General features: G+C 65.0%; 103 protein-coding genes and 1 tRNA gene (2 of these 104 only partly in view). 47 read left to right on the forward strand and 57 right to left on the reverse strand.

Annotated features, from left to right (window positions below; all coding sequences use genetic code 11):
- From PVV74_RS13065 to PVV74_RS13075, 3 genes are all read right to left on the reverse strand, one after another.
- Positions 1–2,035: the 5' portion of a TRAP transporter large permease subunit gene (locus tag PVV74_RS13065; protein ID WP_274593492.1), read on the reverse strand. 611 nt of this gene lie to the left of the window's left edge; only the first 2,035 of its 2,646 coding nucleotides appear in the window; the start codon lies at positions 2,033–2,035; the stop codon falls past the left edge of the window.
- 24 nt (positions 2,036–2,059) lie between these two features.
- Positions 2,060–3,031 carry a TRAP transporter small permease subunit gene (locus PVV74_RS13070; protein ID WP_274593493.1) on the reverse strand — a complete coding sequence of 324 codons (972 nt, stop codon included), beginning with the start codon at positions 3,029–3,031 and terminating at the stop codon, positions 2,060–2,062.
- A 114-nt stretch (positions 3,032–3,145) separates the two neighbouring features.
- Complete coding sequence (locus tag PVV74_RS13075; RefSeq protein WP_103764401.1) at positions 3,146–4,228, reverse strand: TRAP transporter substrate-binding protein; 1,083 nt, start codon at positions 4,226–4,228, stop codon at positions 3,146–3,148.
- A 431-nt stretch (positions 4,229–4,659) separates the two neighbouring features.
- Between PVV74_RS13075 and PVV74_RS13080 the strand changes: the two genes are divergently transcribed.
- Positions 4,660–5,949: an amidase gene (locus PVV74_RS13080; protein WP_274593494.1), complete on the forward strand. Its 1,290-nt coding sequence runs from the start codon at positions 4,660–4,662 to the stop codon at positions 5,947–5,949.
- An 87-nt stretch (positions 5,950–6,036) separates the two neighbouring features.
- Here the strand turns inward: PVV74_RS13080 and PVV74_RS13085 are convergent, their stop codons facing one another.
- From PVV74_RS13085 to PVV74_RS13120, 8 genes are all read right to left on the reverse strand, one after another.
- Entirely contained in the window at positions 6,037–6,771 is a 735-nt protein-coding gene (locus PVV74_RS13085) for a glutathione binding-like protein (RefSeq protein ID WP_274593495.1), read from the reverse strand.
- Positions 6,768–7,982, reverse strand: a complete 1,215-nt coding sequence (locus PVV74_RS13090; protein ID WP_274593496.1) for a CaiB/BaiF CoA transferase family protein — start codon at positions 7,980–7,982, stop codon at positions 6,768–6,770. The genes PVV74_RS13085 and PVV74_RS13090 overlap by 4 nt, the downstream gene beginning before the upstream one ends.
- Before the next feature lie 289 nt (positions 7,983–8,271).
- Positions 8,272–8,346 (reverse strand) — tRNA-Glu (locus tag PVV74_RS13095).
- Between the two features lie 102 nt (positions 8,347–8,448).
- On the reverse strand, positions 8,449–10,191 hold the full coding sequence (gene recJ / locus PVV74_RS13100; RefSeq protein WP_274593497.1) for a single-stranded-DNA-specific exonuclease RecJ: 1,743 nt from the start codon (positions 10,189–10,191) through the stop codon (positions 8,449–8,451).
- Positions 10,188–10,751, reverse strand: a complete 564-nt coding sequence (locus PVV74_RS13105) for an isochorismatase family protein (protein ID WP_103764397.1) — start codon at positions 10,749–10,751, stop codon at positions 10,188–10,190. Before PVV74_RS13105 ends, recJ begins: the two co-directional genes overlap by 4 nt.
- 5 nt (positions 10,752–10,756) lie before the next feature.
- A complete protein-coding gene (gene glpX / locus PVV74_RS13110) occupies positions 10,757–11,713 on the reverse strand; it encodes a class II fructose-bisphosphatase (RefSeq protein ID WP_274593498.1) in 957 nt (318 codons plus the stop codon).
- A gap of 76 nt (positions 11,714–11,789) precedes the next feature.
- Entirely contained in the window at positions 11,790–13,076 is a 1,287-nt protein-coding gene (locus tag PVV74_RS13115; RefSeq protein WP_274593499.1) for a homoserine dehydrogenase, read from the reverse strand.
- Positions 13,077–13,233: 157 nt separating this feature from the next.
- Positions 13,234–13,548: a hypothetical protein gene (locus PVV74_RS13120; protein ID WP_274593500.1), complete on the reverse strand. Its 315-nt coding sequence runs from the start codon at positions 13,546–13,548 to the stop codon at positions 13,234–13,236.
- Between the two features lie 81 nt (positions 13,549–13,629).
- Here PVV74_RS13120 and PVV74_RS13125 point away from each other — a divergent pair, with 81 nt between their 5' ends.
- Both PVV74_RS13125 and PVV74_RS13130 read left to right on the forward strand, forming a co-directional pair.
- Positions 13,630–14,220, forward strand: coding sequence for a TetR/AcrR family transcriptional regulator (locus tag PVV74_RS13125; protein WP_274593580.1), 591 nt, complete (start codon positions 13,630–13,632; stop codon positions 14,218–14,220).
- An 85-nt stretch (positions 14,221–14,305) separates the two neighbouring features.
- Positions 14,306–14,782, forward strand: a complete 477-nt coding sequence (locus tag PVV74_RS13130) for a hypothetical protein (RefSeq protein WP_274593501.1) — start codon at positions 14,306–14,308, stop codon at positions 14,780–14,782.
- Positions 14,783–14,790: 8 nt separating this feature from the next.
- Here PVV74_RS13130 and PVV74_RS13135 read toward each other — a convergent pair whose 3' ends face one another.
- From PVV74_RS13135 to PVV74_RS13145, 3 genes are read right to left on the reverse strand one after another with little or no spacing between them, the layout of a single operon-like run.
- Entirely contained in the window at positions 14,791–15,372 is a 582-nt protein-coding gene (locus PVV74_RS13135) for a TadE/TadG family type IV pilus assembly protein (RefSeq protein WP_274593502.1), read from the reverse strand.
- Positions 15,372–15,908 carry a TadE/TadG family type IV pilus assembly protein gene (locus tag PVV74_RS13140; protein WP_103764391.1) on the reverse strand — a complete coding sequence of 179 codons (537 nt, stop codon included), beginning with the start codon at positions 15,906–15,908 and terminating at the stop codon, positions 15,372–15,374. Before PVV74_RS13140 ends, PVV74_RS13135 begins: the two co-directional genes overlap by 1 nt.
- Entirely contained in the window at positions 15,905–17,698 is a 1,794-nt protein-coding gene (locus tag PVV74_RS13145; protein ID WP_274593503.1) for a pilus assembly protein TadG-related protein, read from the reverse strand. The genes PVV74_RS13140 and PVV74_RS13145 overlap by 4 nt, the downstream gene beginning before the upstream one ends.
- Before the next feature lie 325 nt (positions 17,699–18,023).
- Between PVV74_RS13145 and PVV74_RS13150 the strand changes: the two genes are divergently transcribed.
- From PVV74_RS13150 to rpoD, 9 genes are all read left to right on the forward strand, one after another.
- Positions 18,024–19,457 carry a Glu/Leu/Phe/Val family dehydrogenase gene (locus PVV74_RS13150; protein WP_274593504.1) on the forward strand — a complete coding sequence of 478 codons (1,434 nt, stop codon included), beginning with the start codon at positions 18,024–18,026 and terminating at the stop codon, positions 19,455–19,457.
- A gap of 22 nt (positions 19,458–19,479) precedes the next feature.
- Positions 19,480–20,079, forward strand: a complete 600-nt coding sequence (locus PVV74_RS13155; protein ID WP_274593505.1) for a DUF6151 family protein — start codon at positions 19,480–19,482, stop codon at positions 20,077–20,079.
- A gap of 93 nt (positions 20,080–20,172) precedes the next feature.
- Positions 20,173–21,426 (forward strand): sarcosine oxidase subunit beta family protein, encoded by a 1,254-nt coding sequence (locus PVV74_RS13160; RefSeq protein ID WP_274593506.1) that lies wholly within the window; start codon positions 20,173–20,175, stop codon positions 21,424–21,426.
- A gap of 62 nt (positions 21,427–21,488) precedes the next feature.
- The gene (locus tag PVV74_RS13165; protein ID WP_274593507.1) at positions 21,489–21,752 is read left to right on the forward strand and encodes a sarcosine oxidase subunit delta; all 264 of its coding nucleotides are present in this window, start codon (positions 21,489–21,491) and stop codon (positions 21,750–21,752) included.
- Complete coding sequence (locus tag PVV74_RS13170; RefSeq protein ID WP_274593508.1) at positions 21,749–24,670, forward strand: sarcosine oxidase subunit alpha family protein; 2,922 nt, start codon at positions 21,749–21,751, stop codon at positions 24,668–24,670. The genes PVV74_RS13165 and PVV74_RS13170 overlap by 4 nt, the downstream gene beginning before the upstream one ends.
- Entirely contained in the window at positions 24,663–25,214 is a 552-nt protein-coding gene (locus PVV74_RS13175; RefSeq protein ID WP_274593509.1) for a sarcosine oxidase subunit gamma, read from the forward strand. The genes PVV74_RS13170 and PVV74_RS13175 overlap by 8 nt, the downstream gene beginning before the upstream one ends.
- 62 nt (positions 25,215–25,276) lie before the next feature.
- The gene (locus tag PVV74_RS13180; RefSeq protein WP_274593510.1) at positions 25,277–25,585 is read left to right on the forward strand and encodes a hypothetical protein; all 309 of its coding nucleotides are present in this window, start codon (positions 25,277–25,279) and stop codon (positions 25,583–25,585) included.
- 50 nt (positions 25,586–25,635) lie between these two features.
- A complete protein-coding gene (gene dnaG, locus PVV74_RS13185) occupies positions 25,636–27,588 on the forward strand; it encodes a DNA primase (protein WP_274593511.1) in 1,953 nt (650 codons plus the stop codon).
- Positions 27,589–27,701: 113 nt separating this feature from the next.
- Positions 27,702–29,693 (forward strand): RNA polymerase sigma factor RpoD, encoded by a 1,992-nt coding sequence (gene rpoD / locus PVV74_RS13190; RefSeq protein ID WP_103764381.1) that lies wholly within the window; start codon positions 27,702–27,704, stop codon positions 29,691–29,693.
- A 168-nt stretch (positions 29,694–29,861) separates the two neighbouring features.
- Here the strand turns inward: rpoD and PVV74_RS13195 are convergent, their stop codons facing one another.
- On the reverse strand, positions 29,862–30,065 hold the full coding sequence (locus PVV74_RS13195; protein ID WP_103764380.1) for a dodecin family protein: 204 nt from the start codon (positions 30,063–30,065) through the stop codon (positions 29,862–29,864).
- Between the two features lie 105 nt (positions 30,066–30,170).
- Between PVV74_RS13195 and PVV74_RS13200 the strand changes: the two genes are divergently transcribed.
- Complete coding sequence (locus PVV74_RS13200) at positions 30,171–30,587, forward strand: secondary thiamine-phosphate synthase enzyme YjbQ (protein ID WP_274593512.1); 417 nt, start codon at positions 30,171–30,173, stop codon at positions 30,585–30,587.
- 14 nt (positions 30,588–30,601) lie between these two features.
- Here PVV74_RS13200 and PVV74_RS13205 read toward each other — a convergent pair whose 3' ends face one another.
- Positions 30,602–31,279 (reverse strand): SDR family oxidoreductase, encoded by a 678-nt coding sequence (locus PVV74_RS13205; RefSeq protein WP_274593513.1) that lies wholly within the window; start codon positions 31,277–31,279, stop codon positions 30,602–30,604.
- Between the two features lie 228 nt (positions 31,280–31,507).
- On the opposite strand from PVV74_RS13205, the gene nrdR reads away from it, so the two are divergent.
- The 3 genes from nrdR to PVV74_RS13220 are packed head-to-tail and all read left to right on the forward strand — an operon-like array spanning position 31,508 to position 34,161.
- Entirely contained in the window at positions 31,508–31,984 is a 477-nt protein-coding gene (gene nrdR / locus PVV74_RS13210; RefSeq protein ID WP_103764377.1) for a transcriptional regulator NrdR, read from the forward strand.
- The gene (ribD, locus tag PVV74_RS13215) at positions 31,981–33,093 is read left to right on the forward strand and encodes a bifunctional diaminohydroxyphosphoribosylaminopyrimidine deaminase/5-amino-6-(5-phosphoribosylamino)uracil reductase RibD (protein ID WP_274593514.1); all 1,113 of its coding nucleotides are present in this window, start codon (positions 31,981–31,983) and stop codon (positions 33,091–33,093) included. The genes nrdR and ribD overlap by 4 nt, the downstream gene beginning before the upstream one ends.
- 33 nt (positions 33,094–33,126) lie before the next feature.
- Positions 33,127–34,161, forward strand: coding sequence for a hypothetical protein (locus PVV74_RS13220; RefSeq protein WP_274593515.1), 1,035 nt, complete (start codon positions 33,127–33,129; stop codon positions 34,159–34,161).
- Positions 34,162–34,171: 10 nt separating this feature from the next.
- On the opposite strand, the gene PVV74_RS13225 is transcribed toward PVV74_RS13220, so the two are convergent.
- The 3 genes from PVV74_RS13225 to PVV74_RS13235 are packed head-to-tail and all read right to left on the reverse strand — an operon-like array spanning position 34,172 to position 36,020.
- Complete coding sequence (locus PVV74_RS13225; RefSeq protein ID WP_274593516.1) at positions 34,172–35,134, reverse strand: sensor histidine kinase; 963 nt, start codon at positions 35,132–35,134, stop codon at positions 34,172–34,174.
- On the reverse strand, positions 35,119–35,811 hold the full coding sequence (locus PVV74_RS13230; RefSeq protein ID WP_274593517.1) for a response regulator transcription factor: 693 nt from the start codon (positions 35,809–35,811) through the stop codon (positions 35,119–35,121). Before PVV74_RS13230 ends, PVV74_RS13225 begins: the two co-directional genes overlap by 16 nt.
- Positions 35,808–36,020 (reverse strand): hypothetical protein, encoded by a 213-nt coding sequence (locus PVV74_RS13235; protein ID WP_274593518.1) that lies wholly within the window; start codon positions 36,018–36,020, stop codon positions 35,808–35,810. The genes PVV74_RS13230 and PVV74_RS13235 overlap by 4 nt, the downstream gene beginning before the upstream one ends.
- A 181-nt stretch (positions 36,021–36,201) precedes the next feature.
- Between PVV74_RS13235 and deoC the strand changes: the two genes are divergently transcribed.
- Both deoC and PVV74_RS13245 read left to right on the forward strand, forming a co-directional pair.
- Positions 36,202–37,191, forward strand: a complete 990-nt coding sequence (gene deoC, locus PVV74_RS13240; protein WP_274593519.1) for a deoxyribose-phosphate aldolase — start codon at positions 36,202–36,204, stop codon at positions 37,189–37,191.
- 36 nt (positions 37,192–37,227) lie between these two features.
- Positions 37,228–39,573 carry an aldehyde dehydrogenase family protein gene (locus tag PVV74_RS13245; protein ID WP_274593520.1) on the forward strand — a complete coding sequence of 782 codons (2,346 nt, stop codon included), beginning with the start codon at positions 37,228–37,230 and terminating at the stop codon, positions 39,571–39,573.
- A gap of 45 nt (positions 39,574–39,618) precedes the next feature.
- On the opposite strand, the gene PVV74_RS13250 is transcribed toward PVV74_RS13245, so the two are convergent.
- The 4 genes from PVV74_RS13250 to PVV74_RS13265 form a co-directional block, all read right to left on the reverse strand.
- A complete protein-coding gene (locus PVV74_RS13250) occupies positions 39,619–40,293 on the reverse strand; it encodes a cupin domain-containing protein (RefSeq protein WP_274593521.1) in 675 nt (224 codons plus the stop codon).
- A gap of 52 nt (positions 40,294–40,345) precedes the next feature.
- Entirely contained in the window at positions 40,346–42,385 is a 2,040-nt protein-coding gene (locus PVV74_RS13255; RefSeq protein ID WP_274593522.1) for a capsular polysaccharide biosynthesis protein, read from the reverse strand.
- A complete protein-coding gene (locus PVV74_RS13260; RefSeq protein WP_103764369.1) occupies positions 42,385–43,476 on the reverse strand; it encodes a polysaccharide biosynthesis/export family protein in 1,092 nt (363 codons plus the stop codon). The genes PVV74_RS13255 and PVV74_RS13260 overlap by 1 nt, the downstream gene beginning before the upstream one ends.
- Positions 43,477–43,627: 151 nt before the next feature.
- Entirely contained in the window at positions 43,628–44,920 is a 1,293-nt protein-coding gene (locus tag PVV74_RS13265; RefSeq protein WP_103764368.1) for a capsule biosynthesis protein, read from the reverse strand.
- Positions 44,921–45,073: 153 nt separating this feature from the next.
- Here PVV74_RS13265 and PVV74_RS13270 point away from each other — a divergent pair, with 153 nt between their 5' ends.
- Positions 45,074–45,661, forward strand: coding sequence for a riboflavin synthase (locus PVV74_RS13270; protein WP_274593523.1), 588 nt, complete (start codon positions 45,074–45,076; stop codon positions 45,659–45,661).
- Between the two features lie 247 nt (positions 45,662–45,908).
- Here the strand turns inward: PVV74_RS13270 and PVV74_RS13275 are convergent, their stop codons facing one another.
- From PVV74_RS13275 to PVV74_RS13300, 6 genes are all read right to left on the reverse strand, one after another.
- A complete protein-coding gene (locus PVV74_RS13275; protein ID WP_103764367.1) occupies positions 45,909–46,559 on the reverse strand; it encodes a DUF3726 domain-containing protein in 651 nt (216 codons plus the stop codon).
- The gene (locus PVV74_RS13280; RefSeq protein WP_274593524.1) at positions 46,556–48,247 is read right to left on the reverse strand and encodes a hypothetical protein; all 1,692 of its coding nucleotides are present in this window, start codon (positions 48,245–48,247) and stop codon (positions 46,556–46,558) included. Before PVV74_RS13280 ends, PVV74_RS13275 begins: the two co-directional genes overlap by 4 nt.
- 69 nt (positions 48,248–48,316) lie before the next feature.
- Positions 48,317–49,870, reverse strand: a complete 1,554-nt coding sequence (locus tag PVV74_RS13285) for a BCCT family transporter (protein ID WP_274593525.1) — start codon at positions 49,868–49,870, stop codon at positions 48,317–48,319.
- Between the two features lie 45 nt (positions 49,871–49,915).
- A complete protein-coding gene (locus PVV74_RS13290) occupies positions 49,916–50,911 on the reverse strand; it encodes a membrane dipeptidase (protein ID WP_274593526.1) in 996 nt (331 codons plus the stop codon).
- 202 nt (positions 50,912–51,113) lie between these two features.
- On the reverse strand, positions 51,114–52,565 hold the full coding sequence (locus tag PVV74_RS13295; protein WP_274593527.1) for an aldehyde dehydrogenase family protein: 1,452 nt from the start codon (positions 52,563–52,565) through the stop codon (positions 51,114–51,116).
- 99 nt (positions 52,566–52,664) lie between these two features.
- Positions 52,665–53,543 carry a LysR family transcriptional regulator gene (locus tag PVV74_RS13300; RefSeq protein WP_103764362.1) on the reverse strand — a complete coding sequence of 293 codons (879 nt, stop codon included), beginning with the start codon at positions 53,541–53,543 and terminating at the stop codon, positions 52,665–52,667.
- Between the two features lie 82 nt (positions 53,544–53,625).
- Between PVV74_RS13300 and PVV74_RS13305 the strand changes: the two genes are divergently transcribed.
- Positions 53,626–55,356 (forward strand): amidohydrolase, encoded by a 1,731-nt coding sequence (locus PVV74_RS13305; RefSeq protein WP_274593528.1) that lies wholly within the window; start codon positions 53,626–53,628, stop codon positions 55,354–55,356.
- A 65-nt stretch (positions 55,357–55,421) separates the two neighbouring features.
- On the opposite strand, the gene PVV74_RS13310 is transcribed toward PVV74_RS13305, so the two are convergent.
- The 10 genes from PVV74_RS13310 to glpD all read right to left on the reverse strand — a co-directional run bounded on the left by PVV74_RS13310 (position 55,422) and on the right by glpD (position 66,533).
- On the reverse strand, positions 55,422–56,540 hold the full coding sequence (locus tag PVV74_RS13310) for an iron-containing alcohol dehydrogenase (RefSeq protein WP_274593581.1): 1,119 nt from the start codon (positions 56,538–56,540) through the stop codon (positions 55,422–55,424).
- On the reverse strand, positions 56,540–58,027 hold the full coding sequence (gene glpK / locus PVV74_RS13315) for a glycerol kinase GlpK (RefSeq protein ID WP_274593529.1): 1,488 nt from the start codon (positions 58,025–58,027) through the stop codon (positions 56,540–56,542). The genes PVV74_RS13310 and glpK overlap by 1 nt, the downstream gene beginning before the upstream one ends.
- A gap of 155 nt (positions 58,028–58,182) precedes the next feature.
- Positions 58,183–59,904 carry an ABC transporter substrate-binding protein gene (locus PVV74_RS13320; protein ID WP_274593530.1) on the reverse strand — a complete coding sequence of 574 codons (1,722 nt, stop codon included), beginning with the start codon at positions 59,902–59,904 and terminating at the stop codon, positions 58,183–58,185.
- Positions 59,905–59,983: 79 nt separating this feature from the next.
- The gene (locus tag PVV74_RS13325) at positions 59,984–60,256 is read right to left on the reverse strand and encodes a DUF2160 domain-containing protein (protein WP_274593531.1); all 273 of its coding nucleotides are present in this window, start codon (positions 60,254–60,256) and stop codon (positions 59,984–59,986) included.
- Positions 60,257–60,541: 285 nt separating this feature from the next.
- Positions 60,542–60,868 (reverse strand): SH3 domain-containing protein, encoded by a 327-nt coding sequence (locus tag PVV74_RS13330; protein ID WP_274593532.1) that lies wholly within the window; start codon positions 60,866–60,868, stop codon positions 60,542–60,544.
- A complete protein-coding gene (locus PVV74_RS13335) occupies positions 60,868–61,740 on the reverse strand; it encodes a carbohydrate ABC transporter permease (RefSeq protein ID WP_274593533.1) in 873 nt (290 codons plus the stop codon). Before PVV74_RS13335 ends, PVV74_RS13330 begins: the two co-directional genes overlap by 1 nt.
- A 4-nt stretch (positions 61,741–61,744) precedes the next feature.
- Positions 61,745–62,614: a carbohydrate ABC transporter permease gene (locus PVV74_RS13340; protein ID WP_103764357.1), complete on the reverse strand. Its 870-nt coding sequence runs from the start codon at positions 62,612–62,614 to the stop codon at positions 61,745–61,747.
- Positions 62,615–62,735: 121 nt separating this feature from the next.
- Positions 62,736–63,818, reverse strand: coding sequence for an ABC transporter ATP-binding protein (locus tag PVV74_RS13345; protein WP_103764356.1), 1,083 nt, complete (start codon positions 63,816–63,818; stop codon positions 62,736–62,738).
- A gap of 13 nt (positions 63,819–63,831) precedes the next feature.
- Entirely contained in the window at positions 63,832–64,920 is a 1,089-nt protein-coding gene (locus PVV74_RS13350; protein ID WP_274593534.1) for an ABC transporter ATP-binding protein, read from the reverse strand.
- Between the two features lie 11 nt (positions 64,921–64,931).
- A complete protein-coding gene (gene glpD, locus PVV74_RS13355; protein WP_274593535.1) occupies positions 64,932–66,533 on the reverse strand; it encodes a glycerol-3-phosphate dehydrogenase in 1,602 nt (533 codons plus the stop codon).
- A 247-nt stretch (positions 66,534–66,780) separates the two neighbouring features.
- Between glpD and PVV74_RS13360 the strand changes: the two genes are divergently transcribed.
- The gene (locus PVV74_RS13360; protein ID WP_274593536.1) at positions 66,781–67,542 is read left to right on the forward strand and encodes a DeoR/GlpR family DNA-binding transcription regulator; all 762 of its coding nucleotides are present in this window, start codon (positions 66,781–66,783) and stop codon (positions 67,540–67,542) included.
- A 269-nt stretch (positions 67,543–67,811) separates the two neighbouring features.
- Positions 67,812–68,825, forward strand: coding sequence for an HWE histidine kinase domain-containing protein (locus PVV74_RS13365; RefSeq protein ID WP_274593537.1), 1,014 nt, complete (start codon positions 67,812–67,814; stop codon positions 68,823–68,825).
- Positions 68,826–68,870: 45 nt separating this feature from the next.
- On the opposite strand, the gene PVV74_RS13370 is transcribed toward PVV74_RS13365, so the two are convergent.
- The 6 genes from PVV74_RS13370 to PVV74_RS13395 form a co-directional block, all read right to left on the reverse strand.
- A complete protein-coding gene (locus PVV74_RS13370) occupies positions 68,871–69,116 on the reverse strand; it encodes a MoaD/ThiS family protein (RefSeq protein WP_103764351.1) in 246 nt (81 codons plus the stop codon).
- Between the two features lie 70 nt (positions 69,117–69,186).
- Positions 69,187–70,926, reverse strand: coding sequence for a calcium-binding protein (locus PVV74_RS13375; protein WP_274593538.1), 1,740 nt, complete (start codon positions 70,924–70,926; stop codon positions 69,187–69,189).
- A gap of 197 nt (positions 70,927–71,123) precedes the next feature.
- A complete protein-coding gene (locus PVV74_RS13380; protein WP_274593539.1) occupies positions 71,124–73,376 on the reverse strand; it encodes a xanthine dehydrogenase family protein molybdopterin-binding subunit in 2,253 nt (750 codons plus the stop codon).
- On the reverse strand, positions 73,376–73,855 hold the full coding sequence (locus PVV74_RS13385) for a (2Fe-2S)-binding protein (RefSeq protein WP_103764348.1): 480 nt from the start codon (positions 73,853–73,855) through the stop codon (positions 73,376–73,378). Before PVV74_RS13385 ends, PVV74_RS13380 begins: the two co-directional genes overlap by 1 nt.
- 6 nt (positions 73,856–73,861) lie before the next feature.
- Positions 73,862–74,719, reverse strand: a complete 858-nt coding sequence (locus tag PVV74_RS13390; RefSeq protein WP_274593540.1) for an FAD binding domain-containing protein — start codon at positions 74,717–74,719, stop codon at positions 73,862–73,864.
- Between the two features lie 154 nt (positions 74,720–74,873).
- A complete protein-coding gene (locus tag PVV74_RS13395) occupies positions 74,874–75,755 on the reverse strand; it encodes a LysR substrate-binding domain-containing protein (protein ID WP_103764346.1) in 882 nt (293 codons plus the stop codon).
- 91 nt (positions 75,756–75,846) lie between these two features.
- Between PVV74_RS13395 and PVV74_RS13400 the strand changes: the two genes are divergently transcribed.
- From PVV74_RS13400 to PVV74_RS13410, 3 genes are all read left to right on the forward strand, one after another.
- Positions 75,847–77,001, forward strand: a complete 1,155-nt coding sequence (locus PVV74_RS13400) for an aromatic ring-hydroxylating oxygenase subunit alpha (protein WP_274593541.1) — start codon at positions 75,847–75,849, stop codon at positions 76,999–77,001.
- Positions 76,998–78,188, forward strand: coding sequence for an aminomethyltransferase family protein (locus PVV74_RS13405; RefSeq protein WP_274593542.1), 1,191 nt, complete (start codon positions 76,998–77,000; stop codon positions 78,186–78,188). Before PVV74_RS13400 ends, PVV74_RS13405 begins: the two co-directional genes overlap by 4 nt.
- 115 nt (positions 78,189–78,303) lie before the next feature.
- Positions 78,304–79,200 (forward strand): DMT family transporter, encoded by an 897-nt coding sequence (locus PVV74_RS13410; RefSeq protein WP_274593543.1) that lies wholly within the window; start codon positions 78,304–78,306, stop codon positions 79,198–79,200.
- Positions 79,201–79,207: 7 nt separating this feature from the next.
- On the opposite strand, the gene PVV74_RS13415 is transcribed toward PVV74_RS13410, so the two are convergent.
- Positions 79,208–79,972 (reverse strand): SDR family NAD(P)-dependent oxidoreductase, encoded by a 765-nt coding sequence (locus PVV74_RS13415; RefSeq protein ID WP_274593544.1) that lies wholly within the window; start codon positions 79,970–79,972, stop codon positions 79,208–79,210.
- Positions 79,972–80,757 carry an MBL fold metallo-hydrolase gene (locus PVV74_RS13420; RefSeq protein ID WP_274593545.1) on the reverse strand — a complete coding sequence of 262 codons (786 nt, stop codon included), beginning with the start codon at positions 80,755–80,757 and terminating at the stop codon, positions 79,972–79,974. Before PVV74_RS13420 ends, PVV74_RS13415 begins: the two co-directional genes overlap by 1 nt.
- A 171-nt stretch (positions 80,758–80,928) precedes the next feature.
- Between PVV74_RS13420 and PVV74_RS13425 the strand changes: the two genes are divergently transcribed.
- The 3 genes from PVV74_RS13425 (at position 80,929) to PVV74_RS13435 (ending at position 85,079) form a co-directional block, all read left to right on the forward strand.
- Positions 80,929–81,861: an ABC transporter substrate-binding protein gene (locus PVV74_RS13425; RefSeq protein ID WP_103764434.1), complete on the forward strand. Its 933-nt coding sequence runs from the start codon at positions 80,929–80,931 to the stop codon at positions 81,859–81,861.
- Between the two features lie 75 nt (positions 81,862–81,936).
- Entirely contained in the window at positions 81,937–83,019 is a 1,083-nt protein-coding gene (locus tag PVV74_RS13430; RefSeq protein WP_274593546.1) for a quaternary amine ABC transporter ATP-binding protein, read from the forward strand.
- Positions 83,016–85,079 (forward strand): ABC transporter permease subunit, encoded by a 2,064-nt coding sequence (locus PVV74_RS13435; RefSeq protein ID WP_274593547.1) that lies wholly within the window; start codon positions 83,016–83,018, stop codon positions 85,077–85,079. Before PVV74_RS13430 ends, PVV74_RS13435 begins: the two co-directional genes overlap by 4 nt.
- 39 nt (positions 85,080–85,118) lie before the next feature.
- Here the strand turns inward: PVV74_RS13435 and bchO are convergent, their stop codons facing one another.
- From bchO to crtA, 4 genes are read right to left on the reverse strand one after another with little or no spacing between them, the layout of a single operon-like run.
- Positions 85,119–85,982 carry an alpha/beta fold hydrolase BchO gene (bchO, locus tag PVV74_RS13440; protein ID WP_103764338.1) on the reverse strand — a complete coding sequence of 288 codons (864 nt, stop codon included), beginning with the start codon at positions 85,980–85,982 and terminating at the stop codon, positions 85,119–85,121.
- A 5-nt stretch (positions 85,983–85,987) separates the two neighbouring features.
- On the reverse strand, positions 85,988–87,658 hold the full coding sequence (locus PVV74_RS13445) for a magnesium chelatase subunit D (protein ID WP_274593548.1): 1,671 nt from the start codon (positions 87,656–87,658) through the stop codon (positions 85,988–85,990).
- Complete coding sequence (bchI, locus tag PVV74_RS13450; RefSeq protein WP_274593549.1) at positions 87,655–88,659, reverse strand: magnesium chelatase ATPase subunit I; 1,005 nt, start codon at positions 88,657–88,659, stop codon at positions 87,655–87,657. The genes PVV74_RS13445 and bchI overlap by 4 nt, the downstream gene beginning before the upstream one ends.
- Positions 88,656–89,363: a spheroidene monooxygenase gene (gene crtA, locus PVV74_RS13455; RefSeq protein ID WP_425061935.1), complete on the reverse strand. Its 708-nt coding sequence runs from the start codon at positions 89,361–89,363 to the stop codon at positions 88,656–88,658. The genes bchI and crtA overlap by 4 nt, the downstream gene beginning before the upstream one ends.
- A 145-nt stretch (positions 89,364–89,508) precedes the next feature.
- Here crtA and PVV74_RS13460 point away from each other — a divergent pair, with 145 nt between their 5' ends.
- The 4 genes from PVV74_RS13460 (at position 89,509) to PVV74_RS13475 (ending at position 93,686) form a co-directional block, all read left to right on the forward strand.
- Positions 89,509–91,062: a phytoene desaturase gene (locus PVV74_RS13460; RefSeq protein ID WP_274593551.1), complete on the forward strand. Its 1,554-nt coding sequence runs from the start codon at positions 89,509–89,511 to the stop codon at positions 91,060–91,062.
- Positions 91,059–92,117 (forward strand): 15-cis-phytoene synthase, encoded by a 1,059-nt coding sequence (gene crtB, locus PVV74_RS13465; protein WP_103764332.1) that lies wholly within the window; start codon positions 91,059–91,061, stop codon positions 92,115–92,117. The genes PVV74_RS13460 and crtB overlap by 4 nt, the downstream gene beginning before the upstream one ends.
- Positions 92,114–92,590 (forward strand): tryptophan-rich sensory protein TspO, encoded by a 477-nt coding sequence (gene tspO, locus PVV74_RS13470; protein ID WP_103764331.1) that lies wholly within the window; start codon positions 92,114–92,116, stop codon positions 92,588–92,590. The genes crtB and tspO overlap by 4 nt, the downstream gene beginning before the upstream one ends.
- 64 nt (positions 92,591–92,654) lie before the next feature.
- Positions 92,655–93,686: a sodium:calcium antiporter gene (locus tag PVV74_RS13475; RefSeq protein WP_274593552.1), complete on the forward strand. Its 1,032-nt coding sequence runs from the start codon at positions 92,655–92,657 to the stop codon at positions 93,684–93,686.
- 6 nt (positions 93,687–93,692) lie between these two features.
- On the opposite strand, the gene crtC is transcribed toward PVV74_RS13475, so the two are convergent.
- Complete coding sequence (crtC, locus tag PVV74_RS13480; protein ID WP_425061934.1) at positions 93,693–94,571, reverse strand: carotenoid 1,2-hydratase; 879 nt, start codon at positions 94,569–94,571, stop codon at positions 93,693–93,695.
- Positions 94,568–96,115 (reverse strand): 1-hydroxycarotenoid 3,4-desaturase CrtD, encoded by a 1,548-nt coding sequence (gene crtD / locus PVV74_RS13490; protein WP_274593553.1) that lies wholly within the window; start codon positions 96,113–96,115, stop codon positions 94,568–94,570. Before crtD ends, crtC begins: the two co-directional genes overlap by 4 nt.
- 97 nt (positions 96,116–96,212) lie before the next feature.
- Between crtD and PVV74_RS13495 the strand changes: the two genes are divergently transcribed.
- The 15 genes from PVV74_RS13495 to PVV74_RS13565 all read left to right on the forward strand — a co-directional run bounded on the left by PVV74_RS13495 (position 96,213) and on the right by PVV74_RS13565 (position 110,461).
- Entirely contained in the window at positions 96,213–97,082 is an 870-nt protein-coding gene (locus tag PVV74_RS13495; RefSeq protein ID WP_103764432.1) for a polyprenyl synthetase family protein, read from the forward strand.
- A gap of 6 nt (positions 97,083–97,088) precedes the next feature.
- The gene (locus PVV74_RS13500; RefSeq protein ID WP_274593554.1) at positions 97,089–98,219 is read left to right on the forward strand and encodes a methyltransferase; all 1,131 of its coding nucleotides are present in this window, start codon (positions 97,089–97,091) and stop codon (positions 98,217–98,219) included.
- Between the two features lie 147 nt (positions 98,220–98,366).
- Positions 98,367–99,308: a chlorophyll synthesis pathway protein BchC gene (gene bchC, locus PVV74_RS13505; RefSeq protein ID WP_274593555.1), complete on the forward strand. Its 942-nt coding sequence runs from the start codon at positions 98,367–98,369 to the stop codon at positions 99,306–99,308.
- Positions 99,305–100,309: a chlorophyllide a reductase iron protein subunit X gene (locus tag PVV74_RS13510; RefSeq protein WP_274593556.1), complete on the forward strand. Its 1,005-nt coding sequence runs from the start codon at positions 99,305–99,307 to the stop codon at positions 100,307–100,309. Before bchC ends, PVV74_RS13510 begins: the two co-directional genes overlap by 4 nt.
- Positions 100,296–100,430 (forward strand): hypothetical protein, encoded by a 135-nt coding sequence (locus PVV74_RS13515; protein ID WP_274593557.1) that lies wholly within the window; start codon positions 100,296–100,298, stop codon positions 100,428–100,430. Before PVV74_RS13510 ends, PVV74_RS13515 begins: the two co-directional genes overlap by 14 nt.
- Entirely contained in the window at positions 100,427–101,989 is a 1,563-nt protein-coding gene (bchY, locus tag PVV74_RS13520) for a chlorophyllide a reductase subunit Y (protein WP_274593558.1), read from the forward strand. The genes PVV74_RS13515 and bchY overlap by 4 nt, the downstream gene beginning before the upstream one ends.
- Before the next feature lie 262 nt (positions 101,990–102,251).
- Positions 102,252–103,748 (forward strand): chlorophyllide a reductase subunit Z, encoded by a 1,497-nt coding sequence (bchZ, locus tag PVV74_RS13525; protein WP_274593559.1) that lies wholly within the window; start codon positions 102,252–102,254, stop codon positions 103,746–103,748.
- On the forward strand, positions 103,741–103,965 hold the full coding sequence (gene pufQ, locus PVV74_RS13530; protein WP_057794646.1) for a cytochrome PufQ: 225 nt from the start codon (positions 103,741–103,743) through the stop codon (positions 103,963–103,965). Before bchZ ends, pufQ begins: the two co-directional genes overlap by 8 nt.
- A gap of 133 nt (positions 103,966–104,098) precedes the next feature.
- Positions 104,099–104,248 carry a light-harvesting antenna LH1, beta subunit gene (pufB, locus tag PVV74_RS13535; RefSeq protein ID WP_057794645.1) on the forward strand — a complete coding sequence of 50 codons (150 nt, stop codon included), beginning with the start codon at positions 104,099–104,101 and terminating at the stop codon, positions 104,246–104,248.
- 13 nt (positions 104,249–104,261) lie between these two features.
- Positions 104,262–104,429, forward strand: coding sequence for a light-harvesting antenna LH1, alpha subunit (gene pufA / locus PVV74_RS13540; protein WP_057794643.1), 168 nt, complete (start codon positions 104,262–104,264; stop codon positions 104,427–104,429).
- Positions 104,430–104,539: 110 nt separating this feature from the next.
- Positions 104,540–105,379, forward strand: a complete 840-nt coding sequence (gene pufL / locus PVV74_RS13545; protein WP_103764323.1) for a photosynthetic reaction center subunit L — start codon at positions 104,540–104,542, stop codon at positions 105,377–105,379.
- Between the two features lie 3 nt (positions 105,380–105,382).
- On the forward strand, positions 105,383–106,369 hold the full coding sequence (pufM, locus tag PVV74_RS13550) for a photosynthetic reaction center subunit M (RefSeq protein WP_103764322.1): 987 nt from the start codon (positions 105,383–105,385) through the stop codon (positions 106,367–106,369).
- 3 nt (positions 106,370–106,372) lie between these two features.
- Positions 106,373–107,467, forward strand: coding sequence for a photosynthetic reaction center cytochrome PufC (gene pufC / locus PVV74_RS13555; protein ID WP_274593560.1), 1,095 nt, complete (start codon positions 106,373–106,375; stop codon positions 107,465–107,467).
- Positions 107,468–107,570: 103 nt separating this feature from the next.
- Positions 107,571–109,499: a 1-deoxy-D-xylulose-5-phosphate synthase gene (gene dxs, locus PVV74_RS13560; RefSeq protein WP_274593561.1), complete on the forward strand. Its 1,929-nt coding sequence runs from the start codon at positions 107,571–107,573 to the stop codon at positions 109,497–109,499.
- 146 nt (positions 109,500–109,645) lie between these two features.
- A complete protein-coding gene (locus PVV74_RS13565; protein ID WP_443217221.1) occupies positions 109,646–110,461 on the forward strand; it encodes a MauE/DoxX family redox-associated membrane protein in 816 nt (271 codons plus the stop codon).
- A 5-nt stretch (positions 110,462–110,466) separates the two neighbouring features.
- On the opposite strand, the gene PVV74_RS13570 is transcribed toward PVV74_RS13565, so the two are convergent.
- The 4 genes from PVV74_RS13570 to puhE all read right to left on the reverse strand — a co-directional run.
- A complete protein-coding gene (locus PVV74_RS13570) occupies positions 110,467–111,003 on the reverse strand; it encodes a putative glycolipid-binding domain-containing protein (RefSeq protein WP_274593562.1) in 537 nt (178 codons plus the stop codon).
- A gap of 101 nt (positions 111,004–111,104) precedes the next feature.
- A complete protein-coding gene (locus tag PVV74_RS13575) occupies positions 111,105–111,527 on the reverse strand; it encodes a c-type cytochrome (RefSeq protein WP_274593563.1) in 423 nt (140 codons plus the stop codon).
- A 125-nt stretch (positions 111,528–111,652) separates the two neighbouring features.
- Positions 111,653–112,867: a 5-aminolevulinate synthase gene (gene hemA / locus PVV74_RS13580; RefSeq protein WP_103764318.1), complete on the reverse strand. Its 1,215-nt coding sequence runs from the start codon at positions 112,865–112,867 to the stop codon at positions 111,653–111,655.
- Positions 112,857–113,405, reverse strand: the 3' portion of a protein-coding gene (puhE, locus tag PVV74_RS13585; RefSeq protein WP_103764317.1) for a putative photosynthetic complex assembly protein PuhE. 270 nt of this gene lie beyond the right edge of the window; only the last 549 of its 819 coding nucleotides appear in the window; its start codon lies beyond the right edge, outside the window — the gene reads right to left on this strand; it ends in the stop codon at positions 112,857–112,859. Before puhE ends, hemA begins: the two co-directional genes overlap by 11 nt.

Consider the following 113,405-nt stretch of genomic DNA (forward strand, 5'->3'; position numbering starts at 1 on the left):
CGGTATCGCCAAAGCCGCGACTGACCTGCACGCGCAGGTCTTCAAGTTCGGCATTGATGATCCGCGCTTCGCTTTGCAGGCCGCGCACGAAGCTGTGTTGCGGGCGATAGTCGACGGCCTGTGCGGCGAGCTCTGCCTTGATATCCTCGATCTCCTGCATCATCGGCAGGGCCTCGCGCGCCTTGGAGACGCCGCGCTCGAAATCTTCACGCACGTCGTCGGGCAGATAGGACAGGTCAAGCCCCGCCGCGCGGTCGATGGCGGCTTCGATCTCGTCCCCGTTCTGGGCGAATTCCTGGGCCACGTATTCCTCGACACAGTATTGCAGCGCGGGATTGATCGGCGGCGGCGCGGTTTCTGCCGTCAGCGAGCTGCGCATCGGCAGGTAGTTTACCAACGGTGGATAGTAGGCGACGATGACGAGCGAGAGCAGCTGCAGCCCGATGAACGGCAGCACGCCGATATAGATCTGGATGGTTTTTACGGCCTTGGACGCCACACCCCGCAGGTAGAAGAGCGCAAATCCGAAGGGAGGCGTGAGGAAGGACGTCTGGATGTTCAACCCGATCATGACGCCGAGCCAGACGGCGGTCACGTTCGCCTCGGGGTCCGCCAGAAGGATCGGTGCGACGATCGGCACCACCACGACGGCGATCTCGATGAAATCGAGGAAGAAGCCAAGGACGAAGATCACCAGCATCACGATGGCGAACTTGGTCCAGAAGCCGCCCGGGAGACCTTCGAGGAAGTGCTTGACCAGTTCCTCGCCGCCAAAGGCACGGAAGGCGGCGGTCAGCATCGCGGCGCCGAGCAGGATGATGAAGACCAGTGACGTGGTCTTGGCCGTTTCGAGCATCACGCCGGTCAGGGCGTTTTCGGTGACATAGGCGCGATAGCCGCTCCAGGCGATGCCGATCACGGTCAGGATGACGCCGAACACCGCCAGATTGACGCCGAACTGGTCGTCGGCATTGGTGATGTTCTGGATGTTGGTGTCATAGTTCGACAGCACGTATCCGATGACGCCAAGCCCGATGAGGGAGATGATCGCGGGCACGTAGCGCAGGCGTCCGCCGCCTTCGTAAAGGCGGTAGCCGGCCATGATCATGGCGCCGATGGCACCGATTGCGCCGGCCTGGTTCACGGTGGCGATGCCGCCGATGATCGAGCCCAGGACCATGACGATCAGGGCCAGCGGCGGCACCATCGCGAGCAACACCCTGCCTGCGAATTTCAGGTCGTAGCGGCCTTCGTATGGCACGGCGGGCGCATAGCGTGGGCGGATCAGGGCAACGGCGAGGATAAAGAGGATGTAGAGCCCGACAAGCACCAGGCCCGGCACCAGCGCGCCGAGGAACATGTCGCCCGCACTGGTCGATCCTACGGCGAATTCGGACGGCATGGTCAGTTCGCCGGTGACTTCCTTGTAGAGGTCCTGGCGCGCCTGTCCGGCCTGATCCACTGCGGAGGCCAGCTGGTCGGCGAGGATGATCAGCACGATGGAAGGCGGGATGATCTGGCCCAGTGTGCCGGAGGCCGAGATGATGCCCGTGGACAGCGGGTTGGCGTAGCCGTTGCGCATCATCGCGGGCAGCGAGATCAGGCCCATGGCGACCACGGTTGCACCGACGATACCGGTGGTTGCCGCCAGCAAGGCGCCCACGACCACGACCGAAATGCCCAGGCCCCCGGGGACAGGGCCGAAGAGCTGGGCCATGGTCACGAGAAGATCCTCTGCGATCTTTGAGCGTTGCAGCATGATGCCCATGAAGATGAAGAGAGGAATTGCGATCAGCGTGTCGCGTTCGGGTTCCCAATAGACCCCTCGGAGATTGGTCACCCCGGCGCTGAGCCATTGCGAGGGACCGCCGGACACGAAAAAGGCGTCCGTTCCGCCCCCGAAGAGATAACCCGCGCCGGCGGCCAGAAGGACCGTGATGATCGCGGCACCGGGCAGCGAAAAGGCGACCGGATAGCCGGACCCCAGGGCCGCGGCCATGATGAAGACAAGCAAGAGGAGAAAGACGATTTCCATACGCGCGGTTCCCGTCGAGTTCGGTTACATCATGTCCGTGTGCGTCTGCCGCGCACCCGGTTCGCCACGTTTGTCGGCGATTGCTTCGAAGAACTGCGCCACGAATTGCAGCATCATCGTCACGGCGAACACCCCGAGGAATCCGGCCATGAAGTATTTCACATACATGCCGAAGCCCGACTGTGTGACTTCGAACACGAGGATCGGGCCGACGATGATACTGGACGAAGAACCGAAGCCCACGATCAGGATCGTCCAGCACAGCGACAGGCCCAAAAGGACGGCGCCCCAGGCGTTGACCTTGCCCTTGGCTTCGCGACGCATGCTTGCATAGAAGAGGTCCACGCGTACGTGGCCGTCCTCGTACAGGGTGTAGGCCGAGGCGAACAGGAACAGAGCGCCGTACCAGAACCGGACGAGATCGGCCATGAAAGCCTGTTCGTAAGAGAATACGAAGCGGCTGAAGACGATCAGGAGCTCCGCCACCACGACCAGCAGGGCCAGCCATATAAAGCCAAGTGACCGGGTCACGGCGGCGATCAGTATGCCGAGGATCACCAGCGGGGTGTGAAAGTAGAGTCCACGATACTCGGCCCGGCCCAGGCTGCCGGCCAGGTCGGAGCCGACGACGGCCTCGAGTTGGCCGTTCACGCGCAGGAACGAGACAACCGCGTCACCTACGCCGACCAGAAGGACGACCCAGAACGCCGCGCGGACGAGGAAGGTGTTGAGCGCCGCGACCCGTGCCGCATCGGTGCGAAGGGAGATGTCGCGGGATCGCAGAACGCCATAAAGTGCGACCACGGCGAAAAGCGCGTAGATGCCAAGCTGCAATGCGGCCAGCGCGCCGCCGCCTGACAGGACTGCGCCTGCACCGGGCAGGTCGAACCAGAACCTGAGGATGGCGTTGATCAGAAATGCGGCGGTGGCACTTAGAACAAGCCAACCGAACGCGCGATGCACGACTGCTGGCGCCCCCATATCAGCACTGACCATCGCAGGCCCCTCCCAGAAAATTCAGCGTCCCGTTATACGTTGGCCGAGGCGGAATGTCTTCCGCCTCGACAGGGCTGGCCGTTGTTTGTGCCAGCGTGAATGACCAAGAGGCCGTCAGATACGCAGGAAGCGGTTGCGCTTCGCCACGTAGGGCGCATCGGAGTAGTTGCTCCAGACACCGACGTTGTTGCGGGCCTCGAGGAAGCTGTCGATGATCTCGGCAGCCAGGGCGCTGTGATCACGGGTTTCCTCGATCACCTCGGTCGCGGCCTCGCCGAATGCTTCGTAGACGTCGTCATTGAACTCGCGCAGCTCCACGCCGTACTCGTTGACCAGACGGTTCAGGTAGATACCGTTTTGGTAGTTGGTCTCGGCGGGCTGGCGGGCGTTCTCTTCGGCACAGCAGACGGTGATGATGCGCTTGTCGCTTTCGCTCAGGGCGTCCCACCAGTCCTTGTTCATGCCCAGGCTGACCTGCGAGGCCGGCTCGTGCATACCCGGCCAGTAATAGTATTGCGCCGCCTCGTAGAGCTTGAGGAAGAAGTCGTTCCACGGACCCACCCATTCGGTCGCGTCGATGGCGCCCGAAACGAGGTTTTCGTAGATCTGACCACCCGGAAGCGAAACCGGCGAGGCGCCGACCTTGGCCATGACGTCGCCGCCGAGGCCGGGGATACGCATCTTGAGGCCCTTGAGATCTTCGGGCGAGTTGATTTCCTTGTTGAACCAGCCGCCCATCTGCAGTCCGGTGTTGCCACACGGAATGCCCTTGATGCCGAACTCGGCGCCGATCTTGTCCAGCAGATCCTGACCGCCGCCGAACTTCATCCAGGCGTCGATCTCGGAGTAGGTCAGGCCGAAGGGGACGGCCGTGAATGGCGCCCAGCCGGGGTGCTTGCCCTTCCAATAGTAATCGGTGCCGATATAGGCACTTGCGTTGCCAGAGGCGACCTCGTCAAAGCTGTCGAACGCGCCCACGCGTTCGCCGGCAGCGAAGTATTGCACGGCGATCCGTCCTTCGGTCACTTCCTCGATTCGCGCTGCCAGGCGTTGGGCACTGGTGCCGAGACCCGGGAAGTCACGGCCCCAGGTCGATACGATCGTCATTTCGATCCGGTCTTGTGCGACCGCGGGTGCGGCCAGTGCCGAAGCGGCTGCGCCGGTCGTGGCGTATTTCAGAAACTTACGTCTCTCCATTCTTCATTCCTCCTGTTGATGGTATTTTTGTTCGGGGTGTTTTCGTGCGAGCACCTAGCTGTGAGACTGAGTACGTCAGTCGCGTCCATTTTCAAACCATAAGCAGCAACCCCCAATGCGCTCGCTGAGCGATGCAAATGGTGCCCAACCCATTGCAGGAAACATAGCTGTTATGCATTTCGTGACAATCATTGTTTTATGCACGAAATTGCGGCACGACTCCGCTCAAGTGATTAATATTGTAGCGATTGAGGGGCGGAGCTGATTGCAAGTCGATCGGTGCGGCAGAACATGCCGTCCATCCGCTCGCAAGATTGCGAACGAGAGCTAGTTTGCCGCGCGCAGGCTCGCGGGATTCTCGTAAGGTGACGTTGGGTAATGCGCGGGTTCGATCTGCGGACGAACTGGTATTGGATCAGGGAGCAAGAATATTGTCGGCATTGACGAAGAACGCACCGGGCGCGATCGAGACCGCACGCATGATCGAGTCGGGTGAGATGACCGCCACGCAGGCGGTGCGGCAGCGACTGGAGATCATCGAGCAACTGGAGCCGGAGCTGAAGGCGTGGGTTTACGTGGATGAAAGCGGAGCACTGGACGCAGCAGAGAGGATCGATGCTGCGCCTGTTTCCGGCAAACTTCGCGGTGTCCCCATCGCGGTGAAAGATATCTTTGCGGTCAGAGACATGCCGTGGCGTTGCGGTTCCGCGATCTGGAAGGATCGGGTTGCAGGGTTCGATGCGGGGGCGGTCGCGCTGGCGCGCGGCGCGGGTGGTATCGCGCTTGGAAAGACGGAAACGACCGAGTTCGCGTTTTATCAGCCGACACGCACGCGCAACCCGCATGATCCGAGCCGCACGCCCGGAGGATCGTCCTCGGGTTCGGCCGCCGCGGTCGCGTGTGGCATGGTGCCGCTTGCCTTCGGGACGCAGACCTCCGGTTCGATCATTCGCCCGGCGTCGTTCTGCGGTGTGGTGGGGTTCAAACCGTCCTTCGATCTGGTCGAAACCGGCGGTGTCGCACCGCTTTCGCGCAGCCTGGATACAGTTGGGGTGTTCGCGCGGTCCGTGCCGGATGCGGCGCTTTTCGTCGAGGCGCTGACAGGGCAGGACCTGCAACCGGATGCAAGTGCCGCGCCGCCGAAACTGCCAGTCTACCGCTCGCCCGTGTGGAACGAGGCCGAGCCGGAGCTGGTGCAGGCATGGGCGGCGTTTGAGACGGGGCTGGGTGACAAGTTCTCGGACTGTGAGTTCGCGCCCGAGATCGAGGCCGCGTTCGAGGATGCGCCGGGGCTGCATGCGCGAATCATGGCGATGGAAGCGGCGGAGGCGCTGGCCCATGAACATGCCGAATGGCCGGACCTGCTGTCGGACGCGCTGAGAGCCGAGCTGGATAAAGGCAGCGCCTTTGCAGGCGATCAAAAGATTGCGGACAGGCAGGCCATGCGCAGCTTGCGCCATCTGGTCAACGGGCTTGTGCCGCGCGATGCAGTCTGGTTGACGCCATCGTCCACGGGGCCCGCACCGCTCTTTGAAAGCGGGACTGGGTCGCCCAGTTTCAACCGGATCTGGAGCCTGCTGGGCCTTCCGTGTTGCTCGGTTCCTCTGTTGCAGACGGACGCGGGCCTGCCCATGGGCGTTCAGGTTGTGGGAGCGATGGGAAACGACCGAGGGGTTCTGACGGTCGCAGACTGGCTTATGTCGCGCTTTCTTCCTGATTGAAGTCGCCGAATCGTGCCGCGTGATATCGGTGGATCGGACATCAAGAGAAAGGCTGCCACGTTCGAGCGGTAGGGTGGATGGTCGTGACTACGCCGTGCCGTCGTCGGGCTTGGACTTGAACGAGGCGGCGGATTGGTTGAACAGAATGCTGTTGTTGTCCACCCGGTGGCGTCCGCCATTCTGTTCGGATTTGTGCAAGTCGATCGCGCGTTGCACAGCCGGGCGTGCCTTGATCCTGGCCCGCCAGTCGGCCACGCGGGGAAAGTCATCCAGCGAGGCGCCGAGCGGCTTTGCGATGAAGGCCCACGGAAAGGCCAGCATGTCCGCGATGGAGTAGTCGCCCAGGATATAGTCGCGCGCCTCCAGGCGTGCCTCAAGGACGCCGAGGTTGCGGTCGTATTCGCCCAGGTACCGTTTGAAGCCGTAGTCGCGCTCGTCCTCCGGGGCGTAATTGCGGAAATGGCTGAGCTGTCCGCCCATCGGCCCCTGGTTCCCGACCTGCCAGAACAGCCACTCCATCAGCTCCTTCCGGGCGCGCGGGTCGCTTTCGGGCGGGGCGAACTGGCCGACCTTGTAAGCAAGGTAAAGCAGGATCGCACCGGACTCGAACACCGGCACGGGGGTGTCGCCCCACGTCGCATCGGGCGCGTGATCGACGATGGCTGGCATCTTTGCATTGGGGCTGATCTGAAGAAAGCCGGGGGCAAACTGGTCCCCCTCGCTGAGGCGCATAAGGATCGGGCGATAGTCCAACCCCGTCTCCTCGAGCATTATGGCGGCCTTCCAGCCGTTGGGCGTGGGGGCATAGTAGAAGTCGATCATTCGGTGCTGTCCTGCGTGTCGGTGGCGATGCCGTCCGCTATCATCGCGTCGATTTCGGCCGCGGCGTAGCCCGTCTCTGCCAACACGGTGCGGGTGTCTTCGCCAAGCCGTCGGGCAGGGCGGGGGACGTCTGGCGGCGTGGCGGAAAACCGGGCCGGCGTATGCGTCTGGCGCAGCGGGCCGGCCTGGGGGTGATCCTGTTCGAGGATGATCCGATTGGCGGCGACCTGCGGGTGGGCGTAAACCTCGGCCCGGGTCAGGACCGGGGCGCAGGGCACGTCATGGGCGCCAAGGCGGTCCATCCAGTTGGCGGTCGTGTCCTGCAGCAGCGCCTCCTGCGTCAGTTCCAGCCGCGCGGGCTTGTTCTCTTCGCGCGCCGCGACCGTGGCAAAACGCGGGTCGTTCAGCCAGTCGGGCCGGTTCACCGCGGCGGCGAGCCCGGCCCAGGTGTTGTCGGTGTGGGCCGAGACTGCCATCCAGCCATCCCTGGTCTGGTAAATGAGTTCCACGAAGGTCTGCGCATCGGCGCTTTTCTCCGGTTCGACCTCGTCACCGATGAAGGTGTAGCCGGCCATGTCCGAGCTCCAGAGAAAGGCCAGCACCGTGTCCAGCATGGATATCCGCACGTGGCTGCCTTCACCGGTGCGTCCGCGGGCCAGCAAGGCGGCAGTGATGCTTTGAGCGGTCTGGATCGCGGTCAGCTTGTCGGGCAGGATGGTGCGCACCAACCGGGGACGCGCGGCATCCGCGCCGCCCTGCACGCTGGCCAGCCCGGACAGTGCCTGAATAAGCGGGTCGTAGACGGGCTTGCCGGCCCAGTCGCCCTGAAACCCGAAACCGGCGATGGAGGTGTAGATGATGTCGGGTCGTACCGCGCGCACCGCCGCCTCGCCCAGCCCGATCCGCTCGGCCACGCCGGGGCGGAAGTTCTGCACGAAGACGTCCGCCGACTGGCAGAGGCGCAGCGCGGCCGCAACGCCGCGCGGATCCTTGAGGTTCAGTGTGACGGATTTCTTGCCGCGATTGTTGTTGAGGAACGAGGCCGAGAAGCCGCCGCGCCGTCCGGTCACCTGACGGCTGTGATCGCCGCCTTCCGGGTGTTCGATCTTGATCACCTCGGCGCCCTGATCGGCAAGCGTCATCGTGGCCAGCGGGCCAGAGATCATCGTCGTCAGGTCAATTATACGATACCCGTGCAGCGGTCCTGGCATCTGGTGCGTCTCCACTATGATCCTTGTGCCGGGGGAGCAGACCCCGCCGCAACTCTGAACCGTCCTGCGCCGAGATACAAACCAAGGAATGCCGGCGCGGTCCGCTTGCTACCTGGCGCGGCACAGCGGCTTGCGGCCACTGCATCGCAATCTTGTGACCGCTCTTGGCCGTGCTGCGGGTGCTTTGACGTGCAAATTCGAGGTCTGCACCTTGGGGGCGACCGTGAATCCTCGACCCCAAGCGGAATGAAGGCGCAGTTGCGCAGGGAGCTGGCATGCAAGGGAGAAGTGGCAGCCCGTAGGGGAATCGAACCCCTCTTTCCAGGTTGAAAACCTGGCGTCCTAACCGATAGACGAACGGGCCATGCCTTGGCGTGAGCGTGTAACTATGAAAAAGCCGCGACCGGCGCAAGGGGATTCTTGCATAATTTTGCGGGTATCGCGGAGCCTGGGCGGGACGTGGCGCTCAGGCGGCGGGAGCGGCGTCTTCGAGGCGGAGTTGCACGGTCTGGCGGCCGCCCCAGGTGTTGATGTCAAGGCGTCCGGCCAGGTGGAACCGTGCGCCGCCATGCTGTTCCAAAGCCTGGCCCAGCGCCGTGTCGTAAGCGCCAAAGGCGATTGCGTCGAGACTTGGCCCGGTGCCATCACCGAAGCGGATCTTCAGGTGGCTTTCGCCGACACGCTTGGCGAAGGTGATGCCCATGTCGGAAAAGGCATAGCGGGGGCCGGGTGCGCCGGCGCCGAAGGGGCCGGCCTGTTCGATCTGGTCAACGAGTTCCGGCGTGGCGGCGCCGGGCATAAGCAGGCCATCAAGCGCCAGGTCAGCGGGGCCGGAGCTGCCTGCACCCTGGCGGGCGAGGAGGTCGGAGAGGCGGGTCATCGCGGCGTCGAGCTTGTCCCGTGCCACGGTCAGGCCGGCGGCCATCCTGTGCCCGCCGCCCTTGAGCAAAAGCCCCTCGGCGGCAAGGCGCTGGATGGCGTGCCCGAGATCGACGCCGGAGACCGAACGGCCCGAGCCCTTGCCTTCGTCTCCGTCAAAGCCGATGACGATGGCGGGGCGGTTGGTGGCTTCCTTGAGGCGCGAGGCGACGATTCCGACGACGCCCGGATGCCAGCCTTCGCCCGCGGCCCAGACAAGGGGAGCGTCGAGACCGCGCTCCTCGGCCTGATCGAGGGCGGCGGCGCGGACGGCGGTTTCGACGTCGCGGCGCTCGGTGTTGAGTTCGTCCAGTTTCTCGGCCAACGACACAGCCTCGGCCGGGTCGTTGCAGGCCAGAAGGCGCGCGCCCAGATCGGCGCGGCCCACCCGGCCGCCGGCATTGACGCGCGGGCCGAGGACGAAGCCGAGGTGATAGGCGGTGGGCGCGGTATCGAGCCGCGACACGTCACCCAGCGCCACGAGGCCGGGGCGGCGGCGCTGGCCCATGACGGCGAGGCCCGTGCGTACGAAGGCGCGGTTGACGTCGCGCAGAGGGGCCACGTCAGCGACGGTGGCCAAGGCCACGAGGTCGAGCATCGCCATGAGATCGGGGCCTTGTTTGCCGGCGTCGCGCAGTTGGCGGCCGGCCTCGACCAGCATGAGGAACACCACGGCAGCGGCGCAGAGATGCGAAAGGTCGCCGCTTTCATCCTGACGGTTGGGGTTCACCACGGCCAGTGCGGGCGGCAGGGTTTCGCCACCGAGATGGTGATCGAGCACGACGACATCGGCGGCGGTGGCGGCGGCCAGCGCCTCGTGGCTGAGTGTGCCGCAATCGACGCAGAGGATCAGATCGTGCGCGGCGGCGAGTTCGGCCATGGCGGGGGCGTTCGGGCCGTAGCCTTCGTCGATGCGGTCGGGAACGTAGAGCGTGGCGTTCAATCCCATCTGGCGCAGACAGTCGATCAGGAGGGCCGCCGACGCGCCTCCGTCGACATCGTAGTCGGCGAAGACGGCAATTTTCTCGCGCCGTTCGACCGCCTGAAGGAATCGTGCGGCGGCGGTTTCCATGTCCTTCAGGCTGCGCGGATCGGGCATGAGGTCGCGCAGCTTGGGGTCGAGATATGCCGCAGCGTCGGAGGAGGTCACGCCGAGGCGCGCCAGCGTCTGGCAGAGGGGACGGGGCAGGGTGGTGTCCTGCGCCATCGCCTCGGCCAGGCGGTCAGTATCGGGGGTGGGGCCGATCCAGCGGCGCCCGGTCAGGGAGCGCGCGACTCCGAGGTAGCTCATGAAAGGTCGCGCAGGATCGCGGCGACGGAGCGGGCCCGGCAGAACTCGCCGTGCAGGTGCGATACGGCGGTGGTGTGGATCGGTTCGGGATCCATCGGTGACAGGTCGGGGTTCCAGCCGGTGTCGGCGGAGAACGAAAAGGCGGCGCAGGCATCGTGTGCGAGCGTCACGTCATAGCCGATATTGTCGGCCCAGCGAACGTTGGTGGACACACAGTGCGGCGTGGTCAGTCCGCATATCACCAGTTCGGTTGCGCCAAGATATGTCAGGTGCGAATGAAGCGCGGGGTCGACGAAGGCGGAGTTGGTGGATTTTTCGAACACCGGCTCGCCGGTCAGCGGCATCATCTGCGGCTTGAACTCGCAACCGCCCGAGTCCGGGTGGATCGGACTGCCTACGACCTTGCTGAGGTGCAGAACGTGGCAAATGGGGGCGTCGCGTTCGCGCCACGCCGACAGGAGTTGGGACGCGCGATCCTCGGCGTCGGGGTTGTTGCGGGCGCCCCAGAAATCGGCGTCAAAGCCGGTTTGGAAGTCGATAAGGACGAGGGCAGGTAACATTGGTCTCACATCGGGTGGCGACAGGTCATGATGCGGCGTTCTCCGGTAGAGGAACGCAGCAGGAGCGTTTGGGTTTCGATACTGTCGCCTCGCGGCTTGAGCCCGGCGACCAGCGAGCCTTGCGTCACGCCGGTGGCGGCGAAGATCACGTCGGACGACACCATCTCGTCCCTTGTGTAGACGCGGTCGAAATCTGTGATGCCGGCCTTTTCGGCGCGGCCCCGCTCGTCATCGTTGCGAAAGAGCAGCCGACCCCAGATCTGGCCGCCCAGGCATTTCAGGGCGCCGGCCGCCAGCACACCTTCGGGTGCGCCGCCAGAGCCCATGTACATGTCGATTCCGGTCGCCTCGGGATCGGCGCAGTGCATGACGCCGGCCACGTCGCCGTCGCCGATGAGATAGATCGAGGCGCCGGTGGCGCGCAGTTCGGCGATCGTGGCCTCGTGGCGGGGGCGTTCCAAGACGCAGACGGTGATGTCCGAGGGGTCGACGCCCTTCTCCTTGGCAAGGGCCCGGACCCGTTCGGCGGGGGACATGTCGAGCGAGACCACGCCGTCGGGATAGCCGGGTCCGACGGCGAGCTTGTCCATGTAGACGTCCGGCGCGTGCAGCATCGTGCCACGCGGCGCCATTGAAATCACTGTGAGCGCGTTCGGCATGGCCTTGGCGGTGATGGTGGTGCCTTCGAGCGGGTCGAGCGCGATGTCGACCTCAGGGCCGTTCCCCGAGCCGACCTCTTCACCGATATAGAGCATCGGTGCCTCGTCCCGTTCGCCCTCGCCGATAACCACGGTGCCGGCGATGTCCATCGCGCCCAGTTCCTGGCGCATGGCGTTCACGGCGGCCTGATCGGCGGCTTTCTCGTCGCCGCGGCCGATCAGCGGGCGGCAGGCAAGCGCGGCTTGTTCAGACACGCGGGCCAAGGCGAGTGAGAGGAGGGCGTCGTTGAAAGGGGCGGTCATGAAAAAGTCCTTCGGGTCTTGAGGCCGGTCCAGCATTAACGGCTGGCCCGGCGTGGCACAAGGTCGGGCGCGTGCCTTAGACGCTTTCGATGCGCAGGGCGACGGGAGAGGAAGCGACGACATCGACCTGCGACAACGCCTCGAGCGCCGAGGCCAGTGCCGATGGCGCGGTCTTGTGGGTGACGATCAGCACCGGGGCGGTCGCCTCTTCGTGACGGTACTGGCGCATCCGGTCGATCGACACGCCGGCGTTACCAAGGATGGTGGCGACTTTGGCCAGCGCACCGGGCTTGTCGTGCAGCGCCATGCGCAGGTAGTAGGGCACGGCCGCTGCTTCGGACGCCGTGGCCGGTTTGCCGAGGTCGGTGGCAGGAATGCCGAAGGTGGGCAGTCGCACGCCGCGTGCGATGTCCATCACGTCGCCCATAACCGCGCTGGCGGTGGGTCCTTCGCCGGCGCCGGGGCCGCGCAGGACGATCTGTTCCACGGCGTCGCCTTCGAGGACGACCATGTTGGTGCCGCCTTCAAGCTGGCCCAGCGGAGAGTTTTTCGGCACGAGGCAGGGCGACATGCGCTGTTCCAGCCCGCGCCCGGTCATCCGGGCGACGCCCAGAAGCTTGATGCGGTAGCCCATATCGGCGGCCTGTTTGATGTCGGCGATGGTGATTTTCTGGATGCCTTCAAGGCTGATGGCGTCGAAATCGACCTGCGTACCGAAGGCGATGGAGGCGAGGATGGCCAGTTTGTGGCCTGCGTCGATGCCGCCGACGTCGAGGTTCGGATCGGCCTCGAGATAGCCCAGTTGGTTTGCTTCCTCGAAGACGTCCTCATAAGGCAGGCCGGAGGACTGCATCCGGGTCAGGATGTAGTTGCAGGTGCCATTCATCACGCCCATGACGCGGGTGATCTCGTTGCCGGCGAGCCCCTCGGTCAGGGCCTTGATCACGGGGATGCCGCCCGCGACGGCGGCCTCGAAGCGCAGGGTGCGGCCTGCGGCTTCGGCCTGTTCGGCGAGGGCTTGACCGTGGATGGCGAGCATCGCCTTGTTGGCGGTGACCACGTCCTTGCCGGCGGCAAGCGCGGCCTCGGTCGCGGCCTTGGCGGGACCGTCGGAACCGCCCATCAGTTCGATGAAGACATCGACATCGTCGCGGGTGGCCAGCGCCACCGGATCGTCTTCCCACTCATAGCTCGATAGAGAGACGCCGCGATCCTTGTCACGGGTGCGGGCGGAGACGGCGGAAATCGCAATCGGGCGGCCGGCGCGGGCAGCGAGAAGGCTGGCCTTCTGGCGAACTATCTTGACGACGCCGGTGCCGACGGTGCCGAGCCCGGCGATCCCGAGGCGAAGGGGGGTGGTCATGGGCGTTTCCTTGAGATTTTGTCGAGGCGGGTTGACTGGGGTTTAGCCGGTTGCGACAGGCCTTGCAACGCGGGTTTCTTGCCGCGCGAGGCCGTTTTCTTGAAAAGAAAACGGGGCGAAATCATTGAAAGATTTCGGGCGCGCTGGGTGGCGGGTGTTATTGCGGCACGTCGATCGTGATCTTGCGGTCGAGCCGCGCCCGCGAGGTATCGTCGATTACGGAGCCGCGCAGACGGGCGGCGCGGGCGCGCAGGGCGGCGACGCGGGCCTCGAGCGTGCGGGTGGTCTGCTCGCTGGTGCGCGGCGCGGCGACGCGGGCGCGCAGGTCCTCGACCGGCAGAAGGTCGGGATAGGGCGCGCGCCGCGTTTCGCGAGACGTAGCGTCGTCCAGTTCGGGAAACTGGGTGCAGGCTGACAGCGCGAGGGTCAGCGTGAGGGCCGTGAGGCCTATGAAGCGGCGCGGCGACGTCATGGTGCGTCTCTCATGCCACCGATCACGGTCGACAAGCAAGCGGGGCTTTTATCTGAACGGTCGTTCAGTTACCTATATTGCATGGCACGCACGCAAGGTTCGCATTCCAAGACCACAGGCCCGCGGGTGCGCGAGGCCGCGATGCGGCTTTTCGCACGGCACGGGTTTGCTGCCGTGTCGATGCGGCAGATCGCGAACGAGGTTGGGGTGCAGGCGGGGGCGCTCTACAATTATACGCCCGACAAGCAATCGCTGCTGTTTGACCTGATGCGCGAGCACATGGACGCGTTGTTGGCCGCATGGCAGGCCGAAGACCCAGGCGGCGACGATCCCCGCGTCCGGCTCGAGGCGTTCACGCGGTTCCACATCCGGTTCAATACGCGGCGGGCCGACGCGGTGTTCGTGTCCTACATGGAGTTGCGTAACCTGACGGCCGAGAATTTTGAAGCTGTCACCGAAATGCGTCGGGTCTACGAGACCCGGCTGGAGGAGATCCTGTGCGCCGGGCAGGACGCGGGGGTCTTTACCTTGGCAGAGCCGCGGATCACGGCGATGGCGGTCATCGCGCTGCTGACCGGGGTCAATACCTGGTATCGCGAGGCGGGACGGCTGAACCTGGACGAGGTCGAGACGCTGTATTGGGACATGGTGCGCCGGCTGGTCGAGGGATAGCGCCGGGCGGAGCTTTTCTTTTCGCACTCGCGCCGAGTCCGCAATCCGGCTATCAGGCCGCCAACCGAACATGGAGACGGCGGGGATGGACGACGACGAGGTATTGGCGGTCATGCAGGCATCGACGGGACGGCGCGTGCTGGGCGTCGGTTGCCTTGCGGTGCTGGGAGCGGTGCTGATCTGGATCGGGCTGACGCGCAGTTTCGATGCGGTTGCCTGGCAGGCGTTCCTGGTTCTGCTGGGCGCCGCGGCGGTCTGGATGGGAGACGCGATGCGCCGGGCCACGGCGCAGAGGGTCGAACTGACACGGCACGCGGTGCGCAGCAGCGACGGCGAGGTGATCGTGGCGATTTCTGATATCGAGACGATGGACCGGGGCCTTTTCGCCTTCAAACCGTCGAACGGATTCCTGGTGAAGGCGAAAACGAAAGCCCCGGCGCGGTGGCGCCCGGGGCTGTGGTGGCGGATCGGTCGCCGGATCGGGCTGGGCGGGGTCACGCCCGGACACCAGTCGAAAATGATGGCCGAGATGATCGCCGCCCTGATGGCAGATCGCGCCTGAGGCGCGGATTAATTCTGAAGCCCGCAGACCCCTTCGTAGCAGATCTGGGGCGCGAAGCGGATCGCGCTGAACACCCGGGTGCTGATGGTCACGTCGTTGAGGCCAACGTTGAAGAGCGGTTCATAGGACGAGGTGGACTCGACCAGGATGATCTCTTCGCCGTCCGCGACGTCGGGCAGGGTAGCATGCGAGTCCTTGACCTGCGCGGTGGTCAACTGGGCCATGGGGCCTGTGCCGCGCACCTGCGACCAGGCGATACCGTATTCGTCGGCGTCTTTGTCGTAGGACACGACCGAGACGCGGATCTGGTTGACGCCGTTGTCGTTGGTGATCTCGTCGAACAGGATCTTGGCGTTGTCGATATAAATCGAAGTCAGGCCGGCCGCCCGCGTTTCGCGAGAGATCATGTCCGCGATGGTGAACGTGCCCTTTTCACGGACGCTCTTGTAGCGGTGGATCTCGAAGAAGTCGAAAGTGGCGGCCATACCCCAGAAGAGCAGGGGCAGTGACAGCACGGATTCGACCGTGAGCGAGCCGCGCGTTCCTTCGAGAAAACTGCGCAGGGAAACTTTGAGACGGGCCATCAGCATCAGTTCGGCTCCTGTACGAAGGCGGTCATGGAAATGATCGAAGCCTCGCCGCTGCCATCCTTCTCAAGTGCCGAGCCCAGGAATTCCTTGGGGAAGAAGGGCTCGTACTTGTAACAGGCGCGCATCAGCATCAGCTGGTTTGCGACACCGGGGGTGAAGGTGCGCACGGGCTTGGCCGGTTCGGCCTTGTCCGTGCAGTCAGCCGTCGTATCCAGCGATTGCAGAGCGAAGATGTCGGCCGGGCGCATTTCCAGCCGCAGCTTGTCCTTGCAGTTCAGAACCATGACTGCGTTGTCGCAGACAATATCCTTGATGGCGTCATGCTGGGGGGCGGTACCTGTCCCGAGGCGTACCTCGCGCACCGCGATATCCATGCCGCGTTCCAGCAGCGTGTGGCGCATCGTCACGAAACCCAGCTCGATCGACATCAGGATGAACGACAGATAGATCGGAAAAATGATGACGAATTCGACCGATGCCGAGCCGCTTTCTTCATAGCCCAGACGCAAAAGCGCTGTTTTAAGTCTGCGGATCATTGCGTCAACCTCAGGGCTTGCATGTTGCCGGCGATGGAACCGAACGCATCGGTGATGTCGAGGCCCTCGACACGGTAGTAATGCGCGTTGGACGAAGCGCAGCCTTTCAGAGCAGTTTCGGCAACGCCACCCTCCGAGATTTCAAAGCCAATCGTGTAGATGATAGAGCCTGCCCTTTTCGCGGCACCGCAGACTTCGTTCATCCGCCGGTTTTTGGTTTCGCCGGTGATGCTTTCGGAATAGCGATAGTCATTCCAAGGCTCCCAGTTGCCCGTTATCTGCCCATAGTAGTAAGGCGACATCAGACCCCACGCCTCTTCCCAAGAAAGATCTTCGCTGGAAATGAAACCGGGGATGCTATTTTTGAAATCATTGAATTCCGCGGCCGTGTGCCAGCTACCTGACTCAACGTTATAGAAAGCCTCTCTCTCGTAATCCCCGTGTCGGTTGGTCGGATCGGGATCTTCAAGAAAATATGCCGATCTTTCCACGCCGTCGCCTTTATAGATGCATTCCCATCCGCCTCTGGAACACATTTGTTCGTACCAAGGGTGATCATAGTGACGGTCCTTGTTGCGGTTCTGGTAGGCGTACTGGAATTCCATGTTCTCGTACTTGACCTTGTGGAGATCAGAATGGGCGCCTCGGAATTCGGGGTTCGACTTGTCAAAGAAATATGTCGTGGTGTTCTGTCCGTCGCCCATGACGATCATGACCTTAAGCGTTTCAGGCTGGTCGTAGTCGGCGGGGACGTTCGTTAGAGATGCATCGATTTCCCCGTCAGCAATGAGCGACGCAGATACTTCGCGCCAATCAGGGTGCAACAGTGCGGAGCCGTATTTGATCCCCTGATCGGTCGACGTGTTGCCTGCAGCTTCAAGCCCGTCGATCTTGGCGTGCAAATCCGAGACGCTGAAAGAATAGGGCATGATCTGGAAGTACTCGTCCGTATAGCAGGACCGCCATTCCGAATCCAAATTGTCAAACCCGCCATACATCGAGGTGTACACGGCCTGCTTGAGGTTCTGTCCCGAACTGTTGGAAGAGGAGCCCGTCGCTAGAGAAGCGTGTGAGTAGTCGTTTTCTTCGAGATAGAGACAGTTGGAGTACGAATGGTCTTGGCCGACGGCCAATACCTTGAAGATCCCGTCCGTGGGCGTGACTGAAGTGCTGAACGGCACAATAGAGATAACGGTGCTACCTTCCACGGAGTTGCCAAGGATTTTAGTCACAAATGACTTGGCTGCAGTCTTGAGATTGCCGATCTTCCCGTTGTCATCCATCGATCCGGATACGTCCAGGACGAGAACTACTTCGAGCTTGGGTATCCGCATCTCGGCCGTAGACTGGACCGTGGCCGAGAGCTGCTCCACTCCTGAAAGCTTCATCAGGTATGTGTCCATGTCGAAATCGGCGGACGCCGTCACTTTAGACGTGTTGAGTGTCATTGTGATGTCGTCTTCGTCGATCATTTTGAGGTATTGTGCCATCCCAGATTTGGCGAAGTAATCTTCGACGACATGCTTGGCTTCATCTTCTGACGAGGCGCCGGCCCCGGCCAGAACGGCGGAATCCAGCGTCGCCTGCAGGTGCGCGCGGTGCATCTCGTGGCGCATCGTGTCGATGCCGAGGCCAGCCATCACGAGCATGAAGATGAAGATGAAAAGCGTGAGGATGACCATCGAGCCATCCTCGTCTTTGCGGAAATTCGAAACGCGGCTACGCGCCATTGCGTATGTCGGCAGGGATGTACTTTGTTGCGACCGGATTATAAATTTCGACACGATCATTTTTTGACACCTCTTCGGATGGTTCCCGCCCCAGGAACGGATTAAATCTCTGTTGTTATCAGGAAGGTCTATGGTCAAATTAAGGCGAAAACGGGAAGAAATTGGCAGTATTGACGACCAGCAAGAGATAAATCTTTCAAATCTTCCAGACTGTTACGGAACGGTCGACAAAGCCGGGAATCGCGGCTCGGCCGCGCGGTGCACAGGCACCCGGGAGGCGGCGGGCATCTATGGTGGACAATTGGGACACTTCGCTTAACCATTGTGACATGCATGCGGGCTATGGGGAGTCGTGCCACATGCGCCAGAAGAGGGAGACCCAACCATGAATGCACCGATCAAGGAGCCGACGTTTCGCGAAAGCGTGGACCTGATGTTCAACCGCGCGGTATCGCTGATGGATCTGCCGCCGGGCCTCGAAGAGAAGATCCGGGTCTGCAACGCGACCTACACGGTGCGGTTCGGGGTCCGCCTGCGCGGGCACATCCACACCTTCACCGGCTATCGCAGCGTGCATTCCGAGCACATGGAGCCCGTGAAGGGCGGCATCCGCTATTCCATGGCGGTGAACCAGGACGAGGTCGAGGCGCTGGCGGCGCTGATGACCTACAAGTGTGCATTGGTCGAGGCGCCTTTCGGTGGATCGAAGGGCGGATTGTGCGTGGACCCGCTCGAATGGGACGAGCATGAGCTGGAGTTGATTACGCGACGGTTCGCCTACGAGCTGGCCAAGCGCGACCTGATCCATCCCGCGCAGAACGTGCCTGCGCCTGACATGGGCACGGGCGAGCGCGAGATGGCATGGATCGCCGACCAGTACCGCCGGATGAACACCACCGACATCAACAGCCGCGCCTGCGTTACGGGCAAGCCGGTCCATGCCGGCGGTATCCAGGGCCGGACCGAGGCCACCGGCCGCGGCGTGCAATACGCGTTGCAGGAGTTCTTCCGTCATCCCGAGGACGTGAAAGCAACCGGCATGAGCGGGTCACTGGACGGCAAGCGAGTGATCGTGCAGGGCCTCGGCAATGTGGGCTATCATGCGGCCAAGTTCCTGTCCGAGGAAGATGGCTGCAAGGTGATCGCGGTGATCGAGCGCGACGGTGGCCTCTACGACGAGACCGGGCTGAACATCGATGAGCTGCGGACCTGGATCGCCAAGCATGGCGGCGTCGACGGGTATCCGTCTGGGACGTACGTGAAGGATGGCGCCAAGTACCTGGAAGAGGAGTGCGACATCCTGATCCCGGCCGCGATGGAGGGTGTCATCAACCTTGGCAATGCTGACCGTATTCAGGCGCCGCTGATCATCGAGGCCGCGAATGGTCCGGTTACGGCGGGCGCAGACGAGATTCTGCGTGGCAAGGGTACGGTGATCATTCCGGACATGTATGCCAACGCGGGCGGTGTGACGGTGTCCTATTTCGAGTGGGTCAAGAACCTGAGCCATATCCGGTTCGGGCGGATGGGCCGCAGGCAGGAAGAGGCGCGCCACGAGCTGATCGTACGCGAGTTGAGCCGGCTGGACGATCATCTTGAAGGCGCGTGGTCGATGACGCCGGATTTCAAGCAGAAGTACCTGCGCGGTGCAGGCGAGCTTGAACTGGTGCGGTCTGGCCTGGACGACACGATGCGCGCGGCCTACCAGACCATGCGCGAGACGTGGCACGCCCGCGAGGACGTGACCGACCTGCGGACGGCGGCCTACCTTGTATCGATCGACAAGGTCGCGACCAGCTATCGCGCCGCGGGCCTCTAGGCGCGGACATTTGGCCGCGACGGTGAAAAAGACCTGCCGCTGCGGCGGGGTCGAAGTGACACTCGCGGTGCCCGCCAGCGGGGCGGGCACCCGTGTGACCTGCTACTGCAAGGACTGTCAGACCGCGGCGGGCCTGTTTGGTCACGCGGACGAGCTCTTGTCGCCCGGCGGCGGCAGCGAGATTTGGCAGACGACGCCGGATCGGGTCATGATCGACGCCGGGGCGGAGCATCTCGAAATCCTGCGCTTGTCGCCCAAAGGCTTGTTTCGCTGGCACGCGAGATGCTGCGATACGCCGATCTTCAACACCATGTCGCGGGTGGGCTTGCCCTTTGTCGGCGTGGTTCTTCGGCAGGCAGAGTTGGACGGCATGGCGTCCGGGCTGGGACCGTCGCAATGCCGGGCGTTTACAAAACATGCAAGGCCCGAACCAGGTCCGCCCCAGTCCGATCATGGATTTATCGGTGCAGGCCTTCGTGTTCTGGGCCGTATGACTAGTGCGTGGACCAGCGGGCGGGCAAAGTCGAACCCTCTTCTAACTGCGGAAGGTGTGCCGATCGCGCCGGTCTCTGTCATTCCTTTGGTGCAGCGCCAGCGGGCCACGCCAGACCACCTGCGCTGAACGGTCCGGTTTCGCCGGTCGCGGACGCAGGGGCCAGTTGCCATTCCTCTTCGAACTTGCTTCACTCGCGCCCGTGGCGATGGAGATGACAAGATGCGGTTTTCGGGGCTGCGCGTCCTCAGGGAAGGTCTGACCGGCAATCGTGGCTGGCAGGCGCATTGGCGCGATGCAAGTCCGAAGGATGCCTATGACGTGGTGATCATCGGAGGCGGCGGGCATGGGTTGTCGACGGCTTATTACCTTGCGCGCGAGCACGGGATCACCAATGTCGCGGTGCTGGAAAAAGGGTACCTGGGCGGCGGCAATGTGGGGCGCAACACCACCATCGTGCGGGCGAATTATTTTCTGCCCGGCAACTCGGAATTTTACAGCCACTCGCTGAAGCTGTGGGAAGGGTTGGAGCAGGAGCTGAACTACAACGTGATGCATTCGCAGCGCGGGCAGATCGTGCTGTTCCACTCCGACGGGCAGCGCGACGCGGCGATCCGCCGTGGCAACGCGATGCGCAACCAGGGCGATGACGCGGAGCTGCTGAGCGTTGCGCGGTTGAAGAAGGTGTTGCCGTACCTTGATTACGCGCAGGCGCGGTTCCCCATCTACGGCGGGCTGTTGCAGCGGCGCGCAGGAACGGCGCGGCATGATGCGGTGGCTTGGGGCTATGCCCGCGGGGCGAGCGACCGGGGTGTGGACCTGATCCAGAACTGCGAGGTGACGGGCATCGACATCGAGGGCGGCGTGGTCAAAGGCGTGCAGACCTCACGCGGGGCGATCCGGGCCAAGAAGGTCGCGGTGATCGTCGCGGGCCGGTCAAGCCAGGTGGCCGCGATCGCCGGAATGCGCCTGCCGATCGAGAGCCATGTGTTGCAGGCCTTCGTGACAGAAGGGTTGAAACCCTGCATCGACCACGTGGTCAGTTTTGGCATGGGGCATTTCTATATCAGCCAGTCGGACAAGGGCGGGCTGGTTTTTGGCGGGGACCTGGACATGTATGCCAGCTATGCCGCGCGGGGGAACCTGCCGCTGGTCGAGCACGTGATGGAGGCAGGCATGACCCTGATGCCGATGATCGGACAGGCGAAGGTGCTGCGCAGTTGGGGCGGAATCATGGACATGAGCCCGGATGGCAGCCCGATTATCGACCGCGCGCCGGTCGAGGGGCTCTACCTGAATTGTGGCTGGTGCTATGGCGGATTCAAGGCGGTGCCCGGCTCGGGGCATTGCATGGCGCATCTGGTGGCGACGGACCGCCCGCACAAGGCGGCGGAACGGCTGCGGCTGGACCGGTTCCGCACCGGGCGTGGGCTGATGGATGAGGAGGGTACGGGTGCACAGCACAACCTGCATTGAGGCGCTTCTGGCGGGCGTCGATCGATGAGTATTTCTGGCAAGAAAAAGCCGGGGGTGGTGGCATGAGGCTGCCCTGTCCGATTTGTGGCGAGCGGGACCGCCGGGAGTTTTACTATGCCGGTCACGCGGTGGCGCTGGAACGCCCCGGTGAAGGCGCGGGCGCGAAGGCATGGGACGATTACGTGCACAACCGCGAGAACGCCTGTGGCGAGACGCGCGACCTGTGGTTTCACGAAAGCGGCTGCGGCGCGTGGCTCGTGGTGACGCGGGACACGGCCAGCCATGCGGTTCTGAGGGCGGTGCTGGCGGAAGAGGCGGCGCGATGAGGCTGGACGGTGACGGGCTGATCGACCGGTCGCGGCGACTGGCCTTTACCTTTGATGGGCGGCAGCACCTTGGGTTCGAGGGTGACACGTTGGCCTCGGCGCTGATGGGCGCGGGGGTCAAGGTGGTGGCGCGGTCGTTTAAGTATCACCGGCCGCGGGGCATTTTTACTGCGGGCAGCGAGGAACCCAATGCGCTGGTCACCCTGGGGCATGGCGCGGGGCAGGAGCCCAATGCGCGGGCCACGATGGTGGAGCTGCACGATGGGTTGCAGGCGTTCGGGCAGAACGCGTGGCCGTCGGTTGAGTTCGACCTGATGGCGGTGAACGACCTCGGTGCGCCGTTCCTTGGCGCGGGGTTCTACTACAAGACCTTCATGTGGCCGAGGGCGTTCTGGGAGAAGGTCTACGAGCCGGTCATTCGCCGGGCAGCCGGGCTGGGCACCCTGTCGCGAAAGACGGGTCCGGAACGGTGGGAGCGCGCCTTTGCGCATTGCGACGTTCTGGTCATCGGCGCGGGACCTTCCGGGCTGATGGCCGCGATGACGGCGGCCGAGGCCGGGGCGGACGTGATCCTGGCCGAGGAGGACACGCGGGCGGGCGGACGGCTGAATGCCGAGGTCGAGGAGGTGGATGGGCAGGCAGGTCATGCCTGGGCCGAAGCGATGCGGGTGCGGCTGGCGGCTATGGGGAATGTGCGGGTGATGACGCGCACCGCGGTGGTGGGGGGCTATGATCAGGGCACATATGCTGCGCTGGAGCGTTTGGCGACTAAGGCGGATCGCGCGTTGAAGGGATGCTTCTGGCGGATCGTCGCCAAGCGGTCGGTTCTGGCGGCGGGGGCGATCGAACGGCCCGTGGCATTCGCCAACAACGACCGGCCCGGTGTTATGATGGCGGGCGCCCTGAGGGCCTATGTGAACCGTTGGCGGGTATGCCCCGGACGCCGCGTAGCGGTTTTCGCCAACAGCGATGCGGGACATCGAACGGCGCGGGACTTGAAGGCGGCGGGCGTTCATGTATCGGCGCTGATCGACGCGCGAGCGGATGCGGTCTGTGACCTCGACGTGCCGTTTTACGCGGGTGGGCAGGTCTGTGGCACCGTTGGGCGCAAGGGGGTGGAGGCCGTGCGCTTTCGGCAAGCCGACCGGATCGAGACGGTGCAGGTCGACGTGCTGGCCATGTCTGGCGGGTGGAACCCGAGCGTGCACCTGAGCTGCCACATGGGCGGGCGGCCCGTGTGGGACGAAGGGCTGGCGGCGTTCCTGCCGCGCGAGGGGGCGGTGCCGGGGATGCGCTATGCGGGAGCGGCGATGGGGGCGTTCTCGACCCGCGGATGTCTGGAAAGCGGTGCTGCGGCGGGCAGGGCGGTCGCCGAGGACCTTGGGCTGCAAGCGGTTGAGGCGCCTGTGCCGGGGGCGGAAGACGGCACCTATGAGATCACGCCGTTGTGGCATGTTCCGGGCAAGGGCCGGTCATGGCTGGATTTCCAGAATGACGTCACGGTGAAGGACGTGACGCTGGCTGCGCAGGAGAATTTTACCTCGGTCGAGCACATGAAGCGCTACACCACCCAGGGCATGGCCCCGGACCAGGGCAAGAATTCCAACGTCGCGGCGCTGGCGGTCTTGGCCAACGCCACCGGGCGCGGGATCGCAGAGACCGGGACGACCACCTTTCGCCCGCCTTATGTGCCGGTGCCGATTGCCGCAATGGGCGCGGGGGCGAAAGGCAAGGGTTTCGCGCCGGAGCGGTTCACCACCTCGCACGCGACCAGTGTCGCGCGCAACGCGCCGATGATCGAAGCGGGGCTGTGGTACCGGCCCAGCTATTTCCCGAAAGAGGGTGAAACGCACTGGCGGCAATCCTGCGACCGCGAGGTGCGGATGGTGCGCGACCACGTCGGCATCTGCGATGTCTCGACACTGGGAAAAATCGACGTGCAAGGGCCGGATGCGGCGGCGTTCCTCGATTTCCTGTACACCGGCATGATGTCGACGCTGAAGGTGGGGCGTGTGCGCTATGGCCTGATGCTGCGCGAGGACGGGCATGTCATGGATGACGGCACTTGCGCGCGCCTGGGCGACCGGCATTTTCTTGTCTCCACCACCACGGCGGCAGCAGGGCAGGTGATACGGCACATGGAGTTCGCTCACCAGGTGCTGCGGCCCGATCTGGATGTGCGCTTTGCCTCGGTTACCGAGCAATGGGCTCAGTTCGCGGTGGCCGGGCCGAAATCACGGACGCTGCTGGAGGAGGTGGTCGGGCAGGCGCTTGGCAACGAGGACTGGCCCTTCATGGCGTGCGGGGACGTGCGAACGGGTGGCATCGGGGCGCGGCTTTTCCGGATCTCGTTCTCGGGCGAGCTGGCCTATGAGATCGCGGTGCCGTCGCGATATGGCGCGGCGCTCTTTGATCTGCTGGTCGAGAAGGCCGAGGCGCTGGAGGGCGGTCCTTATGGTATGGAGGCGCTCAATGTCATGCGGATCGAGAAAGGGTTCATCACCCATGCCGAGATCCACGGGCGCACCACGGCGTTCGACATCGGGATGCAGGGCATGATGAGTGACAGAAAAGATTTCATCGGCAAGGCGATGGCGGCGCGGCCGGGATTGATGGACGAGGACCGGGCGCAGCTTGTGGGGCTGAAGCCGGTGGGCGCGGTGAAGGAACTGATCGCGGGGGCGCATCTTTTCGCTCCTGGCGCGGAGGCGGTGAGCGAGACCGACGAGGGCTACATCACTTCGGTGGCGTTTTCACCGATGCTGGGGCATGTGATCGGGCTCGGGTTTCTGGCACGGGGCCGGGCGCGGATCGGTGAGCATGTGCGGATGGTGGAGCATCTGAAAGGCTCGGCGACGCTGTGCGAGGTCGTTGCGCCGGGCGGTTTCGATCCCGAGGGAGGGCGGATGCGTGGGTGAGCTGACGGCGCAGAGCCCGATGGAGGGAATGCTGCCGACAAGGATCGGCGGTGTCGCGCTGCGCGAGGTCGACCTTGGCGCGCTGACACTTGTCATGCCCTATCGCGGCGCGGATCATGCGCTGTCGGGCGCGCTGGAGGCCGCGCATGGGCTGCCCTGGCCCGACGCGGGGCGAATGACAGGCACGACGGAGCGCGGTGTGATGTGGTTCGGGCGCACGCAGGCCCTGCTGATCGGTGTGGAGCCGGGTAAGGGACTGGCGGTTCATGCGGCGCTGGTGGACCAAAGCGATGCGTGGGCGGCTGTCGAGATCGAGGGCGACAAGGCCGCCGAGGCGCTGGCGCGGCTGACGCCGGTAGACCTGCGGACCGGGGTGTTCGGAGTGGGGCACACGGCGCGGACGGAAGTGGCGCATATGGCGGCCTCGCTGACGCGCACGGGTGAGGCGACGTTTCTTCTTATGGTCTTTCGGGCCTTTGCGCGGACGCTGGTGCATGAGCTTGGCACGGCGCTGGAAGGGGTTGCCGTGCGGGCGGCGCGTTGACAGAGTTGGGCCTGTACCGGGGGTGGCCGAAAGGACGGGCGATGTTTGGCAGGATATTGTGGATGGCCGGGGCACTATGCCTCGCGGTGCCGATGTCGGTCGCGGCGGCGGTGGACAAGACGGTCATATGCACCGAGACCGCGAAGGTCGTCGGGATTGCCGCGGCCGAGCGAAAGGCCGGCAAGGACGCTGAGCGCATCAAGCGAGAGCTGACCAGCGGTGCCGCCAAGGTGGAGGCCCGGCTGACGCCCATGGTGCCGCCGCTGGTGGACTGGGTGTTCACGATCGACGCACAGGAAATGGGCAAGCCGGATGCGGCCCGCGTCGTGACAGAGCGCTATCGCGAAGGCTGTCTGGGGTTCCAGCCCTAAATCGTGCAAACCGCCTTGGCGCGGGCATTCGGTTGGACCATATTACAGGGATGAGCCTGCCACCCGGATTCCTTGACGAGCTGCGCACCCGCACCTCCCTCGTGCAGGTGGTGGGGCGCAAGGTCATGTGGGACAACCGCAAGTCCAACCAGGGCAAGGGCGACATGTGGGCACCTTGCCCTTTCCACCACGAAAAGACCGCCAGCTTTCACGTCGATGATCGCAAGGGCTATTACTATTGCTTCGGCTGTCACGCGAAGGGCGACGCCATTTCCTTTGTGCGCGAGACCGAGAACGTGGAGTTCATGGAGGCGGTAAAGATCCTGGCGCAAGAGGCCGGAATGACCGTGCCCGAGCGCGACCCTCAAGCCCAGGCCAAGGCTGACCGGCGCACGCAGTTGGTAGAGGTGATGGAGATGGCGGTGCGCCATTTCCGCCTGATGCTGAAGGCTGGGGCGGGGGGCGCGGCGCGCGACTACTTGGCGGGGCGCGGCCTGGATGAGGCGGCGCAGGACCGTTATGATATCGGGTTTGCTGCCGACGCGTGGAAGGATCTGTGGGACCACCTGACAGGCAAGGGCGTCGAGGACGACCTGATCCTGCGCTGCGGGCTGGCCAAGCCGAGCAACAAGGGCGGCAAGCCCTATGACACGTTCCGCAACAGGATCATGTTCCCGATCCGCGACCCGCGGGGGCGTTGCATCGCCTTCGGCGGGCGGGCGATGGATCCGGATGACAACGCGAAATACCTCAACAGCCCGGAAACCGAGCTTTTCGACAAGTCGCGCACGCTTTATCATCACGGCCCTGCACGTGAGGCGGCGGGCAAGGGGCAGCCGCTGATCGTGGCAGAGGGCTATATGGACGTGATCGCGCTGGCCGAGGCCGGGTTCGGCGCATCGGTGGCGCCCTTGGGCACAGCGGTGACGGAACACCAACTGGCCATGCTGTGGCGAATCGCGGACGAGCCGATCGTGGCGCTGGATGGCGACACGGCGGGGCTGCGCGCGGCCTACCGGGTGATCGACCTGTCGCTGCCGTTGCTGGAGGCGGGCAAGTCGCTGCGCTTCGTGCTGATGCCAGAGGGGCAAGACCCCGATGACCTCTTGCGGGCCGAGGGGGCGAGTGCCGTTCAGGCGCTGCTGGACAAGGCGATGCCGATGGTCGACCTGCTGTGGCAGCGCGAGACGGAAGGGCGCGATTTCGACAGTCCCGAGCGCAGGGCGGCGCTGGACAAGGCGCTGCGCGAGAAGATCATGACAATTCGTGACCCAAGCCTGCGCAGCCACTACGGACAGGCGATCAAGGACCTGCGCTGGCAGTTGTTCCGGCCGAAGCCCAAGAGCGGCGGCGGATTTGCGGCGCGGGATGGCAAGTGGCAGAAGATCGAGCCGGTGCGGGCGACGACGAAATCCTCGCTGCTGGTGGCGTCTGGAGATGCGGCGCAGACCCATCTGCGAGAGGCGGTGGTTCTGGCCACGCTGATCCGCAATCCCGAGATCCTGCCGGAGTTCGAGGTCGACCTGGATCGCCTGCAATGCGAGCCGCCGCATCACGGACAGATCCGCGATGCGCTTCTTTTTCATCAGCCCGGCGGCACCGGCACGCTGGAATCCGAATTGTCGGAAAGACTCGGCCTCAACGTGGTTGAAAAACTGTTGTCGCTGCCCCATGTCGCGTTAGTTCCTGCTGTGCGGCGCCCGGGGGATGCGGAGCTTGCCCGCATGACCGTTGGCGAAACACTGGCGAAGCTGGAGGCAGACCGCGGTTTGGCGGCTGAAATCCGGGAAGCCGAGCAGGACATTGCTGGTGTTGCCGATGAAGCCGTGACATGGCGGCTGAACGAGGCAGCACAGGCCCGTAACCGGGCATGGACCAGCCAGCAGGAAGACAAGACGGAATATGAGCGGGGCCAAAACGGTGCCCCGGTCAGCCGCGCAGAGAGAGAGCGATTCGATGCGTTGCTGGATCAGATCGGGTTCAACAAAGGGTCTGACGGGTAACGCTTTGAATGTTATCTTAAGCAATCAGGGGTTAAGGGTTTGCGAATCACCCCGTCGCCATGTTGATTCGGTTTAGCGAATCACCTTCACCCAGATGGGATCAGGAGAGCTGAATGGCCGCCAAGGACACCGACGACGATCAAAAGACCGAAGAACAGGACGCCGAAATCTCGCTCGATATGAGTCAGGCGGCCGTCAAGAAGATGATCGGCGAGGCGCGGGAACGCGGCTTCATTACCTATGACCAGTTGAACAAGGTCCTGCCGCCCGAACAGGTGTCGAGCGAGCAGATCGAGGACGTCATGTCGATGTTGTCCGAGATGGGCATCAACATCATCGAGGAAGAAGAAGCCGAGGAAGAAGAGCAGAAGACCACCGCCGTTGCCGAGATCGGCAAGAAGGGCGAGGTTGCGCTTGGCTCGGGCAAGGACGAAAAGCTCGACCGTACCGACGACCCGGTGCGCATGTACCTGCGCGAGATGGGGTCCGTGGAACTGCTGAGCCGCGAAGGCGAGATCGCGATCGCCAAGCGGATCGAGGCCGGTCGCAACACCATGATTTTGGGCCTTTGCGAAAGCCCACTTACCTTCCAGGCGATCACGATCTGGCGCGACGAGCTTTTGGGTGAGGACATCCTGCTGCGCGACGTGATCGACCTTGAGACGACGTTCGGCGACCAGATGGGCGACGGCGAGACCGACGAGCCCGTGGTCGAGGCCGCGAACATTGCCAGTGCCCCGAACGAAAAGTCCGAAGACAAGAGCGAGCCCGAGCTTGACGCGGACGGCAACCCTATCGCCAGCGACGACGATGAGGACGACGAAGAACAGGCCAACATGAGCCTCGCGGCTATGGAAGCCACGCTGAAGCCGCGCGTATTGGAAACGCTCGACAGGATTGCCTCGGATTACGAGAAACTGAGCGAGATGCAGGACAGCCGCATCTCGGCCACGCTGAACGAGGACGGGTCGTTCAGTGACAAACAGGAAAAGACCTACCAGAAGCTGCGGTCCGAGATCGTGGAACTGGTGAATTCGCTGCACCTTCACAACAACCGGATCGAGGCGCTGATCGACCAGCTTTATGGCATCAACCGCCGGATCATGCAGATCGACTCGGCCATGGTGAAGCTGGCCGACCAGGCGCGCATCAACCGCAAGGAATTCGTCGACGCGTATCGCGGCCGCGAGCTTGACCCCAACTGGCTTGAAGACATGGCCCAGAAAGAGGGGCGCGGCTGGAAGATGTTCATGGAGCGCAGCCCCGAGAAGGTGGAAGAACTGCGCGCCGACATGGCCCAGGTGGGCCAGTACGTGGGCCTCGACATCAGCGAGTTCCGCCGCATCGTGAATCAGGTGCAGAAGGGCGAGAAGGAAGCACGCCAGGCCAAGAAGGAAATGGTCGAGGCCAACCTGCGGCTCGTGATCTCGATCGCCAAAAAGTATACCAACCGGGGCCTGCAATTCCTGGACCTGATCCAGGAAGGCAATATCGGCCTGATGAAGGCCGTGGACAAGTTCGAGTATCGTCGTGGCTACAAGTTCTCGACCTATGCGACGTGGTGGATCCGCCAGGCCATTACCCGGTCGATCGCCGACCAGGCGCGCACGATCCGTATCCCGGTGCACATGATAGAGACGATCAACAAGCTGGTGCGCACGGGCCGCCAGATGCTGCACGAGATCGGCCGCGAGCCGACGCCGGAAGAGCTGGCCGAGAAGTTGCAAATGCCGCTTGAGAAGGTCCGCAAGGTGATGAAGATCGCCAAGGAGCCGATCAGCCTCGAGACGCCGATCGGCGACGAAGAGGACTCGCAGCTGGGCGATTTCATCGAGGACAAGAACGTGATCCTGCCGTTGGACTCGGCCATTCAGGACAACCTGAAGGAGACCACGACGCGGGTCCTGTCGAGCCTGACGCCGCGCGAGGAACGCGTGCTGCGGATGCGGTTCGGCATCGGGATGAATACGGACCACACGCTTGAGGAAGTGGGCCAGCAATTCTCGGTCACGCGCGAACGTATTCGCCAGATCGAGGCCAAGGCGCTGCGCAAGCTGAAGCATCCCAGCCGGTCACGCAAGCTGCGGTCGTTCCTCGATCAGTAGGCCGTGAGGCTATTCACCCAATGACATTGAACGGCGCCGGAAGGCGTCGTTTTCTTTTGTTTTCTGTCATCGCCCAACCAAAGACCCCTTGGCCTCAACCAAGGGGTCTGCGCATTTCTTTCCACATCTGAACGGCTCTTTTCAACTAGAGCCAGCTTTCACGACGGATCAATCGTCAAGCAGAAACGTCACGGCGAGATTTACGCGGAATTCCGAGACGTTTCCGTTTGCAACCTTGACGTTCGAATCCTTTACCCATGCACCTTCGATGTTGCGCAGCGTTTTGGACGCGCGCTGAATGCCTTGCTTAACGGCATCATCAAAGCTGTCGGTCGAGGTTGCGGAAATTTCGGTCACTCTTGCGATAGACATTGCAGTCCTCCTTTCCCCGTCCATTCTTAAAACGTCTGGGGTTCCGCTCAGGTTCCTGCGTTTCCGGGGCTGGTGTCATCAGCACCGTGACGGTAAATCTCGAACATGCAGACGGAATTTGAAATCAAGACCCGCGGGCAGGGTCTTTATGACTTCACCCGAGATGTCACCGGCTGGATCGCCAGGCAGAACGTGCAACACGGGCTTTTGACGCTGTTTGTCCGCCACACCTCGGCCAGCCTGTTGATCCAGGAAAATGCGGATCCCGAGGTGCAGACCGATTTGCGGAATTATTTTGCGCGGCTGGTGCCGCCGACAAGCGATCCGTCCATGTCATATCTGACGCACACCTATGAAGGACCGGATGACATGTCCGCGCATATAAAGGCCGCCATGATGCCGGTGAGCCTGGCGATTCCCGTGAGCGACGGGCGGCTCGTACTAGGCACGTGGCAGGGTATTTACGTCTTCGAGCATCGAGATGCGCCGCACACCCGCAAAGTGGCGGCGCACCTGGCCTAAGTCAGGCCCGAGCCTCAGCCCGTGGGCATAACGACCATTTCTCGCACATCGGCGCGTTGGGGCTGGTCGAGGGCAAAGACCACGGCGCTGGCGATATCTTCGGGCTTCAACTTGTCGGGTTTGGCCTCGTCGAAGAACGGCGTGTCCACCATGCCGGGGCAGATCACGGTGCAACGGCCGCCCCATTCGCGCATTTCCTGGCTGAGGTTGCCGGCGAAGCCCTGAACGAACCACTTGGAGGCACCGTAGATCGAGCCGGGCAGATTGATCTTGCCCGCCACCGAGCCGGTGAGCACGGCGTGTCCCTTGGATTTTTGCAGATGCGGGAAAGCGGCTTTGATGGTGTAGAGCAGCCCGTTGATGTTGAGATCGAGCATCTTGCGCCACTCGTCGGGATCGCCGTTTTCAACGCCCGGCGTGTCGAGCCCGCGCCCGGCATTGGCGAACACGGCGTCGAGGCCACCGAAATGATCGGCGGCGCTGTCGATGGCGTTTTTCAGTTCTTTCATGTCCGTGACGTCGCCGGCCAAGGCAAGAGCGTGGTCGTCGCCAAGCTCCGATGCCAGTGCTTCGAGCTTGTCCTTGCTGCGGGCGAAGAGCGCGACGTTCCAGCCGGATTCGACGGCCTTGCGGGCCGTTTCAGCGCCGATGCCGGTTGAGGCGCCGGTGATAAAGAGTGTCTTGCGGGTCATGATGATCCTTTTGAGTTGGGTTTCTATCTTTCGCTGGAACGGCAACGAAACAATCCGGCAAGCGTTCCCCGGGCGCTTCGTCGCAGCAACAAAGGCCTAAAACTACGCTCGATGTTGCGACTGAATTTGCCCTCTACCCAAAACTTTGCGGCTGCCCTATAGTGGCTGTGGATAACTGGGCAATAGACCCATGACCATCAGAGGCAGAGAAGAAAAGGGGACCGGCCGATGCGCTGCCCGTTTTGCGGAAATATCGACACTCAAGTGAAGGACTCACGCCCCGCAGAGGATCACGTTTCGATCCGGCGGCGGCGGTTTTGCCCGGCCTGTGGTGGTCGGTTCACCACTTATGAACGCGTGCAATTGCGCGACCTGGTGGTCGTGAAAACGAACGGCCGGCGCGAGGATTTCGACCGCGACAAGCTGGAACGGTCGATCCGGATCGCCTTGCAGAAACGCCCGGTCGAGCCGGAGCGGGTGGAGCAGATGATTTCCGGCATAGTGCGACGGCTGGAAAGCCTTGGCGAGACGGATATTCCGTCAAAGACGGTAGGCGAGATCGTGATGGAAAGCCTGGCGCGGATCGACACCGTGGCCTATGTCCGCTTTGCCAGCGTTTACAAGAACTTCCAGGCGGCAGACGATTTCGACAAGTTCGTCAGCGAGTTGCGGCCGGGTGCTGTGGAAGAGCCCGGAGAGACGTGAGCTCGGACGACATCCGCTTTCTAAGGCTGGCATTGGGCCTTGGGCGTCGCGGGCTGGGCCGGACCTGGCCCAACCCTGCCGTGGGCTGCGTGATCGTCAAGGATGGGCGCATCGTGGGGCGCGGCACGACGGGCCTTGGCGGGCGGCCGCATGCCGAGCGTATCGCGCTTGAACAGGCCGGCGCGGCGGCCGAGGGGGCCACGGCCTATGTCAGCCTGGAGCCTTGCGCCCATCACGGACGGACACCACCCTGCACCGACGCCATCATAGCGGCCCGGATCGCACGTGTGGTGGTGGCCATTGGCGACCCCGATCCGAGGGTCTCGGGCCGGGGCTTTGCGGCGCTGCGTGAGGCCGGGATCACGGTCGAGATCGGACATTGCGCGGCGGAGGCACAGTATGACCTTGGCGGGTTTCTGAGCCGGATGACGCGGGGGCGCCCTGAAGTGACGCTGAAACTGGCCACGTCGTTTGACGGGCGGATCGCCACCGCCAGCGGGCACAGCCAGTGGATCACCGGACCGCAGGCGCGGCGCTGGGTGCATGCTGCGCGGGCGCGTCACGACGCCGTCATGGTCGGCGCGGGCACGGCGCGCGCGGACGATCCATCGCTGACGGTGCGCGACATGGGGGTCGACCATCAGCCAGTGCGCGTGGTGGTGTCGCGCAGGCTGGATGTGCCGTTGATGTCGGTGCTGGCGCGGACAGCATCGGAGGTGCCGGTCTGGATGTGCCACGGCCCCGATGCGGATGCCGCGCTGGTCGAGGCTTGGCGGGGGCTTGGCGCCGAGATGGTGCCCTGCGGATTATCGGGACGGCAGCTGGATATGGGCTCTGTCCTGGACCAGCTGGGGCGGCGTGGGCTGACCCGGGTTTTCTGCGAAGGCGGCGGGGCGCTGTCGGCTTCGCTCTTGGCGGAAGGGCTGGTAGATCGGATGGCCGGGATCACGGCAGGATTTGCGATGGGGGCCGAGGGCCTTCCGGGGATTGGAGCGCTGGGGCTTGATCGGCTGGACGGGGCGAGGCGCTTCGACCTTGTCGAACAAAAGGCGTTGGGTGAAGATGTTTTGCACGTCTGGGTTGCAGGACAGATGGCCCTGGGCCTATAGAATGAAGGCGGTCCGGCGAAGGAGGGGCCGGGAATGATCAGGGGAACATGCGCAGCAATTGTGATGCTCTGGCTTTGGGTCGGGGCCGCTTTCGCGCAGGCCGCATTCGACGAAGCGGTGGCGCTTTGGCTTTCAGGCGACGATTCCCAGAGCCTGCCGCGGCTGGCGCAGCTGGCCCGCGAAGGGCACAGCGATGCGCGTATCCTGCTGGCCCGGATCGAGACGATGGATCGCGGTCCGTCGCCCTATCGCATGGGGTTGGAGCCGGATGCGCGCCGGACGCTTTTTCGCGATATGTCAGGCAAGACCCGGTTTGGGCGTAGCTGGCTGGCGGTAGAGGCAAGCGAAGGCAACCGGCTTGCCGAGATGTTCCTGCGTTCGCGTAAGCCGTTCCTGCAATTGCAGACGCATTTTGCGCTGTGGCAGGCAGGCGAGCGGCAGGCCACGGATTATCCTACGCGGATCGCGGCGCTCTATGGGTCGCGTGCGATGCGCGAGAAACTGGTGGCCAGCGAGACGATCCTGCCCGAGATGCGCCCGTACCTTGCCTTTCTCGCCGACTCGCCCGAGCCGCAGGCCGATGGCATGGCGGCGTTGCGCCACATGCTGTCGCTGGGCCCCGAAGTGATCAGCGCGGACGACCCGGAGACGCTGGGAATGGCGCAGTTCCTTGCGTTGGGTTTTGGTTTCGGGGACATGAGCGCTGGAAACAGGTGGCGGAAGCCGATCGAGGACTGGGTGCTGCGCGACCTGTCGGCGCGCCCGATCTCCGATCTGTGCCGCGCGGAATGCCCGAACCAGGTTGGCGCCTGCGGGGTGGCGCTTTTGGCGCTGACAGGCGGGTTCTACGAGGTGTCGCGGCTCGACAGCCCGTATGAAAAGGTGATCCCGCAGGAGCAGTTTCTGAACAGTGCGCGGGCGCGGATCATGACCCTGCGCCGCGCTGCGCTGGCCCGAGACGAGCCAAACCAGAAATACCTGTCGGACCGGCCCGGCATGTCGCGCCTGTCAAGCTGTGCCGCGGTGCTGGTCCTGCGCGAGCGGGCCGCTTACAAGCGGATCCGCTGAGCGCGCGCCGTCAATCGAAAGTGATGTCGAAGAGTGCGCCTCGCTTGGATGGCAGCAGCGCGATGTCACCCCCGGCGGCGCCGAGCATGGTGCGCACGATGGCCAGCCCCATTCCGGTGCCTCCCGTGGCGCGGCGGGTCGTGAAGAACGGCTCGAAAATGCGGGCGCGGTTGCCTTCGGCAATGCCGGGCCCGTCATCCCGCACGGTAAAGCCGTTCTCGGTGCCGGTGACCTTTAGCTGCCGGGCGCCATGCGCCGCGGCGTTTTGGGAAAGGTGGGTCAGGATGGCGTGCAGGGCGTCTGGGTCCAGCGGTACGGCGCGGTCGTGGTGCAGGTCGAGCGCCACGCCCGCTTCCACCTTGTTCAGCGCTACGGAGAGCTGCGTCGGGCCATGCCCCAGCGGATCGCGCGCTTTGGCAAGCCGGCGCAACGCATCCAGAAGAACCTGCATCTTCAGGGCCGAGGTGCGGATCGTCTCGGTCAGCTTGGCGCGGTCCTCGGGCGAGGTGTCGTCTTCGAGCAGTTCCGTGGCACCGATCAGGCTGGTGAGCGGTGACTTGAGCTCGTGGGTGACGTGGTTGGTATAGGCGCGCAGGCCGGCCTCACGGTCCTGAAGGGTGCTGCCCATGTCGAGCACAGCCTGGCCTAGAGCGGTAAGTTCCGGGGTGCCGAAATGCCGGGGAAGAGGAGCGTCGTCGCGCCCGTCTTTCACCGCCTTTGCATGGGCGGTCAGCGCGTAGACCGGTCGCAGCACAAGCCGCCACAGAAGGAACGCCAGCAGAAGGGTCGTGACCACGGCCAGCGTGCCGATCAGCAGGGTGGTCTCGCCCCATCCGAGGATAAAGCCCGCAACCTTGAAATAGCCGATGGCGATGACCGGAAGCGCCAGCACCGCCGAGAGTGTGCCCCCGATCACAAGGGCCAAGGGCGGCCGCCATTTCTGGCGGATGCGCTGCTTTACGCCGCCTGGCATGCGCCCATCCGGATCCCGACCCCGTGCACTGTTTCGATGGCGTCGACGCATCCCGCCTCGGCCAGCTTGGCGCGCAGGTTGCGCAGGTGGCTGTCGAGGGTGCGGTCCGATACGTGGATGGTCGGCCCGTAGACCGCATCGGTCAGTTGGGCCTTGGTGGCCACGTGATCGGGGCGGGTCATGAGGTGTTCCAGCAGCGACATCTCGCGGGCGGTCAGCGCGACGGTTTGGGCGCCGAAGCTGCACAGGTGCCGCTCGGGGTCAAGGCGAAGGGCGCCGTGGCTGAGCGGCTGGGTCATGCCGGTGACTGGGCCTTGCTCTGTGCGTTTGAGGATGGCGCGGATGCGGGCCACCAGTTCGCGCGGCGAGAAGGGTTTGGTCACGTAGTCGTCGCCGCCCAGCTCAAATCCGAGGACCCGGTCGATTTCTTCGTCGCGGGCGGTCAGGAAAAGCACGGGCGTGTCGTGGTCGGCGCGCAGGCGGCGGCACATTTCGAGCCCGTCCATCTCGGGCAGGCCGATATCCAGCACGATGAGGTTGGCCTTGCCGCTGCGGGCCTTGGCCAGCCCCTCGGCCCCGTCGCCGGCCTCGGCCACGTCGTGCCCGGCCTTTTTCAGGGCGATGCGCAGCACATCGCGGATCTGGGGGTCGTCGTCGACGATCAGGATATGGCTCATTCTTCGATCCGCAGGCGTACTGTTTCGGGCATGAAGCTAGGCGATTGGCCGGGTTTGGAAAAGCCCTGTCGTTCCGGTGAAGTCGCGTAGGCTGTGCCCGACACCGCGAGGCCCGACAGGATGGCGAGGCCAAGCGCGAGAAGCAGGGCGCGGCGGTGCCGGGATCGGGCGCGGTGAACGCGAGGTTCGAATAGGAAGGCGTGTCGCATTGGGATTTCCTCTGGGTGCGAATATGAGGTTGGTGAAGGTAGTTTAGGGCAGAGATGTGCACCGGTTGGCGGCGCGGTTGTGCAGGTATCGTGCAGGCGCGCCCGCGCCCGGCTGCGGCTTGCCAAGGAGCAGCGTGCATGCGACGCTTCGCGGGTGATCTTCCATGCTTGAACGGTGGCCATGACGATCCGGACAGAGACCGCGCAGACGCACCTGCCGCAGACGCTGGAGCCGCGCAACGTGGGCGTGCCGCTGGACCTCGACCAGGTGGCGGCGGTTGCGGTGAACACCTCGGCGGTCGAGCGGCGGGCGGGCACGCTGCCGGGGCGTCGGACGGTCAAGAAGGAGTACCAGGCGGCGTGGTTGTGCCGGGCCATCAGCTGCATCGACCTGACGACGCTAGCAGGCGACGACACCGCGGGGCGCGTCGCGCGGCTCTGCGCCAAGGCGCGCCAGCCGGTGCGCGCTGACCTGCTGGACGCCTTGGGGATGGAAGGGCTGACCGTGGGCGCGGTCTGTGTCTATCACGATATGGTCGCGCCGGCCCGCAGGGCGCTGGAGGGCAGCGGAATTCCGGTGGCCGCCGTCTCGACCGGGTTTCCGGCGGGCTTGTCGCCGTTCAACCTGCGGCTGGCCGAGATCGAGGCGAGCGTAGCGGAAGGTGCCGACGAGATCGACATCGTGATCTCGCGCCGGCATGTGCTGACAGGCGATTGGCAGGCGCTTTACGACGAGATGCAGGCCTTTCGCTCCGCTTGTGGCAACGCACATGTCAAGGCGATCCTGGCCACCGGGGAACTGGGTAGCCTGCGCAATGTGGCGCGGGCGTCGCTGGTCTGCATGATGGCGGGGGCGGATTTCATCAAAACCTCGACCGGCAAGGAGAGCGTGAACGCGACGCTGCCGGTGACGCTTGTAATGCTGCGGGCGATCCGGGCCTATCACGCGGCGACCGGTTACCGGGTGGGTTACAAGCCCGCGGGGGGCATCTCGAAGGCGAAGGAGGCACTGGTGTACCTGTCGATGATCAAGGAAGAGCTGGAAGGTCGGTGGCTGCGGCCTGATCTGTTCCGTTTTGGCGCGTCGAGCCTGCTGGGCGATATCGAACGGCAGTTGGAACATCATGTCACCGGGCGGTATTCGGCGGGGTGGCGACATGCCTTGGGGTAAGCGGATGGATTTGAGTGTTTCGGGAACGATGAAGCCATGACCGTCAAGGAAATCTTCGAAAGCATGGAGTATGGGCCCGCGCCGGAAAGCGCCGCCGAGGCTTATGCCTGGCTGGTGGACCAGGGTGACCGGTTCGGGCATTTCATCGATGGGGCGTTCACCGCGCCGGGTGAGGGGTTCGAAGCGAAGAACCCGGCCACGGGCGAAGTTCTGGCGCTGCTGAGCCAGGCCAGCGCGGAGGACGTGGATGCCGCCGTGGCGGCGGCGCGGAAGGCCCAGCCGAAATGGGAGCGCCTGGGTGGGCCCGGGCGGGCGCGGTACCTTTATGGGCTGGCGCGGCTGGTGCAAAAGAACGCGCGGCTCTTCGCGGTGCTGGAGACGCTGGATAACGGCAAGCCCGTGCGCGAAAGCCGCGACATCGACGTGCCCTTGGTGCACCGGCATTTCTATCACCATGCCGGGCTGGCGCAATTGCTGGAGGTCGAGCGACCTGACCGGCGCGCGCACGGGGTTTGCGGGCAGGTGATCCCGTGGAACTTCCCCCTTTTGATGCTGGCATGGAAAGTGGCACCGGCGCTGGCGGCGGGCAACACCGTGGTTCTGAAACCGGCGGAATGGACGTCGCTGACAGCCCTTCTTTTCGCGGATATCTGCCGGCAGGCCGGGCTGCCGAAGGGGGTGGTCAACATCGTGACTGGCGACGGGGAAGTTGGCGAGCGGATCGTCACGCATGAGGGCGTGGACAAGGTGGCCTTTACCGGCTCCACCGACGTGGGGCGGCGCATACGGCAGAAGACGGCCGGGCAGGGCAAGGCGCTGACGCTGGAGCTGGGCGGAAAGAGCGCCTACATCGTGTTCGAGGATGCCGATATCGACAGCGCCATCGAGGGGCTGGTCGACGCGATCTGGCTAAACGGCGGCCAGGTCTGTTGCGCGGGCTCGCGCCTGCTGGTGCAGGAGGGGATTGCCGACGATTTTCAGGCACGGCTGCAAGAGAGAATGGGCAAGCTGCGCATCGGCAACCCGCTGGACAAGTGCATCGACGTGGGTGCCATGGCCGACCCTGTGCAGGTGGAGCGGGTGCGGCGGCTGGTCGAGGGCAGTGCCGCAGGCGAGAGGTTTGCCGCGGCAGTCGAGATGCCGGAGACGGGCGCCTTCTATCCGCCGACGCTGATCACCGGGCTGGCGCCGTCGGATACGCTGATGCAGCAAGAGATTTTCGGCCCCGTGCTTGTCTCGACCACGTTCCGGACACCTGCGGAAGCCGTCGCGCTGGCCAACAACACGCGCTATGGGCTGGCGGCGTCGGTCTGGTCGGAAAGCCTCAACCTGGCGCTGGACGTGGCGCCGAAGCTGGCGGCGGGGGTGGTCTGGGTGAACGGGACCAACATGTTCGACGCGGCGGCACCCTTCGGCGGTGTGCGCGAGAGTGGGTTCGGGTGCGAAGGCGGGTGGGCGGGGCTGGATGCCTATCTGAAGCCGACTCGGGCGCAAAAGGCGCTGCGCCCGATCGCGGGGTTCACGGGAGGTGCAAACGGTGTGGTCGAAGGAATGGACCGGACACCGAAGCTGTACATAGGAGGCAAGCAGACGCGGCCCGACGGTGGGTATTCGCGCGTGATCTACGGCAAGTCGGGCAAGGCGCTGGGGCAGGTTCCGGTGGCCAACCGCAAGGATATCCGTAACGCGGTGGAGGCCGCGCGCGGAGCAGCGGCCTGGGGTCGGACCAGCGGCCATGCGCGGGCGCAGATCCTTTATTACATGGCCGAGAACCTTTCGGCGCGGGCGGATGACTTTGCCCGGGTGCTGAACGCGATGAGCGGCGGGCGCAGTGGCGCAAGCGAGGTGAAGGCCAGTGTCGACCGGTTGTTCACATGGGCGGCCTGGGCGGACAAGTTCGCGGGCGAGGCTGTCGCGGTGCCGATCCGCGGCATGGCGCTGGCCCTGCGCGAGCCGGTGGGCGTGATCGGCGCGTTCTGCGCGGATGAGGCGCCCCTGCTGGGCCTGGTGTCGGTGCTGGGGGCGGTGATGGCGATGGGCAATCGCGCGGTGCTGATAGCCAGCGAACCGTTCCCGCTGGCAGCGATGGAGCTGGTGCAGGTGCTGGAGACGTCGGACGTGCCGGCGGGCGTGGCAAACCTGCTGGTCGGGCCGGTCGCGGAGCTTGCACCGCACCTGGCCGGGCATGCGGATGTCGAGGCGGTCTGGAGCTTTGCCTCGGCCGACCTGTCGGAGGTGATCGAGCGGGAGAGTGCCGGAAACCTCAAGCGGACATGGGTGAACAACGGACGCGCGCTGGACTGGTATGATGCCGGCGGGTGCCGTGCCTTTTTGGAGGCGGCGACGGAGGTCAAGACGGCATGGGTGCCTTACGGGGAGTGACCTTTGACCGGGCCTGAAGAGGTCCCGGATCAGGTCCGGGACGGGTTACGTCTTGGGGCCGGTCGGGGTTTCGCGCAGGTGGTCGCGCTTGATCCAGACACGGGCGCCGTTAGTTCCCACCTGGGCGGTTGATGACGCGCCTTTCGGCAGGCGCAGCCAACTGAGGCGTTTGAAGGTCTCGCCGCCTTCGGTGAAGCCGCCGTCCAGCACCAGCAATTCCAGCCCGTCGGGTGCGTCGAGCGAGACGCGCGCCTCCGGCGCCCAGCGTTCCAGCGCGACATCCTCGCGGCCATCGGAAAAGAGCGGCATGATTTCGACATCGTCGCGGTCGTGCAGAAAGCGCATCTTGTTCGTGTCGATGCGCACATGGGTGCGGTCGGACAAGTCAAACTGCCAGAGCTTCACGAGGATGGTGCAGCCGGGTTCGGACCCCGGCGTGTGGGACGATTCCGGCGGATTGCGAATATAGCTGCCTTCGGGGAAATCGCCATGCTCGTCCGAAAAGACGCCTTCGAGCACGAGGAATTCCTCGCCGCCCGTGTGGACGTGGGACGAGAACGCGCTGTTCGGGGCGTAGCGCACGATCGAGGTGGCGCGGGCCACTTCGTCGCCGATGCGGTCGAGGATGCGCCGGTCAACGCCGGGCATGGGCGAGGCGATCCAGTCCTCGTCGGCGGCGTGCACCACGGCGCCTTGGGTGAAGTCGCTGTTGCGGTCCATATGATCCTCCTTGCCGTTCGTTGCCTCCAAGATAAGGCAGCTGGCCGGATTGTCACCGCCAGAGGCTGGCGCGCGAGGCAAAAAGGCCCTGAAGCTTTGCCAGAAGGCGGTTGGCGGGGCCGGGGTTGGGGATGTCGCCGGTGGCGAGGCGGTCCAGCACGACCTCGACCGGGCAGGGCTGTCCGGTGACGGGGTCGAAATAGCGCGGGTAGTCGATGAGAGCGGCATGAACCAGGCCGTGCAACGTTGGTCGCGCGGCGCGGCGGGCGGGGACGTCGCCGGTATCGGTGGTCAGGCCCCATCCTGCATAGAACGGCGCGCCGGTGGTGGTGACGGGAACGCCGCGGAGCAGCGCCTCGAACCCAGTGAGCGAAGTCATGGTGAAGACGCGCTGGACTTGGGACAACAGTGCGGCGGGGTCGGTGCGGGGCAGGGCGATGGCATCGAGCCTGTCCAGGTCGGCCTGACGAATGGTGCCTTCGCGCAGGCCCGCCTCGACATCGGGGTGGGGTTTGTAGAGCAGGACGGCATCGGGATGCGCGGCGCGGGCCGATTCCAACAGGGCGAGGTTGGTCGAAGTCCGACCCGCGCCGGTGCGGATAGAAGCGTCATCCTCGACCTGGCCGGGGACCAGCACGCGGAGGCCGTCGGGCAGGTCCGGAACCGAGAGGCCGAGGTTGTATTTGCTGAGGCCCAAGGACACGAGGCGGCGGATCAGGCGTTCGGCGCGCAGGTCCTGGTCGGGGCGCAGGGTTTCGCGCCGGATGATCCAGCGCTCCAGCCTGCTTTCGCGGGTCGGGTCATAGTAGATGCCGAGATCGTCGCACACGAGTGACAGGGGCGGAACCAGTTCTGCGCCCAGACCGCGCGAGCGCAGAAATCCGTCCTCGACCCGGATGACAGCCATGTCGGCGGGCGTCTTGCCGGCCCAGCACATATGGGCACGCCCGGTGGCGTCGGCGACGCGCGCGGCGTGGGCGGGATTGTCCTTGAAGGTCACGCGCTTCTCGGCACCGAAGACCTTTTGCAGGGGGCGGCGTTTCCACAGACGCATGCCCGAGGCGACCCAGCCCCGGTGATCGGCGCGCCATGCGTTCGTGCGGGCCTCGAGGAAGGAGATCGCGTCTTCCAGCTCGCACAGCCGGTCGCGGTGGGGGTCGTACCACTTGGGATAGAGGATCATCGCGGCGGCAAAGAGCTGGGCCCTTGAGAGGGTGCGGCCGCGGCGGGATATGGGATTAGGGTGACGATCCTCGGTCAGGTCCCAGCCGGAATAGAAGGGCTGGCCGAAGACATGGGGTTTGTGCCCGGCGAAGATCGCCTCGAATCCGAGCTGGGAGGTGACGGCGTAGACCGCGACGGCGCCTTCCATGAGCTTCCAGGGGCTGACGGGATCGGAGAACAGGCTGACGCGGTCCGAGGTGTCTTCCGGACCGAAATAGCCTTGGCGGTGGCCCTGCACGGTTTCGGGGTGGGTCTTGATCAGGACCGGGCAGCCGGGGTTCTCCTCCTGCGCGTAAAGGAGCATCTCGCGGAAGGTGTTGGCGTCGGCCCCGCCATGTATGACGGAGGCGTCGCCGCGGGTCTGGTCGAGCACCAAGACGTAGCCCGGCGCGGGGCAGGAAGCGGCGGGATCGAAGGCGGTGTACTTGGTCAGGTGCGCCTCGGCCATGCGGGAGATGCAGCCGCGGGCCCGGTCCATCAGGGCGGTGTCGTCCAGCGGATGGGTGGCCAGAAGTGTTTCCAGGTCCGAGGGTGCGCTGCTGTCGAAATGCACGCCGGTATGGTCGATAAGCAGTCCCAGCGGCGGTTCGCCCGCGCGACCGGGACGCAGCGAGCGCAGGAAGGCGTCTTCGACGCGCACGATCCCGGCACCGGTCTTTTGCGCCATCGCCTCGCCCCGCGCGGCATAGGGCGAACGGCCCCAGACCGCAATCAGGTCCTCTGCGCCGGGCTTGCCCAATTGCAGGGGCAGGCCGGCGAGATCCAGGATGCGGCGGATACGGCGCTGACGCAGGAAGCCCGCGTTGAAATAGAAAACCCGCCGGGAGGCATCTGCTCCGGCGGGTTCCGAGTGGATGTATTGCGCCATCAGTTCCCGCTGAGCGTATCGCCTGCGGTCGAGACGGAGCCAACGGCACCGAGCGTGCCGGTCAGAGCGCCGATGACTTTGCTCCACTGGGCGAAGGGCGCCTCGGTCACGTAGAGCGTGTCGTCGTCGCGGATGGCAAAATCACGGGCCATGAACATGCCGTTGGGCTGCGTCAGATCCAGCACGTAGACCAGACGCTGCGCGCCCACGAGGTCGTTGCGGCCGAGCACCTGGTTGGCGATTTCTGCCGGTTCGTTGCGCAGCACGAAGACGCCCGTGGGGTCGGCCGCGTTGGCCTGGAGGCCACCGACCTGGGCAATGGCCTCGATCGCGGAGATCGTGGGCGAGGGGAAGGGCACGCGGGCCTGGCCGCCGGTGGCGCCGAGCGCGGTGAAGGCGCGGGTGTCTTCCTCGACCAGGATACGGTCACCGCCGCGTAGGGCGATATCGAACCCGGGATTACGAAAGAGATCCTGGAACCAGACCTTGGAGCGCATTCCGCCCCGGATTACGGTAACCTGCGCGATTTCGGGCTCGATGGTCACACCGCCTGCGGCGGCCAGCATGTTCGAAAGCGTTCGGGTCGGACGTTCGATCGGGTAGACACCCTGGCCGCCCACCGCGCCCACCAGAGACACGGTCGCGCCGTCGCCTGCAAGGCGGCGCACCTCGACCTGTGGGTCCGGGGTTTGTTCATCGAGCTTGGAGGTGATGATGCGCCGGATCGCCTCGGGCGTGTTGCCGGCGGCGCGGATGCGCCCCGCGTAGGGCACGAAGATGAAGCCGGCCCCGTCGACCTGCACTTCTTCCAGAAGGGTCTGGTTGGCGCCTTCGCCGGCCAACAGGCCGTCATCGACGTTTTCCCAGATGGTCAGGCCCAGCGTATCGCCGGGGCGGATCGTGTCGGAGCCGACGAGGCCCGCGTTCTTGAACGCTTCGGTGAAGCCGAGCGCGGGTTGGACGGCCGTGGCGCGGGTCACGCGGTCATTGACGGACACCACGAAGGCGTCGCCGGATCGTTGCACGGAACCGGAATAGATCTGACGTTTGCTGGGGCCTGAGCGGGGGAGGAAGCTGCACGACGCAACCATGCTCACGACAAGCACCAATGCGACGGACTTCGCCCATCGTTTGGATTGGAGTTTCACTGCCCGGTCTCCTCGACCTGTTTTGTCTGCCTCGGTTTTTTTCCCCACGCTAACGCGAAGCGGTGCGAAAATCCAGTGTCTTAGCGCCGGATGTTCATGTGACGGCCTGCAACTGTTGCCTTGGGGCCGCGGTGCCTGTGACCAGGGCGTCATAGGGGTCATCGGGGCTGAGCATCATGTCCACCGTCTGGCGCAGCAACTGGCGGCGGCCACTGGAGGAATAGAAGCCGCCGGCAACCTGGCTGGTTTCAAGCAAATAGCGGCGGTAGTCGCCATAAGCCTTGCGGTCTGGCCGTTCTGCCCCGGCGAAGAAATCACGCAGGGGCTTTGTCGAGACGAATTCGGGCTTGGCATAGACCGCCTCGCCGAAGGTCTTGAGCGGAATCCCGCGCCAGAGCACCTGTTGTGCTGCGGTGGAGTTTACCGTGACGGCGCTGCGGGCCTCGTTCAGAAGGCGCGCCAGCTTGCCGCCGCGGACGTAATGCACGCGGTCGAAGACATCGTGCTTGCGGGCAAGGCGACGCAGTTCCGCGCGGATGGGTGTGCGACCATCTTCGAGCGGGTGGGCCTTGACCACGAGGTGATGATGTTTCGGCGCGCCGTTGGCGAAACTCTCGGTCACGGTTTCGAGAAAGTCCGTCATCGTGTCGAACGGCGAGTGCTTTTGGAACGAGGCGTCGTGCTCCAGTTGGAGCAGCGCCAGGTGATAGGGGAAGCCGCCGTGCCGGATGCGCCAAGTGGCGATGCGCCGGTCGATAGCCTGAAACGGCATGAGGACCAACCGTTTGAGATAAAGGGTGAATTCCTGCCGGACAGTCAGGGCGCGGTGGGGACGGAAGTTGCGGTACTTGCGGTTAAACAGCAGGACGCAGCCGTGATAGGCCGCGCCGTAGAAGATATGCTGGCGCATGTCGCCCCACGAGGCGGGCGGCAGGGCGGTGTCCATGTCGGAGTTTTCCAGGGCCTTGCGCATGTCATCGACGCCCATCTCCATGAGCCGCGAATGCCCGTTGGAGCCGCCACGCTCGTACGTCACCCAGTAGGGGCGCAGGTAACCTTCTTCGAAGACGTGGATCGTCAGGCCCATCTCGCGGGCCTGTTCGATGGCCTGGGCGTGGATGGCGCGGGTGTCGCCGTAAAGCACGAGGTCTGTGACTCGCTTGTCCTGCACCAGTGCGCGGAAGGTGGGACGCCAATCTTCGGCGGTGCCGGTGAAGGGAATATAGCTGGCCCGATCACGCCAGAAGGCCGCGTCACCGGCGTTGAAGCCCACGCGCCAGACATTCGCTCCGGCATGGCGCAACATGCGGCCGAGCTTGGAAAAAAACGGGCCGTGCGGACCTTGCAAAAACAAAAAGACCCGGTTGTCGCCGGTCGCTGACCTCATACCCTTCTGCCTCTTTCACGCATGACGTGTGATTAATCTTTTCGACCTTAATAAACCAGTATTTAGACGAAATTAAGGCCCGGGACGATGGGCCGGTTCTTGCCTTGGGCGGGCTGGCCCGATAGGTCGGAGCAGGACCACAGGGAGACAGTCATGTTCACCGGGATCATCACGGATATGGGCGAGATACGCGCGCTTGAAACGCGCGGCGATCTGCGGGCGCGCATCGGCACCGGCTATGACATGTCGGGCGTCGACATGGGCGCCTCGATCGCGTGTGACGGCGTGTGCCTGACGGTGGTGGACAAGGGGCCGGACTGGTTCGACGTGGACGTGTCGGCAGAGACCTTGTCGAAGAGCAACCTGGACACCTGGGCCGAAGGCAGAAAAGTCAATCTTGAGAGGTCCTTGCGCGTCGGGGATGAACTAGGCGGGCATATCGTGTCGGGCCATGTCGATGGCCTGGCCGAGGTGGTCGGCGTCGAGGACGAGGGCGACAGCACGCGGGTCAGATTGCGCGCCCCGGACGCGCTGGCGAAGTTCATCGCGCCCAAGGGATCGGTGGCGCTGAACGGGACGTCGCTGACGGTGAACGAGGTCGAGGGCGCGGTGTTCGGGGTCAACTTCATCCCGCATACCAAGCAGGTCACGACATGGGGCCGCGTCGCCGTGGGTGACATGGTGAACCTGGAGATCGACACGCTGGCGCGCTACGTCGCACGGCTGGCAGAATCGGTCTGACGCAAAGGCCGTTAACGCCGCTGATATTAACTTTTTCGGACGTCGGTATCGCGTCGGTATCCCGGTGGCATCGCGTCGGTGGCGTTTTCGCGGTTTGGCCCGGTTCACGGCGCGTGCGCAGACTTTGCCGTTTTGAAACCATTCTCTCGACACGCGATTCATGCGTAACGGGGTCGCGCCGCCCTTCGTTGAATGCGGCGGGGACCCGGGCCAGCGGCCCGAGAAAATTCTGCGAATTTTCCGGCGATCAGTCGTTGTCGCTGAGGCCGGCGCCGGCGCCTGTCAGGCGGCTGGCCTCGGTTTCAGGGGCATAGGTGCGCTGGGCGAAAGTGTCGAGGATCTTGACTGCCTGCGGCATTGGTGTGGCGCGGTAGAGCCGGGTGAGGACGGAGCCGTGGCGGGCCGCTGTCGCGGAGAGGTGCACGGTTTCGGTTTCGGCACAGTCGAGGGCGGCGCCGGGGTCATCGAGAAGGGTTTTGCCCTCCGCCCGAGTGATCGAGCAGCTTTGCCAATGCAGAGACAGAGGCGCGCCGGTGCGGTCTGCGGCCCAGACCATGTAGGGGACCAAGAGCAAGGGCCAGGCGACCGGCCCAGTGGTCACGGTACGGCCCGCGGCCCAGTCGGCGGCAAGGTCACAGAGCGTGGCGCCCGTCACGATGGGGCAGAGGAGGCCGCCCGCGGCGGTCCACGTCTCGCCGAGGGCCTGCGGGCCCAGCGTGGCGGCGGGCGCGCCATCGTTGCGGGTCAGAACATCGGACAGGGCGAGTGCGCCGGGCCAGCCCGCCGCGCAGGTCCAGCGGGCGGCGCGGCCCGCTTCCTCGGCCAGGCCCCAGGCGTATCCGGCGCCGCGGGTGGCCTTGCGAGACAGCGCCTCGATTTCATTTAGGGACCACGTCATTCCGCGCCTCTTGTCAGGGGCGGCAAGGTCCAGTCGTCGCCCGTCTCTGCCAACTCGTGCGGAAAGGGGGCGTGCTGGAACATGTTGATGCGCAGCCAACGGTCCGAGCGGGGATCGAAGTGGCAGGCGCCGAAGAAGCTGAGCTTGAGCCGTAGCATGTCGACGGGCAGCATGTCGGCGGCGAGCGTGTTATCGCGGATCTCGGCATAGGGCAGGCGGGCGGCGATCTGGGCGCGGCGGGCAATGTGACGATGCTGGGGGTGGGCCAGCAGGAATTCCGCCACGGTGGTCTGGGGCGCGTCCTTGAGGGCGCGGTGGGCCAGAACGGCGTCGCGGCCGGGGCCGAGGGGCTGTTCATAGGGCTCGATCGGTTCCAGCGCGCGTTCGCCCAGGCGCGGTTCCAGTTTGGCCTGGGACGTGTACCAGACGCGGGCCTGCGCCTTGGGTGCGGTCCAGTCGGTGGCCAGCGCCCAGCCGTAGATGTCTTCGATGATGTCGTTGAGGCGGACAAGCGGCATGGTCCCGTCGACAGGGAAGCTGGCCTGTTCGTCGGCCGCCATGCATTGCGTGAGGTCATCGACCAGATTGCCATAGGGTTCCATCAGCAGCGAGGCGAGCTGTTCCTGGCCTTCGAGCGACAGGTGCGCCTCGCCCCAGAGCCAGAGGCGGTTCCAGGGGTGGTCGGTGGTCAGGTCTGCCGTGTCGAGGTGCGCCATGAGCGCTTTCATGTCCGAGCGCAGGTCGGTGCATTTCTGGATCTGCATGGGGTGGGCGGAGTGCCACCCCTCGGCGAGGATCTGGGCACGGGCGGCGAACTGCTGGAAGGCCTGCGCGGTCGCTTCGGATGCGGTGGGTTGGGAGCGGACGCGGGCCAGAGCCTCTTCCCGCGAGGCGACCCAGGCGTTGAGGAGGGCCGGGTGGTTCACGAGGAAGGGCGCCATGCCGAGGCCGGTGGAATTGCCGATGCCGAAGCGGCGGCGCAGGGCCGGGTCGAGCGGCACGGCGGTCTCCGGCGCGCGGGCGCGGGCCATGTGCTCGACCAAGTCCATGACGAAGCAGCGGGTGAGGTAGACCGACAGCATCTCGACCTGGAACGGCCCGGCGCATTCGAGGCGGTGGCGCGTCTGTTCGCGGTCCGCCGCGCCGAACTTGCCCGAGCCGTAGACCGCCGTGGTGCGCATCAGGTAGCCGACGGCGCGGACTTGGTCCTCGTCGGGCTGGTGGCCTGCGCTGAGCGCGTCGACAACGTGATCCCAGAGCCGCACCGAGCGGTTGGCGCGGGAGAGGGACAGCTCGCGGTCGGAGATGCGGCCGGCTTCTTGCAGGGGCACGTTGTCGCGCAGGCGGGCAATGTCGGCCTCGGTCGGGATGCCGTCGAAAAGCGTGAAGGTGGCGTCCCAGGCGGTGGCGATGACGCGGTCGGAGCGTTGGTCGGCCGGCAGGTCATGGGCGAAGGCGACGAGGGAATAGGCGTGCTCGGGGCCTTGCGCGGTGTAGACGGCGTGGCCGACGCCATGCGCGTCAATGTCGAACACCGTTTGGGTGATGGTCCAGTCGTCGCGCACAAGACGACGCAGAAGCTGGCGCATGAAGGAAAGTCGGGTCTGGTGCGCAGCGCCGAGACGGGCCAGCGTCATGACCGTGTTGGGGTCACGGGGCTGGATCGTTTGCTGTGCCACTTGTTCCATGCCGGCTCCTTGTCTGCCGATGATAGGGGCGTTGGGGCGATCCGGCAAAGGACCGCCCCGATGATGGTGTCAGTTCGCCTCGCGTCCCTTGGCGAGCGTGATGCGCAGCGCGTCCCAGAGCGAGGGCAGCAGCACCAGCGACACCGGCACGGCGGTGACGACGATGAAGCTTTGGAGTTTCGAGATGCCGCCCGAGCCGGTGTAGATCAGGATCAGGGCCATCACGCCCATGGCGATGCCCCAGAAGATGCGGACGGGAAGCGAGGGGATATCCTCGTTCGACATGGCTACGGAGATCACGTAGGTCATCGAGTCGCCCGTGGTGGCCACGAAAACCGTCGTCAGGATCAGGAAAAGGACCGAGACGAGGAAGCCCGCGGGCAGCGACTGGGTGATCGCCAGCAGGGCGGCGGGCAGGTTGAAGCCCTCGAACGCCGAGGAAATGGAGCCCTGGTTGGAGAGTTCGGCGCTGATGCCGGTGCCGCCGACGATGGTGAACCAGAAGCAGGTCACGATGGGGGCGACGATCGACAGCATGATGATGATCGAGCGGATCGAGCGGCCCCGGCTGATGCGGGCGATGAACATCGCCATTAGCGGGCCGTACCCGAGGAACCAGCCCCAGAAGAACACGGTCCACCAGCCGAGCCAGCCCGGCTCGCCGAAGATGGCGGCGTCACCGCGATAGAGCGCCATGCCGAAGAAATCCGTGATGTAGGTGGTCATGCCGCTGAAGAAGCCCGAGAAGATGAAGCCGGTGGGACCGGCGACCAGGATGAAGAGCAAGAGAAGCGCGGCGAGGATCACGTTGAAGCGGCTGAGGATCTGGATGCCTTTGGACAGGCCGGTGGCCGCCGAGAGCGTGTAGATCACGACAAGGCCGAGGATGACGGCGGCTTGCGTGCCGAAGGTGTCGGGGATGCCGAAGAGCGCGTTGAGGCCGTAGCTGACTTGCAGGCCGAGAAAGCCGATGGGGCCGACGGTGCCCGCGACCACGGCGATGATGCAGGAGGCATCCGCGATGAGGCCGATGGGCCCCTTGATGGCCGCATCCCCGAAGAGCGGGTAGAGCAGGGTGCGCGGGGCCATGGGCAGGCCCTTTTCGTAGTGGTAGTGCATCAGCATCACCGTGGTCAGCGCGCCGAGGATGGCCCAGGCGAGAAAGCCCCAGTGCATGAAGCTTTGCGCCAGGGCGGGCGCGACGACCTCTGCCGTGGCGCTTTCGGCGCCGAAATAGGGGGGTGTCGACAGGAAGTGGGCCATGGGCTCGCCCGCGGCCCAGAAGACGCCGCCGCCTGCCAGAAGCGTGCACATGATCATTGCGCCCCATTGGAAGACGGGGAATTCGGGCGTGCTGAGGTTGCCCATCAGGGCCTTGCTGCCGGGCAGCACGATCAGGACGAGGCCGATGAGGAACGTCGCCAGCAGCAGGAGCTGCCAGTAGAGGCCGAAATACTTGGCCGAGACCGCGAAGCTGGTGTCGACCATGCTGGACAGCAGGTCGAGGTCGTAGAGGGCCACGAGGCAGAAAAGCGCGATGAAGCCGCCGGTGATGGCGAAGAGTGGCTTGTTGATGTGGTGCAGGTGCTTTTCGGTGGCCTGCGTCTGGGTGGTGTCGGTCATGGATGTCTCCCTGTGGACTGTCCCTGGAGTGGCGTTCCGCGGCCCTCAGGAGTCCGGTTTTTGGTGTTCCGGGGTGAAGTTTTCGTCGAAAAAGCGCAGCCAGTTGTCGCCCATGAGGCCGGCGATCTCGCTGTCGTTGAAGCCGACCTTTTGCAGGCCGTCGGCGAGGTTCGGAAAGTCGGTGTTGTCCTTGAACCAGTCGGGCTGCGGCGGGAATCCGGGATTGGCGGCCGAGCCTTCGCCGTAGTCGATCTGTTTGGTCCAGCGGCCGGTGCGCATCCATTCGACGATGCTGTCTGGCTGGTCCTGGCAGAGGTCGGAGCCGATGCCGAAATGCTCTGCGCCGAAACGCTCGGCCGCCATTGCGATCATCTCGCAAAAGCTTTGCAGCGTGCAGTCTGACTTGTCCTTGAGGTGATGGGGGTACATCGAAAAGCCCATCATGCCGCCATTCTCGGTCACTGCGCGCACCACGTCGTCACGCTTGTTGCGCAGGGCGGGCTGCCAGCTGTGCAGGTTGGCGTGGGTGATGGCGATGGGGCGCTGGGAATGGTCCGCCGCTTCAATCGTGGAGCGGTCGGCGGAGTGGGACATGTCGACGACGAGGCCCACGCGGTTCATTTCACGAATGACCTCGCGGCCCATGCGGGTGAGGCCCGAATCCTCGGCCTCGTAACAGCCCGTGGCGAGCAGGGACTGGTTGTTGTACGTCAGTTGCATGAAGCGCGCGCCGAGGTCGTGCCAGACCTCGACAAGGCCGATATCGTCCTCGATGGGCGAGGGATTCTGGAAGCCGAAGAAGATGGCGGTGCGGCCGGTCTCGTGCGCCGTGCGCACATCGCCCGCCCACCGCCCCTTCATGATGAGGTCGGGATATTGCTCGAACCAACGGTTCCAGCGCTCGACGTTGAGGACGGTTTCGCGGAAGGTCTCGTGATAGGCGATGGTGACGTGCACGGCATCGAGGCCGCCCTGCCGCATCTGGCGGAATATCTTTTCCGACCAGTTGGCGTATTGCAGTCCGTCGATGCGGTAGGTCATGTGAACATCCTCGACGATGGAGCACACGCCGAGACGTGGCCGCGCCTGGTGGGGCGCTGCAACATCGGTGCTTTGCAAGAGGGCCGGATTGCGCGCGCGATCCATGTTGCGCGGGACGTTGACCGGGCGCCCGCCCGTGGGGAGGGGCGGGCGCGGCTCGGCGGGGCCGAGCGACGGTGATCGGACGGGGCAGCGCTGTGCGTCATTCCGGCGATCCCGCCGCGATGTAGGCGGTTTTCACGATCGTGTAGAATTCGCGCGCGTGGATGCCTTGTTCGCGCGGGCCGTAGGAGCTGTCGCCGCGGCCACCGAAGGGGACGTGGTAATCGGTGCCGGCGGTGGGCAGGTTGACGGTGACGACGCCGGTGCGGGCGTTGCGGCGGAAATGGCTGGCGCGGGCGAGGGAGCGCGTGACGATGCCGGAGGTGAGGCCGAAATTGGTGTCGTTGACCACGTGGAGCGCCTCGTCATAGCTGCCGACCTTGATGACCGAGGTGAGCGGGGCGAACATTTCCTCGCGGTTGATGGTCATGTCGTTGGTGGTGTTCAGGAACACGCCCGGTGACATGTAATAGCCGTCATGGTCGCGCGTCAGGCGGGTGCCGCCGCAGGCGAGCTCTGCGCCCTCGGCCTGGCCTTTTTCGACATAGGCGAGGTTCTCGTTGAGTTGGGTTTCGGACACGACCGGGCCCATTTGCGTGCCTTCGGCCAGCGCGTGGCCGACCTTCATGGCCTTGGCACCGGCGACGAGTTTTTCGACGAAGGCGTCGTGGATGCCCGCGTGGACGACGAGGCGCGAGGAGGCGGTGCATTTCTGCCCGGTGCCGCCGAAGGCACCGCCCAGGGCCAACGTGACGGCGAGGTCGAGATCGGCGTCGTCCATCACGGCGAGCGCGTTCTTGGAGCCCATTTCCATTTGCAGGCGAGTGAAGTTCTGCACCGCGGAGGCGGCGATGTGGCGGCCCACCGGGACCGAGCCGGTGAAGGAGATGGCGTCGATATCGCGGCTTTCGACCAGGCGCTGGCCAACCTCGCCGCCGGGACCCATGACAAGCTGGAAGAGGCCTGCCGGGATGTCCTGTTTCGCGATGATCTCGGTCAGGGCGACGGCGGAGGCGGGCGTGAGGTTGGCCGGTTTCCAGATGACGGCGTTGCCGTAGGCGAGCGCCGGGGCGATCTTCCACGAGGCGGTGGCGGTGGGGAAGTTCCACGGGGATATGACGGCGACGGTGCCGACGGGTTCGCGGCGCACGTCGACCTCCACTCCGGGGCGCACGGAGTCGGCGTTCTCACCGATCTGGCGCAGGACTTCGTGGGCGGAATAGGTGAAGAACTGCCCGGCGCGGTAGACCTCGCCCTTGCCCTCGGCGAAGGGTTTGCCCTCTTCGCGCGACAGCAGCGTGCCCAGTTCCTCGGCGCGGGCCATGAGTTCGGTGCCGATGGCCATGAGCACGGACTGGCGGCGTTCGAGGCCGTAGGCGGCCCACTCGGCTTGCGCGGTGCGGGCCGCGGCAATGGCCTCGTCCAGCTGCGCGGCGCTGGCCTGGGTGAAATGACCGACCAGATCGGAGAGGTCCGAGGGATTGCGGTTTTCGATGGACGAGGGCCCTTCGGCCCACTGGCCCGCGATGTAGTTCAGCTTGAGGTCGGTCATTGCGCATCCTTGGAATTTGATTGGCGGAGTGTTGCCAATGCAGCGATTCAGGGCAAACGCAAAGTTCTGTAAGAAATTTCAGGTAAACTGAAATTCTATCTAGTGGGTCAAGGTGATCTTCTGGGCCCGGATGGTGCGGACGAGGGCGGCGGCGGCCGGCGTCATCTCGGTTTCCGGCGGCGTCAGCATCCAGATCTCGCGCCGGATCGTTGCATCGGCCAGTGGCAGGAAAGTCAGGTCCGCCATGGCGTCGCGCATGGTGAGTTCGGGCAGAAGCGTGACGCCCATGCCCGCGCGCACGAGGCTGAGGAGCGCGGCGGTGCCGGACACGTTGAGCGTGGCGCGGTCGAGGATGGGGCGGAAATCGGGGTCGGTCACGTAGTGGCAGAGGCCGTTGGCGATGAAGGGAATATCGGTGAGGTCGGCCCAGGCGAGCGCGTCCCAGTCGACGGCGAGCGGGTGATCGGCGGGACAGACCACGCCGAAGCGGTCGGCAAAGAGAAGCGTGCGGTCGAACCCGGCCTGCGGGCCGAGTGAAGCGAGGGCGATATCGGCACGGCCCGCGGCGAGGTCATGGGCGATGGCGGCGCTGTCGGTGTCGCGCATGTTGATGCGCACCAGCGGGTGGTCCTGGGCAAAGCGGTGCAGGATGGTGGGCATCAGCATCTGTGCCACCGAGGGCGTGACCGACAGGCGGACATGGCCGGCCTCGGCCCGTGACAGCCCCTCGATGGCGGCGATGGTGCTGTCGAAATGGGCGAGCTCGCGCCCGGCTTCGACGCGGATGAGTTCGCCGAGGCGGGTGAGGCGGGATTTGCGCCCGGCCTCGAACAGGGGCGCGCCGATGTGATCCTCGAACTGGCGCAGCATCATGGAGACGGCGGAGGGCGTGCGGCCCAGAGCCTCGGCGGCGTCGGCGAGATTGCCGCGCTCGGCCACGGTGAGAAAGCAGCGGAGCATGTCGATCTTGATGGCCATTGGCTTCAGCTTTCCTTGATTTGGCGGGATGTTTTGCCGGGTTCGCTTAAGAAAGCGCAGGCTGGGTGCGGTGTCCAGCTTGATGCCCCGGCTTGACGGCGTCGGCGGGCGCGGTTTCGATGGCGCGACGCATGATGATGAGGAGGCAGGCATGGCACCGGAGATCGTGATCCTGAACGGGAAGGTCCTGACCATGGACCCGGGCCGCCCGCGCGCGGAGGCCGTCGCCGTCGCCGCGGGGCGGATCGTGGCGCTGGGCACGAGTGCCGAGATCGGGGCCATGGCGGGGCCGGACACGAAACAGGTGGATGCGGAGGGCGCGACGGTGCTGCCGGGGTTCATCGACAGCCACGTGCATCTTTTCGGCGGATCGGTCGAGATGGGGTATCTCGATCTTTACGGGATGCAGGACGAGGAGGCGGTGACGGCGGCGGTGCGCGCCTATGCCGACGACTGCCCCGACGACCGGGTCGTGTTCGCGGTGCAGGCGGGCTACGACCTGATGGGGCCGGGGCGCGAGACCACGCGGCAGGATCTGGACCGGGTGCTGCCGGACCGGCCGTTGGCGGTCTATGCGCCGGATCATCACACGATCTGGGCCAATACCGCGGCGCTGGAACTGGCCGGCATCCTGCATGGCGGGCCGGTGGAGGCGGGCGCGGAGATCGTGATGGCCGAGGATGGTACGGCAACCGGGGCGCTGCTGGAGCCGTCGGCCTATGTTCACGTTCTGAAGCACACGCGGAACGGCGGGCGCGACATGGCGGGGTTGATTACGGGGACCGATCCCGTGCCGGCGCCGAGTGCGGACGCGCGCGCCAAGGACAAGGCCGCGCTGATCGCCGGGCTGAAGCATTGCGCGAGCCACGGGATCACCGGGCTGCACAACATGGACGGCAATTTCTACCAGATGGAATTGCTGGCCGAGTTGGAGGAAGAGGGCGATCTGATCGCCCGCGTGGAGGTACCGTTTCACCTGAAAAGCCACGACCCGTTGAGCCGGCTGGAGGAGGCCGAGGAGATGCGGGCGCGGTATGCGAGCGACTACCTGTGGTGCAACCGCGTGAAGATGTTCATGGACGGGGTTCTGGAAAGCCGGACGGCGCTGATGCTGGAGAATTATCCCGGCACGGAGGGTGATGGCGACGCGGTGTTCACGGCAGAGCAGTTCAACGCGGCTTGCGTGGCGGCGGATGCAAAGGGGTTTCAGCTGGCCACACATGCGATCGGGGATCTGGCGGTACGGCGGACGCTGGACGGCTACGCGGCGGCGCGGGAAGCCAACGGCGTGCGCGATGCGCGGCACCGGGTGGAGCATATCGAGGTCATTCATCCCGACGACCTGCCGCGGCTGGGAGCGTTGGACGTGGTGGCGTCGGTTCAGCCCGGGCACGCGGCGTTCGGGCATGTGTTTCCGCCCCATGGGATCAAGGACGTGCTGCGGCCGGATCAGTGGCCCTATTCGTTTGCATGGAAAGCGCAGCGCGCGCACGCGGCGCGGTTGGTGTTCTCGACCGACTGGCCGGTGATGCCCGTGGACGTGATGCCCAACGTGCGCGCGGCGGTGGATCCGATGGATCTGGGGGAGGGCTGGCCGGACCAGTCGCAGGGGCTGCTCGAGACGCTGGAGAGTTACACGGCGGGCAATGCCTGGGTGGAGTTTTCCGAAGATCGCAAGGGGCGGCTGACGGAAGGGTATTTCGCCGATATCGCGGTGATGTCGCATGACCTGGAGGCGATGGAGCCTTCGGAGCTTGGGAGCGCGCGGGCGGTGCTGACGCTGTGTGGCGGGCGGGTCACCTGGGAGGCGTAAGGCGGTGCGTTTGGCTTGCGTCGCGCCGTGAGTATTTTTGGCAAGAAAAAGCCGGGCGGTGAGCCCTAGCTGGCGGCGAGGATGCGTTGCAGCAGCTCCGTTGGGAGTTTGACCGGGTTGGCGGCCATGGAACTCGAGGCTTGCGCATCTGTGGCGATGGCGGCGTGGTCGGCGGGGGCGATGCCCATCTGCGCGAGGGTCGGCAGGCCGTGGTGGCGGGACCAGGCGGCGATGTCGGCGGTGCCGAGCGCCTCGGACGCGCTGACGCGGATCTCGGCGATGCGGCGGGCTTTCGGGTTTTCCTTGGGCAGGGCGGCGAGGTTGGCGGCCAGGGTCGCGGGCAGGAGCGCGCCACAGACGGCGCCGTGGGGTGCCGTGGGGACGCGGCCGCCGATGACGCCGGCGAGGCCGTGGACGGCGCCGAGGCCCGCGTTTGCCAAAGCGATCCCGCCGGTGAGGCTGACGAAGGCCATGTCGTCACGGGCGTCGGGATTTTCGCCCTCCATCAGTTTGCGGATCGCGCGCAGGCCGCGGGGGATGGCGGCGCGGCAGAGCGCGTCGGTGAGCGGGTTGGCGCGCGAGGAGATGTAGGGCTCGATCACCTGGGTGATGGCGTCCAGGCCGGAGGCGAGGGTGACGGGCTTGGGGGTGTCGTCGGTCAGGGCGGGATCGACGAGGGCGATGTCGGCCAGCATGGCCGGATCGCGGAGCGAGACCTTGCGGGCATGGTCGGGCACGCCGATGACGGCGTTCCTGGTGGCTTCGGCCCCGGTGCCGGCGGTGGTGGGGATGGCCATGAACGGCGCGGGGGGCGTGGCGAGAGGCTGGCCTTTGCCTATCACCTCGAGGTGGTCGAGAGGTTGGGAGGTCGCGTTCAGGAGGCCCGCGACGGCCTTGCCGAGGTCGATGGCCGCGCCGCCGCCGATAGCCACGACGTGGGTCGCGCCCGCGCGACGGGCGGTGTCGAGCGCGGTTTCCAGCAGGGCGAGGTCGGGTTCCTTGGGGCAGGCGAAGGCGGTGGTTTCGAGATCGGGGGCGTCGAGCAGTGACTGCGCGTGGCGGGGCGTAGCGCCGTGCACGACGAACGCGTGAGCGCCGAGGCTGGCGGCGAGGTCCGCGGCCTTGGCGAACTCGCCGCGGCCGAAAAGGATGCGGGCGGGGGCCGTCAGGCCGAAGGGGGCGATCATACCGACATCGTCGCCTCGACGGCGCGTTTCCAGGCGGCGTATTTCTCGTCTCGGGTGGTGGCGTCCATCGCCGGTTCGAACCGTTGGTCGAGCGCCCAGCCTTCGGCGAAACCGGCCTGGTCGGGGTAGATCCCGGCCTGCATTCCGGCGAGCCACGCGGCCCCGAGCGCGGTGGTTTCCAGCACCTTGGGCCGGTCCACCGGAGCGCCGATGATGTCGGCCAGGAATTGCATGGCCCAGACGGAGGCGGACATGCCGCCATCGACACGCAGGACCTGTTTCGCCTCGTCCGACGACCAGTCGGCGGTCATCGCCTCTAGCAGGTCGCGGGTCTGGAAGCCGACGCTTTCCAGCGCGGCACGGGCGAACTCGGCGGGGCCGGAATTGCGGGTGAGGCCGTAGATCGCGCCGCGGCAGTCGGGTTGCCAGTAGGGGGCGCCGAGGCCGGTAAAGGCGGGGACGAGGATGACGTTCTGATGAGGGTCGGCACGGTCGGACAGCGTTTGGGTTTCACCTGCCTCGCGGATGATCTTGAGTCCGTCGCGGAGCCATTGCACCACCGCGCCGGCGATGAAGATCGAGCCTTCGAGTGCGTAGGTGGGTTTGCCGTCCAGTTGGTAGGCGATGGTAGTGAGCAGGCGGTTTTGCGAGCGCACGGGCTCGTCCCCGGTGTTGAGCAGGGCAAAGCAGCCGGTGCCGTAGGTGGATTTCATCATGCCGGGGCTGAAACAGGCCTGGCCGACGGTGGCGGCCTGCTGATCGCCCGCGACGCCGAGGATGGGGATCTCGCGCCCGAAAAGGTCGGTGCGGGTGGTGCCGTAGTCGGCGGCGCAGTCGCGGACCTCGGGGAGCATGGAGATGGGCACATTGAGAAGGTCGCAGATGGTCTTGCTCCACCGGCCCTTGCGGATGTCGTAGAGCAGCGTGCGGGCGGCGTTGGTGGCGTCGGTGGCGTGGGTCTTGCCGCCGGTCAGCTTCCAGATGAGGTAGCAGTCGACGGTGCCGAAGAGGAGGTCGCCGTTTTCGGCTTTGGCCCGGGCGCCATCGACGTTGTCGAGGATCCAGGCGAGTTTCGTGCCGGAGAAATAGGGGTCGAGCAGGAGGCCGGTGCGGTCGGTGATCATGTCCTCGTGACCCGCCTCGCGCAGGGCGCGGCAGGTTTGCGCGGTGCGGCGGTCCTGCCAGACGATGGCACGGTGCACGGGCTTGCCGGTGGTACGGTCCCAGACGATGGTCGTCTCGCGCTGGTTGGTGATGCCGATGGCGGCGATGTCCGAAGGGGTCAGCCCCGCGCGTTCGATGGCGGCGCGGCAGGTGCCGGCGGTCGTGGCCCAGATATCGTCCACGTCATGCTCGACCCAGCCCGATTGCGGAAAATGCTGGGTAAATTCCTCTTGTGCGGTGGCGACGGGGGTTAGGGACTTGTCAAAGAGGATGGCGCGGGAGGACGTGGTGCCCTGGTCGATGGCGAGGATGTGGGTCATGTCGGGGGCCTTGCCTGAACTTCGGTCGGTTGAGTGTCCAAGGGGAGCGGTCCCGGGTCAAGCCCGGGACGGGGATGGAAAAGAGGGCGGGGAGTATCCCCGCCCTACGGTTTTTCGGATCCATGGGCCGGGGTGTCCCGGCCCAGGACAGGCGATTACTGCCAGCTGGCGATCAGCTCGTCATAGGAGACGGTCTTGGGCTCTTCGTCCTCGTTTTCGAGCTTGGCATAGGGCGCGCCTTCCTGGTCGTACCAGTATTGCGGGTCCTGTTCCTCGTTCATCACCGGGCCGAGATCGCCCTGCACGCCGGCGCGTTCGAGACGTTCCAGCACGCGCTCCTGGTCCGCGCAGAGGCCGTCGAGGGCCTCTTGCGGGGTCTTGGAGCCGGACATCGCGTCACCGATGTTCTGCCACCAGAGCTGGGCCAGTTTCGGATAGTCCGGCACGTTGGTGCCGGTGGGCGACCACGCGGTGCGCGCGGGCGAGCGGTAGAACTCGATCAGGCCGCCGAGCTTGTCGGCGCGTTCGGAGAAGTGGTCGCTGTCGATGGTGGACTCGCGGATGAAGGTCAGGCCTACATCCGATTTCTTGACGTCCACGGTTTTCGACGTGACGAACTGCGCATAGAGCCAGGCCGCCTTGGCGCGGTCGACGGGAGTCGACTGCATCAGCGTCCAGGAGCCTGCGTCCTGGTAGCCGATCTTCTGGCCTTCTTTCCAGTAGACGCCGTGGGGCGAGGGGGCCATGCGCCACTTGGGCGTGCCGTCCTCGTTCATCACCGGCAGGCCGGGCTCGACCGTGGCCGCCGTGAAGGCGGTGTACCAGAACATCTGCTGGGCCACGTTGCCTTGCGCGGGGATCGGGCCGGCCTCGGAGAAGGTCATGCCAGCCGCCGCAGGGGGCGAGTATTTTTGCAGCCATTCGATCGCCTTGGTCACGGCATAGACGGCCGCGGGCGCGTTGGTGGCTCCGCCGCGCGCGACGCAGGAGCCGACGGGCTGCGAGTTCTCGTTTACCCGGATGCCCCATTCGTCGACCGGCAGACCGTTGGGTTCGCCCACGTCGCCCATGCCGGCCATGGACATCCACGCGTCGGTGTAGCGCCAGCCGAGGCTGGGGTCCTTCTTGCCGTAGTCCATGTTGCCGAAGACTTCGCCCTCGACGCCGAGGTGGCTGAGGTCGCGGCCGGTGAAGAACTCGGCGATGTCCTCATACGCGGACCAGTTGACCGGAACGCCAAGCTCGTAGCCGTATTCCTCCTGGAAGTCGGCCTTGTTCTTTTCATCGTTGAACCAGTCGTAGCGGAACCAGTAGAGGTTCGCGAATTGCTGGTCGGGCAGCTGGTAGAGCTTGCCGTCGGGGCCGGTGGTGAAGGACGTGCCGATGAAGTCGTCGAGGTCGAGGTTGGGGTTGGTGACGTCCGATCCTTCGCCGTCCATCCAGTCGGTCAGGTTGCGCACCTGCTGGTAGCGCCAGTGCGTGCCGATCAGGTCGCTGTCGTTGACATAGCCGTCATAGATGTTCTCGCCCGACTGCATCTGGGTTTGCAGTTTCTCGACCACGTCGCCTTCGCCGATGAGGTCATGGGTGACCTGGATGCCGGTGATGGCGCTGAATGCAGGTGCCAGCACCTGGCTTTCGTATTCGTGGGTGGCGATGGTTTCGGAGACGACCTTGATTTCCATGCCTTCAAAGGGCGCGGCGGCGTCGACGAACCATTGCATCTCGGCTTCCTGCTCTTCCTGGGAGAGCGTGGACATGCCTGCGATTTCGTTCTCCAGGAACTCCATCGCCTCTTCCATGCCGGCCCATGCGGTACTGCCCGTCAGGGCAATGGCCGCCGCCAGCGCGGTGGTTGATTTCAGGTTCAGAGTCATTTGGTTCCTCCCATTGGTCTTTCTGAACTTTCATGTTTGTGGCGGCCCGCCGGGGCGGAACGCCGGGGTTAGGGCGCGATCAGACCCAGCGGAACACCGCGCCGGCATAGATCGCACAGACGATCAGCGCGTAGGGCTGATTGGTGCCGACAAGGCCCAGCCACGCGAGATTGATGAAGGCGCTACCAAGGAGCGTGATGAACAGCCGGTCGCCGCGCGTGGTCTCGATCCGCAGGATGCCGGTGCGGGGCGTTTCCGGGAACTTCAGCGCGAGGATCGTGAAGGTTATGAGGAGCAGGGCGATAACGCCGAAGAAGGCGGCGGTGGGCCACGTCCATGCCATCCAGTCCATGTTCAGTTGCCTCCTTCAATCGAAATGTCTTGGGTGGTATTGCTCGTGCCCGGCCAACTGTGTTGAAGCATCATCCTACCCTCCTCCGGAGTGGCCCATCGCCATGGCTTGCGTACAACGCGTCCCAGGATTTGCCGAGGTCGACCGGCGCGCCTGCGAAGGTGCCGCGGGCGGCCGTGACGACAAACCCGTTGGCGTTGCAGTCCTGTGCATAGTCCTGCGCTGAGGCCGGGAGGACGGACCAAAGCGTCAGCGCGAGGGCCGCATATGACAGTTTGCGCGAGGTCACGGGTAGAACTCGCACCAGGCGTTGTAGATCCAGCCGCGGAACTTCGCCTCTTTGCCGTTCAGGGCACCGTTCTCGACGTATAGCCATTTGCCCTGGCCGCCGTAGATATATGCGGCGTCGCCGTTGTGCAGGTTGCCGATCTGCTGGTACTTGCTGCCGGGACCGGTGCGCAGGGCCAGGAAGCCGTCGCCATTGGGATCGAGCCCCTTGACGAGACATCCGCTGTCGGTCGGGCCGCGATTGTCCGGCACGACGATGTTTTGCGCAGAGGCGGTGGTCGCGAACGCGCCCAGAATGGCCAGAGATATCAAGGTTTTCTTCATCAAACTCTCCCTAGAGCAAAGCCTTTGGCGATATAATTTCGGACAAAATAGATCACGAGCGCGCCGGGGACGATTGTCAGCACGCCGGCGGCGGCGAGCACGCCCCAGTCGATGCCCGCGGCCCCTTGGGTGCGGGTCATGATGGCGGCGATGGGCTTGGCGTCGACCGTTGTCAGCGTGCGGGAGAGCAGCAGTTCGACCCAGGAGAACATGAAACAAAAGAAGGCGGCGACGCCGATGCCCGACGCGATCAGTGGCATGAAGATCTTCACGAAGAAGCGGGGGAAGGAGTAGCCGTCGATATAAGCGGTCTCGTCGATTTCCTTGGGCACGCCGCGCATGAAGCCCTCCAGGATCCACACGGCCAGCGGCACGTTGAAAAGGCAATGCGCCAGCGCCACGGCGATGTGGGTGTCGAAAAGGCCCACGGAACTGTAGAGTTGGAAGAAGGGCAGGGCGAAGACCGCCGGGGGGGCCATGCGGTTGGTCAGGAGCCAGAAGAACAGGTGCTTGTCGCCCAGGAACGTGTAGCGCGAAAAGGCATATGCTGCGGGCAGGGCCACTGCGAGCGAGATCACGGTGTTCATCACCACGTAGATCAGCGAGTTGATATAGCCCGAGTACCAGGCCGGGTCGGTCAGGATCGTGGCGTAGTTTTCCAGCGTCAGGTTGCGGGGCCAGAGCGTGAAGCTGTTGAGGATCTCGAAATTGGTCTTCAGGCTCATGTTCAGCAGCCAGTAGATCGGCAGGAGCAGGAAGATCAGGTAGAGGCCCATCACGATGGCGCGGGTGTTTACGCCGGTGCGGGCGCGACGGTTCTTGCCGCTGGGCGCGAGCTTGCCGGGGAGTTGGTCGGTGGTGGCGTCGGTCATCGGCTCATGTCCCCCGCTTATCGAGATTGACCATCACGGTATAGAACACCCAGGAGATCAGCAGGATCACGAGGAAATACATCAGCGAGAAGGCGGCTGCCGGGCCGAGGTCGAACTGGCCCAGGGCCATCTTGACGAGGTCGATGCTGAGGAAGGTCGTGGTGCTGCCGGGGCCGCCGCCGGTCACCACGAACGGCTCGGTATAGATCATGAAACTGTCCATGAAGCGCAGGAGCACGGCGATCATCAGGACACCCGCCATCTTGGGCAGCTCGATGTAGCGGAACACCTTCCAGCGCGAGGCCTGATCGATCTTGGCGGCCTGGTAATAGGCGTCGGGGATGGACTGCAGGCCGGCATAGGCCAGCAGGGCCACCAGCGATGTCCAGTGCCAGACGTCCATCACGATAACCGTGACCCACGCGGCAAAGGGATCCTGGGTGTAGTTGTAGTCGATCCCGAGTGCGGCCAGCGTGTGACCCAGCAGGCCGATATCGACGCGGCCGAAGATCTGCCAGATGGTGCCGACCACGTTCCACGGGATCAGCAGCGGCAGGGACATCAGCACGAGGCAGATCGAGACCCAGACGCCTTTCTTGGGCATGTTGAGGGCGACGAGGATGCCCAGGGGCACCTCGATGGCGAGGATGATGCCGGAGAACATGAGCTGCCGCCCCAAGGCGTCCCACATGCGGTCGTCTTCGAGCAGTTCGCGGAACCATTCGAGCCCGGCCCAGAAGAATTCGTTGTTCCCGAAGGTATCCTGCACGGAATAGTTCACCACGGTCATCAGCGGGATGACGGCGGAGAAGGCCACGAGGATCAGCACGGGCAGGACGAGGAACCAGGCCTTTTGATTGGGGGTCTTGTCCATCAGGCGGCCTCGTTCGTTGCGTGGCGGGTGGCGGGGAGGTCCCGGGTCAGGCCCGGGACGGCGTTGTGCGGGATGGCTGGGAGGTCCCGGATCAAGTCCGGGACGGGATTGCGCAGGTTCATCAGGCGGCCCTCCCTTGGGGCGTCACGCGCCAGTCGTTGGCGTAGACGTTGACATGGGCGGGGTCGAACGCGACGCGGGTGGCGTCGGCGCGCACTTCCTCAGCCTCGTCCGCGATGATGTTGATCGGCGTGCCGAAACAGTCGGCGCGGATGATCTTGTGGCGGCCCACATCCTCGATGCGGCGGACTTTCACGGGCAGGCCCTCGCTGTCGGAGAGGCGGGCGAATTCGGGGCGGACGCCGATTTCGACACGGCCATCAAGGGGCGCGTAGGAATTGGCCAGCGACAGCTCGGCACCGTTGATATAGGCTTGGTTTCCTTCGACTTTCGCGGGGATCACGTTCATGCCGGGCGAGCCGATGAAGTAGCCGACGAAGGTGTGTTCGGGGGTGTTGAACAGGTCCTCGGGCGTGCCGATCTGGACCACGCGGCCGTCATGCATGACCACGACCTTGTCGGCGAAGGTCAGCGCCTCGGTCTGGTCGTGGGTGACATAGATCATGGTGTGGCCGAACTGCTGATGCAGTTGCTTGAGTTGCGTGCGCAGTTCCCACTTCATGTGGGGGTCGATGACGGTCAGGGGCTCGTCGAAGAGGAGCGCGTTGACGTCCTCGCGCACCATGCCGCGGCCAAGGCTGATCTTCTGCTTGGCGTCTGCCGTGAGCCCGCGCGCCTTGCGGTTCAGCGTGTCCTCGAGCCCGATCATGGTGGCGATGTCCTGCACGCGCTGGGCGACATAGGCCTTGTTGGCTCCGCGGTTCTTGAGCGGGAAGGCAAGGTTTTCGCGCACGGTCATGGTGTCGTAGACGACCGGGAACTGGAAGACCTGCGCGATGTTGCGCTCGGTCGTGGGGGCGTGCGTGACGTCGACATCGTTGAACAGGATGCGGCCCCGGCTGGGCTGCAACAGCCCGGAGATGATGTTGAGAAGCGTGGTCTTGCCGCAGCCGGACGCACCCAAAAGGGCGTAGGCCTCGCCGTCGGTCCAGTCGTGGTTGAGCTCCTTGAGGGCGAAGTCATCCTCGGAGGTCGGGTTGGCGAGGTAGCTGTGGGCCAGGTTGTCGAGCGTGATCTTTGCCATTCTTGTCAGCCCCTCAGGCGGCCAGCGCGTAGGCGGCGGGGGATACAAGATCGCCGTCTTCGCTGAAGATATAGATATGGGCCGGGTCGAGATAGACCGGCAGGTCGCGGCCCGGCTGAAGGTCGTGGACACCGTGGATGACGCCGACCCAGCGGCTATCGTGGTGGTCGAGGTGGATGAAGGTTTCCGAGCCGGTCAACTCGGTCACGCTGAGCTTTGTCACGAAGCGCATGGCGGCGTCGGTGTGCTGTGCGATCTCCAGGTGGTTCGGGCGGAAGCCGGCGGTGTAGCGGCCCTCGGGCAGGTCGGCCATCTTGCCGGTGGCGGGCAGGGATTGGCCCTCGCCGAACATCAGCTTGCCGCCGGTTTTCGAGATCTGCAGGAAGTTCATCGGCGGGTCCGAGAAGACGCGCGCGGTGGTGGCATCGGCGGGCTGGCGATAGACCTTTGGCGTGGGGCCGAATTGCGTGACGCTGCCTTCCCAGAGCGTGGCGGTGTTGCCGCCGAGCAAGAGGGCTTCTTCGGGTTCGGTGGTGGCGTAGACGAAGATCGCGCCGGATTCCTCGAAGATGCGGGGGATCTCGATGCGCAGCTCCTCGCGCAGCTTGTAGTCGAGGTTGGCGAGAGGCTCGTCCAGCAGGACGAGACCGGCGTTCTTGACTAGCGCGCGGGCCAGCGCACAGCGCTGTTGCTGGCCGCCGGAAAGCTCGAGCGGCTTGCGGTCGAGCATGGGGGTCAGTTGCAGCATCTCGGCGGTGTCGCGCACGGCGCGGTCGATCTCTTCCCTGGGCTTGCCCGACAGGCGCATGGGGCTGGCGATATTGTCGTAGACGTTCATGGACGGGTAGTTGATGAACTGCTGGTAGACCATGGCGACGCCGCGGTCCTGCACGCGCATGCCGGTGACGTCGGTGCCGTTCCAGAGGATGCGGCCGGTGGTGGGGGCATCAAGCCCTGCCATCAGGCGCATCAGCGTGGTCTTGCCCGCGAGCGTGGGGCCCAGAAGGACGTTCATCGTGCCTTTTTCCAGCGTCAGGTCGGTTGAGTGGATGTGCGTGTCCGCCCCCACTTTTTTCGACACGTTGTCCAGAACAAGCGTCATGCGTTACGTCCCTATTCTGCCGCGGCGGCGATCACGGTGTCGCCGTCGGGGTTGGCCTGCATCCAATGTTGCAAGTCGTTGATTTCACGTTCAGTCATGCGCAGGCCCAGCTTGCTGCGGCGCCAGGCGATATCTTCGGCTGAGCGGGCGAATTCGTGGGATGTCAGCCACCGGACCTCGCGTTCGGTCAGGGTTGCGCCGAAGTTGCGACCGAGGTCGGCGGCGGCCTGCGCGTCGCCCAGAAGTGTGCGGGCCTCGGTGCCGTAGGCGCGGAGCAGGCGGTAGGCCCAGGGCTCGGTCAGAAAGGGGTAGTCGGATTGCAGGTCGGCCGCCATCCGGTCGCGGTTTTCCACCGCGAAGTCGCCACCGGGCAGGGCGGCGTCGGCGGTCCAGTCTCCTGTGGAGTTCGGAAAACGGGCGGCAAGCTTGCCCACGGCGGCCTGCGCGAGGCGGCGGTAGGTGGTGATCTTGCCGCCGAAAATATTGAGGAGCGGCGGGCCGTTGGTGTCGAGCTTCAGCACGTAGTCGCGAGTTGCAGCGGTCGCAGATTTGGCGCCGTCGTCATAGAGCGGGCGGACGCCGGAATAGGTCCAGACGATATCGTCGCGGGTGACGGGCGTTTCGAAATATTCCGAGGCGAAATTGCAGAGATACTCTTGCTCGGCGGGAGTGCAGACGGGTTTCGTGCCGGGGTCGGGATGGTCGGCGTCGGTGGTGCCGATCAGGGTGAAATCCTGCTCGTAGGGGATGGCGAAGATGATGCGGCCATCGGTCCCCTGGAAAAAGTAGCACTTGGGGTGATCGAAGAGTTTGCGCGTGACGATATGGCTGCCGCGTACGAGGCGCACGCCTTCGCGGCTGTCGATATGAGTGACGTCCTGCAGGATGTCGCCGACCCATGGGCCGCCTGCGTTGACGAGCGCGCGGGCGCGGCGGGTCAGCAGGTTGCCGGTGGCGGTGTCTTCGAGGTCGATCTCCCAGACGTCACCCGCGCGGCGGGCCGCGGTGACACGGGTGCGGGTGAGGATTTCGGCGCCGCGACCCGCGGCGTCGCGGGCGTTGAGTGACACGAGGCGGGCGTCTTCGACCCAGCAGTCGGAATATTCGAACGCCTGTTTGAAATGAGATTTCAGCGGGGCGCCTTCGGGCGTGCCGTCGAGCGAGATTGATCGGGCGCGGGGCAGGATCTTGCGGCCCCCGAGGCTGTCGTACAGAAAAAGGCCGAGGCGTATGAGCCATGCCGGGCGGCGGCCGCGCATCCACGGCATGATCTTTTCCAGCAGGCGCGAGGTGGGGGTGCCGCCCTCGAAGCGCATGTCGCGATGATAGGGCAGCACGAAGCGCATCGGCCAGCTGATATGCGGCATGTTGCGCAGCAGAACCTCGCGTTCGATCAGGGCCTCGCGGACGAGGCGGAACTCGAAATACTCGAGGTAGCGGAGGCCGCCGTGGAAAAGCTTGGTCGAGGCCGAGGAGGTGGCCGAGGCGAGATCGTTCATCTCGGCCAAGGTGACGGACAGGCCGCGACCGGCGGCGTCGCGGGCGATGCCGCAGCCGTTGATTCCGCCGCCAATGACGAAAATATCGCTTATATTTTCGTGACTTGGGTGCATCCATCCTCCCCAGATGCCGCCGGAAACCGTGCCCGGTAAATGAGCACGTTCAGGTTGATGGAGTCAAATGCTTCTTTCGTTTTTGTTCGCTTTGATGAGAGTCTTTTAAAAACAACGACATGCAGGACCTCCATACTGTAGTGGTTGGTCTTTCTGCGGCTGCGAAAGGCGGTCTGACCCCGGATTTCCCTTTGACATACGCGGATTTTCCGCGAAAACGAAAAAACCGAAACCGACGCCAAGGTGCATGTCACAAACTTTTCGCCATCCCGAGATCCTCGAGATCGCCCGCAACGAAGGCAAGGTCACGGTCGAGGATCTGGCCGTGCGCTTTGGCGTGACGGTGCAGACGATCCGGCGCGACCTGACGGACCTGGCCGAGGCCGGGCGCCTGGAGCGCGTGCATGGCGGCGCGGTGATGCCGTCCGGCGTTTCCAATATCGGCTACGAGGAGCGGCGCGACCTGAACGAGGCGGCCAAGCAGGCGATAGCGCAGGTCTGCGCGCAGGAAATCCCGGACGGGGCGTCGGTCTTCCTGAACATCGGGACGTCGACCGAGGCGGTGGCGCGTGCGCTGCTGAGCCACCGTGACCTGATGGTGATCACGAATAACATGAATGTTGCCAATATCTTGGTGGCCAACGCGGAGTGCGAGATCGTGGTGGCCGGGGGCGTTTTGCGCCGCTCGGACGGGGGGCTGATCGGCAACCTCACGACACGGGCGATCGAGCAGTTCAAGTTCGACTATGCCGTGATTGGCTGCTCGGCGCTGGATGACGAGGGCGACCTTCTGGATTTTGACGTGCAGGAGGTGCATGTCAGCCAGTCGATCATCGCGCGGGCGCGGCGGACCTACCTTGTGGCGGACCATTCCAAGTTTCACCGCATGGCCCCGGCGCGGATCGCGTCGTTGGGCGAGGTCGACATGTTCTTTACCGACCGGCCGGTGCCCGCGACGGTGGCAGAGCGGCTGAAGGACTGGGATACGGTCTGTCGGGTCTGCGGCTGAGGCGTTTTCGGTTCGGGTTCGTTTCATGGGTTGCGGGGACGCGTGGGTTGTCACCCACCCTACGCAATACGGCAGGGTCTGTTGCATCAGGCGAAACTGAGCGCCGCATTCATTTTGCGCCGGAAAATGCACGAATTGCCGCGTGCGCCGCAGTTTGAAAAGCTTGCCTTGGACCCGGCAGGCGGCGAAAACTTGCCTGAGAGTTAATTTCCGGAGCCCGTTTAAACTGTGACATTGACGGTGCGATTCACCAGCCCGAAACACATGCCATGACGAGAGACTTGAAGACCCCGCTGAACATTCCCCTGACATCCGACGACATGGAACTTGGCCTGAAGGTCGCTCAGGTCGGATTGGGAAAGGTCGATTACCGCGCCGACGTGCTGCGCTGCGATGCGCTGGCGGCAGCGTATTTCGGGCTGGATGCAGGCGTTGAAGTGTCGCGGTCGGAATTGCATGCGCGGATCCATCCCGATGATTGGCCTCAGGTGCAAGAAGGCCTGGCCTGCCTGCTGTCGCCGGATCATCCGTTGCAGGTGCTGGACATGACGCACCGTATTCTGACGCCGGATGGCCCGTTGCGCTGGGTCAATGCGCGCAAGCAGGTGACCTATGATGCCGAGGGAATGCCGCTGGAAGGGGTGTTCGCCGTTGTCGATATCACCGCGCGGGAAATGGCCGAGCAGCGCGCACAGTTCCTGATCGGCGAGTTGGGGCACAGGGCGAAGAACCTGATCACGGTTGTATCGGGGATTGTTCGGCAGCTGGCGCGGCACTCGCCGCCCGAAGAGATTGCCGACCGCCTGCTGGCGCGGCTGACGGCGCTGAGCCGCAACCAGGAAGCGATGATGCACGATGCCGGCAGTCGGTTCGGGCTGCGCCAGATCTTCACCGAGCAGGTGAAGCCCTTCGCCGGGGCGGCGCGGGAGCGGGTGGTGCTGAACGGGCCGGACCTGATGATTTCCAGCAACGCGGCGCAGATCCTGGGCATGGTGACACATGAACTGGCCACGAACGCGGCGAAATACGGCGCCTTGTCGGACGACAAGGGGAAGGTCGAGATGTCGTGGTCGGTCGAGGGAGACGAGCGCCCGGACTTCACGCTGTCCTGGGTCGAGCGGGGCGGGCCGGAGGTGAATGCGACGGCCAAGCCGGGCTTTGGCACCCAGGTTCTGACCAAGCTGACCGAGGCGTCGCTCGGCGCCAAGACCGATGTGGCGTTCGATACGGAGGGCTTTGCGTTCAAGCTTTGGGCGCCCTTGAAGGCGTTGTCGTCGGACTAGAGCGTTTCGCCTTTGACCTGTGCCATCAGCCAAAGGCGAAACGCTTTAGCCGCCTTTGAGGCGCGCAAGCAGGACGACCTCGCTGTCGGGTTTGATTGGCTGGAACCAGCTGTCGTTGTAGACGCGCCCGTCGATGGAGACGGAAACGCCCCGGTCGAGCTGGGGTTTGAGCCCGGGATATTTCTGCGCCAGCCCGTCGAGCAGTTGGCGCAGGTTTTCGGCGTCGACCTCGACCTCGCGGCGGTCGTCAGTGAACTGGGCCAGGGAGCCCCATATCGTGACTTGAACCATGATGCGTATCTTGGGGCCGGGAGGTCCCGGGTCAAGCCCGGGACGGGCGCAAATGCGCCGCTTGTTTCAGTCAGATGAACTCGATGTAGCTGTCGTTCCAGGTCATTGCCCCGCTTTCGATCACCAACAGGCCGTCATCGCCCTGGAATTCGATATGAACACTGGTCCCGACGACGGTTGAAGTGAATGCGACCGGATCGTCCTGGAACGTGTCGATCAGGATGCGGTCATGCCCCGCTTGAAAGCTGCGGATCACGTCCGTGCCGAAATCGCCCCCGTGGGTGAACACGAACTCGTCGGTTTCATTCCAGCGTCCGATCAGCCAATCGTCTCCGGTGCCGCCGTTCATGCGGGTCGTTCCGCCGAGGGTTAGGTCTTCGCCCAGGCGGGCGTCGATCGTATCGTTGCCGGCGCCGCCCTCGACGAGGTTGTCCCCGCCCCAGACATAAATTTCGTCGTCTCCGTCGCCGCCGTAGATGATGTCGAGCGTGGCCTCGGCACCTTTCGCGCTGCCGCTGTCGCGGTCGCCGCCCTGGATCGTGTCGGCACCTTCGCCGCCGAAGACGATATTGTTGCCGCCTTCGATATAGATGAAGTCGTCGCCGTCGCCGCCCTGAACGATGTCATCGTTGAAACCGGTGGAATAGTATGTGTCGTCGCCGCCACCGAGATCGGTTTCGGTCGGGGCAGGGGGCATGTCCGGATCCGGGGAAAAGTACGTTGTGCTGAGCCAGACGAAATCGTCCCCGTCGCCTGAGTGGACCGTATCACTGCCGTTGACGGAACGAATGTAATCCTTGCCATCGCCGGAGGTGATCAAATCGTTGCCGACACCTGAGTGGATGGTGTTGTCGCCGTCCCCGGCAAAGATCCTGTCGTCGATGCCAAGAGAATAGTTGCCGACACCCTCGAACGGGCCGTCCGGTGGGTTCGTGGCATGGATCAGGTCGTCGCCAAGGCCGCCATAGATCACGTCCTGACCAGAGCCGGAATAGATCGTGTCGTTGCCGGTGCCGCCATCGGCGGTGTCGTTGCCCGAGCCGGTATAGATATAGTCGTTGCCCGCACCGCCATAGGCCACGTCGTCATAGCCATAGAGCCCGTCGCCGGGATTGGGGCCTTCGCCGCCAATGATCCAGTCGTTGCCGGCGCCGCCGTCGAGCGTATCGTTGCCATATCCGCCATGCAGAAAATCGTCGTCTTTGCCGCCGAAGAGCCTGTCGTTGCCATCGCCGCCGAAGAGGTTGTCGTCGCCCCGGTTGCCGTGAAGCGCGTCGCTGCCGTCGTCGCCGGAAAGATGATCGTTCCCGGAGCCGCCCTTGATGGTGTCGCGGCTGTCGCCGCCATTGACCGTGTCATTGCCGGCGCCGCCGAGGATAAAGTCGAAACCTTTGCCGCCCTCGATGCTGTCATGGCCACCGCCAGCTTCGATGCGGTCGCTGCCCGCGCCACCGAGAATGGTATCGGCCCCCGAAGCGCCGATGATCTTGTCCCGGCCAGTGCCGCCGTCGATGAAATCACCGTCGTCGCCCGCATAGATCAGGTCTTCGCCCGCGCCGCCGAAGAGCACGTTCGATCCGACATCGGCGCCGCCCGGCAGGCCGCCGTAGATCACGTCGTCACCATCCCCGCCATCGACGATATCGGAACCATAGCCGCCGAGAATGGTGTCCTCGCCGTCCATTCCGAGCAGGTAGTCGTTTCCGTCATTTCCGAAGAGGTAGTCGTCGCCGCCGAAGGCATAGACGGTGTCGTCGCCCTTGCCGAAGCCGAGCAGATCGTTGAATCCGGTAAGGTAGTGCGTTGGCATCGGGCCATCTCCCATTTCTTGTAACACGTGTCGGGAGTGGGTCGGTGATGCGTGGGGTCGCGTTCAAAATCGTTGGCGATCGACGGCGGCAACCGGGCGGTGCCTGCCGCTTTGAACGGGTCGAGGCGCGTGGGTTTTCACCCACCCTACGGGTTGATGAGAAAGGCCCCGGAACTGGTCCGGGGCCTGTCCCGGGGTTACTTGTCGTGCATCGCCTTGAGCACTTTCGGGGGCGACATGGGCAGATCGGTCATGCGCACGCCTGCCGCCTCGGAGACAGCATTCGCGATGGCCGCGAGGGGCGGCACGATGGAGGTTTCGCCCACCCCGCGCACGCCGTAGGGGTGGCCGGGGTTGGGGATTTCCAGGATCACCGCGTCGATCATCGGCAGGTCGGAGGCCACAGGAATGCGGTAGTCGAGGAAGCCCGCGTTCTGCAGCGTGCCGTCATCGCCGTAGATATATTCCTCGTTGAGTGCCCAGCCGATGCCTTGCGTGGCGCCGCCCTGGAACTGACCCTCGACGTAATCCGGGTGGACGGCCTTGCCCGCGTCCTGAAACACCGTGTAGCGCAGGATTTTCACCGCGCCGGTTTCGGGGTCCACCTCGGTGTCGACCATGTGGGTGGCGAAGCTGACGCCGGCGCCTTCGGGGTTGGCCTCGTGGTGGCCCGCGATGGGGCCGCCGGTGTTCGAGGCGATGGCGGCGATCTCGGCCAGGGTCATAGGGTCGTGGCTGCCGGCGTTGTGGCCGGTGGGGTGCACCGCGCCGTCGCGCCATTCCACCGCGTCCTCGTCGATGTCCCAGAGCTTGGCCACGCGGCGGCACATCTCGCGCTTGGCGGCGCGGGCGGCCTCGATCGTGGCGAGGCCCACGGCGAAGGTCACGCGCGAGCCGTCGGTGACCTCGTTCTGACCGAGGCTGCCGGTGTCGGCCACGATGGTGCGGACCTTGTTGTAGGGGATGCCCAGTTCCTCGGCCGCCATCATCGACATGGAGGCGCGGGAGCCGCCGATGTCGGGATTGCCCTCGGAGACCGTGACGGTGCCGTCGGGCGTGATGTTGAGCGTGACGCAGGTGTCGCCGCCGAAGTTGAACCAGAAGCCGCAGGCGACGCCGCGCCCCTGGTTGGGGCCGAGGGGCGCTGTCCAATGCGGGTGATCCTTGGCGGTGCGCAAAGTCGCCTCGAGCCCGATGGCGGGGTAGGTGGGGCCGTAGGAGGCCTTGGTGCCTTCGCGGGCGGCGTTTTTCAGGCGCACCTCCAGCGGGTCGAGGCCGAGGCCCTTGGCCAGTTCGTCGATGGCTGATTCCACCGCGAAGGCGGCCATGGGCGCGCCGGGGGCGCGATAGGCGGCCTGTTTGGGGCGGTTGCTGACGATGTCCCAGCCGACGGTTTTCACGTTTTCCAGGTCATACGGCGCGAAGGCGGACATGGAGCCCATTTCGACCGGCGAGCCGGGATAGGCGCCGCCCTGGTAGCGCAGTTCGGCGAAGCCGGCGGTGATGCGGCCGTCCTTGGTCATGCCGATGCGGATATCGACCGAGGACGAGGCCGTGGGGCCGGTGGCGCGCAGCACCTCTGAGCGGGTCATGACCATCTTGACCGGGCGGCTGGATTTCTTCGCCAGCATCAGCGCCACGGGTTCGAGGAAGACGGCCGTCTTGCCGCCGAAGCCGCCGCCGATCTCGGACGCGGTGACGCGCAGCTGGCCCTGATCCAAGCCGAGGATCGCGGCACAGGTGTTGCGGACCATGTAATGGCCTTGCGTACAGCACCACAGGTCGGCCTGGCCGTCCTGGCTCATCTGCGCGAGGCAGGCGTGGGGTTCGATATAGCCCTGGTGCGTGGCCTCGGTGCGGTAGCTGCGTTCGATGACCTGATCGGCCTGAGCCAGGCCGGCGTCGATGTCGCCATGGCCGAACTCGTAGCGGGCCATGATGTTGGGCGAGGACCCTTCGGGCACGGATTCGTCGGCGCGGCCTTCGTGGAGGATAGGGGCGCCGTCGGCGATGGCCTTGTCGACGTCCGTGACGTGGTCGAGCACCTCGTAGTCGATCTTGATCGCCTTCAGCGCCTTCTTGGCGATGTGGCCCGAACTGGCGGCGACGGCGGCGACGGCGTGGCCGTCATAGAGCGCCTTTTCGCCCGCCATGCAGTTGTCGAGGATGTCGGCGGTGGCATCGTCATCGGTGATCTGAGCGAAGTCGGCGCGGGTGACGACGGCGTGGACGCCCTCGATCGCCTCGGCCGCCGACGTATCGATGGACTTGATCCGGGCGTGGGCGTGAGGGCTGCGCAGCACCTTGCCGATCAGCATCCCCGGCGCGGTGATATCGGCGCCGAAGCGGGCCTTGCCGGTGACCTTGTCGATGCCATCGGGGCGCAGGGGGCGCGTGCCGACGATCTTGAACTGTTGGGTGTCGAGGACCTGTTTGCTGTCGAGTGCCATCACGATGCCTTTCTGAGGTCGGCGGCCGTGTCGAGCACAGCGCGGATGATCTTGTCATAGCCCGTGCAGCGGCAGAGGTTGCCGGCGAGCCAGTAGCGGGCCTCTTCCTCGGTCGGGTCGGGGTTCTTTTCCAGCAGCGATTTGGCCGCCACGAGGATGCCCGGGGTGCAGATGCCACACTGAAGGGCGGCGTGTTCGATGAACTTCTGTTGCAGGGGGTGAAGCTGATCACCGTCGGCCATGCCTTCGATGGTCTCGATCTCGGCGCCTTCGGCCTCGGCCCCCAGCATGAGGCAGGAACAGACAAGGCGGCCGTTGACGGTGACCGAGCAGGCGCCGCAATCGCCCGTGCCGCAGCCTTCCTTGGAGCCGGTCATGCCGAGACGGTCGCGCAGGACGTCGAGCAGGGTTTCATCGGGCGCACAGAGATATTCCGTCGGGTCGCCGTTGATCTTGGTGGTGACGTGGATGTTGCTCATGGGGGCTTATCCTTCTGCGCGGGTCTTGGCGATGGCGGCGGCGCGGCGGGCCAGCACGCCGGCCACGTGCGTGCGGAATTCGACCGTGCCGCGCTTGTCGGCGATGGGGGAGGCGGCGGCGGAGCAGGCCTGGGCCAGTGCGTCCATCGCGGCGTCGTCGAGCTTGGTTCCGATGAGTGCCTCGGCTGCGGTGTCGACCACCATGACCTTGGGGCCCACGGCACCGAGCGAGACGCGGGCAGACGTGCAAGTGCCGTCGCCATCGAGAGTGAGGGAGATGCCGCAGCCGACTACGGCGATGTCCATCTCGGTGCGCGGGATGAAGCGCAGGTAGGCATCGCCCGAGCGGTCCGCCTTGGCGGGCAGGAAGATCGAGGCGACGAATTCGCCCTTTTTCAGCGAGGTCTTGCCGGGGCCGGTAGGGATATCCTCTACGGCCACGTCGCGGGTGCCGTTTGGCCCGGCGACGCGGGCCACGGCGCGGACGGCGACCATCGCGGGCACAGAGTCGGCGGCGGGCGAGGCGTTGCAGAGGTTGCCGGCGAGCGTGCAGCGGCCCTGGATCTGGGTGGAGCCGATCAGGTCGGCGGCCTCGCAGACGCCGGGGTAGTCGGCTTTCAGGTCCTTGTGCTCGTTCATTTCGGCGGAAGAGACCGCGGCGCCGATACGCCAGCCGCCGTCCTCGGGCGTGATCTGGCGCAGGTCGTTGATGCGCTTGATGTCGAGGATGCTGTCGGGCTCGGCATCGCCGGAGCGCAGGCGGACGAGCAGGTCGGTGCCCCCGGCGAGCACGCGGCAATCGCCGGGATCGCCGCTGAGCAACTGGATGGCGTCATCCAGCGTGGTTGGCGCGAGGTAGCGCATGGGAAAACCTCTTGGCTTGGGGTGAGTCTGATGTCGGGGCATAGTTAAACAGGCGGCGCGAGGCTTGCCAAGGCGGTGCTGGCGCGCGCGTCGGATTTGAGCATGTAAGCGGCGAGAAATGCAAAGGTCGCGGTGTGAAAGAGGTCGGAGCGGGTCAGGTTTCGGCCCGGAGGAGGTTCTGGGCCAGGTGGCGCGCGGCAGGTTCGGCGGTGTCGCGCAGGATGAGGTAGTAGCCGAAGGGCGTGGTGACGGCGTGGTCGATGGGGCGGACGAGGCGGCCTGTCGTGAGATCCTCGGTCAGCTGGCCCTCCCAGGCGAGCGCCACGCCGAGGCCGGCGCGGGCGGCGTCGAGCTGGGCCATGTAGCTGTTGGTGCGCATCAGCGTCGTGGCGCGGGTGGGGTCGAGGCCCGCCTCGGTCAGCCAGATGCCCCAGTTCATCCAGTTCCAGTGGGTGTAATCGAGGTCGATCAGGGGAGCGGTGAGCAGGTCTTCGGGTGTGCCGAGCGGCGTGTGCGAGAGGAATTCTTGGGTGCAGACCGGGAAGACCGCGTCGGCGAAGAGCCGCGTGGCGGTGAAGCCGGGCCAGTCGCCCGCGCCATGCAGAAGGGCGATTTCCGCCGTCAGAAGCTCGGATTCCGTGTCGGAGGCCAGCAGGTCGAGCATGAGCGGCGGGCTGTCTGCCAGGGCCGGGGCCAGGCGGGGGGTGAGCCAGAGTTGCGCCATGGAGGTATCCGCGCCGAGGCGCACGCGGGGGCGGTCGTCGCGCTGTCTGAGGGCGCGGGTGGCTGCCGTCATGTGCTGAAGCGCGGCGCGGACGCCGATCAGCAACTCGCGGCCCTCGGGGGTGAGGGTGATGGTGCGATGACCCCGGACGAACAGCGCGGTGTCGAGCAGGGCCTCGAGTTTACGCACACGTTGGGAAATGGCGGACTGGGTGACGGACAGCTCGTCGGCGGCGCGGGTGAAGCTGCCGAGGCGGGCGGCGGCCTCGAACGGTTCCATCAGGTCGAGCGGTGGCAGATGTGGTTTTGGCATAAGCCTGGCTTGGTCAAATCCATGAGAAAAGAGCGTTTGTCATGATCCTAGGTAATGGCTGACACTGTCAACAGCCAGATCGGAGTACGCCATGACCCAGCAGACGTTGAACCTTATGCCCGGCGACATGCCGTTCCGGGCCGATCCGAAGAATTCCTATACCTTGCCCGCGCGGTTCTACCACGATGCGGAGATCTGGGCGGCCGAGAAGGACGCGATTTTCTACAAGACCTGGTATTATGCCGGGCATGTGAGCCAGGTGGCCGAGCCCGGACAGTTCCTGACCGTGAAGATCCACGAGCAGAACGTGTTCGTGGCGCGCAGCCGTACCGGCGAGCTGAACGCGTTCTTCAACGTGTGCCCGCACCGTGGGCATGAGCTGGTCAGCGGGACGGGCAAGAAGAACATCATCACCTGTCCCTACCACGCCTGGGCGTTCGACTTTGACGGCAACCTGCGGTCGGCGCGGAATACCGAGAATGTCGAGGGCTTCCGGAAGGAGGAGTTTTCGCTGAAGCCGGTGAAGGTGGAGGTGTTCTGTGGCCTCGTTCTCGTCAATCTGGATGAAAGCGCAACGCCATTCGCCGAACAGATGGGCGAATTGGAGTCCGAGATCCGACATTATGTCCCTTCGGTCGACGATTTGCAGTTCGCGCAGCGCGACACCTACGAGGTCGAGGCGAACTGGAAAGTTTTGATGGACAACTTCCTGGAGTGCTATCACTGCGCGCCGGCGCACCACGATTTTGTCGACCTGGTGGACATGGACAGCTATCGCACGATCACCTGCGGGCTGTATTCCAGCCAGTGCGCCGGGCAGCCGAGGACGATGAACGCGCGGGCCTACAAGTTCGAGGCGGGCGACGTGGATTTCGGATACGCGGGCTGGTTCGTCTGGCCGAACTTCACCATCTGGGCCTATCCGGGCGAGGCGAACCTGTCGGTCTTACAGATGAACCCGACTGCGCCGGAGAAATGCGTCGAATACCAGGACTGGTTCGTGAAGGACGGCGAGGTCACGCAGCAGCTGCGCGATGCGATCAACTATCAGAAGGACGTGTTGCAGCCCGAGGATATCGGGTTGTGCGAGAGCGTGCAGAAGGGGCTGAAATCCAGCGGGTACAACCAGGGGCGTTTCGTCGTGGACGAGGGGCTGACCGAGTTGAGCGAGCACGCGGTGCACCATTTTCAGAAACTCGTGGCGGGTGCGCTGGGCGCACGGCTGGACCCGGAGGCAGACCAATGATGAATTCGAGTGATGGAAAGACGCGGGACCTGATCACCACGCGGCCCGGGGCGGGGTGGGATTTCAACCTGCGGCGCCATGCGTATCACGCGATCGAGGCGAAGCATGGCCCGCATTACTGCGTCTATAACCGACGGTTCATGTGCGTCTACATGGATGACCTGCCGACCGACGAGGGGTATTGGCTGCTGCGGACGAAGGCGGCGTGCCTGCATACCGGAGAGTGGCCGCTGGAGATCAAGGGTCCGGATGCCGAGAAGCTGATGAACCTCTTGTTCGTCAATGACATTTCCAAGGTTAAAGTTGGTCGGTGCGGTTATGGCATCGCCTGTTTCGACCATGGTGGCCTGATCGTGGACGGGGTGTTCGTGCGGCTGGCCGAGGACCGGTTCTGGTACGCGCAGGCGGACGGGGATTTCGTGAACTGGGCACGGGCGCATGCGAAGGGGATGGATGTGGAGATCACCGACCCGGAGGTGAACGTGAGCCAGATCCAGGGGCCTTTGGCGATGGAGATACTGAAAGACGCCGCGAAGGATGGGATTCCCGAGCCGTTCGGCTATTTCGGCAGCGCGTGGGTGGATTTCGGCGGTCAGAAGGTGCTGATTTCGCGCACCGGCTATACCAACGAACTGGGCTGGGAATTCTACACCGAGCCGCATCACGATGCCGCCGCGCTGTGGGCGCATCTGGAGAAGGCGGGAGCGCCCTATGGTCTGAGGATGTTCGGGCTGGATTCGATGAATATCCGCCGGATCGAGGCCGGTATCCTGAACGCCAACTCGGATTTCGACGAGACGACCACGCCTTACGATGTCGGGCTGGGCGGGTTCGTGGCGCTGGACAAGGACGATTTCATTGGCAAGGCGGCGCTGGAGAAAGCCGACAAGGGCCAGCGCCTGCATGGGATCGTCTGCCCGGATGGTGAGCCGCGAGTGAATGGCCGGGTCGAATGGAATGGCAAGGTTGCGGGGCGTGTGACCGCCGGGGCGACCTCGCCCTACCTCGGGCATGGGATCGGCTATGCGCTGATGGACAGTGCCGAGGCCGGGCCGGGAACCGACCTGATGGTCGAGGGTCGGGACGGCAAGATGTATGCCGCCACGCTGGCCGAGACGCCGCTTTACGACAAGGCCTGTGAGATTCCGCGCGGCAAGATCGTGGACATACCAGACCGGGCGGCCTGACGCGACATTCGCGGCAGCGCGAAGTACGAATGCGAAGGCAGGGCCGGGGTGCCTTGCCTTTGCGCTTTGATGATGCCTGAGTGGCATATGAGACACGCAACGAAGGAGATACGCGGTGGCCGAGGGCAACAGCAGGGCGGTCCTGTCGGGACTTTTCGCCGGCTTGTGCTGGGGCATATTCTGGCTGCCACTGCGGATGCTGGAGCAGGCGGGGCTGGATGCGCCCTGGGCGATGGTGGTGTTCATGGTGCTGCCCGCGCTGATGAGCCTGCCGGTGATGTGGGTGCTGCGCGCGGATTACGGCCAGGGACTGCGGCCCTTGCTGGGCGGCGTTCTGGCGGGGGTGGCGTTCGCGCTGTATGCCGCGGGGCTGCTATACACCGAGGTGGTGCGGGCGGTGCTGCTGTTCTACATGACGCCGATCTGGGGGTTCCTGCTGGGCTGGATTTTCCTGGGCGACCGGATGACGTGGTACCGGTGGCTGTCGATCGGCGTGGGGCTCATGGGGCTGGTGGTGATCTTTGCCGATGACACGGGCCTGCCGCTGCCGCGTAATGCGGGCGACTGGTGCGGGCTGGTGTCGGGGATGTTCTGGGCGGTGGGCTGTGCGCTGATCCTGACCGAACGGCGGGTGCATATCCTGACCCACGCGGTGAATTTCCTGGTGGTCGGCGCCATAGTTGCGGTGCTGGTGGCGGGGCTTGCCACGGCGCAGGGGATCGCGGCGGTGCCGGACCGCGACGCCGTGCTGTCGCCCATGGTGTGGTTCTTGCCGGTGGCGCTGATCCTGATCCTTCCGGGATCCTTTGCCACGATCTATGCGCCTTCGCGGTTGAATCCGGGGCTGGTGGGGTTGCTGTTCATGACCGAGATCGTGGTGGCGACGGTGACCGCGGCCCTGTGGGCGGGCGAGCGGTTCGGGGTACAGGAAGTGGTGGGCCTGCCGCTGATCCTGTCGGCGGGGCTGATCGAGCCCGCGGTCATGGCGTGGCGGGCGCGACGGGTGATCTGAGCGGCGCTTACCAGTGCGCGCCGGCGTTGATCTGGATGTCTTCCATGGTGAGTCCGGGGGCGGCGTCGGAGCACAGGAACGCGACGATGGCGGCGACCTCGTCCGGTTGGACCAGGCGGTTTTGCGGGTTGGCCTTGGCGAGTGCCGCGATTTCATCGGCCTGCGTGGTGCCATTCTGCGTTGCCATGGTGGAGGCCGACTCACGCAGCATCTCGGTTTCGACCCAGGTCGGGCTGACGGTGTTGCAGGTGACGCCGTGGGGCGCGCCCTCGAGCGCCACGGCGCGGGAAAGCCCGAGCACGCCGGACTTGGACGCGCAATAGGCGGGGTGGTCGGCGACCGCCGACGTGGCGGCGGTGGAGGCGATGTTGACGATCCGGCCCCAGCCCGACGCCATCATGTCGGGCAGAAGCGCGTGGATCATCAGGAAGGTGCCGGTGAGGTTGGTCTCGATCACGTCGTCCCAGGCGTCGAGGTCGTGGTCGGAGACCGTCTGGTGCCGGGTGACGCCGGCGGCGTTCACGAGGATCTGCGGCGTGCCGAACTGATTTTTGACGGAGGTGCAGAAGGCCGTGACCGAGCCGCGCTGGCGCACGTCGAGCGGGGCGACGAAGACATCCGCACCGACGGTGTCGCGCGCCATGTCCTGAAGCGATGTGTCGTCGCCGCGGCGTGCGCCGATGGCGACGGTGTGTCCGGCCTGGTGCAGCAGGCGGGCGGTGCCGAGGCCGATGCCCGCCAGCCCGCCGGTGATGATGGCCGTGCGTTGCATCACTGCGCTTTGCTCCTTGCGATCATGTCGGCGAGCCATGCGTCGGCGTTGCCCAGACGGCGGCCACCGTCGCGGTATTCGTCGAGGATTTCAATCAGCTTGTCCCGGCCGAAGGACTTGAAATGCCCTGCATGAACGGTGGTGACGTCGAGCTCGCGCAGGCGGGCGTGAGACTCGGCCAGCTTTTCGGGGTCGGAATGGTCCATGTCGTCGATGAGGTCGCCGTCATACACCACGTCGCCGCTGAACAGGAGGCCCGTGGAGGACTCGTGCAGCGCGATGGAGCCTGGGCTGTGGCCGGGCAGGTGGAAGACGGTGAAGACGCGGTCGCCGAGGTCGATCACGTCGCCTTCGTCAAGGAGGGCGGAGAGGGGCGCGGGCTTTACCGTGTAGTGCTCGTACGAGAAGCCCTCAAAGGGCAGGGCGGTGAAGGTTTCCGCGCGCACAAAGCCCGCGTCGGCATAGGTGTTGGCGGGCGTGGGGTTGGCGATGATGTCAGACTCGGCACTGTGGCCGCAGCGGTGGTCGAATTCGTGCAGGCCGCCCGAATGATCGAAATGCGTATGGGTGACGATGGCGCTGAGCGGGCGTTCGGTCAGCTGCGCCAGCTCGCACGTCATCGGGCGCAGGCCCATGCCGGTGTCGATCACGAGGTCGCGGTCGCGTCCTTGGATATGCCATATGTTGCAGCGCAACCATGGCGCGACATGCGGCTCCCAAATCCGCGTGACGCCATCGCCCATGTGTCGGGTATGAAACCATTTTTTGGCAACATGCAACGGCACGGCATCCTCCCCTTCGCTATGCTCATTAAACCGGCAGCCGCGCCGCGGACGCCCGATATGAGGTTTGTTTTTATTAACTCATTGGTCAACAAACATTTGTGCTTGGGTCCACGTTGCGGACGTCGCATGATGACGGCCATGATCTGCATCAATAAAAACAGGGAGAGAAAGATGAGGATGAATTCTGTCTTGTGGGCCGCGAGCCTGTCACTGGCCGGGGCCGGGATGGCGCAGGCCGAGACGGTCCGGATCCCGATCAACGAATGGACGGGTCAGCATATCTCGGCGCATATCACCGGCACGCTGCTGGAAAAGGCCGGGCATGACGTGGAATACGTGACCGCCGGGGCGGTGCCGCAATTCGCCGCCATCGCCAATGGTGACCTGCATTTGCAGCCCGAGGTCTGGACCAACAACGTCGGCGACATCTATCCCAAAGCGGTGGAGTCGGGCGACATCACCGTGGTGGGCCAGCTGGGCCTGCAGCCGCAGGAAGGCTGGATCTATCCGCCCTACATGAAGGAACAGTGCCCCGGCCTGCCGGATTACGAGGCGCTCTATGACTGTGCGCAGGCGTTTGCCGCCGCCGATACGTTTCCCAAGGGCCGGCTGATCACCTATCCCGCCGACTGGGGCACCCGGTCCAAGGACGTGGTGGCGATGATCGACATCCCGTTCGAGCCGGTCGCGGGCGGATCGGAAGGCGCGATGATCGCCGAGCTGAAATCGGCCACGGCGACGCAGGACCCCATCCTGATGATGTTCTGGCAGCCGCATTGGCTGTTTGCCGACATGGAGATGGAATGGGTCCAGTGGGACGCTGCCGACGGTGAGTGCGTCGAGGAAGAAGGCCAGGAGCGTGGGGCGGCCTGCGGCTTTCAGCAGGCGTCGATCGACAAGATCATCAATGCCGAGTTCGCCGAGGCGAACCCGGGCGTGGCGGCGGTTTTCAACGAGATTTCCATCGACAACGAAGTGCAGAACGCGCTGATGCTGGAGATCGACCAGAAAGGCCGGGACCTGGAAGAGGTCGTGGCCGAATGGATCGACGCCAATGAAGAGACTTGGGGTCCCTGGGTCGAGGCCGGAAAGGCTGCGCAGTAAGGTGCGAATGGACGCATCGGAAAGGCCGGGGGTTCTGACGCCCGGCTTTTTCGTATCAGCGGGGACAGGGGCAGCATGAGCGACACGCATGCAAGCGATGGCGCCGGAACGGACCAGCCGAGGCTGTCCTGTCGTCACATCTGGAAGGTCTACGGCAAGAAACCGGAGCGGTATTTTTCGAGCGGCCAGCCTGCCGACGAGACGCCGGCGCTGGCCGAGCGCATCCGGGAGGATGGCGCCATTCCGGCGGCTGCCGATGTGAGCTTTGACGTCGCCGTGGGCGAGATTTTCGTGATCATGGGCCTGTCGGGGTCGGGCAAGTCCACGGTGGTACGCTGCCTGTCGCGACTGGTGGAGCCGACGCATGGCGAAATCCTGCTGGATGGCGAGGACCTGCGCGCGAAATCCGACAAGGAGATGATCGAGGTGCGCCGCCACCAGATCGGCATGGTGTTCCAGAATTTCGGCCTGATGCCGCATCTGAGCGTCAGGGAGAACATCGCCTTTCCGCTGAGCCTGCAAGGCGCGGCGCAGGACCACACCCGCGAACGGGTGAGTAAGGTGATCGAGCTGGTGGGGCTGGAAGGGCGCGAGAAGAGCTATCCGCACCAGTTGTCGGGTGGGCAGCAGCAGCGGGTGGGCATCGCCCGGTCGCTGGCGGTGGACCCGGACCTGTGGCTGCTCGACGAGCCGTTTTCGGCACTGGACCCACTGATCCGGCGGCAGATGCAGGACGAGTTCCTGCGGATTCAGAATGATCTGCACAAGTCGATCGTGTTCATCACGCATGATTTCCTGGAGGCGCTGCGCGTGGCGGACCGGATGATGATCATGCGCGGGGGGCGCGTAGTGCAGACCGGCACCCCGGCGCAGTTGATCACCAATTCGGCGGATGACTACGTGGCCGAGTTCACCAATGACGTGCCCATGGTCCGGGTGCTGCGCGCTCATGAGGTGACGGACCCCGATGCCGGGTCCGCCGAGGGGCGCGAGCGCGTGGCGGGCGATGTGTCGGTCGAGGCGCTGTTGCCGATGTTGTCGTCGCATCCCGAGGGGCTTGCGGTGGAGCAAGGCGGCACGGTGACCGGCGTGGTTACAGCGCAAAGCGTGGTGAAGACGCTGGCGAGGTTGTCCGAGCAGGAGGACGCGCCGGCATGAACGCCGCCAGGATGCATTGGGCGTGGTTCGCGCTGATCGGCCTCACGCTGGTGGCGCTGGGCTTTCGTGACCGGCTGGGCTGGCTGATGGAGTTCCCCGAGGCGTGGGAATGGCCGATGACCGAGTGGCTGAACACCGGGATGGACTGGGTCGTGGAGACCGCCGGCCCGGCGTTCCGCGCGTTTTCGGACGTGATGGATTACCCGATGTCGTGGGTGCGGGAGTTGCTACACTGGATGCCCTGGGCGCTGACGGTCGGCCTTTTGGTGATCGCGTCCTTCGCTGTGTCGGGCTGGAAGCTGGCCGTGTTCACGTTTCTGGCGATGTTCTACATGGTCGTGATCGGCTACTGGTTCGAGTCGATGAATTCGCTGGCGCTGGTGCTGGTCTCGGTACCGCTGGCGGTGGCAATCGGGTTCTGCGTGGGGACCTGGGCGTTCTATTCCGACCGCGCCGAGCGGGTGATCACGCCGACGATGGACACGTTGCAGACAATTCCGGTCTTTGCCTATCTCCTACCGATCCTGCTGCTCTTCGGCTTCGGGCCGGTGGTGGGGCTGATCGCCTCGGTGCTTTATGCCGTGCCGCCGATGGTGCGAAACACCACGCTGGGGCTCGCCCGAGTCGACGAGGAGGTGATCGAGGCGGGGATGATGGCGGGGGCCACGGCGGGCCAGATGTTCTGGCGGGTGCGGGTGCCCAGTGCGCTGCGCCAGATCCTGCTGGGGGTGAACCAGACGATGATGGCGGCGTTTTCGATGATCATCATCGCGTCGATCATCGGCGGCACGTCCGATATCGGCTGGGAGGTGCTGACCCATATCCGCAAGGCCAACGTGGCCGAGGCGATACTGGCGGGCGTGGTGATCGCGCTGATGGCGATGGTGATGGACCGGATCACGGCGCGGGCTGCGATGGGGCGGTCGCCGGACGGGGGCGAGGAAGAGAGTTTCGTCGCCCGCTACCGTTACTGGATCGTGGCGGCGGTGTTCGCGGTGCTTATGCTGGGACTGGCGCGGGTGGTCCCGTTCCTGCAGGAGTATCCGCGGGCGTGGGAGGTCTATCCGGCGGATGCGATGAACGACGCGTTCAACTGGTTGCTGGTGGAATTCGCGGGCACGATCAAGGCGATCAAGACGACGGCGCTGTTTTACCTGATGCTGCCGGTGAAGATGGGGCTGGATGAGACGATCAGCCCGTTTTCCTGGGGGTTCGAGTTCACCACTCCGATGAAGATAGGCTACGCCGTGGCGATGGCGGGGCTGGTCGGTTGGTTGCTGGTGCGGCGCCGGGTGCGGGCGGCCATCGGGGTCTCGCTGCTGGCGATCCTGCTCTATTTCGGAATCACTGGCTTGCCGTGGCTGTCCATCGCGGGCGTGATGGTGCTGCTGGCGTGGCAGGCGGGCGGGCGGCGGCTGGCGATCGGCACGGCGGTGGGGCTGGCCTTCCTGATGCTGGCGGGCGTCTGGCCCGAGGCGACGATTTCGTTCTACCTGTGTGGGCTGGCGGTGGCGCTGTCGTTCCTGATCGGTACGACGCTGGGGGTGATCGCGTCCGAGAATGACGCGGTGTCGGCCTTTCTGCGCCCCATAAGCGACACGTTGCAGACGATGCCGCTTTTCGTGATCCTGATCCCCTTCGTGATGTTCTTCAAGCTGGGGGATTTCACCGCGCTTCTGGCGATCATGGCCTATGCGATCGTGCCCGCGATCCGCTATGCCGAGCATGGGTTGCGCGGCGTCAACGCCGAGGTGATCGAGGCGGCCAAGGCGTGCGGGTCGACCCGGTGGCAGATGCTGTGGCGGGTGCGGTTGCCGCTGGCCCTGCCGCAGCTGCTTCTGGGGCTGAACCAGACGATCATGTTCGGGGTGGCGATGCTGGTGATCACGGCGCTGGTGGGCACGAGTGATTTGGGCCAGGAGATATACATCGGCCTCAACAACGGGGATTTCGGCGTCGGGATGATTGCCGGCATCGGGATGGCGACGCTGGCGATGATCGCGGACCGGATGACGCGGGGGTACAGCCGGAAAGGGCGCGCAGCGCTGGGGCAGAGGTGAGCCGCCAAAAGCTTTGAGAAAGCTTTTGGCAAATCTTTTTTAAAAAGATTTGCCTTGGAGCCAATCCAGCATGATGTCGCAAAGGCGGTCGGGATCTTCCTCGTGGGCGAGGTGGCCCAGGCCCTCCAGCGTGAACCGTTCGGCATTTGGCAGAACGGCTGCGGCACGGTCCGACACCTGGGGCGACACGGCCGTGTCGCGGTCGCCGGTGATCAGCAGCACGTCATTCTCAATTTCGGGCAGGCGGTCGAGCAGGGCGTCCGTGCTCCAGCGGGACATCATCTGCAATGTGCCGTCCACATGGGCGCGGTCGGCGAGGAGGCGGCTGTACCAGGCAAGGCCCTCTTCGGAGAGCGTGGAGCCGGTGGCGCGGATCACGTTGCGGGCGCGGCCCGGACGTGCGCCGCCCGCCGAGAAGGCGATGGCGGTGAGCGGGTTCAGCGCCAGGAGCTTGGCCAGCATCGGAAAAAGCCAGCCCGCCATGCCCTCGAACCGGTCGAGCGCGGCATTGAGGCCGATGACGGCAGGGGTGCCGGGCAGGCGCGTGGCAAGGTCGAGTGCGACGGCGGCACCGGCGGAGTGGCCGATGAGCGCTGTTGGCTGCCAGTCCTCGGAGGTGCAGAGGGCGGCGATATCCTCGGCGGTGGTCTGCAGACCGAGGCGGGAGACGCTGCCGGCGCGGGTGAAGCCGTGACCCGGCAGGTCGAGTGCGATGACGTGGTGGTTTTCAGACAAGCGTGAAATGAGGTCGCGCCAAGTATGCGTGCTGGCGCCTGCGCCGTGCAGCAAGAGGAGCGTGGGGCCGGTGCCCCATTCCTGAATGTGCCAGTCGTGCGGGCGGTGGCGGACGCGGTGAGATGCAGCCGCATGGGGCCAGTCGGGCAGGTCGCGGGCCCAGTCCATGGCACTCAGGCTCCGAGTGCCGAGGTGACGGCGGTGCTGATCCCGTGGGCGTCGGCGCGGGGCAGGGCGAGGTAGCGCGCGCCGAGGGCCACAGCGATGGTGCGGGCCGTGTCGGTGGGGCGGTTGGAGGTGTCGACGAGGACGCCGGAGATGCCCTGCGCGCGCAGGCTGGCGGCGATGCGGGTGGCGTCGTCGTTCGCGGTGGCGCGGTCGGGATCGCCGGTGAGCGGGATGTTGGCGCGGCCGTCCGTCAACAGGACCAGCATCGGCGTGAGGCCGCGGCCGCGGGCCAATTGGGCAAGGTCGCCTGCGGCCATCAAGCCGGAGGCGAGGGGCGTGCCGCCGCCGCCGGGCAGCGAGGCGAGGCGGCGTTTGGCCTGCACCAACGAGCGGGTGGGCGGCAGTAAGGTGTCGGTGCCGGTGCCGCGAAAGGCCAGCAGGGCGACCTGGTCGCGGCGGGCGTAAGCTTGGGCGAGCATGAGTTCAACGGCCCCCTTGGCCTCTGCCAGCCGGGCAACGGCGGCGGAGCCGGAGGCGTCGACGGTAAAGATGAGCAGGCGGTCGGAGCGGTCCTCGAACCGCTTGATGCGGATGTCAGACGGCAGAATCACGAGCGCGCGGTCGGCGTTGCGCCCGGTGCGGCGGAGGGTCTGCCAAGGGGCGGCGGCGCGCAGGGTCGCGATCGGATCGATCCGGGCCTGGGCCGAGGGGTGGCCCGGGCGTGAGGGCAGGGGGCGACCCCGGCGGTTGCCGCGGCGGCGGTCGCCCGCGCCGCTGCCTGCCGCATTGGCGGGGCGGGTGGATTTGGCGGCGAGACGGTCGAGGATGTCGGGCGGCAGGAGCGCGGCGATGGCGGAGACGAGGATGTCGTCGGGAAGGTCGGTGAGGGACTGGTCGCCGTCGGTGTCCGGGGCGTTGACCTGGTCGGGCTCGGGGGTTTCGGGCGGGGTTTCGTCCTCGGCCTCGGTGGGCATCATGGTGGCGCGGGAGGGATAGACCAGTTCGGCGGCTTCCTGAAGCTTGGCGTCTGTGACTGTCATCTCGGCGTCGAGCGCGGCGAGGGCGCGCGCGGCGCGCAGGGCGAGGCTGGGGGCACGCAGGCTATGGATGCCGAAGCGGGCGGCGAGGGTGACGAGCAGGGGCAGGGCGCCGTCAGGTATCTGCACGCGCGGCAGGCGTTTGCGGGCGGCGTCAAGGTCGGCGGCGGCGGGGAGACGGACGGGGGTGGCGGCCTCTTTCGGTTCGATATGGAAGGCGAGGCGGTCGAGCAGGGCTTGCGGCGCGCCTTCCTCCGCGCCGGCGGCCTCATCGAGGAGGATGAGAGCGTGGCCCCGGTCCGAGTCGAGCAGTTGGGCGAGGCGGGCGGCGAGGCCGGAGGGCGTGCGCTCGGCCATGGTGAGGGTGAGCATGGTGGGCTGATCGGCGAGGCCCGCATCGCGCACCGGGCGGCCCTCGGCCAGCGAGGCGGCGATGTTGAGGCCGCCGAAAAGCTGGTCGTCGGAAATGGCGGGGTGGATGCGGTCCTGGGGACCGGGCAGCTTGCAAAGGGCGGTTTCGAGCGCCTGCCGGGCGGGGCCCATGCGGGCGCGGAAGGTTATCCCTTTGAGGCCGCCGGGATCGACCGCGAGGGCCGCGAGGGCGCGCTGGGTGCGGGCGGTGTCGGTCCCGTCTGTCATCCGAAGGTTTCGGCGACGGTGCGGGTGACGCGGGTGGTGGAGCCGGCCTCGTCCAGCGGGTCGCGGCGCAGGCGGTGGCTGAGCGCGAGAGGCGCGACGGCGGCGAGGTGGTCGCGGGTTATTGCCGCATCGCCCTCAAAGGCGGCGAGTGCGCGGGCGGCGCGGAGTAGGGTCAGTTCGCCACGTAGCCCGTCGGCGCCGAGGGCCACGGCGAGGGCGGCGCAGTCGCGCAGGATGGCGTCGGTCGCCTCGAGTTTGCGGAGCGACGCGCGGCCGGTGAGGATGGAGTCGCGGATTTTTGCGTCCTCGGGCTGCCACTTGGCCGTGAAGGCCTCACGGTCCATGTCGAAGGCGTCGCGGCGGCGGACGACCTCGATGCGTTCGTCGATATCGGTGGGTGACCTGACCTCGACCGAGAGGCCGAAGCGGTCGAGAAGCTGCGGGCGCAATTCGCCTTCCTCGGGGTTGCCGGAGCCCACCAGAACGAAGCGCGCGGGATGGCGGATGGAGAGGCCCTCGCGTTCGACCGCATTGATGCCGGATTGGGCGACGTCGAGCAGGAGGTCGACGATATGATCCTCCAGAAGGTTGACCTCGTCGATATAGAGATAGCCGCGGTTGGCGCGGGCCAGTAGGCCGGGCTCGAAGGCCTTCTCGCCCTTGGTGAGAGCACGTTCGATATCGAGTGCGCCGGTGACGCGGTCCTCGGTCACGCCCAAGGGCAGGTCCACGACGGGGGTGGGGCGTTCCACCAGATCGGTGTCGGGGACGGTGGCCCAGTCGGGGCACTCCTCGGGACGTTCGGAATTGACCGGGCAGCCCTTGACCTGGGTAATGGGCGGCAGAAGGGCGGCGAGGGCGCGGACGGCGGTGGACTTGCCGGTGCCGCGATCTCCGAAGACCAGCACGCCGCCGAGGCCGGGGTCGATGGCGGTCAGGATCAGCGCCTGTTTCATGGTGTCCTGTCCGACGATGGCGGAGAACGGAAAGGCGATGTTCATGCGCCGACCCCCAGGTGTTGAAGTGGTTTGGCGCCCTGCCACGTGCCGCGGTCGGCGACGATGTCGAACCGGGCGTAGAGTTCTTCGCGGAACCAGTTGCCGTCCCGCACGGCCTTTATGGCGCGCGCGTGCGGACCGTCGTGGCGGGCGAAGGCGGCCATGCCCGCGGTGTCGGGCCAGACCGAGAAGGTGACCTGGTGCAAAAGCGGCACCTCGCCGATGCCGATCTTGAAGGCGACGTTGGGATCGGCGCCGATGACCGTGCTGATGTCGGGCACGCGGCGCCAGAACTTGAGCGCCACAAGAGGCTTGATCGTGGCGCGGGTGAGGGCCGCAACCGGGCCGGTGCCGGCGGTGACGGTGGCGTCAAATGGGGCCACTCCGGACCATGCGCCCCGCGCCGAGGTGGTTTGCATGAAGAGCGTATAGCATTCGATGGCGCGGCGGGCGTAACGGCGGAATACGGAGGCCTCGGCCGTCTGGCGCTGCGCGGTGGCGAGATCGGGCCAGGTGGCGAGAATGGCATAGACGCCGGTGTTGGGTTTCGGCGTGAACCCCTCGCCGGTGCCCGAGCCGCACAGCTTCCAGAAGCCGATGCCGGGAACGCGGGCCAGCGCGGGACGGGCGAGGCCCATCATGGTGAAGGCCCAGAGCCTTGAGAGGCCCGGTGCGAAACGGAAAAAGCTGAGGCTGACGATTTGGATGACCCTGTCCCCCTTCGGTCAAAGCGCGCGTCTCGGCAGTCCCATTCATGCCAATCGCGACGTCCGGTTGTCCAGCGCGTTCCGGCCCATAAAAGAACTTCACTGGATGATTGTCAACTTAACTTGACACATGTAGGCTGGGTACATGTTGACACGTCTGGACCCCGCACTTCGTGAGCAGGCCGAGAAGGCCATGCGGCCCCATGCGGTGGTGATTGGCGCGGGTCTGGGCGGATTGGCCTCGGCCATGCGGCTGGGTGCGAAAGGCTATCGCGTGACGGTGATGGACCGGCTGGAGAGCCCCGGCGGGCGCGGGTCGAGTCTGTGGCGCGATGGGCATCGGTTCGATCTTGGGCCGACCATCGTGACGGTGCCTCAGGTGTTCGAGGATCTGTGGGCGGCCTGCGGACGGCGGTTTCGCGATGACGTGGATCTGCGCACGCTCGACCCGTTTTACGAGATCCGCTGGCCCGATGGGAGCAGGTTTACCGCGCGGCAGGATACCGACGCGATGCGCGCCGAGGTGGCGCGGCTGAGCCCCGGCGATGCGCAAGGCTACGAACGGTTTCTGAAAGACAGCGAACGGCGCTACGCGTTCGGGTTTGAGGATCTGGGGCGGCGGTCGATGCACCGGTTCCTGGACTTGGTGAAGGTCTTGCCGACCTTCGGGATGCTGCGGGCGGATCGGTCGGTCTATGCCCATGCGGCGACGCGGTTCAAGGATGAACGGTTGCGTATGGCCTTTTCGTTTCACCCGCTGTTCATCGGGGGAGATCCGTTCAACGTGACGTCGATGTATATCCTTGTCAGTCACCTGGAAAAGGAATTCGGCGTGCATTACGCGATGGGCGGCGTCGATGCGATTGCGCGCGCCATGGCGGGTGTCGTGGCCGACCAGGGCGGTCTGGTGCGGCAGGGCGCGGAGGTGGACGAGATCGTGGTGCACGACGGGCGCGCGGCAGGTGTGCGCTTGACCGGCGGCGAGGTGGTCGAAGCGGACGTGACTGTGTCGAATGCCGATGCCGGGCACACCTATGACCTGCTGATGCGCAATGTGAAAAAGCGGCGCTGGACCGGGCGCAAGTTGAAGCGCTCGCGGTGGTCCATGGGGCTGTTCGTCTGGTATTTCGGAACGAAGGGCACGCGTGGCAAGTGGGCCGATGTAGGGCACCATACGATCCTGAACGGGCCGCGCTACAAGGGGTTGGTGAAGGACATTTTCATCAACGGTACGCTATCCGAGGACATGAGCCTTTACGTGCATCGGCCGACGGTGACCGACCCGAGCGCCGCGCCGGAAGGGGACGACACCTTCTATGCGCTGAGCCCGGTGCCGCATCTGGGATTCGATGACCCGGTGGATTGGAGCGAGATGGCGGAGACCTATCGGAGGAAGGTTCAGGCGGTGCTGGAAGAGCAGTTGCTGCCGGGGCTGGGGGATCATCTGACCGCCTCGGAGGTGTTCACGCCCAAGACGTTCCGGGACAGGTACCTGAGCCCGCATGGATCGGGCTTTTCGCTGGAACCGCGGATTTTGCAGAGCGCTTACTTTCGGCCGCACAACGTGAGCGAGGAGGTTGCGGGGCTTTACCTTGTCGGGGCGGGGACGCATCCCGGTGCGGGGCTGCCGGGCGTGGTGTCGAGCGCCGAGGTGCTGGGCAAGCTGGTTCCGGATGCCGACGAGGTGCGGGTGAGATGAAACTGACGCGCACGGAAGCCGCCGACATGGCGCATTGCCGCGAGGCGATCCGGGATGGGTCGCGGTCGTTCCATGCCGCCTCGAAACTTTTGCCGCGGCGGGTGCGCGACCCGGCGCTGGCGCTCTACGCGTTCTGCCGGCTGGCGGACGACTCGGTCGACCTGCATTCCGAGAAGGCCGAGGCGGTGACGCGGCTGCACGAGCGATTGGACCTGGCCTATCGCGGGGTGCCGCGGAATGCGCCCGCCGACCGGGCCTTTGCTGCCATGGTGGGGCGGTTCGACATGCCGCGCGAATTGCCCGAGGCGCTTTTGGAGGGCCTCGCGTGGGACGCGGAGGGCCGGCGGTATGATAGCCTGTCGGGGCTGCGCGCCTATTCGGCGCGCGTGGCCTCGGCGGTGGGCGCGATGATGTGCGTGTTGATGGAGATGCGCGAGGCCGACGGGCTGGCACGGGCCTGTGACCTGGGCGTGGCGATGCAGTTGACCAATATTGCCCGCGACGTGGGCGAGGATGCCCGCGAGGGGCGCCTGTATCTGCCGCGCGACTGGATGGAGGACGAGGGGCTGGACGAGGCGGCGTTCCTGGCCAATCCGCAGATGTCGCCGGCCCTGCACCGGGTGATCGCGCGGCTGTTGCGCGAGGCCGAGGGGCTTTACGCCCGGTCCGAGGCGGGGGTGGCGACTCTGCCCGTGAGCGCCCGGCCCGGGATTTTCGCGGCGCGGTACATCTATGCCGGGATCGGGCGGCAGTTGCGGCGGCTGGGGCATGATTCCATCGCGCATCGGGCGCGGACCACGGGCGCGCAGAAGCTGGGGTGGCTGATGCTGGCGAGCCTGCGGGCTGGCGGCACGATGATGATGCCACGCTCGGCCGTGCTGCACGCGCGGCCCTTGCCCGAGGTGGCCTACCTTGTGGAGGCGGCAGCGGAGCGAAAGGCGCCGGGGCGCGACTGGAGTGAGGCGCTGTGTTCGACCATGGCGACGCTGAAGGCGCGGGACCGGGACGATCCGGCCTTGCCGGTGTCGGGGAGGCACGCTAGATCGAGATCATGATCTGGCTTTGCTTTGCAATTTTTCTTGCGGCTTGCTTTGCGGCGGGTGCGACGGGGGCGCTGTTCCCGCCGGGCAAGTGGTACGAGGATCTCAACAAGCCGACATGGACCCCGCCAAACTGGCTGTTCCCGGTGGCGTGGACGACGCTGTACCTGCTGATGGCGGGAGCGGGCGCGCGGGCGGCGGTGAGCCCCGACAATTCGGTGGCCATGGCGCTCTGGGCGCTGCAGATCGCGCTGAACGGGCTGTGGACGCCGGTGTTCTTCGGGCTGCGCCGCATCCGGCTGGGGCTGGTGGTGCTGGTGGGCCTGTGGATCGCTGTGTTCTGTGGGATGATCGCGCTGTGGCAGGTGGACTGGCTGGCCGGGCTGATGTTCGTGCCCTACCTCGCTTGGGTCAGTGTCGCGGGCGCTCTCAACCTTTCGGTCATGCGGCTCAACCCAGAAGTGGTGCGGGCCGAGGCGCGGCGCTGACATTCCTTGGCTGTCATCCCGGACATGTATGGAACCCGGCCATTGGCTGTGCGGTTGAAGCGTTATGCTCTCTGACCTTTCCCTGACCGCCAACCTGATTGTTTTCGCAGGCGCGGCGCTCGTGATCCTGATAGCAGGCACGAAAATGACCGGGATGGCGGACCGGATCGCGGACCGGAGCGGGTTGGGCGAGGCCGTGACCGGGGGGCTCTTGCTGGGTGCTGCCACGTCGCTGTCGGGCACGGTGGTTTCCATCACGTCGGCGCTGGATGGGCGCGCGAGCCTCGCCTTTTCCAACGGTATCGGGGGGATCGCGGCGCAAACGGCGTTTCTTGCGTTCGCGGATCTGATCTATCGGCGTGCGAACCTGGAACATGCCGCCGCGGATGTGGCGAACCTGTTTCAGAGCACGTTGCTGATGTTGATGCTGGCCGTGCCGTTGGCCGCCTACGTGATGCCCGAAATGGCGTTCTGGTCAGTGCATCCGGTGTCGGTTGTGCTGGTGGGCATCTATCTTTTCGGGGCCTATGCCAGCGTGGGCATTCGGCAAAGCCCGATGTGGCGGGCCGTGGACACGCAGGAGACGCGCGACGACCAGCCTGAAGATGAGGAAGATGCACAGAAAAGCGTGACCTCGTTGTTGGTGCCTTTCCTGGCGCTGATGCTGCTTCTGGGACTGGCGGGCTATGCGATTGCGCGATCGGCGGGCGCGTTGACCGAACAGTTGGGTCTGTCCTCGGCTTTGGTGGGTGCGTTGATGACGGCGGTGGTGACGTCGTTGCCGGAGTTGGTCACGACGCTGGCCGCTGTGCGACGCGGCGCGTTGCAGCTGGCCGTGGGTGGGATTATCGGGGGCAACACGTTCGATGTGCTGTTCCTGACGCTGTCGGATATCAGCTATCGTGACGGCTCGCTGTATCACGCCATCGGCACGGGCGATCTGTTCTGGGTCGTGGTGGGGCTGGCGATGACGGCGGTCCTGTTGATCGGGCTGATCCTGCGCGAAAAATCGGGACCGGCCAACATGGGCTGGGAAAGCCTGACGATGCTGGGGATCTACGGCGGGGCCGTGGGGTTCCAGGCGTGGAGCGGATAGCTGCCTTCAGTCTTTCGCGAATGTCCAGCCCGCGCGCCGGGGGACCCGAACTGCCAGCATGGGCTTCAGAAACGGCGAGCGAAAGCGTTTGAGATCGAGGGTCTCGTGCACGCCTGTGGTTTCCTCGCCGTCGATGACGCTGCGCACGGCGGCGCGGGCGTAGAAAGGCGCGTCGAGCATGGGTTGCACTTGCGTCGGGGTGTGGCCCGGGTCCGCCCGGCCTTCGCGGTAAAGACCCCAGGCGGTGCGTTTCATCCGGGTTTTCGGAGGGGGCGTCACGACCCGGGCGTTGCCCCGATTGTCGAAGCGGATGCCAAGCCCGAGTTCCGACCTGTCGAGGCGGGTGGCGTCATAAAAGCAGGTGCTGCCCGTCCCGGTCGGGAACCGCCCCCAGGTCCAGTAGGTGAAGTCCTGCTCCAGGGCTCGCGTGCCGAAATTGGCATCGAAATAGCCATGGCCGTCCCATTGCCAGCCTGGCGCGTCGAGATCGACGTTGATCCGTGCCGTGGGCGCGAAGGGACGCCAGACATGGGCGCCATCGGGGGTGAGAGGCAGCTCCACGCGTGTCATCGCGGAGGGCGTGACGGTGACGCGGCCCCGGACGCGGGAAACCATCGGCGGAGCGCCGATCTCGTTGATGTCGATGACGAGTTGGCCGTTCTTCCAGTGCAGCGAAGAGGGGCCGACGGTGAAGCTGTCCGTTGTCTGGCGCAGGGCGCTGCTGCCACGGTCGGTCATGGTGAAGCGCCCGCCGGGGCCATAGGTGGCGACGTTGATGCAGACATGGTTTTCCGGGTTGCGCCGCCCGGACCAGGCGTACCAGGGCGAGAAGACCGAGCCGATGAAGGCGATGATCGAGATGGCGCGGCCGCCGCCGTCTTTCAGGCCGTCGACATACCACCATGCGTAGCCGTTGGGCGGGACGGCGAGGTTGAAATTGGGTCCGTCAGTATCGCCTCGGCCGCATGCTTGCCGGAGAGGGCCGCCATCGGCACCCCGGCCCCCGGATGCACCCCGCCGCCCGCCAGGTAGAGGCCCTTGACCGGCGTCCGGGCGGTCGGGCGCTGGAAGGCCGCCATCGTTCCATGCGGACTTTGCCCGTAGAGGGATCCTCTGCTCTCGGGAAACAACTGGTCGAAGCCCGAGGGCGTGGTCAGCGCGTCCGGTCCCGGAAGCGGATCGAAGTCGAGACCGAAGCGGGCCAGCGTCTGGAAGGTGCGTGTCTGACATGCGGTGAACTCCTCTGGGCCGGATGGGTCCTGCAGGGGTGGGGCGTTGGCGATGATCTCGAAGCGTTCAGGCGTGGGCGGCGCGGTGGGCAGGCCGCGATCCATGGCGCAGACATAAAGCGTGGGGTCGGGGATGCCGCGGCCCCGCATCAGCGCGTCGAACTCGGGCTTGGGGTCGGCGCGGAAGAAGACGTTGTGATGGGCCAGGTCAGGACCCGATGGCTTGGCTGCGAAGGCCCAGACCTGGGCCGAGAGGCTGCGGGGGATTTCGGTGGTTTGTGGCGCCACGCGGTCAAGGCCGGGGCCGAGCGCGCCGGTGGCCAGCGCCCTGGGGTCGCCGTTGAACACGACGGCATCAGCTCGCAGGTGGCGGCCGCCCTGCAGGGTCACGCCCACCGCGCGGCCCTTTTCGGTGAAGATGCGATCGACATGGGTGTCGTAATGGATCGTGGCGCCGGCTTGGGTGATCGCGTCGGCCAGTGCACGGGCCAGCCGGTTCAGGCCGCCTTCGACCCCCCAGACGCCGGATATCTCGGCCTGCCAGATCAGCGCCAGAAGGGCGGGCACGTGGTAGGGCGAGCCGCCGACATAGGTGGCGTAGCGGCCGAATAGCTGCCTCAGGCGCGGATCGTCGAAACTGGAGTCCAGCAGCTGCGCAAGGGTCTTGTTCGGGGCCATCTGGCGGATGAGGTGCGGGTGACGCAGGACATGGGAGGTGAGTGCGGCCAGCGTTGGCTCGGGGGATTGCATGACGGGCGCGTCGAACCCCTCGAAAAGGGCGCGGGCGCGGTCGGAGAAGCTGCGCATCTGCCGCCCTGCGCGTGCGCCGGCGAAGGCGGTCACGGCGTCGATGTTGCGCGCCGGGTCGTCAAACAGGTCGAGCGTGCTGCCGTCGGGCCAGAAATGGCGGGCGATCAGGTGCTGGCGGTGCAGGGTGACGTGATCGGTCAGGCGCGTGCCAAGGGCGGCGAAGAGCGCCTCGAACACCGGGCGCAGGGTCAGGACGGTGGGGCCGGTATCCACAGGACCGACGGCTGAGGGCACGGTGCGCATCTTGCCGCCTGGATGGCTGTGGCGTTCCAGAATTGTGACGCGTAGCCCGGCGCCAACGAGGCGCGCGGCAGTGGCCAGCCCGCCAATCCCTGCGCCGATGATTGCGGCGTGGGGCGCGTCTGAGGCCGGGTGGCTCGGTTGTGTCATGTCAGGGATTGTTGACTCGAAACCGCGGAGTGTCCAGTATAGTTTACATAATGCATGTCTCCATATGGTGACATATGCCCTGATCAAGGAGCGCCACATGCCCCTCTCGCAGCGAATCGATGCCGCCGTTCTGCGCGCGCTGGATATGACGCAGGGACAGGAGGCGCCGGCGCAACTATCCGAGGCGCTGGGCTATGCCTGCCTGCCGGGCGGGGCGCGCATTCGACCGACGATCCTGATGTCCGTGGCGACGGCCTGCGGCGACGACCGGCCTGCGTTGAGCGATGCGGCGGCAGCGGCGCTGGAGGTGATCCATTGTGCGTCGCTGGTACATGATGATTTGCCCTGTTTCGACGACGCCGAGTTGCGGCGCGGCAAGCCGTCTGTGCATAAGGCTTATTCGCAGCCCTTGGCGGTGCTGACGGGTGACAGCCTGATTATCCTGGCGTTCGATGTTCTGGCGCGGGCCGCCGAAGAGGACCCGGCGCGGGGTCTGCGTCTGATACGGGCGCTGGCAACGCGGACTGGCATGCCCGGGGGGATCTGCGCCGGGCAAGGCTGGGAAAGCGAGCGGGAGGTGGACCTTGCGGCCTATCACCGGTCAAAGACCGCGGCGCTGTTCATCGCGGCGACGGAGATGGGCGCGATTTCGGCGGGGCATGATGCGGAGCCTTGGGGCGACCTTGGAGCGTTGATCGGCGAGGCATTCCAGGTGGCGGACGATCTGCGCGATGCCGTGTTGGACGAAAAGACCCTGGGTAAGCCGGTGGGGCAGGACGACCTGCACGGGCGGCCCAATGCGGTGGCGGAATATGGTGTCGAAGGCGCTGTGGCGCGGCTGAAGGATATCCTGGCGGGGGCGATTGCCTCGATCCCGTCCTGCCCGGGCGAGGCGGCGCTGGCCGAGATGGTGCGGCTGCAGGCGCAGGCGATCATGCCGAAGATGCCCGCCCGATACCGGGTGTAACGCGCCATGGCGGTGCGGGAGCCTGAGACGCGGCGGCGCACCGGCATTGCGGGCTGGTTGAATCGACAGGTCGCCAAACCGGGATTTCAGAATTTCGCCAACGCCTTGCCGTTCGGCAAGGGTTTGGCGCGCCGCGATGGCGCGGAGATTTTCGATCTTTTGCAGGGGTTCGTGGCCTCCCAGGTGCTGGGTGCGCTGGTGGAGACCGGGATTCTGCGTGCTCTGCTGGACGGGCCGCGCAGCGCCGACGCGCTGGGGTTTCGCCATGACGTGCCGGCCGACAGGATGGATCAGTTGTTGCGCGCGGGCACAGCGCTGGGGCTGCTGAAGCGGCGGCGCGGCGGAGCCTATGCACTGGCCCGGAAGGGGGCTGCGATTCTGGGTGTGCCGGGGTTGGAGAACATGATCCGGCACAATGCGGAATTCTATGCCGACATGGCCGATCCCATGGCGCTGTTGCGCGGCGAAAGTGAAACGCGCCTGGCGCGGTTCTGGCCCTACGTGTTCGGCGCCGAGGGCGAGGTCGCGCCGGAAGTGGCAGACAAGTACTCGACCTTGATGGCGGAGAGCCAGGTGCTGGTCGCCCGTGACACGCTGAAGATGTTGCCCTTGAAAGGAGCGCAGACGGTAATGGACGTCGGAGGCGGGTCGGGGTTCTTCCTGTCCGAAGTGCTGCGGCGGAACAAGGCGGCGCGGGGAGTCCTGTTCGATTTGCCCGAGGTGATGCCGCAGGCCGAGGCCCGGATAGCGCAGTTGGGGCTGCAGAGTCGGATCGATCTGCGAGGCGGCAGCTTCAGGGACGCGGGCTTGCCGGAGGTGGCGGACACGATCTGCCTGATCCGGGTGCTGTACGATCATGCGGACGACACTGTGTCTGACCTGTTGCGCAAGGCGTTCGAGGCCTTGCCGCCTGGCGGGCGGTTGATCGTGTCGGAGCCGATGTCGGGTGGCGACATGCCCGAGCGGGCGGGTGACGTCTATTTCGCATTCTACACGATGGCGATGGGCACCGGACGCGTGCGGTCGCAGGCGCGAATTGCCGAGATGTGCCGCGCGGCGGGCTTCGAGGATGTCTCGATGCCGAAACCGATCCGGCCCTTTATCACCACAGCGCTGGCCTGCAGCAAACCCGGCTGACCCCTCGCATGGCGGTGTCAGGCAGCCGATTCGCTGTAAAGTGTAAAGTTTAGTTGACACAAATTGATGTCCGCATAGACTGACATGTAACCGGATCGCGCCTTGCGTTGGCGCGACTCACACAATAACCGGGGGGAGTTCAGACAGTTGGAGACGCGTGCCGTATTCCTGAATGGTCCGAAAGACCTGCACCTGGACACGCTGCCGCTGAAGCAGCCAGGCCCTGCCGATATCGTGGTGGATATTGCCCATTCGGGGATCTCGACCGGCACGGAAAAACTGTTCTGGACCGGTGAGATGCCGCCTTTCCCAGGCTCGGGGTACCCGCTGGTGCCGGGATACGAGGCTGCGGGCGAAGTGGTCGAGGCCGGGTCGGAAAGTGGTTTCAGGACAGGCGAGACGGTGTTCGTGCCGGGGGCGGATTGCTTCGACGGTGCGTTTGGCCTGTTCGGAGGGGCGGCGAGCCGGCTGGTGACGCCTGCCGACAGAGTGACGCGAATCGATTCGACGCTGGGAGCGGAAGGCGCATTGCTGGCCTTGGCAGCGACCGCGCGGCACGCGATGGCCGGATTGGACAAGCGCGTGCCGGAGCTGATTGTCGGGCACGGTGTGCTGGGCCGGCTTCTGGCGCGGCTGACGATTGCCGCCGGAGCGCCGGCGCCCGTGGTCTGGGAAACCGATCCGGCGCGGCGCGGTGGCGCGGACGGCTACGAGGTCGTCGCACCGGATGCGGACGAGCGTTGCGACTACCGTGCGATTTACGATGCCTCGGGCAATGCGAGCATTCTGAACGATTTGATCGGACGGCTGACGAAAGGCGGCGAAATCGTGCTGGCGGGGTTCTATCCCGGCGGCCTGAGCTTTGCCTTTCCGCCGGCCTTCATGCGGGAGGCGCGGTTGCGCATCGCCGCGGAATGGGCGCGCGAGGACCTCGCCGCCGTGGGTGCGCTGCTGGACAGCGGCGCGCTGAGCCTGGGTGGCCTGATCACCCATAGCGCCCCGGCCACTGAGGCCGAGGACGCATATCGGACGGCCTTCGAGGAGGCCGGCTGTTTGAAAATGATACTCAACTGGAAGGACGCCGCGTGAAGGACGACATCCCCAATTTGAAGGATTTCGACAAACGCCTGCGGGACGAGGCCGGCGAGGAGCCGAGCCTGGAAGTGCCACAGGGCGAACCCACCAGCAAGACGCAGATCATCGCGATCTATGGCAAGGGGGGGATCGGCAAGTCGTTCACCCTGGCCAACCTGAGCCACATGATGGCCGAACAGGGCAAGCGGGTGCTGCTGATCGGGTGCGACCCGAAATCGGACACGACCAGCCTGCTGTTCGGCGGCAAGGCGTGTCCGACGATCATCGAGACTTCAACCAAGAAGAACCTTGCCGGCGAGCAGGTGAAGATCGGCGACGTGTGTTTCAAGCGCGGCGGTGTCTTCGCCATGGAGCTGGGTGGCCCGGAAGTGGGCCGTGGCTGTGGTGGCCGGGGCATCATCCACGGGTTCGAACTGCTGGAGAAGCTCGGCTTCCATGACTGGGATTTCGACTATGTCCTGCTGGATTTCCTGGGCGACGTGGTTTGCGGGGGCTTCGGCCTGCCGATTGCCCGCGACATGGCGCAGAAGGTGATCCTCGTGGCGTCGAACGACCTGCAATCGCTTTACGTGGCCAACAACGTGTGCTCGGCGGTGGAGTATTTCCGCAAGCTGGGCGGCAACGTCGGCGTCGCGGGGCTGGTGGTCAACAAGGACGACCATTCGGGCGAGGCACAGGCCTTTGCCAAGGCGGTGGACATCCCCGTGCTGGCCGCGATCCCGCAGGATGACGATTTGCGCAAGAAATCGGCAAATTACCAGATCGTCGGCACCGAAAAGAGCCAGTGGGGCAGCCTGTTTGCCGGTCTGGCCGAAGCGGTGTCGCTGGCCCCGCCGGTGCGTCCTGCGCCGCTGGACCAGGACGGATTGCTGGGGCTCTTCGACGAGTCCGAGACGGGCGGCAGCGTCACGCTGGAGCCTGCGACGGACGAGGACATGCGGGGCAAGAACGCCGCGCCCAAGGAAAGCCTGGAGGTGGTCTATGACGACGCCTGAACAGAGCACCACGAAACGCCTGATCGAGGCCTGCCGGATGATCGCCGAAGCGCGGCCGGAGCAGATCAGACGGTTGTTGAAAGATATCGCGTCTTCGGACGGTCCGGAAAGGCATGCATGACGGATGAAGTCACATATGACGACGCCGGCAAGGCGGAGGTCATCCGCGGGAAGGCGCGCGAGGATGCGCCGGAGCTGACGGGCGACCCGGGCCTTGGATGCCATTCCGGCAACGAGATGGAGAAAGCCGCGCGCATGGCCGGGCAGAGCGATCTGCTGGACCAATATGCGCGCGACTATCCGCAAGGTCCGCACGACAAGCCGCAAAGCATGTGTCCCGCTTTCGGCAGCTTGCGTGTCGGCCTGCGGATGAAACGGGTGGCCACGGTGCTGAGCGGCTCGGCCTGTTGTGTGTACGGCCTGACCTTCGTGAGCCATTTCTACGGCGCGCGGCGGTCGGTGGGCTATGTGCCGTTCAATTCCGAGACGCTGGTGACCGGCAAGCTTTTCGAGGACATCCGCGATTCTGTGCACGAACTGGCTGATCCGGACCGATTTGATGCAGTCGTGGTGACGAACCTTTGCGTGCCGACGGCGAGCGGCGTGCCGCTGCGGCTGTTGCCGAAGGAAATCAACGGCGTGCGGATCGTGGGGATCGACGTGCCGGGCTTCGGCATTCCGACCCATGCGGAGGCCAAGGATGTTTTGGCCGGGGCGATGCTGAACTACGCGCGGCAAGAGGTCGAGGCCGGGCCTGTCGCCGCCCCTGACGGGGGCGTCTCCGACAGGCCGACCGTGACCTTGCTGGGCGAGATGTTCCCGGCCGATCCGGTGATGATCGGCCAGATGCTGGCGCCGATGGGGCTGGCCGCGGGGCCGGTCGTGCCCTGCCGCGAGTGGCGGGAGCTTTATGCTGCGCTGGATTGTGGCGCGGTGGCGGCGATCCATCCGTTTTACACCGCCGCCGTGCGGGAATTCGAGGCCGCCGGCCGGCCTGTCGTGGGCAGCGCGCCTGTCGGACGGGACGGGACGGCGGCGTGGTTCAGCGCGATTGGCGATGCTTTTGGCGTGCCTGCCGACAAGGTGGCGCAGGCGCAGAATGCTTTCCTGCCGGCGATCGAGGCGGCCTTGGGCGCCAAGAAGATCGACGGCACGATCACGCTGTCGGGCTACGAAGGCAGCGAGTTGTTGGTGGCCCGCCTTCTGATCGAGAGCGGGGCGGATGTGCCTTATGTCGGCACGGCCTGTGCCAAGAGCCCGTGGTCGGCGGAGGATGCCGCCTGGCTGGAAAGCAAAGGCACCAAGGTGCAGTACCGCGCGTCGCTGGAAGACGATTGCGCGGCGATGGAAGCCATCAAGCCGGACCTGGCCATCGGGACGACGCCGGTCGTGCAGAAGGCCAAGGAACTGGGCGTTCCGGGGCTTTATTTTACCAACCTGATTTCCGCGCGGCCCCTGATGGGGCCGGCCGGGGCCGGAAGCCTGGCGGAGGTGGTCAACGCGGCCATCGCCAACAAGGGGCGGATGGACCGGATGCGCGAGTTTTTCGAGGGCGTGGGCAGCGGCGATACCGCCGGGGTCTGGGAAGGCCAGCCCAACGTACGCGAGGATTTCCGGGCGACGAACCAGAAGAAACTGGAAAAAGCCGCGCGGGCCAAAAAAGCGCAGGAGATGATATGAGGGGCATTTTGTTCACAAAATCCCCTCGGTGGGCGGAAGCGAGCGGCGACGCCGATTGCGTGCCCACCCCGTGGAGCATTTCTGGCGAAGAGGTCCCGGATCAAGTCCGGGACGGCGAGGAAAATCCCGCCGCGCGCCGTGGATCATTCCGGGTGCAGAGGTCCCGGATCAAGTCCGGGACGGCGATGGGGTGCGTGCCCACACCATGGAGCATTCTGGCGCCCATGGCTGGGTGGAACCCTGACCTACGGGAGGGCGGGTCATGTTGATCCAGGATCATGATCGCGCGGGAGGATACTGGGGGGCGGTCTATGCCTTCTGTGCCGTGAAGGGCTTGCAGGTGGTGATCGATGGCCCGGTGGGCTGCGAGAACCTGCCGGTGACGTCCGTGCTCCATTACACCGACGCGTTGCCGCCGCATGAGTTGCCCATCGTGGTGACAGGCCTGGGCGAAGAAGAGCTGGGCCGGGAAGGTACGGAAGGCGCGATGAAGCGGGCCTGGGGCACGCTCGACCCGGCGTTGCCGGCGGTCGTGGTCACGGGATCCATTGCCGAGATGATCGGCGGGGGCGTGACGCCGCAGGGCACCAGCATCCAGCGGTTCCTGCCGCGGACCATCGACGAGGATCAGTGGGAAGCCGCCGACCGAGCGATGACCTGGATCTTCACCGAGTTCGGGATGACCAAGGGCCGGATGCCGCCCGAGAAGAAGCGCGCGGAGGATGCCAAGCCTCGAGTCAATATCCTTGGGCCGATGTATGGCACCTTCAACATGCCCAGTGATCTGGCCGAGATCCGGCGGCTGGTCGAGGGGATCGGGGCCGAGGTCAACATGGTGATGCCGCTTGGCGCGCACCTGGCCGAGATGCGGGACCTGGTGAATGCCGATGTGAACATTTGCATGTATCGCGAGTTCGGCAGGGGGCTGTGCGAAGTGCTGGACAAGCCGTACCTGCAAGCGCCGATCGGCGTGGACAGCACGACGAAATTCCTGCGCAAGCTGGGCGAATTGCTGGAGCTGGACGCCGAGTCCTTCATCGAGCGCGAGAAGCATTCGACGATCAAGCCCGTGTGGGACCTGTGGCGCTCGGTGACGCAGGATTTCTTTGCCACGGCCAGTTTCGGGATCGTTGCGAACGAGACCTACGCGCGGGGCATCCGCAACTTCCTGGAAAACGACATGGGGCTGCCCTGCGGGTTTGCCGTGGCGCGCTGTGCGGGGACCAAGACCAACAACGAGGAAGTGCGGTCGCTGGTGCACAACAAGCGCCCGCTGATCCTGATGGGGTCGATCAACGAAAAGATGTACCTGGCCGAGATGAGCGCAGGGCACGGGCCGAAGCCTGCCTTTATCCCGGCGAGTTTTCCGGGTGCCGCGATCCGGCGGGCCACGGGCACGCCCTTCATGGGATATGCCGGGGCGACCTATTTGATCCAGGAAGTGTGCAACGGGCTGTTCGATGCGCTGTTCCACATCCTGCCGCTGGGATCCGAAATGGATGCGGGGGCCGCCACGCCGACGCCGCTGCGCCGGGATTTCCCGTGGGACGCAGACGCGCAGGCCGAGCTGAACCGGATCGTGGAAAGCCATCCGGTGCTGACCAGAATTTCCGCTGCCAAGACGCTGCGCGATGCCGCCGAGGAGGCCGCCCTGAGGGAGGGCGCCGAGCGGGTCGTGTTGGAAACCGTGAAAGCCCTTTCGCCCGTGGCCCAAGCCGCCACGGCAGATGTCCAAGAGGAGGACAACACCCATGACTGACATGACGTCCAACCCGCCGAGACGCAGCACCACGGGACGCCGCAGAACCGCGGAGTTCTGGGTGTACTTCACGCTGATCTTCTTTTGCGCGGTGCCGTTCACGACGTTCCGCTGGGTCCGCGATATCGCGGAGCGCCACACGCTGAACGTGCGCGGTCCGCTGGCGCGCGCCTGGTCCGAGGCGGACCGGATCACGCCGCTGATTTTCTCGGTCTGAGGCATGGTGCCCAGACCGAAACCCGAGCTGTATCCGCCCGACTGGGCGAGCAGACCTTCAAGGGCCCGCAAGGCCCTTGGGGAACCCGGCCGCGGGGTTCGCGGCGTCAGCATAACGTTCCGGAGGAAAGTTCATGGCTGATAACACCGACCTGTCCTTTACAGGTCTTACCGACGAGCAAGCCCAGGAGTTGCATTCGGTGTATATGAGCGGCCTTACGCTGTTCACACTGGTTGCGGTCATCGCGCACATCGCGACGTACATCTGGGCTCCTTGGTTCTGAGGAAGGAAAGAAAATGTCGAAGTTCTACAAGATCTGGCTCATTTTCGATCCGCGCCGCGTGTTCGTAGCACAAGGCGCATTCCTGTTCCTTTTGGCCGTCATGATCCACCTGGTGGTTCTGTCGAACGGCGTCAACTGGTTCGAGAATGCAGCAGCGTCCCGCGCTGCAGCGTCCGAGTGATCCAAGACAATCGTCAAACCTCGTTGCGGGCGGGTCCGCCCGCCCGCAACAAACCGAACAAAGAGTGACGGCCGGGCAAGACTGGCCGGCCGAAAACGCGGAGAGAAACAATGGCGTTGCTCAGCTTTGAGAGAAAATACCGGGTCCGTGGGGGGACACTGATCGGAGGCGACCTGTTCGACTTCTGGGTCGGGCCGTTCTACGTGGGCTTTTTCGGCGTGCTGGGCGCGTTCTTTGCGCTTCTTGGCACCATCCTGATCTTCTGGGGGGCGGCCCACCAGGGCACGTGGAACCCCTGGCTGATCAACATCGCGCCGCCCGACCTGTCCTACGGCCTGGGCGCGGCCCCGCTGATGGAGGGCGGCCTATGGCAGATCATCACGATCTGCGCGATCGGCGCCTTCAGTTGCTGGGCGCTGCGCGAGGTAGAGATCTGCCGCAAGCTGGGCATCGGGTATCACGTCCCCTTCGCCTTCAGCTTTGCGATCTTCGCCTATGTCACGCTGGTCGTGTTCCGCCCTGTCCTGATGGGCGCGTGGGGGCATGGCTTCCCGTACGGGATCTTCAGTCACCTCGACTGGGTCAGCAACACCGGCTACGCGTACCTGCATTTCCATTACAACCCGGCGCACATGCTGGCGGTGACGTTCTTCTTCACCACCACGCTGGCCCTGGCGCTGCATGGCGGTCTGATCCTGTCGGCGGCCAACCCCGAGAAGGGTGAGGTCATGAAGACGCCGGACCACGAGGACACGTTTTTCCGGGATTTCATCGGCTACTCGGTCGGCACGCTGGGCATCCACCGCGTCGGCCTGTTGCTGGCGCTGAACGCGGGCTTCTGGTCGGCGATCTGCATTATCATCAGCGGCCCGGTCTGGACCAAGGGCTGGCCCGAGTGGTGGAACTGGTGGCTCGAGCTGCCGGTCTGGCCGTCGCAGATGGGGGTATAAGAGATGATCGAGTATCAGAACATATTCACGCAGGTCCAAGTCCGGGGAAACCCAGAATGGGGCATGGACAACGACAACCACATGATGGACGAGCGCGGGTTCAAGCCGCGGTTCAGCAACCTGGTGGGCTGGATCGGCAACGCTCAGATCGGCCCGATCTACCTGGGCTGGACGGGGCTGGTAAGCCTCGTGACCTTCATCCTGGCGCTGAACATCGTCGGCTTCAACATGCTGGCGCAGGTCAACTGGTCGATCCCGGAGTTTCTGCGGCAGGGCTTCTGGCTGGCGCTGGAGCCGCCGGGGCCGGAGCATGGCCTGTCGATCCCGCCGCTGAATGACGGGGGCTGGTTCATCATTGCCAGCTTCCTGCTGCTGGTCAGTGTCATGACATGGCTTATCCGCAGCTACCTGCTGGCGGCGCAGCACAAGATGGGCAAGCACGTCTTCTGGGCTTTTGCGAGTGCGATCTGGCTGATGCTGGTGCTGAACCTCTTCCGTCCGATCCTGATGGGATCGTGGAGCGAGGCGGTGCCTTACGGCATCTTCCCGCACCTTGACTGGACCACGGCGTTCTCGATCCGGTACGGCAACCTCTACTACAACCCGTTCCACTGCCTGAGCATCGTATTCCTGTACGGTTCGACGCTGCTGTTCGCCATGCACGGCGCGACCATCCTGGCCGTCACGCGCTATGGCGGCGACCGCGAGTTGGAGCAGATCGTCGACCGGGGCACGGCCACGGAACGCGCGGCGCTGTTCTGGCGCTGGACCATGGGCTTCAACGCCACGATGGAGGGCATCCACCGCTGGGCGTGGTGGTTCGCGGTTCTGACGCCGATCACCGGCGGGATCGGCATTCTGCTGACCGGTACGGTCGTGGACAACTGGTTCATCTGGGCGCAGGAGCACAACTTTGCACCGGCTTATGATGGCTCTTACGGCTACGAGGCTTACGGGTCTTACGAAGCCTTTATCGGCAAGGAGGACTGAGCCATGCTACCGAACTGGTTCAACAAGTGGAACTCCGACAATCCCACGAACATCTATGGCCCCGCGATTGCCATCGGGGTCGTGGGGGGCGCGGTCCTGGTGGCGGCCTGGTTGGTTTCTGCCAATCAGTCCAGCGCCGTGGACAGCCTTCAGACCGGCCCGCGTGGCACCGGCATGTCCGTGCCCGAGTTCAAGTCCGACCTCGGCGAACCCGATCCTGGCATTGCTGGCTACATGGCCACGCGCTCGGACCCTGTGGTGCCGCAAGGCGGAGAGGAGCTGGCCGGCGATGCGCGTGAGAACGTGCCGCCGGGGCTGGAAGGCCTGACGGTCGAGAACTACGACCGGCTTCTGGCCGCAATGCGGCAGTGGACGGGTATTCCCAACCTCTTCGAGGACATGGACAGCTACCAGACCTCGGTGGGCTATACCATGATCGGCATGACCCAGAACCTGAACGAGAACTGGGACGGGCATGTCAACGCCAACAAGGAAGTCGGCGTGACCTGTTATACCTGCCACCGCGGCCAGCCCGTGCCGAGCGATATCTGGTTCGACATCAGCCCGGTCAACGAGCGGGTCGAAGGCTGGGGGGCCGTGCAGAACCGGGTGACGCCGTTGTCGAGCTATACCTCGCTGCCGTCGGACGCGTTGCAGACCTACCTGGTGGATGGTGAATCCATCAAGGTGCACGATCTGGACAGCCGCGTGGCCGGTGTGCCGGGTGTCGATGGCTACCCCGGCATCCAGCACGCGGAACGCACCTATGCCTTGATGAACTACATCTCGAACTCGCTGGGGGTGAACTGTGTGTTCTGTCACAACAGCCGCGCCTTCTATGACGGAGCGCAGGTGACGCCGCAATGGGCGACCGAGACGCTGGGCATCCAGATGGTGCAGGAGTTGAACAACGACTACCTGATCCCGATTGCGGGGCTGCTGCCCGAAAGCCGGCTGGGGCCGACGAACGGTGACGCGCCCAAGGCGGCGTGCCGGACGTGCCACAAGGGCTATCAGCAGCCGCTTCAGGGCACGAACGTCATCAAGGACTGGCCGGAATTGGCCACGTCCTCGGGCGAGCCTGACTACGGCGAATAAGGAAAAGGGGTCGGGCGGCGCGATGTCGCCCGAACCTTTGAACACAGCGCTGCTTGCAGCCCCTGTTGCGGGCCGCGCCGGATCTCATCTTGAGGGGGGTGCGATGCAACAGACCACACCAAACACACCGATACTTGACCGCGTGGCGGGGCCACAGGACCTGCGGCAGATGCCCGACGAGGATTTGGCGGCGCTGGCCGACGAACTTCGTGCCGAAGTGATTTCCGCGGTTTCCGAAACGGGTGGTCACCTGGGGTCGTCGCTGGGCGTCGTGGAACTGGCCGTGGCGATCCACTCGGTGTTCAACACGCCAATGGACAAGCTGGTCTGGGATGTCGGACATCAGTGCTATCCCCACAAGATCCTGACCGGGCGGCGGGACCGTATCCGGACCCTGCGGCAGAAGGATGGTCTGAGCGGTTTCACCAAGCGCAAGGAAAGCGAGTTCGATCCGTTCGGGGCGGCGCACAGCTCGACCTCGATCAGTGCGGCGCTGGGGTTCACCGTGGGGCGCGACATGGGGCGGCCCACGGGCGATGCGATTGCCGTGATCGGCGACGGGTCGATCAGTGCGGGCATGGCCTATGAGGCGATGAACAACGCGGGCGCCGAGGGGCGGCGGATGTTCGTGATCCTGAATGACAACGAGATGAGCATCGCGCCGCCCGTGGGGGCGATGTCGTCCTACCTGAGTGGGCTCTACGCGAATGAGCCGCTGGCGCGGGTCAAGAGCCTCGCCGAGGGGTTCGAGGCGGCGCTGCCCGCGCCGATGCGCGAAGGTGCGAAGCGGGCGCGGCAGCTTGTGACGGGCGTGAGTCAGTCCGGGACGCTGTTCGAGGAGTTGGGGTTCGAATATATCGGGCCGATCAACGGGCATGACATAGGGCAATTGTTGCCGGTGCTGCGCGCGGCGCGGACGCGGGCGACGGGGCCGGTGCTGATCCATGTCTGCACCGTGAAGGGCAAGGGATACGCGCCCGCCGAGACCAGCGCGGATTGCGGGCACGGGGTGTCGAAGTTCGACCCCGAGACCGGCGTGCAGGCCAAGAAATCGGGCGGCGCGCCGTCCTATACCTCGGTCTTCGGCAAGGCGCTGACCGAGGAGGCGGCGCGCGATCCGAACATCGTGGCGGTGACGGCGGCGATGCCGTCTGGCACGGGCGTGAACATCATGGCCGAGCGATTTCCCAGCCGCGTGTTCGACGTCGGCATCGCCGAACAGCACGCGGTGACCTTTGCCGCCGGGATGGCGGCGAGCGGGCTGCGGCCTTTCTGCGCGATCTATTCGACCTTTCTGCAACGCGGTTATGACCAGGTGGTGCATGACGTGGCCTTGCAAGGCCTGCCGGTGCGGTTCGCGATCGACCGGGCGGGACTGGTGGGCGCTGATGGCCCGACCCATGCAGGCGCATTCGATGTCGGATATCTTGGCGCTTTGCCGGGGATGGTCTGCATGGCCGCCTCTGATGAAGCCGAGCTGATCCACATGGTGGCCACGGCGGCGGCGCATGACGAAGGCCCGATCGCCTTTCGGTATCCGCGGGGGGCGGGGACGGGGGTCGACCTGCCGGAGCGGGGCGAGGTTCTGGAAATTGGCAAGGGCCGCGTCCTGCAAGACGGCGACGACGTGGCGATCCTGTCTTACGGCGCGCATCTGGCGGAATGCCGGGCGGCGGCGCAGGCGTTGGAGGCCGAGGGCCTGTCGGTGACGCTGGCCGACGCGCGCTTTGCCAAGCCGCTGGACATGGATCTGATCCGGCAGTTGGCGCGGCATCACCGGGCATTGATCACGGTGGAAGAGGGCGCGATGGCCGGATTCGGCGCGATGGTGCTTCAGGCGCTGGCTGCCGAAGGCGCGTTCGACCGGGGACTGGCGGTGCGCACGATGCATTTGCCGGACCGCTATATCGACCAGGCAAGCCCGGAGGACATGTATGCCGATGCGGGCCTGACGGCGGCCGATATCGCCGTGACCGCGCGCGCGGCCGTGGGCCGGGCGGCGGAGATTGTCACGCTGAACGCCGTAGGCTGACGCGCTTTCGGACGTCTTTGGGTCGAGGGTCCGGCGATGATCGCCGGAACAAACCGGCTGCCATTCCGTTGATTCAGTGAATTGCGAAGCGGCCACGCCGGTCGTGGCGTTTTGCCTTGAAGCGAGTAACCCGAAAGGCATTCACCATGACAGCCACGGACACGATCGATGGCCCCGATACGGCCCGTTCCAAAAGCGAGGGGGGTGAAAAGACCGCGTCGTTGTACCGGATGGTGATGCCGGGGCATTTGTGTCCCTTCGGGCTGAAGTCACTGTCCATGCTGAAACGGCGCGGATACCAGATTGACGACAATCCCCTGACTACGCGCGATGAAACCGACGCGTTCATGGAGGCGCACGGTGTGAAGACGACGCCGCAGACCTTTATCGATCGTGAACGGATCGGCGGGTACAGCGAACTGAAAGCGCATTTCGGCTATCGCGTGCTGGGCGACGACGACACGACCTACATGCCCGTGATCGCGATCTTCGCCAGTACTGCGCTGATGGCGCTGGCGATCGTGTTGAACCTCTATGACGGCATTCCGCTGCTGACATGGTTGAAATGGTTCTTTGCGAGTTCGATGGTGGTTCTGGCCGTCCAGAAGCTTCAGGATGTCGAAGGCTTCGTGAATGGCTTTCTGGGCTATGACCTGCTGGCGCAGCGATACGTGCCATACGGCTATGCCTATCCCTTTGCCGAGCTTTACGCGGGCGTAGGCATGATGGCACTGATCGGTACGGGCAGCGCGCTGATCTGGCTGGTCGCGCCTGTGGCGATCTTGATCGGGGCCGTCGGCGGGTGGAGCGTGTTCAAGGCCGTCTATATCGACAAGCGCGAGTTGACCTGTGCCTGCGTCGGTGGCGGATCGAACGTGCCCTTGGGGGTCATTTCGCTGACCGAAAACCTGGTTATGCTGGGCATGGGGATATGGATGCTGGCCGGCCAGATGGCCGGATAGCGGGGTCAGGCCTGCGCGATCCACTGGCCCGGCTGCGACTGCACGATGCCCTGGTCGTCGACCGAAATTCTTGTGGTCGTACCTGTCTCGACAGTTTCGACTTCGTAGGTGTCTTCTGAAATGCGCCGGAAAACGAGATGAAGCGGGGTAAGCTGTTCGGTTGCCATGTCCAGCCGTGCCGCGATGATTTCGGACTGCGCGCCAGTGTCGAGGGCAAGACGGCGGATTGGCAGGGTAAAGCTCGCCGGCGTGAAGTCGAGGAGGATATCGGTGGCGCCCTGGATGCCGGGCATCGGGGCGTCGTTCAACGTCCAGCTGCCGTCCTTCTTGTGGCGCAGATTCAGGCGGGATTTCCTGCCGATTCGAACGCGCCGGGTCGTGCCATCGGCACGGGCGCGGATGCGGTATCGAAGAACGGTGCCGTCCGCGTCGGTCGAGGATCCGTCGATCAGATATCCGCCCTCGGCATCGGCGAACCGGCAGGCGTCATTGCCCTTGCCGTCTTCGCGCAGCCAGAGAATTGCATGTGCCCCTGCGATCATGACGCTCTCTCCTGTTTTGAGTGTATCCTAGCATGATGCGTGCAACGCGGCACGAAAAAGGCCGCCCTCCAAGGCGGCCTTTTCGAATGCGGGATGGTGGATCAGCTTTCGGGACCGACCGAGGCGAGATAGGCCCAGATATCCGCGGCGTCCTCTTCCTTGCGCAGCTTGAAGGTCATTTTCCCGCGACCGTCTTCGCCGGTGTATTCTTTCAACCACGGCGTCGGGTCCTGCACGTAGCCGGTAAAGCTTTCCTGGTCCCATTCGAGACCTGCTTCGCCGGCGGCGACCACGAGGTCGGAATAATTGAAATCCTCGACCGAGCCTGCGGTGCGACCGGCGAGGCCATAAAGGTTGGGGCCGACCTGGCCGCCCTTGACGATGGTTTCGCCTGCGTCGTCGATGACCATGTGGCAGGCCTTGCACTGGCGAAAGGCTTTTTCGCCGGCTTCGGCGTCACCGTCCTGGGCCAAGGCGGGGGCGGCAAGACTGGCAAGGGCGATGGCTGTAAAGTGGATCTTCATTGAGTCCTCCATACGTTTGGCTGTCTGTATGACATAGCTGATATCAGGCCAAATCAACCGACATATTCTCAACCTTGCGGCGGGTTTGAAGGTTCCGCATGGTTGACGGATTGCCGCAGCGAAACTCAGGCAACGGCGTGGGCTATCGCGCACTGCTTCCACAGGACGCCGAGCGCTTCGACAAGGTGGTCGATATCGTCGTAGCTGTGCAGCGGGCCGGGGGTGAAACGCAGCCGTTCGGTGCCCTTGGGCACGGTTGGATAGTTGATCGGCTGCACGTAGATGCCCCAGTCCTGCATCAGGATGTCTGCCAGCATCCGGCACTTGACCGGGTCCTTGATCATCACGGGGATGATGTGGCTGGCATTGTCCATGTGCGGGATGCCGCGCTTGTCGAGCTGGGCCCGCAGGTAGGCGACTCGGTCGCGTTGCGCGTCACGTTCGGCGCGGCTTTGCTTGAGATGCGCGACGCTGGCTTGCGCTGCCGCGGCCACGGCCGGGGGCAGGGCGGTGGTGAAAATGAACCCCGAGGAAAAGCTGCGGACGAAATCGCACATCGCGGCCGAGCCGGTGATGTAGCCGCCCATGCAGCCATAGGCCTTGCCCAGCGTGCCCTCGATCAGGGTGATGCGGTCGGCCAGGCCTTCGCGCTCGGACACACCGCCACCGCGCGGGCCGTATAGGCCGACGGCATGGACCTCGTCGAGATAGGTCATGGCACCGTGTTTCTCGGCCACTTCGACGATTTCCTGCATCGGGCAGATGTCACCATCCATGGAATAAACGCTCTCGAATGCCACGATCTTGGGCGCGTTGGCTGGCAGCGTGGCCAGTTGCCGGTCGAGGTCTTCGGGGTCGTTGTGCTTCCAGATGCGTTTCTGTGCGCGGGAGTGGCGGATGCCCTCGATCATCGAGGCGTGGTTGAGCTCGTCCGAGAGGATCACCGCGTCGGGCAGGCGCGCGCCAAGCGTGCCGAGCGCGGCCCAGTTGGACACGTAGCCGGAGGTGAAGAGCAGGGCACTTTCCTTGCCGTGCAGATTGGCCAATTCGTGTTCGAGTGCCACGTGATACTTGTTGGTGCCCGAAATGTTGCGGGTGCCGCCGGCGCCGGTACCGCACTGGTCGATGGCGTCCTTCATCACTTGGCGAATTTCGTCGTTCTGGCCCATTCCCAGATAGTCGTTGGAGCACCAGACCGTGACCTCGTCGGGGGTGTCGGCGTCATGGCTGCGCGCCCGGGGGAAATCACCGCAGCGGCGTTCGAGTTCGGCGAAGATGCGGTAGTTGCCCTCTTCCTTGAGTGCGCCGAGCTGCGCGTTGAACATGGCATCAAAATCCATGGGATCCCTCCGGTCTTGTATTTTTGTCTTGTGTCGGTTTGGGCGCGGGAAGCATCCAGCGCCAGAGCTTGGCATCGGGCAATGGCAGCACCATCAGCCAATGTTCGAGAAGCGCGAGGCCGGCGATCGCCGACAGAAGCGCGAAGCCCACCACGTCGAATGCGGATTGGGCCGCGTAGAGCCGTTCCAGCCAGCAGGCCACGGCGAAGGTCAGGGCCGACACGGAGATCGGGAAGACCCAGTTGAGCCGCTGGATGCGGAAATGGCTGGCGAGGTGGCCAAGCGCCTCGGGCAGGAATTCGGTGTTGATGCGCGGCACGCCGAAATAGAGGTTCAGCTTGGCCGAGATACGGGCGAAGTAGAGGATCGTGAAGGTCCAGAGGCCAAACGTGTTCACCGACCCGGCGGCGTGCAGCCACATCGCGACGAAGATCAGCGTCAGCAAAGTCTCGTGATAGGCCACGGTGCCCCAGGCGCGGATGAAGCGTTCCCATTCCGGCAGGCCGTCGGGACAGGCGCGCAGGTTGGGGCCGGTGAT

This window comes from Roseovarius sp. SK2, assembly GCF_028807495.1.
Lineage (GTDB): Bacteria > Pseudomonadota > Alphaproteobacteria > Rhodobacterales > Rhodobacteraceae > Roseovarius > Roseovarius confluentis.

Coding starts and splice junctions, on each gene's coding strand:
- PVV74_RS13180 (WP_274593510.1), top strand. CDS start 25,277: ATGGCCGGGGCACTATGCCTCGCGGTGCCGATGTCGGTCGCGGCGGCG.
- PVV74_RS13320 (WP_274593530.1), bottom strand. CDS start 59,904: ATGACTCTGAACCTGAAATCAACCACCGCGCTGGCGGCGGCCATTGCC.
- PVV74_RS13300 (WP_103764362.1), bottom strand. CDS start 53,543: ATGGCCATCAAGATCGACATGCTCCGCTGCTTTCTCACCGTGGCCGAG.
- bchI (WP_274593549.1), bottom strand. CDS start 88,659: ATGAACATCGCCTTTCCGTTCTCCGCCATCGTCGGACAGGACACCATG.
- PVV74_RS13275 (WP_103764367.1), bottom strand. CDS start 46,559: ATGACGTGGTCCCTAAATGAAATCGAGGCGCTGTCTCGCAAGGCCACC.
- PVV74_RS13200 (WP_274593512.1), top strand. CDS start 30,171: ATGCAGACGGAATTTGAAATCAAGACCCGCGGGCAGGGTCTTTATGAC.
- PVV74_RS13380 (WP_274593539.1), bottom strand. CDS start 73,376: ATGGCACTCGACAGCAAACAGGTCCTCGACACCCAACAGTTCAAGATC.
- bchZ (WP_274593559.1), top strand. CDS start 102,252: ATGTTGATCCAGGATCATGATCGCGCGGGAGGATACTGGGGGGCGGTC.
- PVV74_RS13145 (WP_274593503.1), bottom strand. CDS start 17,698: ATGATCGTGTCGAAATTTATAATCCGGTCGCAACAAAGTACATCCCTG.
- PVV74_RS13500 (WP_274593554.1), top strand. CDS start 97,089: ATGGCGGTGCGGGAGCCTGAGACGCGGCGGCGCACCGGCATTGCGGGC.
- PVV74_RS13255 (WP_274593522.1), bottom strand. CDS start 42,385: ATGGCGCAATACATCCACTCGGAACCCGCCGGAGCAGATGCCTCCCGG.
- PVV74_RS13365 (WP_274593537.1), top strand. CDS start 67,812: ATGACGAGAGACTTGAAGACCCCGCTGAACATTCCCCTGACATCCGAC.
- nrdR (WP_103764377.1), top strand. CDS start 31,508: ATGCGCTGCCCGTTTTGCGGAAATATCGACACTCAAGTGAAGGACTCA.
- pufM (WP_103764322.1), top strand. CDS start 105,383: ATGATCGAGTATCAGAACATATTCACGCAGGTCCAAGTCCGGGGAAAC.
- PVV74_RS13220 (WP_274593515.1), top strand. CDS start 33,127: ATGATCAGGGGAACATGCGCAGCAATTGTGATGCTCTGGCTTTGGGTC.
- PVV74_RS13090 (WP_274593496.1), bottom strand. CDS start 7,982: ATGCCAGGACCGCTGCACGGGTATCGTATAATTGACCTGACGACGATG.
- glpD (WP_274593535.1), bottom strand. CDS start 66,533: ATGCACCCAAGTCACGAAAATATAAGCGATATTTTCGTCATTGGCGGC.
- PVV74_RS13360 (WP_274593536.1), top strand. CDS start 66,781: ATGTCACAAACTTTTCGCCATCCCGAGATCCTCGAGATCGCCCGCAAC.
- dxs (WP_274593561.1), top strand. CDS start 107,571: ATGCAACAGACCACACCAAACACACCGATACTTGACCGCGTGGCGGGG.
- PVV74_RS13325 (WP_274593531.1), bottom strand. CDS start 60,256: ATGGACTGGATGGCATGGACGTGGCCCACCGCCGCCTTCTTCGGCGTT.
- PVV74_RS13435 (WP_274593547.1), top strand. CDS start 83,016: ATGAACGCCGCCAGGATGCATTGGGCGTGGTTCGCGCTGATCGGCCTC.
- PVV74_RS13375 (WP_274593538.1), bottom strand. CDS start 70,926: ATGCCAACGCACTACCTTACCGGATTCAACGATCTGCTCGGCTTCGGC.
- PVV74_RS13460 (WP_274593551.1), top strand. CDS start 89,509: ATGTTGACACGTCTGGACCCCGCACTTCGTGAGCAGGCCGAGAAGGCC.
- PVV74_RS13140 (WP_103764391.1), bottom strand. CDS start 15,908: ATGATCCGCAGACTTAAAACAGCGCTTTTGCGTCTGGGCTATGAAGAA.
- pufQ (WP_057794646.1), top strand. CDS start 103,741: ATGACTGACATGACGTCCAACCCGCCGAGACGCAGCACCACGGGACGC.
- PVV74_RS13195 (WP_103764380.1), bottom strand. CDS start 30,065: ATGTCTATCGCAAGAGTGACCGAAATTTCCGCAACCTCGACCGACAGC.
- crtD (WP_274593553.1), bottom strand. CDS start 96,115: ATGACACAACCGAGCCACCCGGCCTCAGACGCGCCCCACGCCGCAATC.
- PVV74_RS13115 (WP_274593499.1), bottom strand. CDS start 13,076: ATGACCACCCCCCTTCGCCTCGGGATCGCCGGGCTCGGCACCGTCGGC.
- PVV74_RS13075 (WP_103764401.1), bottom strand. CDS start 4,228: ATGGAGAGACGTAAGTTTCTGAAATACGCCACGACCGGCGCAGCCGCT.
- dnaG (WP_274593511.1), top strand. CDS start 25,636: ATGAGCCTGCCACCCGGATTCCTTGACGAGCTGCGCACCCGCACCTCC.
- PVV74_RS13475 (WP_274593552.1), top strand. CDS start 92,655: ATGCTCTCTGACCTTTCCCTGACCGCCAACCTGATTGTTTTCGCAGGC.
- PVV74_RS13350 (WP_274593534.1), bottom strand. CDS start 64,920: ATGACGCTTGTTCTGGACAACGTGTCGAAAAAAGTGGGGGCGGACACG.
- PVV74_RS13515 (WP_274593557.1), top strand. CDS start 100,296: ATGACGACGCCTGAACAGAGCACCACGAAACGCCTGATCGAGGCCTGC.
- PVV74_RS13395 (WP_103764346.1), bottom strand. CDS start 75,755: ATGCCAAAACCACATCTGCCACCGCTCGACCTGATGGAACCGTTCGAG.
- PVV74_RS13370 (WP_103764351.1), bottom strand. CDS start 69,116: ATGGTTCAAGTCACGATATGGGGCTCCCTGGCCCAGTTCACTGACGAC.
- PVV74_RS13575 (WP_274593563.1), bottom strand. CDS start 111,527: ATGAAGATCCACTTTACAGCCATCGCCCTTGCCAGTCTTGCCGCCCCC.
- PVV74_RS13125 (WP_274593580.1), top strand. CDS start 13,630: ATGGCACGCACGCAAGGTTCGCATTCCAAGACCACAGGCCCGCGGGTG.
- PVV74_RS13305 (WP_274593528.1), top strand. CDS start 53,626: ATGCCCCGGCTTGACGGCGTCGGCGGGCGCGGTTTCGATGGCGCGACG.
- tspO (WP_103764331.1), top strand. CDS start 92,114: ATGATCTGGCTTTGCTTTGCAATTTTTCTTGCGGCTTGCTTTGCGGCG.
- PVV74_RS13445 (WP_274593548.1), bottom strand. CDS start 87,658: ATGACAGACGGGACCGACACCGCCCGCACCCAGCGCGCCCTCGCGGCC.
- glpK (WP_274593529.1), bottom strand. CDS start 58,027: ATGACCCACATCCTCGCCATCGACCAGGGCACCACGTCCTCCCGCGCC.
- PVV74_RS13105 (WP_103764397.1), bottom strand. CDS start 10,751: ATGTTACCTGCCCTCGTCCTTATCGACTTCCAAACCGGCTTTGACGCC.
- PVV74_RS13120 (WP_274593500.1), bottom strand. CDS start 13,548: ATGACGTCGCCGCGCCGCTTCATAGGCCTCACGGCCCTCACGCTGACC.
- PVV74_RS13425 (WP_103764434.1), top strand. CDS start 80,929: ATGAGGATGAATTCTGTCTTGTGGGCCGCGAGCCTGTCACTGGCCGGG.
- pufL (WP_103764323.1), top strand. CDS start 104,540: ATGGCGTTGCTCAGCTTTGAGAGAAAATACCGGGTCCGTGGGGGGACA.
- PVV74_RS13400 (WP_274593541.1), top strand. CDS start 75,847: ATGACCCAGCAGACGTTGAACCTTATGCCCGGCGACATGCCGTTCCGG.
- PVV74_RS13085 (WP_274593495.1), bottom strand. CDS start 6,771: ATGATCGACTTCTACTATGCCCCCACGCCCAACGGCTGGAAGGCCGCC.
- PVV74_RS13345 (WP_103764356.1), bottom strand. CDS start 63,818: ATGGCAAAGATCACGCTCGACAACCTGGCCCACAGCTACCTCGCCAAC.
- PVV74_RS13270 (WP_274593523.1), top strand. CDS start 45,074: ATGTTCACCGGGATCATCACGGATATGGGCGAGATACGCGCGCTTGAA.
- rpoD (WP_103764381.1), top strand. CDS start 27,702: ATGGCCGCCAAGGACACCGACGACGATCAAAAGACCGAAGAACAGGAC.
- PVV74_RS13235 (WP_274593518.1), bottom strand. CDS start 36,020: ATGCGACACGCCTTCCTATTCGAACCTCGCGTTCACCGCGCCCGATCC.
- PVV74_RS13415 (WP_274593544.1), bottom strand. CDS start 79,972: ATGCAACGCACGGCCATCATCACCGGCGGGCTGGCGGGCATCGGCCTC.
- PVV74_RS13390 (WP_274593540.1), bottom strand. CDS start 74,719: ATGCGCTACCTCGCGCCAACCACGCTGGATGACGCCATCCAGTTGCTC.
- PVV74_RS13295 (WP_274593527.1), bottom strand. CDS start 52,565: ATGACCGACCTCAAGCTGAACTACATCGCGGGCCAGTGGGCCGAAGGG.
- PVV74_RS13335 (WP_274593533.1), bottom strand. CDS start 61,740: ATGACCGACGCCACCACCGACCAACTCCCCGGCAAGCTCGCGCCCAGC.
- PVV74_RS13160 (WP_274593506.1), top strand. CDS start 20,173: ATGCGGTTTTCGGGGCTGCGCGTCCTCAGGGAAGGTCTGACCGGCAAT.
- PVV74_RS13165 (WP_274593507.1), top strand. CDS start 21,489: ATGAGGCTGCCCTGTCCGATTTGTGGCGAGCGGGACCGCCGGGAGTTT.
- PVV74_RS13135 (WP_274593502.1), bottom strand. CDS start 15,372: ATGCTGATGGCCCGTCTCAAAGTTTCCCTGCGCAGTTTTCTCGAAGGA.
- PVV74_RS13290 (WP_274593526.1), bottom strand. CDS start 50,911: ATGACCTACCGCATCGACGGACTGCAATACGCCAACTGGTCGGAAAAG.
- recJ (WP_274593497.1), bottom strand. CDS start 10,191: ATGAGCTACCTCGGAGTCGCGCGCTCCCTGACCGGGCGCCGCTGGATC.
- PVV74_RS13285 (WP_274593525.1), bottom strand. CDS start 49,870: ATGACCGACACCACCCAGACGCAGGCCACCGAAAAGCACCTGCACCAC.
- PVV74_RS13405 (WP_274593542.1), top strand. CDS start 76,998: ATGATGAATTCGAGTGATGGAAAGACGCGGGACCTGATCACCACGCGG.
- bchY (WP_274593558.1), top strand. CDS start 100,427: ATGACGGATGAAGTCACATATGACGACGCCGGCAAGGCGGAGGTCATC.
- PVV74_RS13430 (WP_274593546.1), top strand. CDS start 81,937: ATGAGCGACACGCATGCAAGCGATGGCGCCGGAACGGACCAGCCGAGG.
- deoC (WP_274593519.1), top strand. CDS start 36,202: ATGACGATCCGGACAGAGACCGCGCAGACGCACCTGCCGCAGACGCTG.
- crtB (WP_103764332.1), top strand. CDS start 91,059: ATGAAACTGACGCGCACGGAAGCCGCCGACATGGCGCATTGCCGCGAG.
- PVV74_RS13340 (WP_103764357.1), bottom strand. CDS start 62,614: ATGGACAAGACCCCCAATCAAAAGGCCTGGTTCCTCGTCCTGCCCGTG.
- PVV74_RS13070 (WP_274593493.1), bottom strand. CDS start 3,031: ATGGTCAGTGCTGATATGGGGGCGCCAGCAGTCGTGCATCGCGCGTTC.
- PVV74_RS13385 (WP_103764348.1), bottom strand. CDS start 73,855: ATGAGCAACATCCACGTCACCACCAAGATCAACGGCGACCCGACGGAA.
- bchO (WP_103764338.1), bottom strand. CDS start 85,982: ATGGACTGGGCCCGCGACCTGCCCGACTGGCCCCATGCGGCTGCATCT.
- PVV74_RS13565 (WP_443217221.1), top strand. CDS start 109,646: ATGACAGCCACGGACACGATCGATGGCCCCGATACGGCCCGTTCCAAA.
- PVV74_RS13150 (WP_274593504.1), top strand. CDS start 18,024: ATGAATGCACCGATCAAGGAGCCGACGTTTCGCGAAAGCGTGGACCTG.
- PVV74_RS13260 (WP_103764369.1), bottom strand. CDS start 43,476: ATGGTTGCGTCGTGCAGCTTCCTCCCCCGCTCAGGCCCCAGCAAACGT.
- PVV74_RS13570 (WP_274593562.1), bottom strand. CDS start 111,003: ATGATCGCAGGGGCACATGCAATTCTCTGGCTGCGCGAAGACGGCAAG.
- PVV74_RS13230 (WP_274593517.1), bottom strand. CDS start 35,811: ATGAGCCATATCCTGATCGTCGACGACGACCCCCAGATCCGCGATGTG.
- hemA (WP_103764318.1), bottom strand. CDS start 112,867: ATGGATTTTGATGCCATGTTCAACGCGCAGCTCGGCGCACTCAAGGAA.
- pufB (WP_057794645.1), top strand. CDS start 104,099: ATGGCTGATAACACCGACCTGTCCTTTACAGGTCTTACCGACGAGCAA.
- pufC (WP_274593560.1), top strand. CDS start 106,373: ATGCTACCGAACTGGTTCAACAAGTGGAACTCCGACAATCCCACGAAC.
- glpX (WP_274593498.1), bottom strand. CDS start 11,713: ATGACCGCCCCTTTCAACGACGCCCTCCTCTCACTCGCCTTGGCCCGC.
- PVV74_RS13495 (WP_103764432.1), top strand. CDS start 96,213: ATGCCCCTCTCGCAGCGAATCGATGCCGCCGTTCTGCGCGCGCTGGAT.
- PVV74_RS13170 (WP_274593508.1), top strand. CDS start 21,749: ATGAGGCTGGACGGTGACGGGCTGATCGACCGGTCGCGGCGACTGGCC.
- PVV74_RS13205 (WP_274593513.1), bottom strand. CDS start 31,279: ATGACCCGCAAGACACTCTTTATCACCGGCGCCTCAACCGGCATCGGC.
- PVV74_RS13225 (WP_274593516.1), bottom strand. CDS start 35,134: ATGCCAGGCGGCGTAAAGCAGCGCATCCGCCAGAAATGGCGGCCGCCC.
- PVV74_RS13280 (WP_274593524.1), bottom strand. CDS start 48,247: ATGGAACAAGTGGCACAGCAAACGATCCAGCCCCGTGACCCCAACACG.
- pufA (WP_057794643.1), top strand. CDS start 104,262: ATGTCGAAGTTCTACAAGATCTGGCTCATTTTCGATCCGCGCCGCGTG.
- PVV74_RS13130 (WP_274593501.1), top strand. CDS start 14,306: ATGGACGACGACGAGGTATTGGCGGTCATGCAGGCATCGACGGGACGG.
- PVV74_RS13330 (WP_274593532.1), bottom strand. CDS start 60,868: ATGAAGAAAACCTTGATATCTCTGGCCATTCTGGGCGCGTTCGCGACC.
- PVV74_RS13265 (WP_103764368.1), bottom strand. CDS start 44,920: ATGAGGTCAGCGACCGGCGACAACCGGGTCTTTTTGTTTTTGCAAGGT.
- PVV74_RS13245 (WP_274593520.1), top strand. CDS start 37,228: ATGACCGTCAAGGAAATCTTCGAAAGCATGGAGTATGGGCCCGCGCCG.
- PVV74_RS13250 (WP_274593521.1), bottom strand. CDS start 40,293: ATGGACCGCAACAGCGACTTCACCCAAGGCGCCGTGGTGCACGCCGCC.